Raw genomic sequence first — 112797 nt, 5'->3', positions numbered from 1 at the left:
TGCCGTGCTGAACGTGCGCCAGCGCGTGCTCGACGACGCGCCACTACCGCTGCTCTATGTGCCGGGCGAGAACGACTGGGCCGAATGCCAGAAGCCGGTGAACGGCGAGTTCGACGCGGTGGAACGGTTGAACCGGCTGCGCGAACTGTACTTCCCGGTGGACGCCACGCTGGGGCGCCGTACGCTGCCGGTTACGCGCCAGTCGGACCAGGCCACGTTCCGCAGCTACCGGGAAAACGCCCGCATGGTACTGGGCAACGTGCTGATCGTCGGCATGAACCTGCCGGGCGACAACAACCACTATCGTACCGAGGGCGGCCGCAACGGCGAGTTCGAGGACCGGCGCGAGGCCAATCGGCAGTGGCTCTCCCGCGCGTTCTCGGTGGCCGAGCAGCGTGACCTCGACGGCGTGGTGGTGGTCGGCCATGCCGATCCAATGTTCGGCAATGGCTGGGAGAAGCGTGGCAAGCCGACCCTGTTCGATGGCTTCCTGCGACGCGGCGCGCGTGATGGCTATCTGGAGTTCAAGCGCCAGTTGCGCGAACTGGCCGGCAAGTACAAGGGCCAGGTCCTACTCGTCCATGCGAGCGACAGCGGTTTCAGCGTGGACAAGCCGCTGCGGGACGCGGCGGGCAAGTCCATAGCCAATGTCACGCGCGTGGCCCTGCCGGTGGGATCGCCCTCCCGCTGGACCGAGTTGACGGTGTCGCCGGGCTCGCGGGCGGTGTTCCAGGTGAAGCTGCGCGACGGGGTGAAGGGCAACTAGCCGGAAACGGCGGGGAATTAAAGGAACTGCGAGCCCGAAAACCCAAAGAAAAAGCCGGCAATTGCCGGCTTTTTCTTTGTCCTGCGACGACCCCATCGCAGCACTGCGGCCCGCCTTGCGGACGGGCTCACGCATCGCTCAATTGTTTGGGAAGATCAGTGGAGCGTGCGAGGGCTGTCGTCGCCGTCCTCGTCCTCATCCACCACTTCGATGCCCGAGGCACCGTGGGCGTGGCCGTGCTCGACTTCATCGCTGGTCGCCTCGCGCACTTCCGACACTTTCAGCCAGAAACGCAGCGCCATGCCGGCGAGCGGATGGTTGCCGTCCAGCACCACCTTGTCTTCGGCCACGTCAGTGATCGTGTAGATGATGGAGTCTTCGTCGTCGCCGTCCTCGGGCACGCCCTCGAACTGCATGCCGACTTCCAGCGGCTCCGGAAAGCGATTGCGCGGCTCCACCTTCACGAGGTCGGCATCGTAGTCGCCGAAGGCCTCATCGGGTTCCAGCTGCAGCTGGGTCTCAAAGCCGGCGTCGTGGCCGTCCAGCGCTTCCTCGATCTTCGGGAACGTGCCATCATACCCGCCGTGCAAATAGACCATGGGCTCATCCGACTCTTCGATCAGATTGCCCTGCGTGTCCGACAGCTTGTACACCACGGACACCACCGTGTTCTTAGCGATTTTCAATTCTTGACTCCATGAGCGATTCCGCATTATACGCGCAGGCCTTGCCTGCGGGCCCCATCGATCCCGACGCGCCGCTCACGCTGCTTGGGGGCATGACACCCGCCGTGTTCATGCGCGAGATCTGGCACCGCAAACCTTTGCTGATTCGACAGGCAGTGCCCGGAATCGTGCCGCCTGTGTCGCGTGAAGCGCTTTTTGACCTGGCCGACCGCGAGGACGTGGAGTCGCGCCTGGTGTCGTACTTTCGCAACCGTTGGAAGCTCGAGCACGGCCCGTTTGCCGAGGACAACCTCCCTTCGCGCAAGGCCACCAAGTGGACGCTGCTGGTGCAGGGCGTCAACCTGCACGACCAGGCCGCGGCCGACCTGATGAGCCAGTTCCGCTTCGTGCCCGACGCGCGGCTCGACGATGTGATGATCAGCTACGCCACGGACGGCGGCGGCGTGGGTCCGCACTTCGATTCCTATGATGTCTTCCTGTTGCAAGTATCGGGCCGACGCCGCTGGCGCATTTCGTCACAAACCAAGCTCGACCTGATTCCCGACATGCCGCTGAAGATCCTGTCGGACTTCACGGCCGAGGAGGAATGGGTGCTGGAACCCGGCGACATGCTGTACCTGCCGCCGCAGTACGCGCACGACGGGGTGGCCGAGGGCGAGTGCATGACCGCTTCTATCGGCTTCCGCGCCCCTGCCTACCGGGAGCTGGCCGGCCATTTCCTCGCGTGGCTATCGGAAACGGTGGAAGGCAACGAGGGCCTCGACGGCCGCTACGCCGACGCCGACGAGACCGCGACGGCGCATCCCGCGCAGATGCCGGCCGGGCTGGGCCGCGCAGTGGCCGAGCGGCTCCAGGCGATGAAATGGAACGGCGCGATGGTGTCCGAATTCCTCGGCTCGCACCTCTCCGAACCGAAGCAATCGGTGATGTTCGCCGAGGTCGAGGAGATTCCGCTGCGCAAGTACACGAAGCTGGCCCAGGCGCATGGCGTAGTCCTTGCTCCTGGTTCCATTGCGCTCTATGACCGTACGCATTTCTTCCTCAACGGCGAGGCCTACGAACCGCCAGCATCGCTGGCGAAATGGCTGCGTCGGCTGGCGGACCACCGTCATCTGACCGCTGCGGAGGTCACTGCGTGCGCCGCGCTGCCCGACTTGATGGATACCTTCCACGACTGGACGCTGGAAGGCTGGTTGCAGATTGCGCCTGTACGCGTGTAATAATGCGTAACAAAGAGAACCAGCAAATTTCGACTGTACACAAGCAGGGGAAACGCGGATATAATCGCCCGCTGGCTAGTACTGTGTACCACTGCATTGTCGGCACCCGGGAGAGCCTCAAATTTGCAGTTCAAGAGCGATAATTACCGGTAATTATTCATCGCCTGTTTTCAGTAATTAAAAGTTAAAGGACGAAAAATGAAGAAGTCTCTCCTGATCGCATCCCTGCTGGCAGCTGTTGCCCTGGCCGCTTGCGGCAAGAAGGAAGAAGCTGCCGCTCCGGCCGCTGACACGGCTGCTCCGGCTGCCACGGCTCCCGCCGCTGACGCATCGGCTCCGGCCGCTGCTCCGGCTGCTGACGCATCGGCTCCGGCCGCTGCCCCGGCTGCTGACGCATCGGCTCCGGCCGCTGACGCTTCGGCCCCGGCTGCCAAGCAGTAATCGGATTACTCCGATAAAAAAGCCGACCTTCGGGTCGGCTTTTTTATTGCCCGCGATTTACTCGCGGCGCGCCCGGTAGTCCGGCGCATCATCTCGGCTTCAGCACCGTTCCGGCCTCAGATAATCTTGAATCACATGCCGCGGACCGGTTGCCATCCCAGCCCCTCCTCCTGATCTGCAATCAGGATCTCCTCCGGCGCCACCCCAAGCACGGCCGCAAGTGCCCCCGAGGCCAGCGCGCGCGTGTTGTTCTGTTGACTCAAATGAGCGGCCACCACGCGTGACAGCCCGCCATGCGCCACCCGCGACAGGATCGCCGCCGCCACTTCATTGGCCAGGTGCCCGAAATCCCCGCCGATACGCCGTTTCAACGAATACGGATAAGCCGAATTCCGCAGCATCTCGCGGTCATGGTTGCACTCCAGAACCAGCGCATCCACGCCAGCGAGCCGCGCTGTGACGTAGGGGGTCTCCATGCCGGCATCGGTTAGCACGCCAAGCCGCGCGTTGCCATCGGTCAGCACGAACTGAAGCGGCTCGCGGGCATCGTGCGGAACCGTGTACGGCAGAATCTGCAAGCCGCCCACCGAGAACGCGTGGTCGGCGCAGCACACGCGCACATCGGCCACATCGGCGCCGCGCATGTGCGCGGTGGCGAGCCAGGTGCCGTGACTGGTATGAACCGGAAGCTTGTGGCGCGCGGCGAACGCGTAGGCCGAACCCACGTGGTCGCCATGCTCATGCGTGACCAGTACCGCGTCGAGCTGGCCCGGCGTGACGCCGAGCCGCTCGAGCCGGCGCGCGGTCTCACGGATGCCGAACCCGCAGTCGAGCAGCACACGGGTCACCGTGGTGCCATCGACGGCCTCGATCAGCAGCGAGTTGCCTTCGCTGCCACTGCCCAAAAAAGCAAAGCGCATCATCGATGCGCTCGCTCGGGATGGTTCCCGACGGCAGGAGCCGTCGGGACCGTCTGACTGCGACAAAGACCCATCAGTGCAGTTGCTCGTCCAGCAGCGACAGGATCTTCTTGCCGATTTCGGTGTTCTCCGGCTGCCCGGCCTCGTTCAGCACGGTGACCGTGGTGCCCGTGCCGTTGCCCTTGAGCGCCACGCGGTACTTCTTGGCCGTCTTGCCGTCGTTCGCCTTCGTGAACAGCTTCGAGAAGAAGCCGCGATCGTCCACGCTGGTACGCGGATCCACATAGCGCACGTAGTACAGGCCCTGGGCACGGTCACGATCTTCCACCGTGAAGTTCACGCGATCCAGCGAAAGGCCGACCGAGCGCCAGGCGCGATCGAACGGCTCCGGCAATTGCAGCGCCGGCGTGCCATTGACTTGCGACATAAACGACTTGCTGCCGTCGGCCGACGGTGCGCCGGTGGCTGCAGCGGCGCCGATGCCAGTGGCGGCGGCGGTGCCCACCGCTGGCGTGGCGGCATTGGCGGCCGCGTCATTCGTGCCGATGCCGGCCGGCGTCGGGTTCTTGGCCATGCGGTCGGCCTGCTCCTTCTGCACGCCCAGGCGCTGGGCCAGGCGGGACAGGAATTCGGCTTCCAGCTCAGGATCGGCCGGGCGCGGCGTCCAGACCGTGCTGGTCTTGTCCACACCGGTCAGCTGTTCCTGCGCACCGCGATGGCTGATGAACACCTCGAGCTGGCCGTTCTGCGACCGCTCCACGCGCGTGCGGAACTTGTCGCGCTCGGACGTCGAGTACAGGCCGTCGAACACCTTGCCAATGGTGTTGCGGATGATGTCCTGCGGGATCTTGGCGCGGTTCTCAGCCCAGTCCGTTTCCATGATGCCGGTCTCGGGCGAGTCCTGCACCAACAGGAAGCCGCTCTCCTGCCAGAAGCCGCGCAGGGTCTGCCAGAGCTGGTCGGCACGCATGCCGTTGCTGATCACGAGCCAGCGCTGGTTGCCGTCGCGTTCCATGCGCACGCCCTGGGCGCCCGGCAGCACGTTGTCGGTCGGGCTGGCCTCGCGGGCACGCCCGGCGTTGGCCTGGGTGTAGTTCGAGAGCGTGGACGTGCCAGAGGCATCGGGCACCGTGTAGCGGCGCTCGCCGTCGAGCTTGGTCAGGTCCGGCGGAATGTCCAGCGATGCCGTCTTCTTGCCCTGGGACTTGTAGTCGATCTTGTCCGGCTGCATGGCCTCATTGATGCTGCTGCAGCCGGCGATCAGGGTCAGGGCCAGCACGGGCGCGACCATGGCGGCACGGCGGACTTGCGTCGCGCCGCGACGGTTAAGCTTCTGTTTCATTGACACGTAATCCTGGTTTCAAGAAGGCGGCGATACGCCAAGGTTCAGCCGGTAAGGTTAAGGTCAGGCGAGCAGGCCGGCGTTGGCCAGCGCGCGGCGCACGGTCTCGTGCTGCGCTTCGGCCAGCGGGGTCAGCGGCAGGCGGATGCCGCCGGCCATCTTGCCCATCTGTTGCAGCGCCCACTTGACGGGAATCGGGTTGGCCTCGACGAACATCGCGCGGTTCAGCTCGATCATTTCCATATGCAGCCGGCGTGCGGTCACCACATCGCCGTTACGCGCCGCCACGCACATCTCGTGCATCTTGCGCGGCGCCACGTTGGCCGTCACGGAGATATTGCCGTGGCCGCCCAGCAGGATCAGCGCCACCGCGGTGGGGTCGTCGCCGCTGTAGATCGCGAAGTGTTCCGGCGCATCCTTGATCAGCTGCGCGGCCCGGTCGATGTTGCCCGTGGCCTCCTTCACGCCGACGATGCCCGGCACCTGCGCCAGGCGCAGGATGGTGTCGTTGGTCATATCGGCCACGGTACGGCCCGGCACGTTATACAGCAGCACCGGCAGCTCCACCGCTTCCGCGATCGTGCGGAAATGGCGGTAGATGCCTTCCTGCGTCGGCTTGTTGTAGTACGGCACCACCTGGAGCGACGCATCGGCACCGACCTTCTTGGCGAAGGCGGTCAGCTCGATGGCTTCCTTGGTGGAATTGCCGCCCGTACCGGCGATGATCGGGACGCGCTTGTTGGACTGCTCCACGGCCACGCGGATCAGTTCGCAATGCTCTTCCACGTTGACGGTCGGAGACTCGCCCGTGGTGCCCACAATCACGATGCCATCGGTGCCTTCTGCCGCATGCCAGTCGATGAGGGTGCGCAGCGCGGGGTAATCCAGGCTGCCATCCTCATGCATCGGGGTGACGATGGCCACGATGCTGCCGGTAATCTGTGTCATAGCTTAAGGAAACTCGGGAAATCGAATATCCGGGATTGTACCGGAACCGTCAGCCGCTCCGGACTCCCCCGGGGTGAGGGGAAACATCAGGATTTTCAACGTGTGAAGCGCCCTGCGCGCTGACACGGGCCGGGCGCACCGCCCGACCGGCCAGCCTAGGGCCGCGCCGGCAGCCTGTAGCGCGGTGGCGCGGTGCCCGGCGCGCCGCCCGTGGACTCGCGCACGGCACAAATCCGCTGGACGAACGCCGTTTTCGGCACTTCTACCACCCCGTCCTCGTACCCCACCACGCGGAGGGTTCCGCGCGCCATGTCGAGCAATTCGCCCGATTTCAGCAGGAAGTCGGGCCGGGACGGCTTGCCGACGGTTTCGTTACCAATTGCAAATGTTTCATAGATCAGCACCCCGGCAGGCGCCAGCGCCGCCAGCAGGTGCGGCCAGAGGGGGCGGTGCAGGTAGTTGGTGACCACGATGGCGTCCAGCGGCGCCCCGTCCGCCCCGTCAGTCACGTCCCCCAGCGGCCAGCCGTCCTGCTCGAGATCGGCCACCCGGCCCACCACGCCGGCGGGCAGCCCCGCCACGGCCTCGGCGTCGCGATCCACGGCCAGCACGTCAAACCCCTGCCCCGCCAGCCAGGCCGCGTGGCGCCCGCTGCCACAGGCGAGATCGAGCACGCGGCCGCCCGGCCGGATCAGGTGGGCCCAGCGGGTCACCCACGACGAAGGCGCGCCCAGTGGCGCGTGCGCGAGCGTCATGGCGCTTATTGCAGCAGGAGGATGATCGGCCGGAGCATCAGCTCGACCACCGACAGCAGCAGACTCATCACCGGCTGCATCCAGACCCGCGTGATCACGCCCGCCGCCACCAGCGCCAGCACCACGAAGATGCCATACGGCTCGATGCGGCTGACGGCCGCCGCCACGCGCTGCGGCAGGAAGGCGGTCAGCACGCGTCCCCCGTCCAGCGGCGGGATCGGAAACAGGTTGAAGGCGGCCACGACCACGTTGACGATTACCCCGGCGCGCGCCATCTGGCCCCAGAACGGCTCCTGGACCTGCGCCCAGGCCAGCCCGATCACCACCAGCGCCCAGATGAACGCCTGCACGAGATTGCTGGCCGGGCCGGCCAGGGCCACCCACATGCCATGCCAGCGCGGGTTGCGCAGGTGGCCGAACACTACCGGAACCGGCTTGGCGAAGCCGAACACGAACTGCCCGGCGGTCAGGAAATACAGCAGCAGCGGCACCGCCACCGTGCCGATCGGGTCGATATGCCGGATCGGGTTCAGGCTGACGCGACCGAGCCGGTAGGCCGTGTCGTCGCCGAAAAAGCGCGCCACATAGCCGTGGGCGGCCTCATGCAGCGTGATGGCGAACAAGACTGGCAGGGCGTAGACCGCAACGGTCTGGATGAGCGAGGAATCCATGTGCCCTATTCTATCCGTGCAATGGCGCCCGCAGGCTGTCCGGTTTGTGTCAAAGCGTGGCCGATTTTCAAAGCGTGGCGGACAGCCCGAAGCGTTCCACATCGCCCCGGCCCAGCCGCACCAGTTCCGGCTCGCCGCCGGTGAGGTCGATCACGGTGGTCGGCTGCGCCGGCGCCGGGCCGCCGTCCACCACCAGGTCGAGCTGTTTCTCCAGCCGGGCGCGGATTTCGGCCGGATCGTTCATGGGTTCGTCATCGCCGGGCATCTGGAGCGTGGCCGAGATCATCGGCTGGCCCAGTTCGGCCAGCAGCGCCAGCGGCACAGCATGGTCGGGCACGCGCACGCCGATGGTCTTGCGGGCTGGGTGCGACAGCCGGCGCGGCACTTCCTTGGTCGCCTCGAGGATGAACACGTACGGCCCCGGCGTGGCGCCCTTGATCCAGCGGTACTGGCGGTTATCCACGCGCGCGAAGTTGCCCAACTCGGACAGGTCGCTGCACATCAGGGTCAGATGGTGCTTGTCGTCGATGCCGCGCAGCCGGCGCAGGCGCTCCACGGCCGTCTTGTCGTCGAGCGGGCAGGCCAGCGCGTAGCTGGAGTCCGTCGGCAGCGCAATCAGCCCGCCCTGGCGCAGGATCTGCGCGGCTTGCTTGATCAGGCGCAGCTGCGGGTTGACCGGGTGAATCTCGAAGTACTGGGACATTCAGGGATCGTCGGGGGCGGAAGGCGGGGCGGGCGGACGGCTACCAGTCGTGCCAGACCGGGGTAACGTCCGATGGCAGCGGCGGCAGCGTGCCGATATCGACCCGGCCCTCGCCGGGGCCATGGAAATCCGACCCGCGCGAGGCCATCAGGCCGTAGTGGCGCGCCACATCGGCATAGCGGCGGAACTGGTCGGGCGTGTGGCTGCCGGTCACGACCTCCACGGCGCGGCCCCCCAGTTGGGTGAATTCGTCGAACAGCGCGTCGTGCTGGGTGGCCGTGTAGTTGTAGCGGCCCGGGTGGGCCATCACAGCGACGCCGCCGGCGTCACGGATCCAGCCGATCGCCTCGGACAGCTTCGACCAGCGGTGCGGCACGAAGCCGGGGCGGCCATCGGACAGATATTCGCTGAATACGTCGCTGATGGTCGCGCAATAGCCTTCATCCACCAGCCAACGCGCAAAATGGGTGCGCGAGATCAGGTCAGGATTGCCGACATGGCGCAGCGCGCCGGCGTAGGCATCGTGGATGCCGACCTTGGCCAGCGCCTCGCCGATATCCTGGGCGCGCCGGGCGCGGCCGTCGCGGGTTCGGGCCAGGCCGTCGATCAGGCCCGGATGGAAGGGATCGATCTGCAGGCCCACGATGTGCACGGTCTGGCCGGCCCAGGTGACCGAAATCTCCACGCCAGGCACATAGCGCATGCCGAGTGCCTCGGCGGCGTCGCGCGCCTCGCGCTGGCCGCCCACCTCGTCGTGGTCCGTCAACGCCCAGAAAGCCACGCCACCGGCATGGGCGCGCGCGGCCACGTCACGTGGCGCGAGCATCCCGTCGGACACGGTGGAGTGGCAGTGCAGATCGGCGTTGATGGCGTGCGGGTTTTGCATGGTCTTCATTCTACTCCTGGCAGGGTCTTTTAGCCCTGCCGCCAACGGTGGCGTGCCCGGATTCCCAAGGCACGCAAGGTATGATGGGGCCTTGTTCCGCTCCCCCATGCGCCGCGCGCCACCTGGCGCCCGCCGCGCACCTGCCTCGATCATGTCTTCCACGCCCTCCCCGCTCGCTCCCCAAGAAACCACGCAGACCGATGTGCTGATCGTCGGCGCCGGGCCGGTCGGCCTGTTCGCCGCGTTCCAGGCGGGCGTGCTGGGGCTCAAATGCGAGCTGATCGACGTGCTCGACCGGGCCGGCGGCCAGTGCACCGAGCTCTACCCCGAGAAGCCGATCTACGACATTCCGGCCGTGCCGGGCTGCCTGGCGCAGGACCTCGTGGACCGGCTGATGGAGCAATGCGCGCCGTTCGCGTTCCCGATGCACTTCAGCCAGCGCGCCGACAGCGTCAGCGAGCACGCCAGCGCCGACGGCCATCCGCGCCTGCTGGTGACCACCGACGCCGGCAAGCGTTTCGACGTGGCGGCAGTGCTGGTCTGCGCCGGCGCCGGGGCCTTCGCGCCGCAGCGCGTGGCGCTGCCCGAGGCCGCCGCGCTCGAGGACCGGCACCTGCACTACGCCGTGCGCGACACCTCGCGCTTTGCCGGCCGCCGTGTGATCGTGGCCGGAGGCGGCGATTCGGCGCTCGACTGGGCGCTCGCGCTGCGCAAGGTGGCCGGGCGCGTGACGCTGCTGCACCGGCGCGAGGGCTTCCGCGCCGCCGACCACACCGTGGCGTCGATGCGCGCGGCAGTGGCGGCCGGCGAGATGGACTTCGTCGTCGGTATGCTCGGCGGCCTGCAGACCGATGACGCCGACCGGCTGACCGCCGCGACGATCAAGACCCGCGACGGCGAGCAGACGCTGCCCGCCGACGAACTCGTAGCGCTGTACGGACTGGTGTCCGAGCCGGGGCCGATTGCCCAGTGGGACATGGACATGCGCGCGGGCCGCATCATGGTGGACACCACCACCTATGAAAGCTCGCGCCGCGGCATCTTCGCGGCCGGCGACATCTGCTTCTATCCGAACAAGCAAAAGCTGATCCTCTCCGGCTTCCATGAGGCCGCGCTCGCGCTGCGCAAGGCGTACCACTACGCCTTGCCGGAGAAGTCGCTGGTGCACGTGCACACCAGCAACAACGCCGCGCTCAAGGAGAAGCTCACGCACGCGTGAGGCTTCATCCCGACTCGTCATCAAGCGAGAAATTCCTCGATCAGCTGCGCCACCACCTGCGGCTGGTCGTGGTGGAGCATGTGCCCGGCGTCATCCACCGTGACTTCGCGGAAGTCCGGGAAGGCGCGGAAGCGCTCTCGGAATTCGTCCAGCGGCTGCTTGTGGGCGATGTGCTGGAGCGTGGCGGAGTCCCGCGCCTCCACGTGTAGCACCGGGGCTTCCACCTTGGCCCAGATCGCCATGATTTCGTCGATCCGATACAGCATGGGATTGGTCATCTTGTGGGCCGCGTCGCCCAGGATCTCCCACCGGCCCTCGGCGTTGCGGCGCGACCAGTGCGCGGCCAGGAAGGCGGCGCGATCGTCGGGCAGGCGCGGATTGGTCTTCTGCAGGCGCGCCGCCACGGCGGCCTCGCTCTCGTAGGTGCGCAGCTCCGGCTGCGCGCGCAGTTCGTCCAGCCAGCGCACCAGCCGGCCCGGCGCCTGGTCCGGTCGGGTGCGGGTCAGGCCGAAGCCCTCCAGATCCACCACGCGCCGCACGCGCTGCGGACGCACTCCCGCATAGATACAGACCACGTTGGCGCCCATGCTGTGGCCCACCAGATCCACCTGCCCTTCGGGCTGGTAGTGATCGAGCAGCGCCTCGAGGTCGGCCACGTAGTCCGGGAACCAGTAGGACGTGGTGCCCGGGTAGCGCGTCGGCAGGTCGGTCTCGCCGAAGCCGCGCCAGTCCATGGCGATCACGTGCCAGTCGCGCGCCAGCGCATCGACGAGGAACTGGAACGAGGCGGCCACATCCATCCAGCCGTGCAGCATGAACAGCTTGGGCGCGCCGGGCGTGCCCCAGTGGCGAACGTGCGTGCGCAGGCCGCGCAGCGTGATAAATTCGGAACGCGAGGTTTCCGTGATGGTCATGGTGTCTCTACCCTTCTGTCTCTGTATTGCCAGGTCTTCTCGGGCGCGCGGCGGATGGGGGGCCGCGCGGCAGCCTGGATAAAAATAGAACGATCGTTCGCCTGGCCGATTATAGCGATCCGCCCGGCCTGACGCCGCAAAAACATCGGAGACAACCGGATGACCGCCTTGCCGGCTACGCGCCGCGATGACTATCGCGCGCTTCATGACACGTTCCGCTGGAACGTGCCCGAGCACTTCAACCTGGCCGATGTCTGCTGCGGCCGCTGGGCCCGAGACCCGGCCACCATGGACCGCGTGGCGGTCTACACCGAGCACGAGGATGGGCGACGCGACGCCTACACCTACGCCCATATCCAGGCCGAGGCCAACCGGCTCTCCCGCGCGCTGCGCGCGCTGGGCGTGGGCCGGGGCGACCGCGTGGCCATCGTCATGCCCCAGCGCATCGAGACCGTGATCGCCGGCATGGCGGTCTACCAGCTGGGTGCCGTGGCCATGCCGCTGTCGATGCTGTTCGGCCCGGAGGCCCTCTCGTACCGCATCGACCACAGCGAAACCCGCGTGGCGATTGCCGACGAGACCGCCATCGACAACCTGCTCGCCGCCCGCCCGGACTGCCCCACCCTGCGCACCGTGATTGGCGCCGGCGCCGCCACGGGCCGGGGCGACCTGGACTGGGACGCCCTGCTGGCCGCCCAACTGCCTACCTTCACGGCCGAGCAGACCAAGGCCGACGAAGCCGCCGTGCTGATCTACACCAGCGGCACCACCGGGCCGCCCAAAGGCGCGCTGCTGCCACACCGGGCGCTGATCGGCAACCTGACCGGCTTCGTCTGCTCGCAGAACTGGTATCCGCAGGACGACGACGTGTTCTGGAGCCCGGCCGACTGGGCCTGGACCGGCGGCCTGTGGGATGCGCTGATGCCGGCGCTGTACTTCGGCAAGCCCATCGTCGGCTATCAGGGCCGGTTCTCCGCCGAACGTGCCTTCGAATTGCTCGAACGCTATGGCGTGACCAACACCTTCCTGTTCCCCACTGCGCTCAAGCAGATGATGAAGGCGTGCCCGGACCCGTCCACGCGCTACCGGCTGAAGCTGCGCGCGGTCATGAGTGCCGGCGAGGCCGTGGGCGAGACCGTGTTCTCGTGGTGCCGCGACGCCCTCGGGGTCATCGTCAACGAGATGTTCGGCCAGACCGAGATCAACTACATCGTCGGCAACTGCACCGCGCAGTATGACGACGACCGCCTCGGCTGGCCGGCGCGGCCGGGCTCGATGGGCCGCCCCTACCCGGGCCACCGCGTGGCCGTGATCGACGACGAGGGCCGCCCCTGCGCGCCGGACGAGGACGGCGAGGTGGCGGTCTGCGCTACCGACATCCACGGGCATCCGGACCCGGTCTTCTTCCTCGGTTACTGGAAGAACGAGGCCGCCACGGCGGGCAAGTACACCGAGCTGGACGGCCTGCGCTGGTGCCGCACAGGCGACCTTGCCCGCATGGATGCGGACGGTTATCTCTGGTATCAGGGCCGGGCGGACGACGTGTTCAAGTCGTCGGGCTATCGGATCGGGCCGAGCGAGATCGAAAACTGCCTGCTCAAGCACCCGGCGGTGTCGAACTGTGCGGTGGTGCCGTCGCCGGACCCCGAGCGCGGGGCCATCGTCAAGGCGTTTATCGTACTGACCCCGGCCGTGGCGCGCTCGTTCGACAACGACGCCGCGCTGATCGCCGAATTGCAGCAGCATGTTCGGGGACAGCTAGCCCCCTATGAGTATCCCAAGGCGATTGAATTCATCGATCAACTGCCGATGACGACCACCGGCAAGATCCAGCGGCGGGTGTTGCGACTGCAGGAGCAGGAGAAAGCGAAAGCAGCCGGGGGGGCGCCGGCGCCCACCTCAGCCGGCTGAGGCTTCCAGCCAGGCCAGGTCGTCCTCGTCGAAGCCCGCCGCGCGGCGGGCTTCGAGGTTGAACGGGCCGCGCAGCCGGGGCGCGCGGTACTGCTCGGACAGCACCGCGTAGGTCGGCACGGGGTCCAGCCCGCGCTGCGCGCACAGCCACCGATACCAGTGGTTGCCGATGGCCACGTGCCCCACTTCATCGCGCAGAATGATGTCGATGATGGCGGCGGCGGCCTCGTCGCCGGCCTCGGCCAGCTTCGCCCGCACCGGCGGCGAGGCGTCCAGCCCGCGTGCCTCGAGCGTGCGCGGCACCAGCGCCATGCGCGCCAGCACGTCGTCGGCGGTCTTGTCGCACATCTCCCACAAGCTGTTATGCGCCGGGAAGTCGCCATATTCGGCGCCCAGCGTGCTCAGATGGTCGGCCAGCAGCGTGAAATGCAGGGCCTCCTCGCTCGCCACCTGGAGCCAGTCGCGATAGAAACGCGGCGGCATGCCGGCAAAACGCCACGCGGCATCCAGCGCGAGGTTGATCGCGTTGAATTCGATATGGCACAGGGCATGAATCATCGCCGCCCGCCCCGCCGGGGTGCGCAGGGAGCGGCGGCGCTCCACCTTCTGGGGCGGCACCAGTTCCGGGCGCGCGGGCCGGCCCGGCAAGGCCAGGCCGGCAGCGGGAGCGAGTGCCGTATCCGTATCGCCGATGCCCTGCCCGGCCGTTTCTGCGGCCACCACGGCCTCGAACAGCGCCCGCGCCGCATCGGCCTTCGCCCTGGCATCGGTCATGCATAGCACTTCCAGCGCGCGGTGGCGTAGCAGGCGGGCATGCGGCAAATCGAGGCCGGCGGCGGGTGCGGTGACTGGCATAGGCGTAAAATTCCGGGGAGTCGCCATTGTAGAGCGTCGCAGCGTGTCACCACGCCGGTTCGCCGGGGTGCGCGCGCCCTTCAGTGCTCTTTTAATCGCGGCGGCCATCCCCAATTACCTCAGATCGCATCATCAGCCCCACTGCCTCAGGCAGGACCCAGGAGACCCCATGGCGCTTTACCAGATCGGCGACCTCGCCCCGACCATCCACAGCGATGCCTACGTGGCCGTCGAAGCCACCATCATCGGCAACGTGACGCTCAAGGCGCGCGCAAGCGCCTGGCCCGGCGTGGTGATCCGTGGCGACAACGAACCGATCGTGGTGGGCGAAGACACCAACATCCAGGAAGGCTCCGTGCTCCATACCGATCCGGGCGCGCCGCTGACGCTGGGCGACAAGGTGTCCGTCGGCCATCAGGCCATGCTGCACGGCTGCACCGTGGGCGAAGGGTCGCTGATCGGCATCCAGGCCGTGGTACTGAACCGCGCCGTGATCGGCAAGGAATGCCTGGTTGGCGCCGGCGCCGTGGTGACCGAGGGCAAGGTGTTCCCGGACCGCTCGCTGATCCTGGGCGCGCCGGCCAAGGTCGTGCGCGAGCTGACCGATGCCGACGTGGCCAACCTCTACCGCAACGCCGAGACCTACGCGAAGCGCCAGGCGATGTACAAGACCGACCTGAAGCGCATCGACTGATGACATACCAGCGCGCGGCCCCGCCCGCGCGCCCGCAACCCGCGCCTTACCGCTAGATAGATGACGAACGTGACCGCAACCTCGAATCCCGACACCCTTCAGAAATTCCTGTTCGACGCCGCCCCGGTGCGCGGCGAACTGGTCCGCATGGAGGCCACCTGGCAAGAGGTGCTCAACCGCCATGCCTATCCGGCGCCGGTGCGGCGCCTGCTGGGCGAGATGATGGCGGCAGCGGCGCTGCTGTCAGCCAATCTCAAGTTCAACGGGGCACTCGTCATGCAGCTGCATGGCGACGGCCCGGTGCGGATGCTGGTGGTGGAATGCCTGTCGGACCTCTCGATGCGCGCCACGGCCAAGATCGCCGAAGACGTCGAGATCGCCGACGACGCCACGCTCAGGCAGATGGTGAACGTGCACGGCCAGGGCCGCTTTGCGATCACGCTCGACCCGCAGGACAAGCTGCCGGGCCAGCAGGCCTATCAGGGCATCGTCCCGCTGTCGGACGAGCACGGCCCGCTGTCGTCGATCGGCGCGGTGCTGGAGCATTACATGCAGGCGTCCGAGCAGCTCGACACGCGCCTGTGGCTCGCCTCGAACGACCAGGTGGCGGCCGGCATGCTACTGCAGAAGTTGCCGTCGTACGGCGGCACGATGGAAGTGGGCGAGACCGGCGCGGCACTTGACGAGGCTGGCCGCGCGCAGGACCTCGACACCTGGGACCGCGCCTGCCAGCTCGGCGCCACGCTCAAGGAGGAGGAGTTGCTGGTGGAGTCGCCGGACACGCTGCTGCGCCGCCTGTTCTGGGAAGACCTGCAGGCCACCGGGCTGCGCGTCTTCGAGCCGATGACGCCGCATTTTCAGTGCTCGTGCTCGCGCGCCAAGGTGGCGGGCATGCTCCAGTCGCTGGGCCAGGCCGAGGTGGAGAGCATCATCGCCGAGCGCGGCCACGTGGAGATCCACTGCGACTTCTGCGGCCAGCGCTATGAATTCGACCCCGTGGACAGCGCCCAACTGTTCACCGCGCCCGTGGCCACCGGTGCCGGCGACGGCGCGCACCAGCAACACTGAGCCGCCCCCGCCCGGAATCCATGATTTGAGGACAACCGCCATGCAAGCCGACCATCGCCCCCGATCCTCCTGTTCCCGCCTCGGGCCGGCGGGCGCTGTGGCGATGCTGGCCATGGCGCTGCTGGCAGGCTGCGCGTCTCCCGTGCCGCGCGATATCAACGGCTCGCCGGCCACGGCCCGGCTGATGCCCAACGGCGTGCCGCCAGCACCGATCACGCCCGAGGAAAGCCAGTCGCTGACGCAACTGAACCAGCAGATCCTGCGCGACCAGGAAGCGGCCATCGCCCGGCAGCAGCAGGCCGAGGCATGGGCGTACGCCTATCCGAACACGAACTGGAGTCTGTACTACGGTGGGTGGGGTGGCGGCCGCTGGGGCGGCGGCGTGGGCGTGAGCAGCCCGGGATACTGGGGTGGCGGCTGGGGTGGCTACCCGTATGGGTGGTAGGCCGATAAACGCGTCGAAGCCGACTCAGTGACCGCCCTTGCCGGCAACGGAATTCGGCGGCGGCGGTAGCGGCGGCGTGGCGCTGACCTTCGGGGCCGGGGCCACGAACTGCACGAACACCTCGCTCTCCTTCACCATGCCCAGCTCGTAGCGGGCACGTTCCTCGATCGCACCGGTGCCGTCCTGGAGGTCGCTGACTTCCCCTTCCAGCTTGGCATTGCGAAGCTTGAGCGCCTGATTGTGGGTGGTCTGTTCCTGCACCTGGCGGTTCAGGTCCCATACGCGCAGCCAGCCGCCCTTCCCCAGCCAGAGCGGATACTGGATGGCGAGCAGCAGCACGAACAGCAGCAGGGAAATCAGACGCATTGGGGCAAATTGGATATCGTCAGATTGACGACCGCCACAATGATCCCTTATGCGGCCGAAGAATGCAAAATTATCGGCCTGAAAAAACGCAACACTCTGCAACACGAACGTGTCGCGGCGGGGGAGATCTCCCCGCTCCCGGGGCGGGAGGGGGAGATTCGGGACTTAGCGCAGGTTGTAGAACGCGCTCTTGCCCGGGTACGTAGCGATGTCACCGAGGTCTTCCTCGATGCGCAGCAGTTGGTTGTACTTCGAGATACGGTCCGAACGCGACAGCGAGCCGGTCTTGATCTGGCCAGCGTTGGTGCCCACGGCGATGTCGGCAATCGTGCTGTCCTCGGTCTCGCCCGAGCGGTGCGAGATCACGGCCGTGTAACCGGCGCGCTTCGCCATCTCGATGGCGGCGAAGGTCTCGGTCAGCGTGCCGATCTGGTTGATCTTGATCAGGATCGAGTTGCCGATGCCCTTGTCGATGCCTTCCTTCAGGATCTTCGTGTTGGTCACGAACAGGTCGTCACCCACCAGCTGGATGCGCTCGCCCAGCTTCTCGGTCAGCGTCTTCCAGCCTTCCCAGTCGCCCTCGGCCATGCCGTCCTCGATCGAGACGATCGGGAACTTGTCGCACAGGTTGGCCAGGTAGTCGGCGAATTGCGTCGACGACAGCTTCAGGCCTTCGCCTTCCAGCTGGTAGACGTCCTCGGCCTCGTGGTAGAACTCGGTGGCGGCGCAGTCCAGCGCCAGCAGCACGTCTTCGCCGGCCTTGTAGCCAGCCTTCTCGATGGCCTGCACCACCGTGTTCAGGCATTCCTCGTTCGACGAGAAATTCGGCGCGAAGCCGCCTTCGTCGCCCACGGCCGTGGACATGCCCTTGTCGGCCAGGATCTTCTTGAGCGCGTGGAAGACTTCGGCGCCGCAGCGCAGGGCTTCACGGAAGCTGGTCTGCGAGACCGGCATGATCATGAATTCCTGGATATCCAGGCTGTTGTTGGCGTGCGCGCCACCGTTGACGATGTTCATCATCGGCACCGGCATCTGCATCGCGCCCGAACCGCCGAAGTAGCGGTACAGCGGCAGGCCGGCTTCCTCGGCAGCGGCCTTGGCCACGGCCATCGACACGGCCAGCATGGCGTTGGCGCCCAGGCGGCCCTTGTTCTCGGTGCCGTCCAGCTCGATCAGCGTGCGGTCCAGGAACGCCTGCTCGGAGGCGTCCAGGCCCATGATGGCTTCGGAGATCTCGGTGTTGATGTGCTCGACGGCCTTCAGCACGCCCTTGCCCAGGTAGCGCGACTTGTCGCCGTCACGCAGCTCGATGGCCTCCCGCGAACCCGTGGACGCGCCCGACGGCACGGCCGCACGGCCCATCACGCCGGATTCCAGCAGCACGTCGCACTCGACCGTGGGGTTGCCACGCGAGTCGAGAACTTCGCGACCGATGATATCTACGATTGCACTCATATTTCCTCTCTGGACTGTTGAATCTGGTGACTGCGCAAGAATGCCCGCCAACCGTGACAAATCATGCCGACGATGGTCAGGCGCCCTCGACAACGATCATGTTCATCTTCGCCGCGTGCGCGCGCGACTCCCGCGCGGCCAGGTACTCCTCGCTCGCGTAGAAGGTCTTGGCGGCCTCATAGCTCGGGAATTTCAGCAGCACGACGCGCGTGGGCGCCCATTCCCCCTCGAGCGGCTCGGTCTTGCCGCCGCGCACGAGCACCTCGGCGCCGTGCGCCTGCATGGCGCGCGTGGAAAGCACCTTGTACTGCTCGTATTGCTGGGGGTCTGTCACGTCGACGTACGCGATGATAAAGCCGGCGGCCATGGGCGATCTCCGAATCTTTTGTATTGTCTTTCGATACGGCGCGTCACGGTCGGTGCAGGATGGACCATGCGGGCCGGAAACGATTCCGCCCGCGACAGGCGCGGGCGGTCATTGCCAACACTGGCTCAGGCGCAGGCCGGCCAGCTGAAGTTGTCTTCGAGGAAGCCGGCGCGCTTGGTCAGCGCATCGAGATCCTTGAGGACCGACAGCAATTCCTTCATCCGCGACAGCGGCACGGCGTTAGGGCCGTCCGACATCGCCTTGCTCGGGTCCGGGTGCGTTTCCATGAACAGGCCGGCCACGCCGGTCGCCACGGCGGCACGCGACAGCACCGGCACGAACTCGCGCTGGCCGCCCGAACTCGTGCCCTGCCCGCCCGGCAACTGCACCGAGTGCGTGGCGTCGAACACCACCGGGGCGGCGGTCTCGCGCATGATCGCCAGCGAGCGCATGTCCGAGACCAGATTGTTGTAGCCGAAGGAGACACCACGCTCGCAGGCCATGAACACGTCGTCGGGCAGACCGGCCTCGCGAGCCGCTTCACGCGCCTTATCGATCACATTTTTCATGTCGTGCGGCGCCAGGAACTGGCCCTTCTTGATGTTCACCGGCTTGCCGCTCTGCGCGCAGGCACGGATGAAATCAGTCTGGCGGCACAGGAAGGCCGGCGTCTGGAGCACGTCCACCACGGCAGCGACGGGCTTGATCTCGTCGATCTCGTGGATGTCCGTGAGCACCGGCACGCCGATCTCGCGCTTCACGGTGGCCAGGATCTCCAGACCCTTTTCCATGCCGAGACCGCGGAACGACTTGCCCGACGACCGGTTGGCCTTGTCGAACGACGACTTGTAGATGAACGGAATGCCCAGCGCCGACGTGATTTCCTTGAGCTGGCCGGCCGTGTCCAGCGCCATCTGCTCGGACTCGATCACGCACGGCCCGGAAATCAGGAAGAACGGCTGGTCGAGGCCGACATCGAATCCACACAGTTTCATGGCTGCTCCTTCTCTAGGCGCGCTCAGGCGGACTTGCCCTTGCGCTGCTGGCTGGCCAGCGCGCCTTCCACGTAGGCCTTGAACAGCGGATGGCCGTCACGCGGCGTGGACGTGAATTCCGGGTGGAACTGCACGCCGACGAACCACGGGTGGAGGCTCTCGGGCAGCTCCATCATCTCCGGCAGGTTTTCCGTCGGGGTACGGGCCGAAATGACCATGCCCGCGCCCTCAAGCTGCGGCACGTAGTGATTGTTGACTTCGTAACGATGGCGATGGCGCTCGTTCACTTCTTCGCCATAGATCTGGGCGGCCTTGGTGCCGGGCTTCACCGGTACGCGCTGGGCGCCCAGGCGCATCGTGCCGCCGAGGTCGGAATCGGCCGAGCGCTGCTCGACCTTGCCTTCGCGGTCCAGCCATTCGGTGATCAGCGCGACCACCGGATGCTCGGTCTCGAGGTTGAACTCGGTCGAGTTGGCATCGGGCATGTTCGCCACGTGGCGGGCAAACTCGATCACGGCCAGCTGCATGCCCAGGCAGATGCCCAGGTACGGCACCTTGTTCTCGCGGGCGTACTGGATCGCGCGGATCTTGCCTTCCGTGCCGCGCTTGCCGAAGCCGCCCGGCACCAGGATGGCGTCCAGCGGCTGGAGCACTTCCAGATGGCCGGATTCCAGTTCCTCGGAATCGATGTACTCGATGTTCACACGCGTGGCGGTATGCATGCCGGCGTGGCGCAGTGCCTCGATCAGCGACTTGTACGACTCGGTCAGGTCGACGTACTTGCCGACCATGCCGATCGTGATTTCGTGCTCGGGGTTTTCTTGCGCGTTGACCAGCTTCTGCCACATCGACAGGTCGGCCGGCTTCGGATCCAGGCGCAGTTCCTCGCAGATCAGGCGGTCCAGGCCCTGCTCGTTGAGCATCTGCGGGATCTTGTAGATGCTGTCGGCATCCCAGACCGAGATCACGGCTTCCTGCGGAATGTTGGCGAACAGCGAGATCTTGGCGCGCTCGTCGTCCGGAATCGGGCGGTCGGCGCGGCACAGCAGCGCCGTCGGCGAAATGCCGATTTCGCGCAGCTTTTGCACCGAGTGCTGGGTCGGCTTGGTCTTCAGCTCGCCAGCGCTGGCGATGAACGGCACCAGCGTCAGGTGCACGAAGGCGCAGTGGTTGCGGCCCATGCGCAGGCTCATCTGGCGTGCGGCCTCGAGGAACGGCAGGGATTCGATATCCCCCACCGTGCCGCCGATTTCCACCAGCGCCACGTCAGCCTTGCCCTCGTGCGAGGCGGCCGCGCCGCGCTCCACGAATGCCTGGATTTCGTTGGTGATATGGGGGATGACCTGCACGGTCTTGCCGAGATACTCGCCCCGGCGTTCCTTGCGGATCACCGATTCGTAGATCTGACCAGTCGTGAAGTTGTTCGATTTCCGCATCTTGGCGGAAACGAAGCGCTCATAGTGGCCCAGGTCGAGGTCGGTTTCCGCGCCATCTTCGGTCACGAACACCTCGCCGTGCTGGAAGGGGCTCATCGTGCCGGGATCGACGTTGATGTAGGGATCGAGCTTGAGGAGGGTGACTTTGAGGCCGCGCGACTCGAGAATGGCCGCGAGCGAAGCAGCAGCGATGCCCTTGCCGAGAGAAGAGACGACGCCACCGGTGACGAAGACGAATTTGGTCATAAACCGAGCTTGCCGGGGAAATCGGGATTATACATGAGCGGCCGTCCCGCGCGGCCCCGGAAATTGTGACAGCCGGGGTGAAACCCCGCGGGGTGCTACCCGGTTGCGCCGCATTGCACCTCCTTGCGCCCAATGCGCCGCACGGGCGCCGCCCTGCCCGCCTGCTAACCGGCGTCTACCGCGATTCCTGCCGGATCTTGCCGATCAGGTCACGCACCAGCGCGGCGGTTTCGAGCGGCTTTTCCATCGGATAAAGATGGCCGCCCTCGATGAAGCGCAGGTGCTCGCCCACCAGCCGGCGCGTGGCGCCCAGGCCGCACTGACGCACCTCGCGCGAGCGCGTGCCGGCGACGAAGCCCACCGGCACCGGCGCGCCCTGCGACACCTTGCGCCCCAGGCTGGTCGGCAGGGTCCGGTAGATCTTGTATTCCACCTCGCGGTCGAAGCGCAGCCGCCGCTCGCCAGCGTGGCCGGTCGGCTCGGTGCCATGCTCGGCGTAGTCGCTCAGGACCTCGGGGTCCCATATCGCGAAATTCTTCTTGGAGAGGAAGTGATGACGCACTGCCTCGGCGTCTGGCCAATGGGTGCGGCGGTTCTTCGTCACGGCCGCCGGACCAGGCTTTTCGTCGAGGCCGAATATTTGCGAGAAACGCAGCAGCCCGGCGCGCCAGCCGGCAATCACCGGCGAGTCGAGCATGACCACCCCGCGCACCCGCGCGGGCCGGCGCAGCGCGGCCATCAGGGACAAGAAGCCGCCCAGCGAATGGCCGACCAGCCACACCGGGCGCTCGGTGCCATCACGCGTGGCGCGGTCCAGCTCGTCTAGCAATTCCTCCACGAGATGCGGCCACTCGCGCGTGACCGGGTACCTCGGGTCATGGCCGTAGCGCTCCACGGCGCGGATATCGAAATCGTCTTCCAGTGCACCGAACAGCTTCCGGTACGTGCGCACCGGGAAGCCGTTGGCGTGCGAAAACAGCAGGATGTCGCGCATGCGGCGTCTTGGGAGGGTGGAATGCCGGGGAAGCGGCGATCAGTGTTCGCGGCGAGCCCGGACCGGCTGGCCCCAGCGGTCGGCGTCATCGCGCGCGAGCGGGAATTCCGCCGGCTCCGCCGCATCCCACTCGGGGTTGCAGATCTCGCCGAACACCTGGCGCAGGCGGTGGCCCCACGTGTCGCGAATCATGCGGAAGTAGGCGTTGCGTTCGTCGATACTGACGAAGCGAGTCACGCGCAGCGCGTCGGCCTCATAGACCAGCAGGTCCAGCGGCAGGCCCACGGAGATATTCGATTTCAGCGTCGAGTCCATCGAGATCAGCGCGCACTTGGCGGCCTCGCCCAGCGGCAGCGACGGCGACACCACGCGGTCGATGATCGGCTTGCCGTACTTGGCCTCGCCAATCTGGAAATAGCAGTTTTCCGGTGTCGATTCGACGAAGTTGCCGGCCGCATAGATATTGAACAGGCGCGGCCGCTCGCCGCGAATCTGACCGCCGAAGACCAGACTCACGTTGAATTCGATGCCGGCATCGCGCAGCGCATGGGCATCGCGCTTGTGCACGGCGCGCACGGCGTCGCCGACGATGGTAGCGGCCTCGAACATGTCCCGCGCGGTCCACAGCGAGCGCTTCTCGTCGCGGCCCTCTGCCAGGCATTGGCGCACCGACTGACTGATCGCGAGGTTGCCGGCGGTCATCATCACCATCACGCGGTCGCCCGGCTCTTCGAACACGGTCATCTTGCGGGCCGTGGAAATGGCGTCCACGCCGGCGTTGGTGCGGGAATCTGACAGGAATACCAGGCCGGCATCCAGCCGCATGGCTACACAGTACGTCATGGGAATCTTGTTGGTTTTGGCCGCGCGCCGGCTCGGCGGCGCGCTCAGGGGCAAGCTTGCATTCTAGCGCCCTAGCGCGGCGCGAGCCGCCTCGGCGGCATCGGTCGCTTCGAACGGCCGTCTGATGGAAAGGATTGCTGCCCGGGGTGGGGTCAGTCAGCGACCGGTACCGCTGGCATCGGCGGAATCGGGGTGATGGCGATCTCGACTTCCATCGTCTCGCCCGTCCCGCCCTCCAGAATGCCCCGAATTGGTGCAGCCGAGGCGTAGTCACGCCCCACGGCAAGGCGTACGTGACGGCCATCGGTCAGGCAACGGTGCGTCACGTCGATGCTGCACCAGAGCGCGCTGGCGGCGTCCAGGCAGACATCGGCCCAGGCGTGGCTGGCCATCGACGTGGCGGCCGGGTCATAGAAGTAACCACTGACATAGCGCGCCGGAATGCCGAAGGCGCGGCACGCGGCCACCATCACCTGCGCCTGGTCCTGGCAGACGCCGCTGCCGAGCGCGAAGGCATCGGCGGCGCTGGTACCGACGTGGGTGGTGTTGGCGCTGTAGCGCACGCGGTCCGCGATGCCATCGGCCAGCGCCAGCAACGCCGGCACGTCGTGGCCGGCGGCCAGGAACGGCGCGGCGAACGCGCGCAGCGCGGCCGGGGCCTGCGTGAGCGGCGTGGCGGCGGCAAAGTACAGGGGCGACACGCGCGACTCGCCGGCGTCCGGCTGGTCGTGGAAGCCATGGTGGCCGGGCGCCCCCGCTTCTTTTAGCGGCGCAATCATCACTTCCACTTCGCCAGTCGCCGTGATCGAAATCGTCTGGGCGGGGCCGGACAGCGTGAAGTTATGGACGATGTTGCCAAAGCCGTCGCGGGCCTCGGACAGGTTGCCGGGTGCGGTCAGCGTCCAGCCCTGCACGGACTGAAGTGGCCCCGAACGCGGCGCGAGCCGCAGTTCGTGCACGCTGCGGCGCACTGGCTCGGTGTAACGGTAGACCGTCTTGTGGTGGATCTTGTATTTCACGATAAGGCACGCGCCGCGGCGACCGGTGCCCGGCCCGCCACCCGCCCGATCCGGCAACGGTGTGGCGTTCCCGGCACCTCGTCAGGCAGCCAGCGGGACGAGGAAGTCCCGGCTGATGCCGTTGCCGAGATCGCCAATGCGCTCCAGGAAGCTGGTCAGGTAGGCGTGCAGGCCAACGGCGAAGATGTCGTCGATGCGCGCGTATTTCAGGTCGGCGTGGAGTTTACCAGCCTGGCGCTCCGTCTCCGACGACTGCTGGTTGGCCACCAGCGCGAGAATGGCGACCACCTCGTCCATGCTCGACACCAGCGAGCGCGGCATGTCCGGCCGCAGGATCAACAGCTCCGCCACGCGTTGCGGCGTGATCACGGCGCGATAGATCTTGCGATACACCTCGAAGCCGGACACCGAGCGCAGCACGGCTGCCCAGTGATAGAAGTCGTTCTGCTCGCGGTTCAGGTCATCGTTCTGCAACTGGCTCTGGGACTGCCCGCTACCGTCCTGGGACTGGGATTGGGACTGACTCCGGAATCCCCCGCCCTGGCTCTGGCTCTGCGATTGGCCGCCCTGGAAAGCGAGATCGTCCTCGTCGCGCCGGCCGGAGGCCTGGAACTTGACATCGAGGATCCGCGCGGTGTTGTCCGCCCGCTCCAGGAAGGTGCCGAGCCGCATGAAGTGGAAGGCGTCGTCCTTGAGCATGGTGCCGAACTGCACGCCACGCGCCAGATGCGAGCGGAACTTGACCCATTCGAAGAAGCGGGACGGGTCGTCGCGCAGCTCACCCTCGGCAATGATGCGCTGCACATCCAGCCAGGTGGTGTTCAGCGTCTCCCAGACCTCGGTGGTCAGCGAGCCGCGCACCGCGCGGGCGTTCTCGCGCGCCGCGCGCAGGCAGCTCATGATCGACGACGGATTGGTCATGTCGCGAACCATGAAGTCGATCACGTCGTCGCGGTGCAGCAGCCCGTACTTGTGGTCGAAGGCGTGGGTCAGCTCGGAAATATCGAGCATCGCCCACCAGCCCTGCTCGGCCACTTCGGCGGACTGCGGCAGCAGCGAGGTCTGGTAATTGACATCGAGCATGCGCGCGGTGTTCTCGGCGCGCTCGGTATAGCGGGACATCCAGAACAGATGGTCGGCGGTGCGGCTCAACATGATGGGTTCTCCCGGCGATCGGCGTGTTCCATGGCTCAGCGCTCCAGCACCCAGGTGTCCTTGGTGCCGCCCCCCTGAGAGGAGTTGACCACCAATGACCCTTCGCGCAGCGCCACGCGGGTCAGCCCGCCCGGCACCATGCGCACCTCCTTGCCCGACAGCACGAACGGCCGCAGGTCGATATGGCGCGGCGCGATGCCCGACTCCACATAGGTCGGGCAGGTGGACAGCGCCAGCGTCGGCTGGGCGATGTACTGCTCGGGGCGCGATTTCACCACCTCGCGGAACTGGTCGATCTCGGCGCGCGTGGCCGCCGGTCCGACCAGCATGCCGTAGCCGCCCGCGCCGTGGGTTTCCTTGACCACGAGGTCGGCCATATGGTCGAGCACGAACTGGAGATCGTCCGGGCGCCGGCACATATAGGTCGGCACGTTGTTGAGGATGGCCTCCTCGCCCAGATAGAAGCGGATCATGTCCGGCACGTAGGGGTAAATCGACTTGTCGTCGGCCACGCCCGTGCCGATGGCGTTGCTGATCGTCACATTGCCGGCCCGGTAGACCGACAGCAGCCCGGCCGCACCGAGCGCCGAATCTGGACGAAATGCGAGGGGATCAAGGAAGTCGTCATCCACGCGCCGGTAGATCACGTCGATGCGCTGCGGCCCCTGCGTGGTCCGCATATAGAGGTGCTCGTCCTCGACGAACAGGTCGCTGCCCTCCACCAGTTCCACGCCCATCTGTTGAGCCAGGAATGCATGCTCGAAGTACGCCGAGTTGTACATGCCCGGCGTGAGCACGACCACGGTGGGATCGGCGATGTTCTGGGGCGAGACACTGCGCAGCATGTCCAGCAGCAGGTCGGGATAGTGCGCCACCGGCGCCACCCGGTTGCGCGCGAACAGCTCCGGGAACAACCGCATCATCATCTTGCGGTTTTCCAGCATGTACGAAACGCCGGACGGCACCCGGAGGTTGTCCTCGAGCACGTAGAACTCGCCCTCGCCGGCCCGCACCACGTCGATGCCGGCCACATGGGCATAAATGTCGCGCGGCACATCCACGCCGAGCATCTCCGGCCGGTATTGGGCGTTGTTGTAGATCTGGTCGGGCGGAATCACGCCGGCGCGGATGATGTCCTGGCCGTGGTAGATATCGTGGATGAACCGGTTCAGCGCCGCCACGCGCTGCCGCAGGCCGCGCTCGAGCGTGGCCCAATCGCTGGCCGGGAAGATGCGCGGAATCACATCGAACGGAATCGTGCGCTCGGTGCCGCTGTTCGACTCGTCCTTGTCGCCGTAGACGGCAAAGGTAATGCCCACGCGCCGGAAGATAAGGTCCGCCTCGGCGCGTTTGTTGTCCATCGTCGAACCGGACTGCCGCCCGATCCAGTCCGCAAAATTGCGGTAGTGGGCCCTGACCGCCCCTGACGGCAGCGTCTGTCCGGCCTCGATGGCCGCCACTGCTCCGTCCTCCCGCCCTTCCAGCATCTCGTCGAAAAACCGCGCCGCCATGATGGCCGCTCCTTCGTGAAATGGGCGCCCGCGCCGGCCTCGTACTGACCGTGCCGTGCCGTCTCCCCGGTCGCCCGTTTGTCGATGCCTTGTCGAGTTGGCTCTTTCAGCATATCCGCACCGGCAAAACCCGCAAGGGTCACGCGCGCCGGCACGCGAATCGGTTTAGCAAGATGCTTGCCAGCCAGGCGCCGCCGAAGGCACGGCGCCAAGGGCTGGCTGGCGGCTTCAGGTCAGTTCAGATCAGGCGGCGGGCTTGCCGGAGCAGGCGGCCGACTCGGGCGGGCACTTGTCCAGGATGTCCTGGACCAGCGCCTCGGGCGTGCGGCGGATGTCCAGCACCAGCGCGTCGCGTGGCTCCTCGAGGGTGTCGAACTGGCTTTGCAGCAGCGCCGGGTTGAAGAAATGGTCCGTGCGCGCCGACAGCCGGCTGCCGATGGTGCCGGCGTCGCCCTTCATGAAGACGAAGGTCACACCGCCGTCGGGCGGGGTCAGGCGGTCGCGGTAGGTCTGGCGCAGCGCCGAGCAGGTGAAAACGTGGGTGCGGCCCTCGGCCCGGGCGGTGTCGATGGCGGCGCGCATCGCGGCCAGCCAGGGCCAGCGGTCCTCATCGGTCAGCGGAATGCCGTTGTGCATCTTGGCCTTGTTGGCCTCGCTGTGGAAGGCGTCGGCATCGTGGAAGCCGCAATGCAGCTGGCTGGCCAGCAACTGGCCGACCGTGGTTTTCCCGCTGCCGGAAACGCCCATCAGGATATAGATCATGTCTGCTCCGTCGATCATGGTCGGATGGTCGGGCCATCCTTGTCGGTAGCCTTCGGGCGCGAAAGACGTGGCGCGAAGGTGCACCGCGGCATGGAGATACCTGGCCGCGGCGATTGCTGAAAATCGTAAAACGACTAAACGACGACTAAGTGCGTGCAGGGCAAGTTGGGCGCCCGCCTATTGTGCGACCACGCCGGCCGTTTGGACAGCGGGCGCGGCGTCGGCCTCGGACAAGTCCAGGGCGCTGCCGCCTTCTTCGGCGATCCGGGCATGGCGCCGGAACAGTCCGAACAGGCCGCGCCCCATGCTGAAGCGCGCAAAATCGTCGTCCGGCGCGGTCGCCGGGATGCGCGCGGCGAATTCGGCGTGCGCGGCGGCATCGCCGACCAGGGTCAATGTGCCGGCTACGGCATCCACACGAATCCAGTCGCCATCGCGCACCCGCGCCAACGGGCCGCCTACAAGCGCCTCCGGACCCACATGAATCACCGCCGGTACCTTGCCGGACGCGCCCGACATGCGGCCATCGGTCACCAGCGCCACCTTGTGGCCAGCATCCTGCAGTGCGCCGAGTGCCGGCGTGAGCCGGTGCAACTCGGGCATGCCGTTGGCGTTCGGCCCCTGGAAGCGGACCACCGCCACCACGTCGCGATTCAGTTCGTCGGCCTCGAAGGCGGCTTGCAGCGCCTCCTGGGAGTCGAACACGCGGGCCGGGGCCTCCACGATACGGTGCTCGTCGGCCACGGCCGACACCTTGATCACGCCCCGGCCGAGGTTGCCGGCCATCAGGCGCAGCCCGCCCTCCTTCGAGAACGGCGCCGACGCCGGTGCCAGCACGGCGGCATCGCCACTCGTGGTCGGACCGTCGCGCCAGCGCAGCGCGCCGTCGGTCATCACCGGCTCCTCGGTGTAGCGCGCCAGCCCTTGCCCCATCACGGTCTGGACGTCCTCGTGCAGCAACCCGGCTTCGAGCAGTTGGCCAATCACATAGGCCACGCCGCCGGCGGCGTGGAAGTGGTTCACATCGGCCGAGCCGTTCGGATAGACGCGCGCCAGCAGCGGCGTGACCGCCGACAGGCGGTCGAAGTCATTCCAGTCGATGACGATGCCGGCGGCACGCGCCATGGCGACAAGGTGGATCGTATGGTTCGTGGAACCGCCCGTGGCCAGCAGGCCGACCATGGCGTTGACGATGGCCCGCTCGTCCACGATCTGGGCGAGCGGCGTGTACGCGTTGCCGCGCGCGATCAGCGCCAGCGCGCGCTGTGCCGCGGCCGCCGTCAGCGCATCGCGCAGTCCGCTGTCCGGGTGCACGAAGGCCGAGCCCGGCATGTGCAAGCCCATGATTTCCATCAGGAACTGGTTGCTGTTGGCCGTGCCGTAGAAGGTGCAGGTGCCGGCGCCGTGGTAGGCGGCGCATTCGGCCTCCAGCAAGACATCGCGACCAACCTGACCCGTGGCGTAGAGCTGGCGCACGCGCGCCTTTTCCTTGTTCGAGAGACCGGTCGCCATCGGCCCAGCGGGCACGAAGACGATGGGCAGGTGGCCGAACTGGAGCGCCCCCATCAGCAGGCCCGGCACGATCTTGTCGCACACGCCGAGCATCAGCGCGGCATCGAAGGTGTTGTGCGAGAGCGCGACCGCCGTACCCATGGCAATGGCGTCGCGCGAGAACAGCGACAGCTCCATGCCAGCGTTGCCTTGCGTGATGCCATCGCACATCGCCGGCACGCCGCCCGCCACCTGGGCCACGCCACCCACCGCTCGCGCCGCCTCGCGAATCACGTTCGGATACCGCTCGTACGGCTGGTGGGCCGACAGCATGTCGTTGTACGCGGTGACGATGCCGAGGTTCGGGGCGTGCTCGACGCGAAGCTTGAGCTTGTCGTCGGCCGGCAGCGCGGCGTAACCGTGCGCCAGATTCGCGCACGACATGCCGCGCAGCGGGCCGAGTTCCCGCTGTGCCCGCTCGCAGCGCGCCAGATAGGCGGCGCGGCTCGCGCGGCTGCGCTCGACAACGCGTTGCGTAACGGCCGACACCTCGGCGTGAACGGATTGGGTCATGGCGACAATGTTCCTCGTGGGGAGCGCCGGGCAAAGAACCGCCCGTCGATATGTAGATTTTCTACATTATAGCCTTGGCCTCCCGCCTGCCGGAAGCCGCTTTCTCGCGAAAATATGATGCTGTCGACGCAAATACGGGAAAGCCCTAAGGGAGCAGGCCCACGATTCCCGATCGATCCCCATGTCATTCTGTGTAGAATCTCTACATCTTCAATCCCCAGAATGGCCACGCCGATGGCCAACCGAGACCCGCACCGCCATGCGCGACCGAATCCTTGCCGTCTACGACACGCTCCGTCCGTCCGAACGCCGTCTGGCTGACTACGTCACCCGCCACGGCGCCAGCGTGATTCGCCTGTCGATGCCCGAACTGGCCGAACGCGCCGGCGTCTCGCAGCCGACCATCGCCCGCTTCTGCGCCGCGCTGGGCTACGACGGCTTCAAGGAGTTCAAACTCCAGTTCGCCCAGAACCTGGGCGGCGGCACGCCGTTCGTCCACCAGGACGTGGAGGCCGACGACCGCCCGGCCGACATCGCCGGCAAGGTCTTCGACCGCACCATCGCCACACTGATGGCGGTCCGCAACGCGCTGTCGGCCGACCAGATCGAGCACGGCATCCGCCTGCTGGCCAGCGCGCGCCGCATCGAGTTTTATGGCTGCGGCAACTCCGGCATCGTCGCGCTCGATATCCAGCACAAATTCTTCCGCCTAGGCATTCCCACCACGGCCTACTCGGACCCGCATGTCTTCAGCATGTCCGCCGCGTTGCTGCGCCCTGGCGACGTGGCGGTGCTGGTCTCCAACAGCGGCCGCACCTGGGACATGCTGACCGCCGCCACGCTCGCCCGCGCCAGCGGCGCAAGCGTGCTGGCGCTGACCCACAGCGGCTCGCCGCTGGCCCGGCTGGCCGACGTCTGCGTGTTCTCCGACGTCGAGGAAGACAGCGAGGTCTACACGCCAATGACCTCCCGCATCAGCCACCTCGTACTCGGCGACGTGCTCGCTGCCGGCGTGGCGCTGGAGCGCGCTGACACCGTCGCGGCCGGCCTGCAACGTGCCAAGGCGCACCTGCGCGAGCGCCGCATCGGCGGCGCCGCGCCTGAGGCGCCGGCGTCCCGCGAAGCGGTGGCGGCTGCCACCGGCGGCACCGGCGGCACCGGCGGCACGGCCAAAACCCCGGCGACCAAGACGCCGAAGACCGCGCGCGCCGGTTCGCGCAGCTGACGCCTCCCGCCCTCCCGAGACAACCCGGGCTGGCGCCGACGCCTAACGCGGCGCCGCCGGTGCATCGCGCCAGTACCGCCGCTCCCGCTGCCGGAATGACGAAATCGCCAGTCGCGGCCCCGCCGTGACGATCGACACCGCGCCCGTTTCATCCGTCCGATACCGCGCGATGCCTTGGCGCCCATACCGCCGCCAGACATCGTCGCGCGGATGCCGGTAGCGGTTGCCATATCCGAGCTGAAACACCGCCGCCTCTGGCTGCACCGCACGCAGGAACGCCGCGCCCGACGACGTGCCGCTGCCATGGTGCGGCACCAGCAGGACATCGGCACGCAGATCCTCCGGCGGCACCGCGGCAATCAACCCCTGTTCCTCGCGCACGCCAATGTCGCCAGTCAGCAGCAAGCTGCGGTGCGCCGTGGCCACGCGCAACACGCAACTGCGTGCATTGCTCGCCAGCCGCGCGCTGCCGAGGTCCGACACTGACGGATGCAGGATGACGAAGCGCACGCCATTCCACGTCCATGCCGCGCCAGCCTCGCATGGCTGCCATGGCGCAGCATTGCTCGCCACGCCGCCTTTTGTCGGCGCCGATCCGATCAGGAGCCCGTGATCGAGCGGCGCCCCCGTCAGCCGCCGCCCCACCGGCACCGCGGCCAGCACCTCGCGCACGCCGCCGGCATGGTCCGCATCTTCGTGACTGACCATCAGCGCATCGAGCCGCCGCACGCCCATCGCCCGCAGCCACGGCACGATAACTTGCCCGCCGGCACTGGCCCCTGACGGGTATCCCGGCCCCGTGTCATAGAGCAGCGCATGCGCCTTGGTTTCGACCAGCACCGCCGTGCCCTGCCCGACATCGAGCGCCGTGACACGGACCTCCCCTTCCGGTACGGGCGTCCGGCCCGCCAGTAGCATCGGTATCATCAGCAACGCCCCACACCAGCGTGGCGGTGCGCGCACCGCCGGACACGTACGCCGTGCGGGCCGAGCAGGCCGCGCGCCGCGCAAAGGCGTTGCCGCCCGAACATCCGGCGCCCGCTCGCGAGGCATCAACACGAACACCACCCCGGCAGACGCCAACACCATCCAGACGGGTCCCGCCTGCGCCGCTTCCCAAACGGCCCACGCTGGCGCCGCAAGCCAGGCGAGCGCATCGGACAACCACGTCATCGTCGTATGCGCGACCGCCAGCAGCGGCCTGGCCACAATCACCGGCAGCACAGCACCCGCCAGCGCCAACGGCGTGACGAGCAAGCTCACCACCGGAATGGCGACAGCATTGGCAAGACAGGACACCACCGACACCTGCCCGAACAGCAGCAGCGTCAGCGGCACGAGCCCGACTGTCACCGCCCACTGCGTGCGTGCGGCGCCCGTCAGCGTTGCCCCCACAGCCGCCCTCGCCCTGTGCCACCGCCCCTCTGCCCTAGCCCGCTGCGGCGGTTCCCGCGCGGCAAGAAAGATCGCCGCCACCGCACCGAATGACAGCCAGAAACCGGGCGACATCACGGCCCATGGGTCAATCGCCACCGCCACGCCCGCCGCCCACGCGAGCACGACCGATGCCGGCGGCGCCCGGCCACTCCACAATGCCAGCGCCGCCACGGCGAGCATGCACACGGTTCGCATCGCCGGCACCTGCATCCCGGCGATCAGTCCATAACCCAAGGCGGTCAGTATCGCCACCACGAGCGCCGCCTGCTGCGCCGGCCAGATCAGCGGCAAGGGCCGGCGCAGCCGCCGCCCCGGCCCGAACGACCTCCGCCACAACCCCAGGGCCAAAGCGCCAGCTGCGCCCGAGATCATCGTGATGTGCAAACCGGAAATGCTGACCAGATGGGAGATGCCGGTCCGTCGAAACACCTCCCAGTCCTCGGTGGCGATACCGCGCTGGTCGCCGATCACCAGCGCCACGAGCACGGCCCCGAAGCGCGCATCCGGCGGCAGCGCCGCACGAAGCCGGTCCCGCAAGCCCGCCCGCCACGCCTGCACCTGAATCGCCCATGGCAACGGCCCCGCCTCCGCCTGCGGCTCGCCGTCCCGCACATAGCCCGTCGCACCGATGCCCTCGCCCAACAGCCAGTACGCGTAGTCGAAGCCATATGGATTGGCCAGCCCGCGTGGCCGCCGCAGCCTGACCGTCAGCCGATAGCGCTGCCCCGGCTGCAACGCCTCCGGCGGATCGCGCCAGGTGAGCAAAACCCGTGGCGGCAGGCGCGCCTCATGCGACCCGCTTACCGCGAACAGGAAGCGCGTGCCCTGGCTTGCCGCATCGGGCAGCCCGGCAACCATGCCCTGCAGCGCGATGTCACGCCCCGCCAGCGCGGGGTCCAGCCAGTCCACCATCCTGCTGTCGGCGCGCCATGCCGCCCACCCGAACCCCGCCGCGCACGCGAGCGCCACCACCGCCGCGCGCCACATCCACCGCCTGACAACAGGCGTATCCCCATGACGACAACGCACGACGTACGTCAGCGCCGCCACGCCGATGGCCCCCGTCAGCGCCTGCCACCACCACCGCCACGCCGACGGCAATACGGCCTGCTGCTGGAGCCACCAGCAACCAGCGACGAACGCCATCAGCACAGCTCGCATCACACCTCCGGGACAACGCTTTCCGATGGCGTATTTGTACTGTGCGCGATGGCGCCAAAACGTTAACGAATGATGTGTTTTTGTGGAAGTTTGTTAAAACGGCGGCCGGCGTCTTGCCACGCGTTCAGCGCGGCGCCATGATGTCTGCAAACGCCGCCAGACGCGGCAGCGCCGCCACCGAGTTGCGCCACATGGCCTGCGCCAGTTCAGCTTCCGGCACGCCACGCAGTTCGCCGAGTACTCGCGCCACGCCCACCACCTCGCCCGGTGTGTTGCGCGCTTTGTGCTGCTCGCCGAACTGGTCGTCGGAGAGCCAGGCCGGCGCGATGTCGGGCGCGTCGGTCTCGAGCACGATGGCCTCGAGCGGTAATTCCGCCGCAAGCCGGCGGATCTGTTTGGCGCGAGAGAAGGTCAGGTTGCCGCCGAAGCCGAGCTTCATGCCGTGCTCGACATAGCGGCGCGCCTGTTCGTGGCTGCCGTTGAAGGCGTGTGCAATGCCCTGCCGCACGCCCACGCGGCGCAGTTGCGCATAGACTTGGTCCTGCGACTTGCGCACGTGCAGCAGCACGGGAAGATCGAAGTCGCGCGCGATCTTCACCTGCTCGGTGTAGAGCCACGTCTGATGGGCGACGTCCAGACCCGGGACGAAGAAGTCGAGGCCGATTTCGCCGATGGCGACGAAGCGCGGATCGTCCATCGACGCGGCTACCTGGCGTCGCAATTCGTCCAGATCCTGCTGCCCGGCGCCAGGTGTGCAGAGGGGATGGATGCCGAGCGCGTAGACACAGGGGGCGCCGTCCGCCTCGGTGCCGGCATGGGCCAGCGCGCGCACGGCATCGAAGTTGGACACCGCCACGGCAGGCAGCACAATGCCCGAGACGCCAGCCTCGGCCGCCGCGCGCGTGACGCCCGCGCGGTCGCTATCGAACTCGCTGGCGTCGAGGTGGCAGTGGGTATCGATCCACATGGTGGGGGCGCGGGGCGGTGGGTCGGTTGGGGTGAGGACCGATGTCCGGTCAGCGTTCGCGGTGCAGGTGCCCGTCGCGCAGGCGCAACACGCGGTCGCAGCGGCCAGCGAGGTCCGTGTCGTGGGTGACGATGACGAAGCTCGTGCCGAGCGTACGCGACAGTTCGAGCATCAGGTCGTACACGCCGCCGGCCGTGTGGTCGTCGAGGTTGCCGGTGGGCTCGTCGGCCAGCACGCAGGCCGGCTGGCCGACCAGCGCGCGGGCGACGGCCACGCGCTGGCGCTCGCCGCCGGACAGCTCGCCGGGACGGTGCTTTGCCCGCCCGCCCAGGCCCACGCGCTCGAGCATGGCTTGCGCGGCGGCGCGCGCCTCGCGTTCCTTGAGGCCACGGATGCGCATCGGCATGGCGACGTTGTCCAGCGCGGTGAATTCGGGCAGCAGGTGGTGGAATTGGTAGACGAAGCCGAGCGCGCGGTTGCGAACGGTATTCCGCTCGCTCTCGCGCAGCGAGGTGAACGGCTTGCCGAGCAGTGCAACGCGGCCGGCGTCGGGGTTGTCCAGCCCGCCCAGCACGTGCAGCAGCGTGGACTTGCCGGAGCCGGACGCGCCGACGATGGCAACCTTCTCGCCAGCGTCAACGCGCACGTCTACGCCGCGCAGGACGTCCACGTCGAGGCCGCCCTGGCGGAAACGCTTGGACAGGCCCTCGGCCACAAGCACCGGCGTGCCGGACTGCACGGCGAGGCCGGGCACTGCCGGGAGGGTGGCGGCTTCCTGGAGCAGGGAGGTGTCACTCATAGCGCAGCGCCTCCGCCGGGTTCACGCGCGCGGCGCGCCAGCTGGGGTAGATCGTGGCCAGGGTGGCCAGCACGAAGGAGATGATGCCGATGGTGGCGATGTCGTTCACGCGAGGGTCCGAAGGCAGTTCGCTAATGAAATAGATGTCACGTGGCAGGAACTGCACATGCAGCACCCGTTCGATAAAGGGCACGATCACGTCGATATTGGTCGCGATCAGCGTGCCGCCGAGCACGCCGAGGACGGTGCCGATGAAGCCGATCGCCACGCCCTGGACGATGAAGATCTTCATGATCGAGCGCGGCTGGGCGCCCATTGTGCGCAGGATGGCGATGTCGGCCTGCTTGTCGGTCACGGTCATGACCAGCGTGGAGACGAGGTTGAACGCCGCCACGGCGATGATCAGCGTCAGGATGATGAACATCATGCGCTTCTCGGTCTGAACGGCGGCGAACCAGTTGCGGTTCTGCTTGGACCAGTCGCGCAGGTACAGCTCGCCGCTCATCGTGCCGGCCAGCTCCTGGGCCACCTGGGGGGCCCGCTGCATGTCGGACAGCTTGAGCCGCACACCGGTGGGGCCGGACTGGCGGAACAGTGTTTCGGCGTCCTCGATGTCGATCAGGGCCAGGGCGCTGTCGAACTCGTAGTGGCCGGACGAAAACACGCCAACTACGGTGAACTGCTTGAGCCGCGGCAGTACGCCGGCCGGCGTGATGGTGCCCTGCGGCGCCACCAGCGTCACCTTGTCGCCGACGCGCACGCCCATGGCGTTGGCCAGTTCATTGCCGAGCGCGATGCCAAAGCCGCCCGGCACCAGCGCGTTCATGCTGCCGGCGCGGAACTGGTTGCCCACGTCGGAGACCTTCGGCTCCTCGGCAGGATCCACACCACGCAGCAGCACGCCGCGCACCGCGTCTTCGCGGGTGAGCATGGCCTGGGCGGCCACGTAGGGCGCCGCCCCCACCACTTCCTTGTTCCGCATGGCCTCGGCGGCGGTCTTGTGCCAGTCGGGCAACGGTCCCGGGGCGATGACCTCGATATGGGCGAGGACCGACAGCATGCGGTCCCGCACTTCCTTCTGGAAGCCGTTCATGACCGACAGCACGACAATCAGCGCCGCCACACCGAGGGCGATGCCAAACATCGAGATCATGGAAATGAACGAAATGAACGTATTGCGGCTGGCGCGCTTGCTTGCGCGGGTGTATCGCCAGCCGATCTGCCACTCGTAGGGAAAGTTCAAGAGGAATCCTGTTGTTCGGAAGTCGCGCCGGCGGGCCATCCGCCCCCCTTGGGTGACGGAAAACTGGCGCCGGCCAGCCGGAAGTTTACAATCTCGGCAACCATGATGACGCACCTGACCCTGATTGTGCCCTTTTCCGTCCCGCCTGGCGCCGGCAACGACGCCGCGGACGACGTCGTCTCCAGCGCGCTGCTGCGGCAGTTGGAGTTGCCGGCGCTCGGAAAGTTGCTCACCCGCGCCGCCCCGGGCCCGCGCGAGACCCACGACGATCCGTTCCTGCGCACCCTGCCGCAGGAGCGCTGGCTGGCCGGCCGGGCCGGCCTGGACACCCGGCAGGTGCCGACTGCGCCTTTTATGCGCCTGGCCGACCTGCGGCAACGTGCCGCGGACCGCCTGCCGGACCCCGCCCAGGCGCCGCCTGCCGCCTCCCTGATCCGGGAAGAGAACGGCGATCAGGGCTGGGCCTGCCTCCAGCCGGTTCATATCCACGCGGCGCGGGATCACCTTGTGTTGATGCATCCGGACCAGCTTGAGATCCGCCCCGACGAGGCCGCTGCGCTGCGCGCCGCCATCGACGACCTGCTCCGTGAGTCCGGCATTGCGCTGGACGCGCCCCACCCCGCCCGCTGGTATGTGGCCGACGATGTATTCGGCGAGCTGGAAGCCACCACGCCGGTGCGCGCCACGGGCCGCAATATCGACATCTGGCTGCAAGCCGGCGCGCGGGCGCGCGACTGGCGACGCCTCCAGAACGAGATCCAGATGACCTGGCACGACCATCCGGTCAACCAGGCGCGCGAGGCCGAGGGCCGCCTGACCATTAATTCAGTGTGGCTCCACGGCGGGGGCAAGCTGAGCCTCGTCAACCGGCTGGCCGACGCCGTGCTGACGGACGACCCCTTCCTGGCTGGCCTGGCCCTCGCCAGCGATAGCCTGCTTGACCCGCAGCCAGCCAAATTCGAGGAAATTGCGAAGGCCGACGGCCATGTCATGGCGATGCTCGACACCGCCACCGAGGCCCATATCGCCCAGGACTGGGGCCTCTGGCTTGAGCGCATGCACGCACTCGACGCCGAGTGGTTCACCCCGGTACTGGCGGCCTTGGCCGATGGCCGCATCATGGGCGTCACCCTCGTGCTGGGCGGCGACAACCACTACGCCGAGTTCACCGTGCGGCGTGCCGACCTGCGCAAGTTCTGGCGTGGCATGGGCGCGCGCGGCGACTGGCGCGCCCTGCTTTCCGACCTGGCCATGGTGGCCTGATCCGCGCGTTTTCCGCTTTTCGCGCCCGCTTTTCTGGACAAACGACCATGACCCGGATCGCCATCCGCTCTTATTCCGAACCCCACGCCGATGTGCTGGCCAAGTCGGGCCTGCACCCCACGCTGGCCCGCATCCTGTCGGCGCGCGGCGTGCTGCATCCGTCCGACCTGGCCACCGAACTGCCGGAACTGACACCGCCCACGACGATGAAGGGCATCGGCCACGCGGCCGAGTATCTGGCCGATGCCATCGCCGCCAACCGCAAGCTGCTGATCGTGGCCGACTACGACTGCGACGGCGCCACGGCCTGCGCCGTGGGCGTGCGCGGGCTGCGGATGCTCGGCGCGCGCGTGGATTTCATCGTACCAAACCGCTTCGAGTACGGCTACGGGCTGACGCCCGAGATCGTGGCGCTGGCCGCCCAGCAGCAGCCGGACGTCATCGTCACCGTCGACAACGGCATTGCATCGGTCGACGGCGTGGCGGCGGCCAATGCGCTCGGCATCGACGTGGTGGTGACCGACCACCACCTCCCCGGCGCGGAGCTGCCGGAGGCGGCGGTCATCGTCAACCCAAACCAGCCCGGCTGCGAGTTCCCGAGCAAGAACCTGGCGGGCGTGGGCGTGATGTTCTACGTGCTGCTGGCCCTGCGTGCGGAGCTGCGCCGGCGCGGCGCGTTCACCCAGGCGACCCAGCCGCCGCTGCAAACCCTGCTTGACCTCGTCGCGCTCGGTACCGTCGCGGACGTTGTGAAGCTGGACACCAACAACCGCATCCTCGTGGCCCAGGGGCTGCGCCGGATGCGCGCCGGGCGCATGCATCCGGGCGTGGCGGCGCTGTTCCGCGCGGCTGGGCGTGAGGCCACGCGGGCGAACACGTTCGACCTTGGTTTCGGCCTGGGTCCCCGGCTCAATGCGGCGGGACGGCTCGCCGACATGTCGCTCGGCATCGAATGCCTGCTGACCGACGACCCGAACCGCGCGTGGGAAATCGCCCAAGAACTGGACGGCATGAACCGCGAGCGGCGCGATATTGAGGCCGGCATGCAGCAGGAGGCCCTGCAGATCCTGGAACAGCCGCTGGCGGGACTGGATCCGGCATCGCGCTACACGCTCAGCGTGTTCAACGACACCTGGCACCAGGGGGTCATCGGCATCGTGGCGTCGCGGCTCAAGGAGAAATTCCACCGCCCGACCATCACTTTCGCACCGGGCGACGAGGAACACATCAAGGGCTCGGGCCGCTCGATCCCCGGGTTCCACCTGCGCGATGCGCTCGATCTGGTGTCGAAGCGGCACCCCGGCCTGCTCGTGAAATTTGGCGGACATGCGATGGCGGCTGGCCTGACCGTACGCTCGGCCGACTTCGACACCTTCATGTCGGCGTTCGAAGCCGTTGGCCGCGAATGGCTGACGGACGACCAGCTGGCGCGCGTGATCGAGACCGATGGCGACATCGAGGAATCGTGCTTCAGCCCGGAATTCGTCGCATTGCTAGAAGGTCAGGTCTGGGGCCAGGGCTTCCCGCCCCCCACGTTCTGCGGGGAATTCGATGTCCTGCGCCAGACCGTGCTCAAGGGCAAGCATCTGAAGCTGCAACTGGGGCGCGGCAGCCAGCGCTTCGACGCGATCTGGTTCAACCACGCCGACGCCCTCGACGGCGCCAGCGCGACGGTGGCCTACCGGCTGGACAACAACACCTTCAACGGGGTCACGCGCGTGCAACTGGTGATCGAACACGCGCAGTAAATCGGCAGACGCTGGCGGGACTGCGGAAAACTGGTACACATTTCCGCTGTTCTACGATTTACGCGCGCAGTCGCGGGCCTGAACAATGGCCGCTTCCTCCTCATGGTTGAAGCAATATGGCCAAACTCCTGCGCAGCAACGGCGCGCCACTCGGCGCGCAAATCACCCTCTTTCCGGGGAATCGACTCCAGTTCAAGGTTTCCGGACTCGGTCCACATAGGAAACACCTCGTTCTCCGGAGTACTGACAGCGTCCTAAGCGTCGTGCCGCTAAGGGTCGATGACAGAAGAGCCGAGCAGGTGCTCCGACTGGAAGTGCAGGATCACAGCATCGTCAGCCGACGCGTCGTCCATCTGGACGCTTACGTAACAGACGCACAGGGGCGACTGCAACATAAGGACAGCAATACGGCACGGCTGACCGTGGAGCTTGAGCCGCGACTCAAGCTCCCGGAAGCGGATACCGAGGCAGGGATTCTCGCGCGGATGTTGATTGTCGAGAACGCCGCCCCGAGCCATCCCAAGTTTGTGAGCCTGGATGAGTCGCTGGAGAGCATGCAGTGGATGGTGCACGTACTTCGGAACCGTCTGAAGTTGGGGCCGCAACACTTCTCCGCTCGGGGCGCCTCCACTTTGACCACGCTGATCAAGGCTCAACGACAGGTCGAAGGCTTTGAGCAATTTCCACAACTGGCTCCAGCGCAGAACGTCACACTGAACGCCATACTCAATCTGGCGCACGATGGTGCAGACAATCGTTACAGATCTCATCAGATCTTTGTGGAACATGCTATCGCCGTCTCCAAGGGCACGAAGGCCGGCGCCGACCCTTGCCCCAAGAAGCTATACGCATGGAAAACTGAAGGCTCGGATAGCCCAGGGCACAACTTCGTCAAGTTTCGCGCCAAGGGCGGCCAGGACTTCTATACCCTGACCGACGCATTCCTGGCTCAATTGACGCCGAACACCAGCGGAGCACTGGAGGCAAGGCGATGAAGCAACGATTCATCTTGCCCGTGATACTGGCCTTTGCCTGCCTCAGCACCCAGGCAGCAGGCCCGCTGCCGCCTGGCATTGCCGAAGTGGCGAGCAGCCGAATTAAGGTATCAACGAATCCCTATTATCGACAGCCACTCCACGCCATGAAGCATGTTCTATTGAGCTCCGGAAAGAATGGTCGAACCAATCGCTTCTGCGCCGTTGGCTACAAATGGCCAGACGGCACGTCCCAGGCTTGGGTGCTATGGGACGAGGAGCAAACCCTCATGCTATGGCGGGGAAATCTGTATCGGGATATGCGTGACATCGGGTTGACGGCTGCGAATCGCACCTTGAAATTGGGCCGGGACACCGTCCCTACCCCCGACGATATCAACGGCAGCACCTACCTCGTCACCGAAGCCTGGTGGCGCGCCGTCGCCAATGACTGCCGCAAGCATGGCGAGAAATACGTGATCAAGCCATTCAAGGCGCCCAAACCGAAAGATCCAGGCGCCCAATAGCCTGCCGCAGGCAATCTCCCTACCCGCGCGCCGGCAGGTAGGTGGCTGGATTCACCGGCTTGCCGTTGCCGCGCACCTCGAAGTGCAGCTCGGCCGCGCCGGCCATGCTGCCGATTTCCTGCCCCGTGGTGATGCGGGCGCCTTCCTTGACCAGCGGTTTGTCGAGGTTGCCGTACACGGTCAGCCAGTCGTCGCTGTGCTTCACGATCACCAGCATGCCGTAGCCGCGCAGGGTGCCGACGTGGATGGCCCAGCCGCTGGCGGCAGCGCGGACCTTGCCGTTGGCCGGCACCTCGATCCGCAGGCCCTTCTCGGCCGGCAGGGCGAAGCGGCCCGTCACGCGGCCGTCGGCCGGCCATTGCAGCTTGATGGCGTTGGCCGGCGGGCGCGATGGCGCGGTATCGGCCTGTTTGGCCGAATTTTCAGATTTTTCCGATGATTTGGACGGTGCCGATGCCGACGCTGCCGCCGCCGCGGCTGGCGGCCGCACCCGGATCAGTTGCCCGACCTCGATCTGGTTGGTGTCCGTCAGGTCGTTCCAGCGGGCCAGTTCGGCCACGGAGCGCCGGTTGCGCCGGGCGATCGAGTACATGGTGTCGCCGCGTTCCACGCGGTAGAAGCCGTCCGGCGCCGGTTCTGTCGGGGTCGTGCCACAGGCGGCGAGCAGCGTGGCCGTGAGCGTGGCCATCGTTGCCGCGCCAAGGCGGCCCAGCGCGCGGCGGCGGGCCGCAGACACGTCTGGTCTGGCGAAGTTGCTTGCTGTCATGCGTCCGAATTCACTCCTGTTATTCACCGATATTGTCGCCGAAGTGTTGCCAAGTGGCGCCGCGATCCCCTGGTAGACCGTTCGCATCGCGAACGGTTCGCCACACGCGACGATCCCTCCCGGGATTTACGGCGCCAATCCGCTATAATTCAAGGTTTTGGAAGCGCAGGAACATCATGGAAGCAGAACGCCTCAACGCCATCTCCGGTGCCATCTCCGATCTCCGTTCCCGGACGGAAGATCTACGGGGGTATCTTTGACTACGATGTCAAAGTAGGACGCCTGGACGAAGTCAACGGCGAGCTGGAAGACCCCGAGGTCTGGAACAACCCCAAGCGGGCCCAGGACCTGGGTAAGGAAAAGAAAGCGCTCGAGGCCGTGGTACAGGTCCTCGGCAAGCTGACGGACGACCTGACTGGCGCCGACGAGCTGTTCGAGCTCGCGCGCGAGGAAGGCGACGATGAAACGCTCGAATCCATCGAAACCGACGTCAAGGGCTTCGAGGAGATCGTGGCCGGCATGGAATTCCGCCGCATGTTCTCGGGCGAGATGGACCAGGCCAACGCCTTCATCGACATCCAGGCCGGCGCCGGCGGCACGGAAGCGTGCGACTGGGCGTCGATGCTGCTGCGCCAGTACCTGAAGTACTGCGAGCGCAAGGGCTTCAAGGCCGAGGTGCTCGAAGAGTCCGAGGGCGACGTGGCCGGCATCAAGAGCGCCACCATCAAGATCGAGGGCGACTACGCGTTCGGCTACCTGCGTACCGAGACCGGCGTGCACCGCCTGGTGCGCAAGTCGCCGTTCGATTCGTCGGGCGGCCGCCATACGTCGTTCTCGTCGGTGTTCGTTTACCCCGAGGTGGACGATTCGTTCGAGGTGGAAGTCAATCCGGCCGACCTGCGCGTGGATACCTACCGCGCATCGGGCGCGGGCGGGCAGCACATCAACAAGACCGATTCGGCGGTGCGGATTACCCACATCCCCACCGGCATCGTCGTGCAGTGCCAGAACGACCGTTCGCAGCACCGTAACCGTGCCGAGGCCATGTCGATGCTGAAGTCGCGCCTGTACGAGCATGAGATGCGCAAGCGTCAGGCCGAGGCCGACAAGCTCGAAGCCGGCAAGACCGATGTGGGCTGGGGCCACCAGATCCGCTCGTATGTGCTGGACCAGAGCCGGATCAAGGACCTGCGCACCAATGTGGAAATGTCCAACACCCAGAAGGTGCTGGACGGCGACCTCGATCCGTTCATCGAGGCCAGCCTGAAACAGGGCCTGTAAGCAGACCAGCGCGCCGCCCCCGGGGTGGCGCGCCGGTTTCCGCCGGCCAACTTCGACGCATTCCGCTTCAACTTCGAACCACCAAGACCACCAGGACATCCGGGGCACCATGAGCGCAGGTATCCATCTCTATATCGTCACGGGCGCATCGCGCGGCCTGGGCGCGGCACTGACCCGCGCGTTGCTGAAACCGGGCAACCGGGTGATCTGCGTGGCGCGCAGCCGCAGCCCCGAACTGGAGGCGGATATCGCCGCCAGCGGCGTGCCGGTGGCCTGGCACCTGCAGGACCTGTCCCAGCCCAGCGCGGCCGCCGGCTGGCTGGGCAGCGTGCTTGATGCCGTGGACGATGCCCCGGCCAGCGTGACGCTGATCCTCAATGCCGGCGTGGTAGAGCCGATTGGCCCGATCACGGCGCTGCACGAGACCACGCTCATCCCCCATCTGCTGACCAACCTGGCCACGCCGATGACCATGACAGGCGCGTTCATCGAGCACACTGCCCGCTTTGACTGCGCGCGCAAGGTGCTGGCGATCTCGTCGGGCGCCGCGCGCAACCCGGTGCCGGGCTGGAGCGCCTATTGCGCCGGCAAGGCCGCGCTCGACATGTTCATCCGCTCGGTTAACGCCGAGTTCGCGAGCGTGCCGGAGCCGCGCGCGGTGCGCGCCGTGGCGCTGGCGCCGGGCGTGGTCGATACCGACATGCAGGAAACCATCCGCGGTGCGGACTTCGCGGCCGTGCAGCGCTTCCGCGATCTCAAGGCCAACGACCAGCTCGCCTCGCCCGAAGACACGGCGCGGCGCATCGTGGCTTACCTGGAGCGTCCCGACTTCGGCAAGACCGAACTCGACGACATCCGCAATTACTGAACCGAACTGAACCGAACCGCGCCGGCGCCAAGCCGGAGCGATCCACCGACACATCATGACCGAACCGACCCGCGCCCCAGCCGCCGATACGCCTGCCGCCGACGAGAACAAGATCATCGCGGAGCGGCGCGAGAAACTGCAGGCCCTGCGCCAGCAAGGCGTGGCCTTCCCCAACGACTTCCGCCCGACGCATCAGGCCGCCGCGCTCCACGCCGAGCACGGCGAGACCGACCAGGCCACGCTGGAAGCGCAGCCCGTGGAAGTGGCCATCGCCGGCCGGATGATGCTCAAGCGCGTGATGGGCAAGGCCAGCTTTGCGACCGTGCAGGACGGCAGCGGCCAGATCCAGTTCTACGTCACGCGTGACAAGGTGGGCGAAGACGTCTACGCCGCGTTCAAGCACTGGGACCTGGGCGACATCATCAGCGCGCGCGGCGAGCTGTTCCGCACCAACAAGGGTGAGCTGTCGGTGCAGGTGCGCGAACTACGCCTGCTGTCGAAGTCGCTGCGCCCGCTGCCGGACAAGTTCCACGGCCTGGCCGACCAGGAGACCAAGTACCGCCAGCGCTATGTGGACCTGATCGTCTCGCCCGAGACACGCGCCACGTTCCGGGCTCGTACAAACGCCATTTCGTCGCTGCGCCGCCATATGGCCGACGCCGGCTTCATGGAAGTGGAAACGCCGATGCTGCACCCGATTCCGGGCGGTGCGGCGGCCAAGCCTTTCATTACGCACCACAACGCGCTGGACATGCAGATGTTCCTGCGCATCGCGCCCGAGCTGTATCTGAAGCGCCTGGTCGTCGGCGGCTTCGAGCGCGTGTTCGAAATCAATCGTAATTTCCGTAACGAAGGGGTGAGCCCGCGCCACAACCCCGAGTTCACGATGATGGAGTTCTACGCGGCCTACACGGACTACCGCTGGCTGATGGACTTCACCGAGAACCTGATCCGCCAGGCGGCCATCGATGCGCGCGGCAGCGCCACGGTGACCTACCAGGGCCGCGAGTTGGATCTCGCCAAGCCGTTCCATCGCCTGACGATCTGCCAGGCGATCCAGAAGTTCGCGCCCGAGTACACCGACGCGCAACTGACCGATGCCGATTTCCTGCGCACCGAACTGAAGAAATTTGGCGTGAATACGAGCGCGCCGCAGTTCCTGAACGCCGGCCTCGGCACGCTGCAGCTGGTGCTGTTTGAGGAAACGGCCGAGAGCCAACTGTGGGAGCCGACCTTTATCGTCGATTACCCCGTCGAAGTGTCACCGCTGGCGCGCGCCTCGGACACGTTGCCGGGCATCACCGAGCGTTTCGAGCTGTTCATCACGGGCCGCGAGATCGCTAACGGCTTCTCGGAATTGAACGATGCCGAGGATCAGGCTGACCGCTTCCGCAAGCAGGTGGAGCAGAAGGACGCCGGCGACGAGGAAGCGATGTACTTCGACGCCGACTACATCCGCGCGCTCGAGTACGGCATGCCTCCGACGGGTGGCTGCGGCATCGGCATCGACCGTCTGGTGATGCTGCTGACCGACAGCCCGAACATCCGCGACGTCATCCTGTTCCCGCACCTGCGCCGCGAGGACTGAACCGCAGGTACGCACCCAGACAACCCACCGCATGCGTGGCAGGTGGCAGACCACTGACAAACCCCACACTTTTTCGAGTGTGGGGTTTTTCTTTGTGGCGACCGAAATGCGAACGTCTCTGTACCCGCGGTTTAAGGAATCAGCGATTGTTTCCCTGTGTTCGCTCCTGCTAGGTTGATGGCCGCCCCCAGTTGATAAGGGCGACCTAACCAGGAGCGAGGATGCTATTTATTACGAAGCAAGGGCATGTCGACGCGGAGCGAGTGAAGGTGAAGATTTTCCCGAAGATCGAGCGCGGACCGATGGATACCGTAAATGGGATCGTTGTACACCAGACAAGCGCCCCGGAGTCGTCCCATACATTTAACAGCTATGGCGATGTTGCGGCCAATGGCGCTCACTTCTTGATAGACAAGGACGGCATCATCTATCAAACCGCATCCTTGCGGAGAGTGACGAATCACGTCGGACGACTCCGGTCGCGCTGCATTTTGACCAAACAGTGCTCTCCCATCGAGCTAGACAAGATATCCAAGCTCGGAACTGGTGCGCTACATCGACACGAAGTAAAGAAAAAATGGCCCAACCGATTTCCATCCAATCATGACTCGATAGGCATAGAGCTGGTAGGCATGGCCATCGGACCCAAGAACAAGGAAGTTTACGAGGATGTAACTGCCGCTCAAAACTCTTCATTGGACTGGCTGATCTCAGAGCTCATGGACACCTTTGCGGTGGCGGCGCGGGAAGTCTATCGGCACCCCGATATTTCCTACAAGAACCTGACCGAAGCGAGGACCGCAAAATGGTGAGATCAAGAACTCTTCCCCTCTTGAGATCCGCTGCCTTTGTTTTGCTGTGCATGACGGCCGCGCTTTGCTCAGCCAGAGATGTCAGAAAAGTGGTGATTGAAGAAGTCGGCCAATCGCTACCAGATGGAGATCCGCGGACAGCCGAGCTATGCAAGAGATTCCGGCCAACGGTGACGCAGGTAAAGAACTTCTTTTCCAAGATATACCCTGTCCAGGCGCGCAAGGTGCTCCACGACTACTACTCCCCATGTTATGCCACGGGCACCGTCGTGTTCGGGGACAGCAGTACCGGGGCGTGGAGCCTATATTCCGGCGGGACGGCAACACTGGTATGGACGCACGGAGGCGATAAGGTCTACGTCTACTATGGAAAGAACAAATGGTACGACCCCTTCGCATGTACTTACGGGCTTGAGGATGAGGGAAAATGTTAGAGGGAGCGCCCGCTTCCATGAGCCAAATTTGTTACTGGAGCGCCTGTAGGACGCACTCCGATAGCGCGACAAACCCATGATTGACAAGGGTTTTCCGCGCTACGAATGCTTACAAAATCGAACGGCAATCGGGGCGCGATTCGGCCACACTTGGGGTATCGACCGGCAAGTCCGGTCACCCGGAGAACAACAAATGCAGCACCCCACTCCCGCTACCGCCCATCCGTCGAATTCGCCCACCCCGCCGCTGCCGCCCCAGCGCCGCCTGCACCCGCTGGTCGGCGCCGCGGCAGTCGCCGTAGTGGTGGCCAGCCTGACCGCGGTGGCGGCCGTGACCGGCGTGTTGCCGCTCACGAAGGCGAACCAGGGGCCAGCCGACTACCCGGCCCCGGTCGCCACCCAGTCCATTACCCCCCCGCCGGGTTCGACCACCCGCCCGCCGGCTTATGACGCCCAACAGGCTCAACAGGCCCAGCAATCCCAACAATCCCAGCAGGCGCGTAACGAGCCGCCCGCGCAGCAGGCTCAGGCCGAGGAGCGTCCCGCCACCCGGCCCAGCCATACGGCTGGCCGCGTCACGGCCGTGAGCGTCGTGGAATCGGAGAAGCCCACCAGCGGCGTGGGCGCGGTCGGCGGCGCCGTGGTGGGCGGCCTGCTCGGCAACCAGATCGGCAGCGGCAACGGCCGGATTCTCGGCACCGTAGCCGGTGCGGCGGCGGGCGGTTACGCCGGCAACGTGGTCGAGAAGCACGTGAACAAGGACAAGGCCTACCGCGTCAGCGTGCAGATGGACGATGGCACGCGCCGTACCTTCACCTACAAGAACCCGCCGGGGGTCGATGTGGGCCAGCGTGTCCACATGGAACGTGGCGTGCTGGTAACGGGGTAAGCGGGGGTAAGCGCTTCCCCTGGGAAAGCGAAACGGCCGCGCTGGTGGATGCCAGCGCGGCCGTTTTTCATCGATCTACGATAGGTGCAGCCTTACGCCGCTTCCTCGATCCACGCAGCCTGGATCGCCTCGAGAATCTTCTCACCCGAGCGCTCGGGCAGGTCGTCGAAGCCGTCCAGTTCAAGGACCCACTGGCGCAGTTGCGTGAAGCGGACCGTCACTGGGTCCACCTCGGGGTACTTGTCGTAGAGCGCCGCGGCGATGTCGAAGGTGTCAGTCCATTTCATCTCAGTGGCCTTCCTTGGCGTGGTTGATCGTGTATTTTGGAATTTCTACGGTCAGATCCGCGTCCGCCACCAGCGCCTGGCAAGACAGGCGCGAGTTCGGCTCCAGGCCCCAGGCCTTGTCGAGCAGGTCTTCTTCCTTTTCCTCGGCGTCTTCCAGCGAATTGAAGCCTTCGCGCACTACCACGTGGCACGTGGTGCAGGCGCAAGACTTCTCGCAGGCGTGCTCGATGTTGATGCCCTGGCTCAGCAGCGCGTCGCAAATGCTGGTGCCCTGGGGTGCCTCGAACACGGCCCCCTCGGGGCACAGTTCCACGTGAGGCAATACGATGATTTGTGCCATGTCTGTCCTGGTATGACTATTCTCAATTCGGTGCGGCTCAGCCGAGCTCCTGCACCTTGCGCCCCGCCAGCGCGCTCTTGATCGAGCGGTCCATGCGGCGTGCGGCAAATTCGTCCGTGCCATGCGACAACCGCTCCACGGCGGTCTTGATCGCGTGGTGGTCGTCGCCTGTTGCAATCTGTCGCACATTGGCCATCAGCACTTCCACGCTCGCGCGCTCCTCGGCGGTCAGCAGGTCGCCGTCCACCTCGAGCGCGCGCGTGGTGGCTTCCACCAGCCGTTCGGCTTCCACGCGTTCCTCGGCCAGCGCGCGGGTCTTCATGTCGTGCTCGGCCTCGCGGAAGCTGTCCTGCAGCATGCGCGCGATGTCGTCGTCAGCCAGGCCGTAGGACGGCTTGACCGAGACTGACGCCTCCACGCCCGAGTGCATCTCGCGCGCGGCCACCGACAGCAGGCCGTCGGCATCCACCTGATAGGTCACGCGGATCCGCGCGGCACCGGCCACCATCGGCGGAATGCCGCGCAGCTCGAAGCGCGCCAGCGAGCGGCAATCGCTCGCCAATTCGCGCTCGCCCTGAAGCACGTGGATCGCGATCGCGGTCTGGCCGTCCTTGAACGTCGTGAATTCCTGGGCGCGTGCCACGGGAATCGTGCTGTTGCGCGGGATGATCTTCTCGACCAGTCCGCCCATCGTTTCCACGCCCAGCGAGAGCGGAATCACGTCGAGCAGCAGCCAGTCCTCGCCGGGCGCGTGGTTGCCGGCCAGCAGGTTGGCCTGCATGGCGGCGCCGAGGGCCACAACCTTGTCCGGATCGAGGTTGGTCAGCGGCGTCTGGCCGAAGTAGTCGCCCACAGCCTTGCGGATCGACGGCATGCGCGTGGCACCGCCCACCAGCACGACGCCCTTCACGTCCTGCGTCTCGACGCCGGCATCGCGCAGCGCCTTGCGCGCCGGCGCCAGCGTTTTCTGCACCAGATGCTTCGTAATATCGTTGAAAACCGAGGCGGACAGCGGCAGGTGAACGATCTCGCCACTGGCCAGCACCGCGTCGATCACCGTGCTGTCGCTCTCGGACAAGGCTTCCTTGGCGGCACGGGCGCGCACCATCAGCAGCCGGGTGTCTTCGGCGGACAGCGGCTGCAGGCCGGCCTGTTCCACGATCCAGCACAGCAGGCGCTGATCGAAATCGTCACCACCAAGCGCGGAGTCACCGCCGGTGGACATCACTTCGAACACGCCCTTGGTCAGCTTGAGCACGGAGATGTCGAAGGTGCCGCCGCCGAGATCGTAAACCGCGTAAATCCCTTCGGCCGCGTTGTCGAGGCCGTAGGCAATGGCCGCCGCGGTCGGCTCGTTGAGCAGGCGCAGCACCTCCAGGCCGGCCAGTTGGGCCGCGTCCTTGGTGGCCTGGCGCTGGGCGTCATCGAAATAGGCCGGCACCGTGATCACGGCGCCGACGAGATCGTCGCCAAGCGAATCCTCGGCGCGCTGACGCAGCGTCGCCAGGATCTCGGCCGACACCTCCACCGGGCTCTTCACCCCGGCGGCAGTCTTGATCTGCACCATGCCCGGCGCATCGACGAAGTCGTACGGGCTGTGCTCGATATTGGCCACGTCGCGCAGGCCACGGCCCATGAAACGCTTGACGGAGACGATGGTGTTCTTGGGGTCGCGCACGGCTTCGTCCTGTGCGCGATAGCCGATGTGGGCCGTACGGTCCGGCAGGTAGCGCACGACCGAGGGCAGCAGCGGACGGCCGCGCTCGTCGGACAACACTTCGGGAATGCTGTTGCGCACGGCAGCCACCAGCGAGTTGGTGGTGCCAAGGTCGATACCGACTGCCAGGCGCCGCTGGTGCGGGGCCGGCGACATGCCGGGTTCGGAAATCTGGAGCAGTGCCATGATGATTCTTCGCGTGTTCTTGTGGGGCGATGTCCGGACTTCGCCGGGGAGGACCGTGCCGGGAGACTGGCGATTCGCCTAGTTTTCCAGCCGGTCGATCGCCTCGCTGGCGTCGTGTTCGATCTTCTCGATAAACATCAATTGCCGCGCCGCAGCGCCGGCTGCCTCATTGCTGCCGGCATCGAGCAGCGCGCCGAGCGCCTCCAGGCGCTCGCGCCGTTCCTGGCGCAGGTCGCGCAGCAGGCCGTCGAGCCGGTCCGTTGCGCGGTCTTCCACCGCTTCCTGCAGCGCCTCGCGCCATTCCATCTGCTGCATCAGGAAGGCCGGGGCCATGGCGGTATTGTTCTCCGCCTGGATGTCCACGCCGCGCAGCGTGAGCAGGTAGATGGCGCGTTTCAGCGGCTGGCGCAGCGTGCGATAGGCTTCGTTGGCGTGCGCGGCCCATTGCATCGCCACGCGCCGCTCGGCGTCGCCGGCGTTGGCAAAGCGGTCCGGATGGGCCTGAGACTGCACGGTGCGGTAGGCTTCATCGAGTGATGCCTGATCCACATCGAAGCGCACCGGCAAGCCGAACAGCGAGAAAAAATCGTCTTTCAAAACCTTCCCCAACAAAAAGGAGCGGCCACGCCGCCCCCCTTTCGCACTTCATTGCACTTCAGCGCGTCGCCGGATATCAGACCCGGAACGACTCGCCGCAGCCGCACTCGTCCTTGACGTTCGGGTTGTTGAAGCGGAAACCCTCGTTCAACCCTTCGCGTGCGAAGTCCAGTTCAGTGCCGTCGATGTACGGCAGACTTTTCGGGTCGACGATCACCTTGAGGCCCCGCGTCTCGAAGACCTGGTCCTCGGGTAGCACTTCGTCCACGTATTCAAGCTTGTACGCCAGGCCGGAGCAGCCGGTGGTCTTCACACCCACGCGCAGGCCCACGCCCTTGCCGCGGCGTTCCAGGTAGCGGGCGACGTGCTTCGCCGCCTTTTCGGTCATTGTGATCATCGTTGCCTTGCTGTCAGACACCGCGTCCGGCCAATGCGCCGGGCGCGGCAGTTTCCAACGAAAAAGCCAGTCCGCCGATCAGGCAGCCTGCTGCGCGGCGGGAACGCCGTGCTTCTTCTTGTAGTCGTCGACCGCCGCCTTGATGGCGTCCTCGGCCAGGATCGAGCAGTGGATCTTCACCGGCGGCAGCGCCAGTTCCTCGGCGATGTGCGTGTTCTTGATCTCAAGGGCCTGGTCGACGGTCTTGCCCTTGACCCATTCGGTCACCAGCGACGACGACGCGATGGCCGAGCCGCAACCGTAGGTCTTGAACTTGGCGTCTTCGATCACGCCCGCCTCATTCACCTTGATCTGCAGCTTCATCACGTCGCCGCAGGCCGGAGCGCCGACCATGCCGGTGCCCACCGCGTCGTCGTTCTTGTCGAACGAACCGACGTTGCGCGGATTTTCATAGTGGTCGAGAACCTTGTTGCTGTAAGACATTTTGGCTACCTCTGACGAATCTTGAATGGGGGTCGTTATTGTTTTGGGCGCTGCTCAGTGGGCGGCCCACTGGATCGAGTTCAGGTCGACACCGTCCTTGAACATTTCCCACAGCGGCGACAGGTCGCGCAGCTTGCCGATCTTGTTCTTCAGCAGTTCGATCGTGTAGTCGATCTCCTGCTCGGTGGTGAAGCGGCCCACCGTGAAACGGATGGAGCTGTGCGCCAGTTCGTCGTTGCGGCCCAGGGCGCGCAGTACGTACGACGGCTCCAGCGAGGCCGACGTGCAGGCCGAGCCCGACGACACGGCCACGTCCTTGATCGCCATGATCAGGGACTCGCCTTCCACGAAGTTGAAGCTCACGTTCAGGTTGTGCGGCACGCGGTGTTCCAGCGAGCCGTTCAGGTACACCTCTTCCATGCCCGACAGGCCGCGCCACAGGCGGTCACGCAGCATGCGGATCCGTTCGTTCTCGGTGGCCATTTCCTCGCGGGCCAGGCGGAACGCTTCGCCCATGCCGACGATCTGGTGCGTGGCCAGCGTGCCCGAACGCATGCCGCGCTCGTGACCACCGCCGTGCATTTGCGCCTCAATCCGCACACGCGGCTTGCGACGTACATACAGCGCGCCCACGCCCTTCGGGCCGTAGGTCTTGTGGGCCGAGAACGACATCAGGTCGCACTTCAGCGTGTTCAGGTCGATGGTGACCTTGCCGGTGGCCTGGGCCGCATCGCAATGGAAGATGATGCCCTTGGCGCGGCAAATTTCGCCGATCTGCGCCACGTCCTGGATCACGCCGATCTCGTTGTTCACCAGCATCACCGACACCAGGATCGTATCCGGGCGAATCGCCTGCTGGAACACGTCCATGTCGATCAGGCCGTCGTCCTTGACGTCGAGGTAGGTCACCTCGAAGCCCTGGCGTTCGAGCTCGCGGGTGGTGTCCAGCACCGCCTTGTGCTCGGTCTTCACCGTAATCAGATGCTTGCCCTTGCCCGAGTAGAAGTTCGCGGCACCCTTGATGGCCAGGTTGTTCGACTCGGTTGCGCCCGACGTCCACACGATCTCGCGGGGATCGGCGCCCACCAGCGCGGCCACCTGCTCACGCGCTTCTTCGACCGCGCGCTCGGCTTCCCAGCCATAGGCGTGGCTACGCGAGGCCGGATTGCCGAACTGCTCGCGCAGGTACGGAATCATCTTGTCGGCTACGCGCGGGTCCACCGGCGTCGTGGCCGAATAATCCATGTAGATGGGGAAATGTGGGGTGCTCATCGTTATGACTGCCTTATAGGGACCGCTAATCGCTTACTGTCTACCGATAGTTTAAACCAACTATCTGAAATCTGCTCAGGACTGCGCGAGGCTGAACACCGAGTTCACCACGCGGGGGCGCGCCGGCTTTTCCTGCTTCTCGGCCTTGCTGCGCGTCACCGGCACGGACTGTGCGGCGTCTTCGCGCATGTCGTGCAGCACCGCCGGCTGGCGGGCGCGCTGTTGGTCAACGAGGTTCTTCAGGGAGACGGAGTCGAGGTACTCGACCATCTTCTGGTTCAGCGTGGCCCACAGCTCGTGGGTCATGCATCGCCCGGATCCATCATCTCCGTTACAATTACCCTTCCCGCCGCACTGCGTGGCGTCCAGTGGCTCGTCCACGGCGATGATGATGTCCGCCACGGTGACGTCCTCGGCCTTGCGGGCGAGGCTGTAGCCACCCCCCGGACCGCGCACGCTTTCCACGATCTCGTGCCGGCGCAGCTTGCCAAACAGCTGCTCCAGGTAGGACAGAGAGATTTTCTGGCGCTGGCTGATGCCAGCGAGCGTGACGGGCCCCTGATCCTGGCGCATGGCCAAGTCGATCATGGCGGTTACCGCAAAACGGCCTTTGGTGGTCAGTCTCATGATGCTCGGGGAGAAGGAAATACTTGATCGTTTCGCTCAAGTATAAATTTATCCGACCAAATCAGTCAAGTACCCCTGCTGCAGTGCACGGTATCCGGCACGACGCTTTTCAGGCCACATCGCCCGGCGCAGGCGCCGCCACGGGCACCGCGCGCGGCGGAATCAGCAGCGACATCGGGTGCCGCACAATGCGCCTGCGCACCGCCGCACTGAGTTCGCGCCGATCCACGCGAGGCAGGTTGCGCGACCGCATCGCCATATAGAAGGCCAGCGCAAAGCTGACTGCCACGTTCAACACCCCCATCAGCGCGATACCGGCCACGGCCAGCCAGAGCGACGGCATGCGCAGTGCATCCATGCCGAGCACGCCGATGGCCGTGCCCACGGAACCGGTGGAAAGCGTCACATGGCGCACTTCCATATGCGGTCCAAAGAAGCTCAGGATCTCCGGCCCGAGCCCAAGCAGGAAGCCCAGCGACACATTGCCCGCGATGCCCGACAGATTGCGCTTCCAGAAATCCGCCAGCTTCATCGCCCCGCCCTGCCCCAGCACGTAGCGCAGCCGGCGGTGGTAGGCCATCACGTCGTGCACGCGGTGCAGCGCGAACCAGTTGTCCGCCCAGCCGGCGATCAGGCTCGACAGCCACAGCAGCACGCCGGTGAACGCGGCGTAGAGCGGCGTGGGGCCGAGAATCGAGAACGATTCGATCGTGGCAATGGCCTTGGCCGGCGTGATCAGGTTGGCGCCGAGCAGCCTTCCGGCCAGCCACTGCACCAGCAGTGCCACCGGGAACACCACGGCCAGGTTGCCGAAAATCGCCGCCGCGTTCGAGCGGATCATCGCGATGGTGTCGTCGACGAAGGCCTCGCGCCCCTCTGGCCGCCCTACGCCATCGAGCCGGTGCGCCAGCGCCGGGCCGGTCATCGCCGGCTGCTTGGTGGCCAGCGTGAAATGCGCGAAATGGATCGCCAGGAAGCTGCCGGCATAGTTCAGCGAGGCCAGCAGGCCCTCCAGGAACTTGTCCAGATGCAGGCCGTAGATCAGAAATTTCAGATAAACCGTGACCACCGTGACCAGCCCGCCGCCGGCCGCCGCGCGCAGCAGCTCGCCGTACTCCTTACGGTCCCGCGTGATGTAGTGCTCGCCGGTCTCGGCGGACCGCTCCACCACCTTGCGCGCCAGTTGCGCGAACGATGAGCCGGCCAGATGCGCGATGCTGCGCCGGGCCTGCGTGGAGCGGATCAGCTCGGCCATCAGGTGCGCGTGGCGGCTGTGGCGGCCTGGGTCCACCCAGGCGTTGAGCAGCAGGTCGATCCGCGCCAGGCGGACCTTCATGCGCTCGATCTGGAACACCACCTCGACGGAGACGCCGTTCTCCTCGAGATCGGCATAGACATGCTGCGCGGCGGCCAGACAGCCATCGAGCAGCGCGCGGAAATAGTTGAGCCGATGGCCGAAGACCTCGTTGTCATGGGCCAGCCCCTCTTCGCACAACGCCGCGATGGCCATGTCGAGCCGGAAAAATGGCGTGTCCTGCACGCGGCCGGGCAGACGCGAACGAATTGACTGGCTCAGGCCGGTGGCGCGCACCTGACTGGCGAGCACCTGGATGCTTGCGGCCAGCGTGTCCTCGAGCTGGATGCGATCGTCCCCGGCGCCCGATTGCAGCGCTGACGCGATGCGCTCGATCAGGTCGGCATCGAGTCCATCGACCCAATCCGCATCAGCCTCATCGGCAAAGACCAGCGCGAACAGGCCGGCCATGTCGTTGCGGTTGGGCGGCGGCGGCAGGAAGCGCGCCTGGAGCCGATCGACCATCTCGCCCCAGAAACCGGGGTGGGAGGCCACGCCGGTATCGCAGAACAGCGAGGTGGGATCGTTGTCACGGACGATCGAGCGGATGGTGCGCGCGAAGCGATCCGCCCAATCGGGGTGCCGCGCCAGCACCTGGAGCAGGTAACGCAGCCGCACGTGGGCGGGATAGCTGCGCGCCGGGGCGTTGGCCTGATCGGGGTGGGTATCCGGATCGGGATCGACGGCCAGGCTGCCGTCGCGCCGGAGCCAGTAGCCCAGCTCGACGAGCCAGGCGTTGCGGTCCGCGAGCAAGGCGTCGGGATTGGCCGAGGCCAGGATGGCGTCGAGCTGCAAGCTCGCATTGCGTGACTCGCGCCACTTGCGCCATTTGCGGAACAGGGAAAAAACCATGGATATCTCTGGAGGGCCGGCAACGTGCCGGCCTGGGGCTGCGGGGCTTGGCGGGGACCTCAGCGGGTGGGCGCCAACCGTTCGCGCAGCATGGCTACCACACCGTCGCAGGCGTCTTCGACGTAGTCGAGCACGGTTTCGAAGCCATCGCCCTCGCCGTAATAGGGATCGGGCACTTCCTCGGCAGGGTGCCGGGTGGCAAAGCTCATCAGCAGCCGGAGCTTGTCCGGGCTGACTTCGGGATGCAGTGTGCGTAGCGTGGACATATTGGCGTGGTCCATCGCCAGCACAAGGTCAAAGCGCTGGAAGTCCGCCACCCCCACCTTGCGCGCCCGCAGCGCGGACAGGTCATACCCGCGCTGCAGCGCGTAGCGCTGGCTGCGGGCATCGGGCGGGCGCCCGAGGTGATAGTCGTGGGTACCGGCGGAATCCAGTTCGACCTGCTCCGCAAGACCCGCGGCGATCAACTTGGCGCGCAGCACGCCTTCCGCCGTCGGCGAACGGCAGATATTGCCCATGCAGCACATCAGGATGGCGAATTTTTTCATCGGCATGATTTTACTTTGCCGATGATGTCGGCACTATGCCAACTGCACCGCCAGCTCCCGCCCTCTCTCCCAGCCGGCCGCTTCCGCCTCTTCCGGTGTCTTGAAGTGGTCCGTCGGTGGCGCGGTTTCCACCAGCGTGCCGGCCGCGCGGATATTGGTGCCGGGGCGGCAGACGCGCACCGTGTATTCCCACTCGATCGACGAACGGGGTTTCACCTGCACCTGGATCTCGTGCGTCTCGAAAACCCTCTTTTTCCATTCGCTGCTATAGGCCATGTCTTGTCTCCTGTGCTGCCGGCGACCCTTGGCCCGGGTCAGTTCACCTCGCCGGCATCGATTGTGCGCATGGCGGCAGCTTCGGCCAATGCCAGGGCCGCCTCCGGGGTGGCCGCCGCGCCGGTCTCCGATTCGAATGTCGGACCGCTGACCTCGCCGAACGCGTCGGCGATCGTCACAACGCCCGAAAACCCGCCTCCGGCATGCGGAATTGCCCGCGCCACCACCGCGTAACCACCGTATTCGAACTGTGTCACCATGGCGCGCTCCTCGTTGTTGACCGGCTCCGTCCGGCGTGGATGCCCCCGGACACCCTAGACACTATAGGATGTGATCGCCGCTCGCCCCGAACACCTGGGCGCGCAGCTTGGCCAGTTGGTCGCGAACCTGGGCCGCCTTTTCGAACTCGAGATTCTTGGCATGGTCGAGCATCTGCTTCTCCAGCCGCTTGATCTCCTTCGCGACCTGCTTCTCGCTCATGTCCTCGTATTTCGCGCGCTCGGCGGCTGCGCTCAGTTCCGCCCGGACCTCGTTCGGGTCATAGACCCCGTCGATAATGTCCTTGATCCGCTTGACCACGCCGCGCGGCGTGATGCCATGGGCCTCGTTATGCGCGATCTGCTTGATGCGGCGCCGCTCGGTCTCGTCGATCGCCCGCTTCATCGAATCCGTCATGCGGTCGGCATAGAGGATGGCGGTGCCGTTGACGTTCCGGGCGGCGCGGCCGATGGTCTGGATCAGCGAGCGCTCGGCGCGCAGGAAGCCCTCCTTGTCCGCATCGAGGATGGCCACCAGCGACACCTCGGGAATATCGAGGCCCTCGCGCAGCAGGTTGATCCCCACCAGCACGTCAAACGTGCCAAGACGCAGGTCGCGGATGATCTCCACGCGTTCCACGGTATCGATGTCCGAGTGCAGATAACGTACCTTGACGCCGTTCTCGGACAGGAATTCGGTCAGCTGCTCGGCCATCCGCTTGGTCAGCGTGGTCACCAGCACGCGATCGCCGGCCTGCACGCGGATGTTGATCTCGGATAGCAGGTCGTCCACCTGGGTCGTGGCCGGGCGCACCATGATGATCGGGTCGACCAGGCCGGTCGGCCGCACCACCTGCTCCACCACCTGCCCCGCATGGTCCTTCTCGAACTGCGCCGGCGTGGCCGAGACGAACATCACCTGGCGCATCTTGCGTTCGAATTCGTCGAATTTCAGCGGCCGGTTGTCCAGCGCGGACGGCATGCGGAAGCCGTACTCGACGAGCGTGGTCTTGCGCGCGCGGTCGCCGTTGTACATGCCGTTGAGCTGGCCGATCAGCACGTGAGACTCGTCGAGGAACATCAGCGCGTCCGGCGGCAGGTAATCGACCAGCGTCGGCGGCGGCTCGCCCGGCTTGGCGCCGGAAAGGTGCCGGGAATAGTTCTCGATGCCCTTGCAGAAGCCCAGTTCCGAGAGCATTTCCAGGTCGAAGCGCGTGCGCTGCTCCAGCCGTTGCGCCTCCACGAGACGATTCTCCTTGTAGAAGAAATCGAGCCGCTCGCGCAGTTCCACCTTGATGTCCTCGATCGCCCGCAGCACGGTATCGCGCGGCGTGACGTAGTGGCTCGACGGGTAGACCGTGAAACGCGGAATCTTCTGACGCACGCGCCCGGTCAGGGGGTCGAAGTACTGGAGCGAGTCGACCTCATCGTCGAACAGCTCCACGCGCACGGCCATCTCGGCGTGCTCGGCCGGGAAGATGTCGAGCGTGTCGCCGCGCACGCGGAACGTGCCGCGCTGGAAATCGGTCTCGTTGCGCGTGTACTGCATGGCGATCAGCCGCGCGATGATGTCGCGCTGGCTCAGCTTGTCGCCGGTGCGCAACGTCAGAATCATCTTATGGTATTCGCTCGGATTGCCGATCCCGTAGATCGCGGACACGGTCGCCACGATAATCGTGTCGCGCCGCTCGAGCAGGCTCTTGGTGGCCGACAGCCGCATCTGCTCGATATGCTCGTTGATCGACGAGTCCTTCTCGATGAACAGGTCGCGCTGCGGCACATAGGCCTCAGGCTGGTAGTAGTCGTAGTAGCTGACGAAGTACTCGACCGCGTTGCGCGGGAAAAACTCGCGGAATTCCGAGTACAACTGGGCCGCAAGTGTCTTGTTCGGCGCAAAGACGATGGCCGGCCGCCCCATGCGCGCGATGACGTTGGCCATGGTGAAGGTCTTGCCGGACCCGGTCACGCCCAGCAGGGTCTGGAACGACAGGCCATCCTCGACGCCCTCCACAAGCTGGCGGATGGCCTGGGGCTGGTCCCCCGCGGGCGGGAACGGCTGGTAGAGCTGGAACGGGGAGCCCGGAAAGGTGACGAATTTGTCTTCGTCCAGGACCGGGGCGACTTCGGCGAGATTCGTCATAGGGTAGGGAAAAACCTGAGGAAAAACTGGCGGATACGCTAGAATCTTGGGGTTGCGCGGACCCGCTTCAAGCATTGTGGCATCACGCTACTGTCAGTTCCTGTCAGTAGGGCCATCGACGCGATCCGCCAGCGCAGCCCGAAGCATTCTACGCCCTCCGTTTTGTTACACAGCTGACCACGAGAATCCAAATGAGTTTGTTTTCTGCCGTCGAGATGGCCCCGCGCGACCCGATCCTGGGCCTGAATGAAGCCTTCAATGCCGACACCCGCACCACCAAGGTGAACTTGGGCGTTGGCGTGTACTTCACCGACGAAGGGAAAATTCCCCTCCTGCGCGCCGTGCAGGAGGCCGAGAAGGCTCGCCTGGCCAGCGCCACGCCGCGTGGCTACCTGCCGATCGAAGGCATCGCCGCCTATGATCAGGCCGTGCAGACCCTGCTGTTCGGCAAGGAATCGGCCCTGATCACCGAAGGCCGCGTTGTGACGGCCCAGGCACTTGGTGGCACCGGCGCCCTGAAGATTGGCGCCGACTTCCTGAAGCGCCTGTACCCGGATGCCAAGGTCGCCATCAGCGACCCGAGCTGGGAAAACCACCGCGCGCTGTTTGAATCGGCCGGCTTCCCGGTCGTGAACTACGCCTATTACGATGCCGCCAGCCATGGCCTGAACTTCGCCGGCATGGTGGAATCGCTGAAGTCCTACGCGGCCAACACCATTGTCGTGCTGCACGCCTGCTGCCACAACCCGACCGGCGTGGACCTGTCGGAAGCCCAGTGGAAGCAGGTGGTGGAACTGGTCAAGGAACGCAACCTGATCCCGTTCCTGGACATGGCCTACCAGGGCTTTGCCGATGGCATCGACCCGGACGGCGCCGCCGTGCGCCTGTTCGCCAATTCCGGCCTGCCGTTCTTCGTCTCCAGCTCGTTCTCGAAGAGCTTCTCGCTGTACGGCGAGCGCGTGGGCGCGCTGTCGATCGTGACCACGAGCAAGGAAGAATCCCAGCGCGTGATGTCGCAGGTCAAGCGCGTGATCCGCACGAACTACTCCAACCCGCCCACGCACGGCGGCACGGTGGTGGCCACGGTGCTGAACAGCCCCGAGCTGCGCGCCATGTGGGAGCAGGAACTCGGCGAAATGCGGGATCGCATCAAGCTGATGCGCCATGCGCTGGTGGACAAGCTGGCCGCCAAGGGCGTGCCGGGTGACTTCTCGTTCGTGAAGGCCCAGCGCGGCATGTTCTCGTACTCGGGCCTGACCACTGACCAGGTGGACCGCCTGCGCAACGACCACGGTATCTACGCCGTGGGTACGGGCCGGATCTGCGTGGCGGCGCTGAACAGCCGCAACATCGACGCGGTGGTCAACGCCATCGCTGCAGTGTACTAAGCATCACAGCACGAAGGCTTCGGCGCATTGCACCAAAAAGCAACACGCCGTTTGCACCAGTTCTGACGCAGTGCCACATAAAAGGCGACGGGGAGGTCACTCCCGGTCGCCTTTTTGTGTCTGTAGGTGTCTGTCACCACGAATTCAAGCCAATGTCCTATTGTCTTCCCCGCTTGGCGGCGTAACTTGGAAGCGTATGCTGCAAAGCACGACCGTTCGATTGCGGGCATAATCCATCGGGCACAAACGCCCGACAGAAAGGCAACAGGTACCGGCATGCTTTACCAACTGCACGAATTCCAGCGCTCCATGCTGAACCCGCTGACCGCCTGGGCTCAGGCGACGGCCAAGACCTTCACCAACCCGCTCAGTCCTCTTTCCCTGGTGCCGGGCGCACCTCGCCTAGCGGCCGGCTACGAACTGCTCTACCGGCTCGGCAAGGAATACGAGAAACCGTCGTTTGACATCAAGTCGGTGCGCTCCAACGGCCGGGACATCCCCATCGTCGAGCAAACCGTCTTCGAAAAACCGTTCTGCAAGCTGGTGCGCTTCAAGCGCTACGCGGACGACCCCGAGACCATCAAGCTGCTCAAGGACGAACCCGTCGTCCTGGTCTGCGCCCCGCTCTCCGGCCACCACGCCACGCTGCTGCGCGACACCGTGCGCACCTTGCTGCAAGACCACAAGGTCTACGTGACCGACTGGGTCGATGCGCGCATGGTCCCGTCCGATGTCGGCCCGTTCCACCTGTCTGACTACATTTATTACATTCAGGAATTCATCCGCCATATCGGCGCGGATAACCTGCATGTGATCTCGGTCTGCCAGCCCACGGTGCCGGTGCTGGCCGCGATTTCGCTGATGGCGTCGAACAAGGAAACCACCCCTTGCACGATGACGATGATGGGCGGCCCGATCGACGCGCGCAAGAGTCCCACGGCGGTCAATTCGCTGGCGACCAACAAGTCGTACGAGTGGTTCGAGAACAACGTCATCTACACCGTGCCGGCGAACTATCCGGGCCACGGCCGCCGCGTCTACCCGGGCTTCCTGCAGCATGCCGGCTTCGTGGCGATGAACCCGGACCGCCACCTGTCCTCGCACTATGACTTTTACCTGAGCCTGGTCGAGGGCGATGCCGACGATGCCGAGGCGCACGTGCGCTTCTACGACGAGTACAACGCCGTGCTCGACATGGCCGCCGAGTACTACCTCGACACCATCAAGGAAGTGTTCCAGGAGTTCCGACTGGCCAACGGCACGTGGGAGATCGACGGCGCGCCGGTGCGTCCGCAGGACATCAAGACCACGGCCCTGCTGACCATCGAAGGCGAACTGGACGACATCTCGGGCGCCGGCCAGACCGCCGCCGCGCACGACCTGTGCACCGGCATTCCCAAGGCCAAGCGGCATCACATCACCGCGCCGAAGGCCGGCCACTACGGGATTTTCTCGGGCCGCCGCTGGCGCGAGAATATTTATCCGGAACTGCGCGATTTCATCCGTAAATCGCGCTGAAGCCAGCCGGACGCCGAATGCAAAAATGCCCGCGATGATCTCGCGGGCATTTTTGTTTTTCCGACCGGGATAACCGCTCAGCGCTTCTGCAGGAAGGCCAGCAGCATGTCCGTGTGCAACTCGGCAAAGCGCGCGTGCTCGTCTTCCGAAGCCACGTCGCGGCCAATTACCGCGCTGATGGTGTAGCGGTTGGACAGCACGTAGTACCCGAGCGCCGAAATGGTCAGGTAGAACTGGGGTACGTCCACGTTATCGCGGAACACGCCCTGCTGCTGGCCGCGCCGGATAATGTCTGCCAGCACGTTGACCACCGGATTGATCAGCTGGTGCAACTGGGCGGACTTCTTCAGGTGGCGCGCTTCGTGCAGGTTCTCGCTGTTGACCAGGCGGATGAACTCGGGGTGCTGGTAGTACCAGTCCCAAACGAAGCGGGCCAGCGTGCGGACAGCAGCGACCGGGTCTTCATCGGTCACGTGAAGCTGTTCCTCGGCGGCACGGAACTCGGCGTACTGCTTTTCGAGCACGGCCAGGAACAGACCTTCCTTGCTGCCGTAGTAGTAATAGAGCATCCGCTCGTTGGTCTCGGCCCGCCGGGCGATCTGGTCGACGCGTGCGCCGGCCAGTCCGCCCTTTGCGAATTCTTCAGTGGCGGCGGCCAGGATGCGCCGGCGCGTGCCTTCGGGATCCCGCTTGGTTTTTGGCTCGTTTGACATGGGTTCCGGAGTCGGTCGGTTGCGCGGGATTATATGGCACGGGCGAGCATATATTGCTCGTGCCTCGTCCAAAGATCCGCCACATATCGCCCAAACGGGTGAGGCGACGCCGTGGCGCGCCAATCATCGCCGGTTCTGCCGTTTCGGGAAATCGGGGATAATCCTTGCCGCGCACACGCCCGCAGAGGCGTGCAGAAGCGTTAGTCGTCCCTCACATCGTTCCTCGCAGTCGTGACCATCACCCTCAACGCCGCCGCCACGCTGGCGGACCGCCTAGAAGCCCTGCTGCCGCAAACCCAATGCACCAAATGCGGGTTCGATGGCTGCCGCCCGTACGCCGAGGCCATGGCCCGGGGCGAGGCCACACCCAACCGCTGCCCGCCGGGCGGCGCCGAGGGCATCGTGCGGCTGTCCGCCCTGCTCGGTGTGGCGCCGCGTGCGCTGGACCCGGAGCATGGCGTGGAGCAGTCGCGGGCCGTGGCGCGCATCGACGAATCGCGCTGCATCGGCTGCACGCTTTGTATACAGGCATGCCCGGTCGATGCCATCGCCGGCGCGGCCAAGCAGATGCACACCGTGCTGCCCGACTGGTGCACCGGCTGTGATCTCTGCGTGGCACCGTGCCCGGTGGACTGCATCGACATGATTCCGGTGACGGGCGACAAGACGGGCTGGGCTGCGTGGTCGCCCGCGCAGGCCGACGCCGCCCACACGCGCTACCTGGCGCGCCGCGCCCGGCTGGTGCGCGAGCGCGAGGAGAACGACGCGCGCCTGGCCGCCAAGGCCGCGGCCAAGCTGGAGGCGCTCCAGGCGGAACCCGTCATCTCCGATGCCGAGCGCGCCGCCCAGGACCGCAAGAAGGCGATCATCCAGGCCGCGATCGAGCGCGCGCGCCAGAAACAGGCGGCCGCCGCGCCGCGCAACACCGAGAATGTGTCGCCGGCCGTGCAGGCCCAGATCGATGCCGCCGAAGCCCGCCGCGCCAAGGCCGGCCTGACGCAGGCAACCCCCGACAACAACAAGAAGACTCCCGACGCATGAACGCCGCCAAGACCCGCGCGATCTTCGAAACGCTGCGAGACGTCAACCCGGCCCCGACCACGGAACTCGAATACAGCTCGCCCTTCGAGCTGCTGATTGCCGTGCTGCTCTCCGCGCAGGCCACCGATGTTGGCGTGAACAAGGCTACGCGCCTGCTGTTCCCGGTGGCCCACTCGCCCCAGCAGATGCTGGCGCTCGGCGAGGCGGGGCTGATCGATTACATCAAGACCATCGGCCTCTACAAGACCAAGGCCAAGCATGTGATGGAGACCTGCCGGATTCTGGTGGAGCGGCATGGCGGACGCGTGCCGCCGGACCGCGAGGCGCTGGAGGCCCTGCCAGGGGTGGGCCGCAAGACAGCCAACGTGGTGCTCAACACCGCGTTTGGCCAGCCGACCATCGCCGTGGATACGCACATCTTCCGCGTCTCCAACCGCACGGGGCTGGCGCCGGGCAAGAATGTGGATATCGTCGAGCAGAAGCTGCTCAAGGTGGTGCCGAAGGAGTTCCTGCACGACGCGCACCACTGGCTGATCCTGCATGGGCGCTACGTGTGCAAGGCACGCAAGCCCGAATGCTGGCATTGCGCCATCGAGCCGCTGTGCGAGTTCCGCGAGAAAACCCCGGCGCCGAAGGCGTAAGCCCCGGCGCCGGCGGGGATCAGACGATCCGGCAGGCTTCGTCGAACGACAGGCGCGGGCCGCGCGGATGCAGCTGGGCAGCGTCGCCGTAGCCCAGGTTCACGAGGAAGTTCACCGACCACTTGCCGTCAGGGAAGAACGCCGCGTTGACCTTGGCGGCATCGAAACCACCCATCGGGCCGCAGTCCAGGCCCAGCGCGCGGGCGGCCAGGATGAAGTAGCCGCCTTGCAGCGAGCTGTTCATCAGCGCATCGCGCGCGATCTTTTCGGTGTTGCCGGCGTACCACGCGCGGGCGTCGGCATGCGGGAACAGCTTCGGCAGTTGGTCGTGGAAGTGGTTGTCGAAGGCGATGATCGCGGTGACAGGCGCCGAGCGGGTCTTCTCGACGTTACCGGCAGACACGCATTCCAGCAGCCGGGCCTTCTCGGCGGCCGACTTCACGAACACGATGCGGGCCGGGCTGCTGTTGGCGGCGGTCGGGCCGAACTTCATCGCTTCATAGATCTGCTGCAGCAGGGCGTCGTCCACGTGCTTGTCCTGCCACACGTTGTGCGTGCGGGCTTCGGTGAACAATTGTGCGACTGCTGCCTGATCGATCGATTTCATTGCGCGTCTTCCCGGTTTCTGGATGAAAGAAAGCGCGATTGTACCGATCGATGCGCGGAAAGCCGAGCAACGGCTTTCACGATGTCCCTCAAATCCTTTCGTCGACGGCGGTGTCTGGCTGGGCGGTGCCGCTGGCGCGACGCGTGAGCCACAGCACCCCGGCCAGGATCAACCCACCGCCGATGGCCTGCGTGGCGCCAATGTGCTCGCCCAGCAACATTGCCGCCAGCAGCACCGTCACCACCGGCTCCAGCGTGGACAGCATCGACGCCTTGGAAGCGCCCAGCCGCTGCAAGCCCGCGAAGAAGGTCAGGATGGCCAGCACCGTGGAGACCAGCGCGATGGCGATCAAGGCGAGCCAGCCGCCGGCGTCGCCCGGGAACTGCGGCGGCACGCCGGCGCCAGTGCGCAGGATGCCGACCGTCACATAGACCACCGCTGCTGCGGTGCAGATGACCGTGGTGGTGGCGATGGCGTTGACGCCGGCCGTCACGCGCGCGCCCACCACGATATAGATCGAGTAGATCACCGCCGCCGCCACGCCCAGCGCGATGCCGAGCGGGCTGCCCTCCCCGCCGCCCACTGTCAGGCCGGCGCCGACCGAGCACAGCACCAGCGCGATCACCGCCGCGTTGGTCAGCTTTTCCTTGAGAAAGATCGCCGCGAGGATCGTCACGAACAGCGGGTAGAGATAGAGCAGCAGCGCCACGAGGCTGGCCTGCGCGTAGTTCAGCGCCGTGAAGAAGCAGTAGGACTGGCTGACGTAGCCGATGCCGCCCATCGCCGCCAGCGCCAGCACGCGCCGCCACGGCGGCAGACGGATGCCGCGCGTGCGCATGACCACGGCCATTGCCACGGCGGCGAGCACGAAGCGCACCGCCAGCAGGCCATAGACATCAGCGCCGGCGGCATAGGCGTAGCGCGCGAAGATCGCCATGGCCCCAAAGGCGCTGGCGGACAGCGCAATCATCAGCACGCCGGCGAGCGTGTGGCGGGCCTGGCCGAGGGTGGCGGAAGCGGTCATGGGCGGTGCGAAGAAGCGGGAAGGAGACACCAGGAAGCCCGCATTCTACTTGTGCGCGGCGGGCGGCCGGCAGCGTTCGGAGGGCTCGTTTACAATACCGCCCATCATGTTCAATCCCTCAAGAGAAGAAGTCCGCCGGTTCTTCTGCGACGCGTGGCAGAAACGGGTGGCGGGCAATGTCCTCACCCCGCTCGAAGTGATTGCCGTCGACTGGATCGACGAGCATCCCGAATACCACCCGCTGCTGACCGATACCGAAGGCGCGCTCACGCGCGACTACACGCCCGAAGGCGGCCAGACCAATCCGTTCCTGCATCTGGCGATGCACCTGTCGATTTCCGAACAGGTGTCGATCGATCAGCCGCCCGGCATTCGCGCGGCGTATGAGGCACTTTCGCGGCGACTCGATTCCCAGCACGAGGCCCAGCACCAGATCATGGAATGCCTCGGCGAAATGCTCTGGAATGCACAGCGCACCGGTATGCCGCCAGATGGGCAGGCCTACGTCGACAATATCCGCCGCCGCGCTGCCGGCTGACCGGCTTACCCCGCACTTTTCACACCAACAATTCGTCACAAGATGCCCGCGAGCCACGTGTTAGGCTGTCGGGCATTCCAAACTCTGACGTGTCCCCGGCCCCTGCGCCGACGCGACGCGCACGATCCATGTCTCTCTCCGTGCCTCGCCGCGCCGGCTTCGGCAGCGCGGCTCTCCTTTCGTTCGCCCTGTTGGGCCCGATTTCCGCGCACGCCGCCGTCTCGCTGCTGCAACCGCCGCGCGTGATCGACGGCACGCGCCCCTTCACGCTCACGCTGCTGGTCAGCGCCGACCAGTCGACGCGGCGCTACGCGGTGCCCGATACGCTCCAGGTGAGCGCCACCGGCGATCTCGCCGCGCCCGTGCGGATCGAGATGAAGCGCACCGGCGGCGGCCCGTCCGTGCTGAACCTGCGCCACGGCGACATCCGCACCATCACCTATACCGCCGACTGGCCGGCCGGCATGCGTGGCCAGGTGCGGCTCGACGTGGCCGGCATCGACGCCGCGCCGGTCGTCGTCTCGCTGAACCGCGCGCCGCTGCCGGGCGAAGTCCCCGCTGCACCCGCCGTAGCGGCCACGGCCCCGGGCACCGCCGCGACGGAGCACAAGGATCTGGCTTCCGCCCAAGGCACGCCGCAGCCGGATGGGGCAACCGTACCCGTCACGCCGATCGTCACCGCCGCCAACGGCGGCACGCCGGGGCCCTCGCCGGCCGACCTGCGCGACGCGCAGCGCCTCTCGTTCAACGAGCCGATGTACCTGATGTTCGGCGGCCACGACGGCGCCAACGCCAAGTTCCAGATCAGCTTCAAGTACCGCCTGTTCGAGGGCGAGAACCCGACCTCGAAGAGCGTGCTGGACAACCTGTACTTCGCCTACACGCAGTTCTCGCTATGGGACCTGCACGACGAATCGCGCCCGTTCCGCGACACCAACTACCGGCCCAGCCTCTATTACTACCTGTCCGATACGGGCGTGAAGAACAGCGTGATCAGCCGACTCTCGCTGGCCACCGGTTTCGAGCACGAGTCGAACGGGCGCGATGGCGACCAGTCGCGCAGCGTCAACACGCTGTTCCTGAAGCCGACCATGTATTTCGGCGACCAGACCGACTGGCACTGGCGCGTGGCGCCCAAGGTATACGCCTACGTCGGCAAGAGCGACAACGAGGACATCGCCCACTATCGCGGCTACATGGACCTGCTGGTGGCCTATGGCCGGCCCGATTCGTGGGAGTTCGCCGCCACGCTGCGCAAGGGCACGCGCAAAGGCTATGGCAGCGTCGACGCGCAGCTCACCTACCCGCTCGCGCGGCTGCTGCCGGGCACGGCGGGATACCTGATGGCCGGCTACTTCTACGGCTACGGCGAGAGCCTGCTCGACTACAACCAGAAGACGCCGTGGCAGTTCCGTATCGGCTACGCGCTGTCGCGCTGATCAACCGGCCAGCGGCTTGCCCTCGGCCTTGAGCCGCGCGTTAGCCACGGCGGCCGTGAACTGGCCGTGGCCGTGCCAGCCCGTGGCGCGGCCCAGCTTCTTGCCCCGCTGGAAGAACATGAACACCGGAATGCCGTGCAGGCCGAAACGCTTGCCCAGCTCGGGGTGTTCGTAGACGTTGGCGTGCAGCCAGCGCAGGTTCAGCGCCCGAATCGGGTCCGGGTTGGCGAGCATCGCCTTCTTGGCCATCTCGCAGTTGAAGCAGTCCACGCCCCAGAAGAACACGCAGACCAGGTCTTCGCCGGCGGCGGCGATGGCCGCGTCGATGGTGCTCCCGTCGACAGCCTGCATGGCGAAGGCGTCGAAGGCGCGGTGATCGAGATGATCGGGATGGGGGGATTGAGCGTCGTCTGACATCGCAGGGTTCCTGGAAACAACAACGCCCGGGCGTTCAGGCACCGGGCGTCGGGTCAGGCTTGGGGGTTTCCGGCTTGCGCGGGATTTAGCGCGGCGCCGAGACCGTCACCAGTGCCGGGCGCAGCACGCGCTCGGCAATCATGTAGCCGCGCTGGAGCACGTTCACCACGGTGTTGGGCTCCTGCTCGGACGGCACCATCGAAATCGCCTGATGACGATGCGGGTCGAACTTCTCGCCCACCGGGTTCAACTCGACGATCTTGCCGCGCTCGAAGGCGGCGGCCAGCTGGCGGGCGGTCAGCTCCACGCCTTCGCGCAGCTTCTTGAGGTCGCCGGTGTTGTCGGCCAGCGCAGCCTGCAGGCTGTCCATCACGGGCACGAGGTTGTCGGCGAAGTTCTCGATCGCGAACTTGTGTGCCTTGCTGACCTCGTCCTGCGACCGGCGGCGGATGTTCTCGCCCTCTGCCGTGGCGCGCAGGAACAGCTCGTAGTTTTCCTTGGCCTTGGCCTCCAGGTCGGCCACCTGTTGCGTGAGGCGGGCCACGTCATCGCCGGCCGGGGCGTCCGTGCCAGGCTGCTGGGCGCGCAGGGCATCGTCCGCCGCCTGCGGCGTGCTCGAAGCTGAAGATGGCGTCTGGGTCTGGTTCTGTTCTTCCATGTCGATCCGTATCAAATCTAAAACTCGGCCCGCCTGGCGCAGGCCGTCGGGTGGGTCGGGATGCCAAACCGGCAAGTCTAGCCGCAGTTGGCGCCACTCCCCGTTTTTTCAAGTGTGAAGGGGGCGAGACGCCGAAATACGCGGTTACAAAGCCGTGATTGATGCAATCTGGTGTTCATTGCTTTGCTGCAACGCAATGACTAAGATCTATCAATGAAAAATGACAAAAATAACGGGAGCACGCTGTGAATCATTTTGGTGCATCCTTCGGAAGGTTCGCCATGCACAAGCTGCCTGTTGTTACCGTGTGCCTACTCGCCGCGCTGTCGGTGATGACACTCTTCATCTGCGCCTCCGGCGCGTTCACGCCGCGTGAAACCGAGTATGGCAGCGGCAAGGCGGTGTTCAAGCACTACATCGTTCCGTACTTCCCGTACAACCGCTGAATCCCTAATTTCTGAAATCGTCGATCCGGCGCCGGTCGCGCTTGGTCGGGCGGCCCTGTAGCTGCGCCGTCGGCTCAGGCTGCATGCGCCGCCGTTCCGCCTCTTCCTGACGCCGGGCCTGGCTTGCCGGCGTTTCTGCATACAGCGTCTGCGCCACGGGCGCCGACCCGCGCGAGGCGGCCACGCCCTTCACCTCGATCTCCCAACGCTGCTGGTGCGCGTCGATCATCACGGCGTCGCCGGGCTTCACTTCGCGTGAATTCTTGACCGGCTGGCCGTTGACCTCCACCCGGCCCCGCTCCACGGCCTCGGCCGCCAGCGAGCGCGTCTTGAAGAACCGGGCGCACCACAGCCATTTGTCGATGCGTTGCCGGGCACCCGCCTCGAAGTCCACATCCATCGTCTAACTCCTTGATTCCTTACGCCGCGGCACCGCGGGTCTGCGCCCGCGAGCGCCGCGCTTCCAACTCGTGCGGATGCGGCTGGCGCAATGGCCAACCTTGCAGATGCTGCAGCGCGATCTCGGCCAGCCCGGCAATCCAGTAGTCCGCATCATTCAGGCAGGGAATGAAATGGAATTCCTGGCCGCCCGCCACGCGGAATTCGGACTGCCCTTCCATGGCGATTTCCTCGAGCGTCTCGATGCAATCGGCCGGGAAGCCGGGGCAGAACACGTCCACGCGATGCGTGCCGACCTTGCCGAGTTCGGTCAGCGTCGGCGCGGTATAGGGCTGGAGCCATTCCGCCTTGCCGAAACGCGACTGAAACGTCACTTGATACTGACCCGCTTGCAGGCCGAGCGCCTCCCCCAGCATCCGCCCGGTCTTCAGGCATTCGCAATGGTAGGGGTCCCCCAGATCCAACAATCGGCGCGGCAGGCCGTGGAAGGACAGGATCAGCTTGTCGCCCCGGGCAAAGTCCGGCATGCCGTGCTGCGCCCAATAACCGCTCACCTGCTGCTGCAGGGCCGAAATATAGGCCGGATGATCGTGAAAGTGCTTTATCAGTCTCAATTCCGGCTGATTTCGCCAGCCGGCGAGCACGCGAAAGACCTCGTCGAACGCGGTGGCCGTGGTCGTCCCGGAAAACTGCGGATAGAGTGGCAATAACAGCACTTGTTCCGTACCCTGCCGGCGCAGGGCCTCCATAACCGAAGCAATCGACGGATTGCCGTAGCGCATGGCGCAGGCCACGGTCACGTCGTGGCCGAGCCGGTGCATGTGCTGCTGGAGCGCGTGGGCCTGACGCTCGGTGTGCACCAGCAGCGGCGAGCCGGTCATGTGCGCCTCGCGCAGCCAGATCGATTCGTACTTCATGGCCGAAGCGCGCGAGCGGAACGGCAGGATCAGCCCGTGCAGGATCGGCAGCCAGGCCAGACGCGGGATCTCGACCACACGGGGGTCGGACAGGAACGCCTTCAAATACTGCCCCACCGCCTTGGGCGTGGGCGAATCCGGCGTGCCCAGGTTGATAAGCAGGATGGCCGTGCGGGGCGCCTGGCCATGCTGGTAAGCCGGTTCTGCCGAGAACGTCATAGGGTTTCCGGAAATGGCGGGCGCCACGCACGCGCTGTCACGTGGCGTGCCCGCAAGCTGCCATCAGTTCTGGGAGAGCGCGCTCGAGAGCAGCCGCGCGGTGATGTCGACGATCGGGATGACCCGTTCATAGGCCATCCGCGTCGGGCCGATCACGCCGAGCGTGCCGACGATCTGCCCATCGACACCATAGGGCGCGGTAATGACGGCCATGTCTTCGAGCGGCACGAGCTGGCTTTCGCCGCCGATGAAGATCTGCACGCCCTGCGCGTGGCTCGAGACATCGAGCAGCTGCAGCAGGTTGGTCTTGTGTTCGAAGACATCGAACAGCCGGCGCAGCTTGTCCATGCTGGACGACAGGTCTTCCACCTCGAGCAGCTTGCGCTCGCCGGAGATGAACACCTGGTCGTCATCCTCGGCCATGGCGCTGCTGCCCGCCTCCACGGCGGCCTGCATCAGCGCTGACATATCGCGGCGGATGTCCTGCAATTCCACGCGCAGATGGCTGCGCACTGCATCGAAACTCATGCCGGCGTAGTGGGAATTGAAGAAATTGGCCGCCTCGATCAGCTGGGCGGGGGTGTACGGCAGTTCGGTCTGGATGATGCGGTTCTGGACGTCGCCCTCGGGGCTGACGATGATCAGCAGGATGCGCTTCTCCGACAGGCGCATGAACTCCACCTGGCGGAACGACTGGCCCCGGCGCGGCGTCATGATCACGCCGGCAAAGCGGGAGAGGTTCGACAGCGTATGCGCGGCGGCCGTGATCATCCGCTGCGGCCCCAGCTGCTGTCCGCCCAGCTGGCCCTGGATCTGGCCGGTCAGCGCGGCCAGTTCGGCGGTCATCTCGATGGTGCCGCCCTCCAGCGGGCGCGCCGTGAGCATCGAATCGACGAACAGCCGGTATCCGCGCGGCGTGGGAATCCGGCCGGCCGACGTATGCGGGCTGGCGATGAACCCCATTTCCTCGAGGTCGGACATCACATTGCGGATGGTCGCCGGCGAGAGATCGAGACCCGAGTACTTGGACAGGGTGCGCGAGCCCACGGGCTGGCCTTCGGCGATGTAGCGCTCGATCAGGGTCTTGAGAAGCGTTTTCGAACGTTCGTCCATAGTGCCCCGATTTTAAACAACTTTCCCCGGTTCGGGCGGGCTTCGCACCGGTGCGTGCCCGCCTACTGACAATGGTCACGGCGGTATGGTCTAATCCCGGCATGTCTGCCCCCCAGAACCCAGCCATCGCCCCCGCCGCCGCGCCCCGCGCCGCGTTCCAGACCGTTGCCCTGGTCGGCCGGTACGCGACCGCCGGCATCGAGGGCCCGCTCGAGGAACTGGCCGCCGTCATCTCGCGCAACGGCCAGGACGTGGTGTTCGAGCGCGAAACCGCGCAGGCGACCGGCCTCTCCGGCTACCCCGTCTTCTCGGCCGACGAGATCGGGCGCGAGGCCGACGTGGCCGTGGTGCTCGGCGGCGACGGCACGCTGCTGGGCCTGGCCCGCCAGCTGGCCGGGCTCAATGTGCCGCTGATCGGCGTGAACCATGGCCGGCTGGGCTTCATGACCGACATCCCGCTCGAAGACGTGACGCGCGCCCTGCCCGAGATGCTGGCCGGCCGCTACGAGGCCGAGACCCGCATGCTGCTGGAATCCCGCGTGATCCGTGACGACGGCGTGATCTTCTCCGCGCTGGCGTTCAACGACGTGGTGGTCAACCGCTCGGGCATTTCCGGCATGGTCGAGCTGGCGGTCTCGGTGGACGGCTATTTCATGTACAACCAGCGTTCGGACGGCCTGATCGTCTCCACGCCCACCGGTTCCACCGCCTACGCGCTGGCCGCCGGCGGACCGATCCTGCATCCTACGCTGTCTGGGCTGGTACTGGTGCCAATTGCTCCGCACGCGCTGTCCAATCGCCCGATCGTGCTGCCGCACGACGCCGAAGTGACGATCGAGGTGGCCACCGCGCGCGACGCGAGCGCCAATTTCGACATGCAGTCTCTGACCTCGCTGCTGCAGGGCGACCGGATCGTCGTGCGCCGCTCCAGCAAGACCGTGACCCTGTTGCATCCTGTGGGCTACAACTACTACGCCACGCTGCGCAAGAAGCTGCACTGGCACGAATACCCGACCGAGGACAACCGGCTCTGAGCCGGCCCCCACTCCCCCCAAGGCCACGATGCTCCGCAGCCTGTCCATCCGCGATTTCGTCATCGTCGATACGCTCGACCTCGACTTCACCACCGGCTTCACCGTCTTCACCGGCGAGACCGGCGCCGGCAAGTCCATCCTGATCGATGCACTGGCCCTGGTGCTCGGCGAACGCGCCGACGCCGGCGTGGTGCGCGAAGGCAGCACCCGCGCAAGCATCAGCGCCACCTTCGGCACGCACGCGGCGCTGGACGCCTGGCTGGCCGAGCGCGAACTGTCCGGCGACGAAACCGGCCTGGACGGCGAAGGCACCGTGCTGCTGCGCCGCACCGTCGATGCGGGCGGGCGCAGCAAGGCGTTCATCAACGGCACGGCGGCCACGCTGACCCAGTTGCGCGAGGTGGGCGACCAGCTTGTCGACATCCACGGCCAGCACGCCCATCAGCTACTGCTCCGCCCGGACGCCCAGCGCCACCTGTTCGACGCCCACGCAGGCCTGACCGAACAGGCCGGCGCGGTGGCGGAGGCGTGGCGGGCCTGGCGCGCCTGCGTGCGCCAGCGCGAAGCCGTGGAGTCGCAATCGCGCGAAATGCAGCTCGAACGCGAGCGCCTGGAATGGCAGGTTGGCGAACTCGACAAGCTGGCGCCGCAGGCGGGCGAGTGGGAAGAGATCCAGGGCGAATACAACCGCCTCTCGCACGCGGCCGGCCTGATCGACGGCAGCCGCGCCGCGCTGGACGCGTTGTCCGAGGCCGATGGCGCCGTGCTGTCCGTGCTCAACAGCGTGGTGCACCGCATCCAGCAACTGGCCGATGTCGATCCCGCGCTACGCGACGTGCTCGCCGCGCTGGAACCGGCGCAGGTGCAGGTCGAGGAAGCCGCGCATTCGCTGACGCGCTACGTCGACCGGCTCGAACTCGATCCGGAACGCCTGCAGGCCGTGGAAGCGCGCATGCAGGCACTGCACACGGCGGCGCGCAAGTATCGCCTGCCGCCGGAGCAACTGCCGGACGAACTACTGGCCCGCCGCCAGCAACTCGACGACCTGCAGTCCGCGCAAGACCTCAACAAGGTGCTGGCCCGCGAGGCCGCCGCGCGCGCCGCCTACCTGACGCTGGCGCGGCACCTGTCCGCCGCACGCAAGACCGCCGCCAAGGCGCTGTCCGGCGCCGTCACGGACGCCATGCAGGGCTTGTCGATGGCCGGCGGCACCTTCGTGGTGGCGCTGAACCCGCTCGACGAGGCCGAAGGCCAGAGCCACGGGCTGGAGCAGGTGGAATTCCTCGTCGCCGGCCATGCCGGCGTGACGGCGCGCCCGCTGGCCAAGGTGGCGTCCGGCGGCGAACTGGCGCGGATCAGCCTCGCCATCTCCGTCATCACGAGCGAAGCCGCGCCCACGCCCACGCTGATCTTCGACGAGGTGGATACCGGCATCGGCGGCGCCGTGGCCGAGGTGGTGGGCCGGCGCCTGCAGGAACTGGGCCGCGCGCGGCAGGTGCTCTGCGTGACCCACCTGCCGCAGGTGGCGGCGCAGGCTGGCACGCACCTGCTGGTCAGCAAGGAGACGGCCGACGCCACGAAGGCCCGGGCCGCCGTCACGCGGTCCAGGATCCGCGTGCTCGACACCGAGGGCCGTGTCAACGAGACCGCGCGCATGCTGGGCGGGGCCACGGTCACCGCCACGACGACGCAACACGCGCAGGAGATGCTGGCGCAAGGGGCACGCGCTGCGGAACTGGCCGCGAGTCCTGCGGCCAACCAGGCCAGCACCACCCCGCGCGAAGGGGGCTCGCGCCGCCCGCGCCGGGCTGCTGGCTAAAGCCGCACCGTCGCCACGTCCGCATCCCGCTATATATATAGATACAGATTTCAGGAGCTTCGCCCCATGACCGCTGGTCAGTCCCCGCAACACCCCCGCCGCAAGGTCCTGGCGATGGCGCTGGCCGCCGCTGCTTCGCTGGCATCGCTGGGCGCCGTCTCGGGCTGCGCGTCGGAGTCGAAATCGTTCGCCCCGCCGCGCGGCAGCATCACCGACGACCGCGCCATCGGCGACATCCTCGTCAAGTTCACGCCACCCGAGGTGATGGTGTCCGAGGATGCCGGCAAGCTGCTGGCGACGATCGAGGGCCCGGTGCGGTACGTGGTGAAGCGGCCGATGTCCGGTGGCGTGTGGCTGGTCACCGCCATCACGGCCGCGCCCGACATCACGCTCGAGCAGGCCGTGACCACGCTCCAGGCCGCGCCGCGCGTGGAATCGGCCACGTCGGACCGCACGCTCAAGCCGCATCGCACCATGCCGACTTCCCGGGACATGCCCGCACAATAAGGCGCCCGTTTTCCTGTAGGTTGTAGCTCAGCAGTTCAGCAGTTCGCATCGCACTACCAACGCCCCCAGGAGTCGTAGATGCCACACCACACGCTGAAGCGCGGCCGTCGCGCCGCCCAAGGGCTGTCCGCCGCACTGCTGGCGGTAGCCGCCTGCTGGAGCCTGCCGGCGACCGCGCAGGGCGCCGCCGGAGCGCGGGCCGCGCCGGTCTACACGGGCAACTACATCGTGCGCTGGCGGGACGGCAGCCAGCCCGCCACCTCCACCCAGATGTCCACCCAGATGCGCAACGTGGAGGCCAACACGGGCCTGGCGCTCGGCGTGAAGCGGTCGATGGCGGGCACGCTGCAACTGATGAGCGTGACCGACACCAAGGGCGACAACCCCGAAACGGTGGCGAAGCGACTGCGCCAGGACCCGCGCATCGCCGATGCGGTGCCCGACCGCTGGCTGCGCCTGCACGACTCCATTCCCAACGACCCCGAATTCGCCAGCGCCCAGACCTATATGGCCCTGCCGAGCCAGGTCGTGGGCGCCGCCAACCTCACACGCGCCTGGGACCGCTCGCGCGGCAACGCCAGCATCGTGGTGGCCGTGGTCGACACCGGCTACCTGCCCCACCCGGACCTGATCGACCGGCTCGTGCCTGGCTACGACTTCATCAGCACCACCGCCGTCTCCAATGACGGCGATGGCCGCGACAGCGATCCGATCGATCCGGGCGATTTCGTGCCGGCCGGCCAGACGTGTCAGGACGGCAGCGGACAGGCCAACAGCACGTGGCACGGCACGCGCGTGGCCAGCGTGCTGGGCGCGCTGACCAACAACGGCGTGGGCATCGCCGGCGTGGACTGGGCCGCGCGGATCCAGCCGGTGCGCGTCTCGGGCCGCTGCGGCGCGCTGTTGTCCGATACGGTCGATGGCATGCGCTGGGCCGGCGGGCTCGCCGTGCCCGGCGTGCCGGCCAATCCGACGCCCGCCAAGGTCGTCAATATCAGCCTGGGCGGCGGCAGCTGCTCGTCCATCGAACAGCAGGCCGTCAACGACCTGAACGCCGCCGGCGTAGTGGTCGTGGCCGCAGCCGGCAATTCGGCCGGTGCCGTGGAAGCCCCCGCCGACTGCACCGGCGTCATCGCCGTCACCGCTCACGCGAACGATGGCGAGAACGCCAGCTTCGCCAACGTCGGCCCGCAGGTCGCCCTGAGCGCCCCGGGCGGCGGCTGCGGCAACTCGCGCGTGGTCATGGTCGGCAACACACCCACCTGCTCCACGCCCGGCGGCTCGTCGCTGATCCGCACGCTGAGCAATTCCGGCACGACCACCGCCGGCAACTTCGTCATCAGCAACTCGGCCGGCACCAGCTTCGCCGCGCCGATGGTCTCCGGCGTGGTATCGATGATGTTCGCGGTCAACGGCGCGCTGACGCCAGCCCAGGTCACCGCTGGCCTGAAAAGCTCCGCGCGCGCCCATCCCGCCAATACCTACTGCACGGCCAGTGCCAACGTCGGCAAATGCGGCGCAGGATTGCTGGACGCCGACGGCGCGCTGGTGGCCGCCGCGAACCCGGCCGCCACGGCAACCCCCGCCCCCGCGCCGGTGGCCTCGGATAGCGGAGGCGGGGGTGGTGGCGGTGGGGCCATCGCGCCCTGGAGCGCGGTGGTGTTGCTGGGAATTGGGGTGGTGGGATTTGGGATGCGGCGGCGGGTTCGCTAGCGCCCCGCGTCATTCCCGCGCCGCGTGCGCCACCATTCCTGCAGGACCCAGCACGCCAGCCCGGCGATTGCGCCGGCTGCGTGGGCCGCGCGGACGATGCTGAAGCCCCAGGAGGGGTCGAAGACGAGAGCGGCGAGCCAGGACTGCTCGGTCCAGACTTTGCCGATCACCACCAGGCAGGTGATGACGCCGATCACGCGCGAGACGCCTGGGGCTTGCAGCAGGCGCAGGCCGGTCCAGAGGGCCAGGCCGTGGAGCGCGCCGGAGAGCCCGCCGTACCAGCCGACCGAGGGGATTCTTAGCAAGGCCACCTGCACGGCCAGCCCGCTGATGACCAGCACGGCCAGCATCTCGCGGATGCGGGTGGCGCGGCCGGCCAGCAGCAGCAAGCCTGCGGCCGCGGCCAAGTCGACCAGATAGTGGCGCCAGTCCAGATGGACCCACATTGCCGTGGCCAGGCGCCACCACTGGCCGTCCAGCCGCACGGCATCGCGCAGGTACAGCCCGTGGGCGTGCAGCCAGGGGACGAAGGTGAACAGCGCGGCCACCCCGGCCACACCGGCGATGGTCGCCAGCATGGCCGGCCAGCCGTGGTCGGGCTGGGGCGGGGCCGAACTACTCACCGAAGACTGCGCTCCACAGGGCTCGCACCTGCGTGGCCTGCTCCGCCACGGACGCCGGCGGCACGCGCGCCTGGTCCTGGCCATCGAGCCGCAGCTTGTGCTGGCGTGCGCGGAATAGCCGGTAGGCATCGCCCACGGCCACAGCGACGGTCTTGTCGATCAAACCCAACTCGCCGGCCATGCGCAGCAGCGCGATATTGCCCTTGTTCCCGGTCAGCGACGGATGCGCGCCACTGTGCAGCAGCACGAGGTACTGCACCGTGAATTCGATGTCGACCATGCCGCCCCGGTCGTGCTTGAGGTCGAACAGCGGCATGGGGTTGGGATGGCCCTCGGCCACCTTGGCACGCATCTGCACGATTTCGTCGCGCAGCGCGGCGGCGTCGCGCGGCTGGCGCAGCACCTCTTCGCGCAGTGCTTCGAAGCGCGCGCCGATCTCGCTGTCGCCGGCGCACCAGCGCGCCCGCGTGAGCGCCTGATGCTCCCAGACCCAGGCCGTGTTGTCGCCCTCGCGCAGTTGGTAGCGCCGGAACGCGTCGAAGCTCGTCACGAGCAGCCCCGCCGCGCCGTTGGGCCGCAGCCGCATGTCCACGTCGAACAGCATCCCGGCCGCCGTGTGACTCGTGAGCCACGTGATCAGGCGGCGAGCGTAGGCTGCGTAGACGTCAGGCGCGCGCTCGTGGTCATCGTCATAAAGAAAGATGATGTCGAGGTCGGACGCATAGCCCAGCTCCTTCCCACCCAGCCGCCCGTAGGCGATGACCGCGAAGCGCGGTGTCTCGGTGTGGCGCGTGGCCAACTGGGCCCAGACCGCCCCGAGCGTGACTTCGAGCATCGCATCGGCCAGATCGGAGAGACGGTCGGCCACCTGCTCCACCGTTAGCAGGCCGTGCAGGTCCTGCAGCAGGATCCGGAAGGTCTCGGCATGGTGCTCGCGACGCAGGATGTCCATCTGCATCTCGACCTGCCCGTGCGCCACCTGCAGGCGCTCGGCCACGCGGGCACGGAAGGCGGGCCAGTCCGGCGCGCTCGCCAGGGCCTCGCTATCGAGCAGTTCGTCCAGAAGTTGCGGATGGCGCGTCAGGTAGGCCGCCGCCCAGCGCGAAGCATGCAGCGTCTGGGCGACGCGATCCATCGCCTGCGGGTACTCGGACAGCAGCGAAAGATACGAGGCTCGCCGACTGATCGCATCGAGAAAATCGAGGAAACGGGCGATGGTGCAGTCGGCATCGTCCTGCTTGTTGGCGAGGTCGAGCGCGCGGTTGACCAGTTGGTCGAAGCGCGCCCGGCTCGACTCGGACAACGCGCGGTAGCGCACCGAGGTGGCGATGGCGCGCAGGCGGTCGTAGAGGCCGGTGCAGTCGCTGAAGCCGGCCGCCTGGAGCCGCTGGCATGGCGAGGACTCGGGATCGGTCTCGTCCGGACCGTCCTGCGTGGGCCGCGAGCCCTGCCCTTCCCGCACGATCTCGGGCCAGAGCGCCTCGCACTGCGGCGCGTCCGGGTCGCTGAACGGATCGGCGAAAGTGGCTTCGAACTGCTGCGCCACGGGCGCCATCAGCCCATCCATCTGGGCGACCAGCGCAGGCCAGTCCTCGTAGCCCATCATCCGCGCCACGGCCAGCTGTTCATCCTCGCTGGTCGGCAGGTGGTGGGTCTGGGCGTCGTCGCGGTATTGCAGGCGGTGTTCCAGCTGGCGCAGGAAGCGGTAGGCATCGGCCAACTGCTCGGCCTGCCCCGCCGGGAGGAGGTTGCGGGCCACGGCGACGTCGAGGACTTCGAGCGTCGGCCGCACGCGCAGCGCGGGGTCCTGGCCGCCGCGGATCAACTGGAACACCTGCGCCATGAACTCGATCTCGCGGATGCCGCCGCGCCCGAGCTTGATATTGAACGAGCGCTGGTTCACGCCGTGGCCGGCCAGCCCGCCGCTGCGCTTGGCCGCTTCCGCACGGATCTGGGCGTGCAGCGCGCGGATGGCGGCGATCACGCCATAGTCGAGGTAGCGCCGGAACACGAACGGCGTGGTCAGCCGGCCCAGCAGCGCGGCGGTGCGCGTGGCGTGCGGCGTGTCCAGCGCGGACACCACGCGGCCCTTGATCCACGCGTAGCGCTCCCACTCGCGGCCCTGCACGACGAGGTATTCCTCGAGCATGCCCAGGCTGCACACCAGCGGGCCGGCATCGCCATTGGGCCGCAGCCGCATGTCCACGCGGAACACGTAGCCGTCGGCGGTCACCTCGGACAGCAGGTTGATCAGGCGCCGCCCCACTCGGATGAAATATTCGTGGTTCGAGAGGCTGCGCGCCCCGCCCTGGGTATCGCCATCCTCGTCATAAAGAAAGATCAGGTCGATATCTGACGAGACGTTGAGTTCGCGCCCGCCCAGCTTGCCCATGCCCACCACCACCAGTTCCTGCACCTCGCCGCTCTGGGCGCCGGTGGGCCGGCCGTAGGTGGCGGCCAGGTCGTCGCCGAGCACGCGCAGGCCGAACTGGATGCCGAGTTCGGCGAGGTCGGTCATCGCCCCCGTGATCTCGCCGAGCGGGGCCAGCCCGCGCAGGTCGCGCTCGATTACCACGCACATGACTTCGGCCCGCAGCCGGCGCAGCGCCTGGGCGGCGGCGGCTTCGGCATCGGCGGACGGGGCGTGGAGCGCCTGCAGCCGCGACTCCATCCACGCACGCGTCAGGGGCGCCCGGGCGGCATCGGCCACCACGGCGGCCAGTTCGGGGCGCGCCTGGAGCACGCGGCGGGCGTAATGGGAGGCCTGCCCCGAGTACAATACGTCGCCCTCGCCGGCGGCATTGGAATCCGTGGCGGGTAACTCCCTGGCCATCACCGTGGCATAGGCCCCTTCGACCATGTTGCCGATGGGTCCAGGCGGCGCATCCGGCGCCTCGGTGGGAAGGGGGTGAGCCGGGGCGGCGCCCGCGGCGGAACTCGTCGGATCAGGGACAGTCATTCCAGTAACTTTGCAATGCGGGCAGGCGCCGTGGCGATACGCGGTGGCGCAACAACGCACCCTTATCGACCACTTTGGAGAGCGGCTAGTATTGTCGGATAATCTGCGCATGTCCAGACGCCCCGCCGCCCCTGCCGCGCCCGCCGACGGTTCAACGTCCGCCAGCGCCGCTGCCGAGGCGTCCGCCGCCACCGCCGGGCAGTCTTCCCAGGCTTCTCAATCCTCCTCCGCACCCGCGCCCAGCGTGGCGTCCGGCGTGGGTGCGCGGCTGCGTGCGGCCGCCCGTAGCGGCTGGCGCGCGCTGTGTGCCGGCGTCGTGCATCCGGTCTGGCCCCGGCTCTGGCGAATGTTGGTGCGCATCGTGCTGGCGCTGGCCGCACTCGCCGTGGTGGCGGTGCTGCTGATCCGCTTCGTGCTGTGGCCGCAGGCCCATACTGCGCGCCAGTGGCTGGAGCAGCAAGGCTCGGCGGCATTGACCGCCCAATTGACCATCGGCGAACTGGATACATTCTGGGACGGTTGGCATCCGGCGTTCCGCGCGCGCAACGTGCGCGCCGTGGACAGCCAGCAGCGCGTGCTGCTCTCCGCCGGCACCCTCGACGGCAAGCTCTCCTGGCATTCCGTGCCGGCGCTGACCCTGCAGTTCGCCAGCCTGATGGCCGAGCGCACCGATGTGCTCGTGCGCCGCACGCCCGAGGGCCGCCTGCTGGTGGCCGGCGTGCCGATCGAGGCGCACCCGTCCACGACCAATGACGATCCGCTCCTGAACTGGCTGCTGGCCCAGGGCCATATCGAGCTGATGAGCGGCAACCTGCGCTGGCTCGACGAAAAGGCCCGCCTGCCGCAGCTGGACGTGGCCGACATCCATTTCACCGCGCACCGCAACGGCGCCCAGCACACGGTCCGGCTGGAGGCACGCAGCGCCTCGCTGGCGCCCCAGCCACTGGTCTTCCAGGCCGCGCTGCGTCACGACTACCTGCGCGCCACCGGCGACTGGCGCCACTGGACCGGCCAGGCCAACTGGGACTTCAGCCAGATGCAGCTGCCGGTGGTGCAGCGCTACCTCGCCATCTTCGACCACGTGGACAGCGGCGTCTTCAGCACGTCCGGGTCGGTCGATTTCCGCGAAGGCCACCTGATCGGCAGCCAGATGCGGATGCGCGCCACGGGCGTGGACCTGCAGCTGGCCGGCGCCGCCGAGCCGCTGAAGCTGGCCAACGCGCAGGCGCTGCTGCTGCACAAGGGCGACCGTGCCGGCAACCACCAGTTGACCATCGACACCCTGCTCTGGCAGCCCGAGCCGCTGGCCGGGCCGCCTTCGAGCGCCGATACGTCCTGGCGCGAAGGCATGCGCAAGGTCACCGTGAACTGGACCCGCGACAACCAGGGCGAACTGCGCAAGTTCGCGCTCAAGGCGCCCACGTTCGACCTGAACACGGTGCGCGCGCTCGCCACCTCCCTGCCGCTGGACACCGCGCTGCTACGCCAACTGCGCGCGCTCCAGCCGGCCGGCCATATCGACAACCTCGACGTGGCTTGGTCGCGCGACCGCGCCGGGATGCTGTCACGCGCCCCGGGGGCATCCCACTACGCCGTGCAGGGCACGCTGCGCAAGGTTTCGGTGAACAGCCAGCCGGCCGTGCCGGCCATGGCTGCCGATGGCCTGCCCCGCGCCGGCACGCCCGGCTTCGCCCAGATTTCGGGCAATTTCAGTTTCGATGACCGCCAGGGCACCGCGCGCGTGGACAGCACCGATGCCGCGCTGATGTTCCCGGGCGTGTTCGAGGAGCCGCGCATCCCGTTCGACGAACTGCGCGGCGAGATCCGCTGGACGCAGGAGTCCGGCAAGCTCGCGGTGCACACGGATGGCGTGCGCTTTGCCAACGCCGACACGGCCGGCACGGTGCGCGGCGGCTGGCACGCCGGCGGCGACGGCCATGGCGGCATCGCCGATATTTCGGGCGAACTGGACCGCGCCCTGGCCAACCGCATCGTCCGCTACCTGCCGCTGACGCTGCCCAGCACGCGCCATTACCTGGGCGGCGCGCTGGTCGGCGGTGAGGCCACCGGCGCCAAGTTCCTGATCAAGGGCGACCTGGCCCACTTCCCGTTCCATCCCCCGTTCCAGAAGGCGGGCGACTTCCGCGCCGAGATTCCGGTGCAGAACGTGAGCTACCAGGTGGCCCCACACGAGACCGGGCCGAACGTGAATGGTGGCGTGACCGGCAACAGTAATGGCAACGGCCACGGCAAGACCAACGGCAACGGAAATAGCAATGCCAACGCCGGCACGGCCTGGCCCGACTTCACCGACATCCAGGGCAATGTGATGTTCGAGCGCGGCAGCCTGACCTTCCTGGCCAAGCGCGCGGCAGTGCGCGGCGTGCCGGGCGTGGTGCTGCAGAACGTCAACGGCCGCATCGACGATCTGAGCGACCACGGCCACCTGATGATCGATGGCATGGCCAACGGGCCGGTGCAGAGCTTCCTGCGCTTCATCGCCAATACCCCGGTCAAGGGCTGGACCGGAAACGTGACGGAAAACTCACACGCACCCGGTCAGGGCGACCTGAAGCTGAAACTCGACCTGCCGCTGCATCACGCAGCCGGCACCAAGGTCGACGGCCAGTTCCGCTTCCCCGGCAACGATGTGACGCTGTTCCCGGAACTGCCCACGCTCTACGGCGCGACCGGCGTGGTGGCCTTCAACGAGCACGGCTTCCGGCTCGATAACGTGCGCGGCCGCTTCCTTGGCGGCGAGACGCGGATCGGGGGCGGCACCCAGTCCGACGGCACCACGCGCGTGACCGTGGGCGGCACCGCCACGGCGGCCGGCCTGCGCGACGCGCTGGCCGCGGCGGGCAGCAGCGCGGGCACGCATATGGAAGGCGCCACCGCCTACAACGCCGAGATCGGCATCCGCGACAAGCATCTCCAGATCCAGGTGGGCTCCAGCCTCGTCGGCATGGCGCTGAACCTGCCGGCGCCGCTGGTCAAGACGGCTGCGCAGGAAATGCCGCTGCGTTTCGACCTGCGTCCCGCCACGGCGGCGGCCCGCGCCGGGCAGGACGATCTGACCGTGCAACTGGGCAACGCGGTGGCGGCGCGCTATGTCCTGCGGCGCGGCGCCGAGGGCCTGGAGGTCATCTCGGGCGGCATCGGCGTGGGCCAGCCGGCGCCTCAGCCGGCGACCGGCGTCACGGCCGCACTGACCGCCGAGCGGTTCGACGTCGATGCCTGGCGCAACGCGCTGGGCGGCACGGCGCCATCGCCGGCCGCGCCGGGCCGCGACAACCCGAACAACGTCGATCGCAACTCGCCCTTCCTGCCCGAGCGCGTGACCGTGCGCGCCAAGGCGCTCGATGCCTTCGGACGCAGCCTCGACGACGTCTCGCTCGACGCCACCCGCGAAGGCAGCGGCTGGAACGCGCAGATGACCTCGCGCCAGATCGCCGGCACGGCGCAATGGCGGCGCGATGCCAACACGCCGTCCGGCGCGCTGTCCGTGCGGCTGTCGCGGCTGGACATCCCCGAAGCCGCCGATGACGGCCATGCCGTCGACACCATGGCGCGCAATATCGAGGAACTGCCCGCCCTGGACCTCGTGGCGGACAAGTTCATCCTGCGCGGCAAGGACTTCGGCAAGCTGGAAGTCAAGGCGCACACCAGCCACGCCGGCAACGAGCCAGTCTGGACGCTGGACAACCTCACCATCGAACAGCCGGGCGCCACGCTGACCGGCAATGGCACCTGGCGCGTACCGCGCCGCCTGCGCGATGCCGTGGCGAGCGGCAACGCCTCTCCCACCGAGGGCCGCCGCACGCTGCTGAACTTCAAGCTCGACATCCGCGACGCCGGCGACGTGCTGGACCGCATGGGCATGGCGCACACGCTGCGCGACGGCAAGGGCGCGTTCGAAGGCCGCATCGCGTGGCGCGGCTCGCCGCTGTCGATCGACTACCCGTCGCTGTCCGGCCGGCTCTCGCTGAAACTGGAAAATGGCCAGATCCTCAGCGTGGAGCCGGGCGCCGCGCGCCTGCTGGGCGTGCTGAGCCTGCAAAGCCTGCTGAAGTTCGCGACGCTCGATTTCCGCAGCCTGTCCAACCGGGGCGTGGTCTTCGACGACCTGACCGGCAGCGGCACGATCGAGAACGGCGTCGGCAAGATCGACGAATTCCAGCTCAAGAGCAGCCAGATGATGGCGTCGATGAGCGGCACGGCCAACCTGCTGCGCGAGACCCAGGACCTCCAGGTCTCGGTGGTGCCGCGCATCAACGCCACGACTACCTCGGTGGCGGCCGCGTTCATCAATCCGGTGCTCGGCATCGGCACGCTGGCCGCCCAGTTGCTGTTCGCGGACGAGTTCTCCAAGGTGTTCACGCTGCACTATCACGTGTCCGGATCCTGGGCCGATCCCAAGATCACGAAAGTGGAGGACAATAAGCCCCGACAGCCGTCGATCCAGGACCGCGCGACCGAGTTCCTTCGCTAGGAACCGGCTGGCCGCCCAGACACAGGACGCCCCACGATGACCGCTTCCGCCCCGCCTTCAGCCGCACCTTCCGCCACACCTTCGGCCCCGTTCCGCGTCGCCGCCGTGCAGACCGTGACGGGCACATCGCTCGATGCCAATCTCGTCCGCGCCGACGCGCTGATCGCCGAAGCCGTGCGCGGCGGTGCCGAACTGGTGCTGCTGCCCGAGTACTTCGGCATGATGGGCCGACAGGAGACCGACAAGGTCGCGATTCGCGAGCAGGACGGCGACGGGCCGGTGCAGCAATTCCTGGCCGATGCCGCGCGACGCCACCGGATCTGGCTGGTGGGCGGCACGCTGCCGCTGCACTGCGGCGACGCAGGCCGGGTCTACAACACCTCGCTCGCCTTCGACCCGCGCGGCGAGCGCGTGGCGCGCTACGACAAGATCCATCTGTTCGGCTTTACCAAGGGCACCGAAAGCTACGACGAGTCCCGCACCATCCTGGCCGGGACCGAGCCGGTGGCCTTCGAGGCGCCGTGCGGACGCGTGGCGATGTCGGTCTGCTACGACCTGCGCTTCCCCGAGCTGTACCGCCATCTGGCCGCCGGCGGCGGCACGAGCTTGATTCTGATGCCGGCCGCCTTCACCTACACCACGGGCCAGGCGCACTGGGAGATCCTGCTGCGCGCCCGGGCGATCGAAAACCAGTGCTATGTGCTGGCTGCCGCACAGGGCGGCAAGCACGAAAACGGCCGCCGCACGTGGGGCCACTCGATGCTGGTCGATCCGTGGGGCGAGGTGCTTGGCGTGCTACCCGAGGGCGAAGGCGTGGTGGCCGGCGTGATCGACCCGGCGCGGCTGGCGGAAGTCCGCCAGAACCTGCCGGCGCTGCGCCATCGGGTGCTGTAGCATCTACCCCAACGACTACGATCTGAAGCCGGCCCGTGCCGGCTTCAATGAATGCTGAAAGGACAATCATGAACGCCGGTGATCTCGGAATCCGCAACCTGGCCACGGCGCAGCAACTGCTGCTGGCGCCGTATGGGCTCGACGAGGCCAAGCTCCAGCGCGTGCTGGCCGACATCTTCACGCACAAGGTCGACTATGCCGACCTGTACTTCCAGTACACGCGCAATGAGGCGTGGAGCCTGGAGGAAGGCATCGTCAAGTCGGGCAGCTTCAGCATCGACCAGGGCGTAGGCGTGCGCGCCGTATCCGGCGACAAGACCGCGTTCGCCTATTCGGACGACATCAGCCTGCCGGCGCTGTCGCAGGCTGCGGCGGCCACGCGCACCATCGGCAAGAGCGGCAGCGGCCGCGTGAAGGTGGCCGGCGCGCTGGCCTCCCAGACCGGGCGCAACCTCTATACGCCGAACGATCCGCTCGATTCGATGACCGCCACCGAGAAGGTGGCGCTGCTGGAGCGCATCGAGAAGATGGCGCGCGCCAAGGACCCGCGCGTGGTGCAGGTCATGGCCGGGCTGGCCGGCGAATATGACGTGGTGCTGGTGGCACGCAGCGACGGCGTGATCGCCGCCGACGTGCGTCCGCTGGTGCGCGTGTCGGTCACGGTGATCGCCGAGCAGAACGGGCGGCGCGAGGTGGGTTCCTCGGGCGGCGGTGGCCGCTACGCCTACGGCTACTTCACCGACGAACTGCTGGCCAAGTATGTGGATGAAGCCGTGGCGTCGGCGCTGGTGAACCTGGAGGCGCGCCCCGCCCCGGCCGGCGCGATGACCGTGGTGCTCGGCCCGGGCTGGCCCGGCGTGCTGCTGCACGAGGCCGTCGGCCACGGGCTGGAGGGCGACTTCAACCGCAAGGGCTCGTCGGCCTTCGCTGGGCGCATGGGCGAGCGCGTGGCGGCCAAGGGCGTGACCGTCGTCGATGACGGCACGCTGGCCAACCGGCGCGGTTCGCTGAACCTCGACGACGAGGGCAACCCGACGCAATGCACGACGCTGATCGAGGACGGCATCCTGCGCGGCTACATCCAGGACACGCTCAATGCGCGCCTGATGAAGATGCCGGTCACCGGCAACGCCCGCCGCGAGAGCTACGCCGCCCTGCCGATGCCGCGCATGACCAACACCTACATGCTCAACGGCGACAAGGACCCGGCGGAGATCATCGCCAGCGTGAAGCGCGGCCTGTACGCGGTGAACTTCGGCGGCGGCCAGGTGGACATCACCAACGGCAAGTTCGTGTTCTCGGCCAGCGAGGCCTACCTGATCGAGGATGGCAAGATCACCACGCCGGTCAAGGGCGCCACGCTGGTCGGCAACGGCCCCGAATCGCTCAAGGACGTGACCATGATCGGCAACGACATGCGCCTGGACTCGGGCGTGGGCGTGTGCGGCAAGGAAGGCCAGAGCGTGCCGGTGGGCGTGGGCCAGCCGACGCTGCGGATCGAGAACATGACCGTGGGCGGCACCGCCTGAAGTCTGTGACGGACCCGGGATCGATGGCGGCGGCCTGCCGTTTTTGGCGAAATCTGTTGCGATTCCACGCGATTGACGCTTGCCATCGATCTTGAAAAGCGATATAAAGATGCTTCGTTGTCGGGCGCGTGGCGATTGCGAGCCATGATTTGACCGATGGCCGCGCAATTAAATGCCTTTTCATCGCGCACCACAGCATAAATTCGACGCATCACCCAGATTCCGACACAAGCTGACCCGAAACACCGCCATGTCCGCCAAGTTTTACTTTTACTTTTTTAGCGATCTCGCACCGCTGGCGGATGGAGAGGGACAGTTGTAAGTAGCCCGAAATTCAGAAAAAGCCGCCAGCGAACCTGGCGGCTTTTTTTATCCCCGCCACGTCCGCGTCGCAACCCACCACCAGACTAACGACCTCACAAAGACCCGGAGCCATCATGTTGAAGAACACCGACGACCTGCGTATTCGCGAACTCAAGGAACTGTTGCCGCCCGCGCACCTGATCCGCGAGTTCGCCTGCTCGGAGGCAGCGTCCGACGTGATCTACGGTGCCCGCCAGGCCATGCATCGCATCCTGCACGGCATGGACGACCGCCTGATCGTCATCATCGGACCCTGCTCGATCCACGACACCCGTGCCGCGCTGGAATACGCCAAGATGCTCAAGGTGCAGCGCGACCGCTTCGCCAACGAGCTGGAAGTGGTGATGCGGGTCTATTTCGAGAAGCCGCGCACCACGGTGGGCTGGAAGGGGCTGATCAACGACCCGCACATGGACGGCAGCTTCAAGATCAACGACGGCCTGCGTACCGCGCGCGAAGTGCTGCTGAACATCAGCGAGCTGGGCGTGCCGACGGGCACCGAGTACCTCGACATGATCAGCCCGCAGTACATTGCCGATCTGGTCAGCTGGGGCGCGATCGGCGCCCGGACCACGGAATCGCAGGTGCACCGCGAGCTGGCGTCGGGGCTGTCGTGCCCGGTGGGCTTCAAGAACGGCACCGATGGCAACGTCAAGATCGCCGTCGATGCGATCAAGGCCGCTTCGCAGCCGCACCATTTCCTGTCGGTGACCAAGGGCGGCCACTCGGCCATCGTGTCGACGTCCGGCAACGAGGACTGCCACATCATCCTGCGCGGCGGCAAGACGCCGAACTATGACGCCGCCAGCGTGCAGGAAGCGTGCGACGCCATCTCGAAGGCGGGTCTTGCCGCGCGGCTGATGGTCGATGCCTCGCACGCCAACAGCAGCAAGAAGCACGAGAACCAGATCCCGGTCTGCGAGGACATCGGCCGCCAGATCGGCGGGGGCGACCAGCGCATCGTCGGCGTGATGGTGGAGTCGCACCTCGTGGGCGGCCGCCAGGACCACGTGCAGGGCACCCCGGTGGAGAACCTGACCTACGGCCAGTCCGTGACCGATGCCTGCATCGGCTGGGACGACTCCGTGACCGTGCTCGAAACCCTGGCCAATGCGGTGAAGCAGCGCCGCCTGGTGACCGGCAGCGGCAACTGAAGCCTCTGCGGGCGCTCCAGCTTCAGCGCCGGCGCAACAAAAAAGCCGCTTCCTCGGAAGCGGCTTTTTTTACATCCCCGCGTGGGGACTTACTTCTTCAGTACCAGGTCGCCGGGCAGCGACTCGATATACGCGGCGATGTCCTTCAACTCCTTGCGCGTGAACGGGCGCGGCTTGCCGGCCTTGTCGGTCACGGCCGGGTTGGCGTTGACCTGGCCAGCCATGATCGCGTTGGTACGACCCACCTGCGGGTTGCCGCTGATCTGGTACGACACCAGCGCGTGGTAGAGGTAGTCCGCATGCTGGCCAGCCAGCTTGGGATAGTCGGGCGTAATCGGGGCGTTCAGGCCCGCACCGTGGCAGGCCACACAGGCGCCCTTCTCCACCAGCGCCTTGCCGGCGGCGATGTCGGCGGCGGCGGCCGGGAGGGTGGCAGCGCCCAGCACGAGCGCGCCCACCGCAAATCGGAGCTTGTTCAGCGTCATCAGCGTCTTCATGTCTCTGAGCCTCTTACTTCAGCGTGTTGTTCTTGGTATCGGCCTTCTGCTGCGAGTAGTAGGCCGCCACGTCTGCAATGTCCTTGTCCGAGAGGCTCGCGGCAATCGCCCGCATCGTCGGATGCTTGCGATCGCCCTTCTGATAGCTCTTGAGCGCGTTTTCAATGTACTTGGCGGTCTGGCCGCCCAGCATCGGTACTTCGTATGTCTCCGGGAACGATGCACGGTAGCCCGGAATGCCGTGGCAACCAATGCACATTGCAACCTTGTCCTTGGCAGTGTCCACATTGCCCTTTGCGTCCTGGGCCTGCGCAGCCGTTGCGGCCGCGCCCAACACCACCATCGTGAGGAGCTTTTTCATTGTCTTTAGATGATTGGGAAGTGTTAAACCGTGCGTGACCTGCCCTGCTGGCCGGAGACGGTTTAGGAACGGGGGTGGGGATGCAATCGCGGAAAAGCGTTGTGGATGTGCCGCGGGTGCTCTGACACCATTCTGCAACCATCTCGCGCTTGTTGCCGGCACCGGGGGATCTGCATGACAACGGGCAGACTGCCGGGCATGTGGGAACTTGACTTTGGGGGCGCGTCAAACCGGCGCATTGTACCGCAGGCGGCACGTGGCAGTCCAGACGACCAGCCCCGGGTGTCCCCCACTAAACGCGAATCGGTTTCTGCTTTTATACTGGCCCATTCCGCCTAAAACAGGTTGCCTCATGTCCACGCCCGCCAACGCCAATCCGTCCCCGTCCACGCGCTTCGAGGGTAGCGCCCAGTACGTTGCCACCGATGACCTGAAGCTGGCCGTCAACGCCGCCCGCACGCTGCAGCGGCCGTTGCTGATCAAGGGCGAGCCGGGCACCGGCAAAACCATGCTGGCCGAGGAAGTGGCCGCCGCGCTGGGCATGCCGTTGTTGCAATGGCACATCAAGTCGACCACCAAGGCCCAGCAGGGCCTGTACGAGTACGACGCGGTGTCGCGCCTGCGCGACTCCCAGCTCGGCGACGACAAGGTCCACGACATCCGCAACTACATCGTCAAGGGCGTGCTCTGGCAGGCTTTCGAGGCCGACGAGCCCGTGGTGCTGCTGATCGACGAGATCGACAAGGCCGACATCGAATTCCCGAACGACCTGCTGCGCGAACTGGACCGCATGGAGTTCTACGTCTACGAGACGCGCGAGCTGATCCGGGCCAGGCACCGGCCGATGGTCATCATCACCTCGAACAACGAGAAGGAGCTGCCGGACGCCTTCCTGCGCCGCTGCTTCTTCCACTACATCAAGTTCCCCGACGCGGACACCATGCAGCAGATCGTGGACGTCCACTACCCGGGCATCAAGCGCGAGATGGTGGCCGCCGCGCTGGACGCGTTCTACGAGATGCGCAACCTGCCGGGGCTGAAGAAGAAGCCGAGCACGTCCGAATTGATCGACTGGCTCAAGCTGCTGATGGCCGAGGACATTCCCGCCGAGGCGCTGCGCAGCCCCGACCGCAAGGCCGCGATTCCGCCGCTGCACGGCGCGCTGCTCAAGAACGAGCAGGACGTGCACCTGTTCGAGCGCCTGGTGTTCATGAACCGCGCGAACCGCTGATCGGCATGGCTTTCGTCCAACCCGTCACGCTGACCGGGCGCCACGCCACGCTCGAGCCGCTCTCGCCCGACCACGCTGCCGGCCTGCGCGAAGCCGCCGCCGATGGCGAACTGCATCAGCTCTGGTACACCAGCGTGCCGACGCCCGAAGGCATGGAGGCCGAGATCCGGCGCCGCCTGGACCTCCAGGCGCGCGACCTGATGCAGCCGTTCGCCGTGCGCGACGCCGCCGGCCGGCTGGCCGGCATGACCACCTATATGAATGTCGACGGTGCCAACCGCCGCGTGGAAATCGGCTCGACCTGGTACGCGCGCCGCGTGCAACGCACCGGGCTCAACACTGAATGCAAGCTGATGCTGCTGCGCCACGCGTTCGAGACGCTCGACTGCATCGCCGTGGAATTCCGCACGCACTGGATGAACCACCAGAGCCGCGCCGCCATCGCCCGGCTGGGCGCCAAGCAGGATGGCGTGCTGCGCAGTCACTCGCGCATGCCGGACGGCTCGCTGCGCGACACGGTGGTGTTCTCCATCATCGCCAGCGAATGGCCCACCGTGCGCGCGCATCTGCAGTTCCAGCTCGAGCGGCCGCGCTGATCGCAGCCAGAAATTAAGGGAAATGCGATGCTGATCGACTTCTTCTTCTCGCTGCGGCACGCCAAGCTGCCGGTCTCGGTCAAGGAATACCTGACCATGCTGGAGGCCCTGCGCGCGCAGGTCATCTCGCCGTCGATCGACGAGTTCTACTACCTGTCGCGCATGACGCTGGTCAAGGACGAGAAGCACTTCGACAAATTCGACCAGACCTTCGCCGCCTATTTCAAGGGCGTGGAGAGTCTGGTGGACTGGAAGAGCGACATTCCGCTCGACTGGCTCCAGAAGACGCTCGAGCGCGAACTGTCCGCCGAGGAAAAAGCCAAGATCGAGGCCATGGGCGGGCTGGACAAGCTCATGGAACGCCTGAAGCAGCTGCTGGAAGAGCAGAAGGAAAAGCACGAGGGCGGCAACAAGTGGATTGGCACGGGCGGCACCTCGCCGTTCGGCCATGGCGGCTATAACCCGGAGGGCATCCGCATCGGCGGGCCGTCCAAGGGCAACCGTACCGCGATCAAGGTCTGGGAGTCGCGCGCCTACAAGGACTACGACGACCAGGTCGAACTGGGCACGCGCAACATCAAGGTGGCGCTGCGCCGCCTCCGCCGCTTCGCGCGCGAGGGGGCCGACACCGAACTGGACCTCGACGACACCATCCACTCCACGGCCGCCAACGCCGGGCTGCTGGACATCAAGCTGCGGCCGGAGCGCCACAACAAGGTCAAGGTGCTGATGTTGATGGACGTCGGCGGCTCGATGGACGACCACATCAAGCGCGTGGAGGAGCTGTTCTCGGTCACCAAGACCGAGTTCAAGCACCTCGAGTACTACTACTTCCACAACTGCCTGTACGACTACGTGTGGAAGAACAACCGGCGCCGCCACGCCGAGAAGATCGCCACCTGGGACCTGATCCACAAGTACACGCCCGACTACAAGGTGATCTTCGTCGGCGATGCCACGATGAGCCCCTATGAGATTCTTCAGCCGGGCGGCTCGGTCGAGTACAACAACCCCGAGGCCGGGGCGGTGTGGCTGAACCGGATGATCGAGCAGTTCCCGCGCTTTGTCTGGCTCAATCCGGAGCCGGAGGGGCTGTGGCAGTACCGCCAGTCCATCACGGTGATCAACCAGATCATGAAGAACCGGATGTATCCGGTGACGCTGGCCGGGCTGGAACAGGCGATGAAGGTGCTGTCGAAGTAGTTCAGGCCCTCGTTTCCCCTCACGCCACCACGTCCACCCCTTCCATCACCCACGCCCGGAACGTCTGCAGCGCCGGCAGGTGCGCCTTCTGTTCCGGGTAGCACAGGTAGTAGCCTTTCCGCGCCAGCACGCGCGCGGGATGGGCGACCACCAGCGTGCCGGTGGCCAACTCCTCCTCGATCAGGCAGCGCGGAATCAGCGCGATGCCCAGCCCCGACATCGCCGCCTGCGTGAGCAGCGAGAACTGGTCGAAGCGCGCGCCGCTCCAGGCCTGGCGAGTGGAGACGCCCAGCTCGGACAGCCAGTCTGGCCACGCCTCGGGCACCGTGGTGTGGTGCAGCAGCGGGTAGCCCAGCAGCACCGCCGGCGTGCGCGCCACCCCGTCGGGCTCCTGGGCCAGCAGGCCGGGCCGGCAGACTGGCAGCACCTCGCGCCCGGTCATATAGTCGGCCAGGCTCCCCGGCCAGACCCCATCGCCAAAACGAATCGCCGCATCGAGATCGGGCTGGGAAAAATCGTAGCCCTGGGCATGGGGCACGAACTCCAGCGTGACTTCCGGATACCGGGCGAAGAACTGCGGCAGGCGCGGTATCAGCCACTTGGCGCCGAGCGTAGGCATGCTGGCGATGTGGAGGATGCCGCCGCGGCCCTGTCGCGCGATCAACTCCACACTGGCCGCCTCGATCTCGTTGAGGCTGGGGCGGATGCGCTCCAGATAGCGCTCGCCCGCGTCGGTCAGCATCAGGCGCTGGCGGACACGCTCGAACAATTCCACGCCCAGAAACGCCTCCAGGCTGCGCACCTGCTTGCTCACGGCCCCTTGTGTGACGTGTAGTTCACGTGCGGCGACGGTAAAGCTGTTGTGGCGCGCCGCCGCTTCGAAGGCCTGCAACTCCGTCATTGACGGACATAAGCGGCGCATGCTTCACCTCCCAAATCTAACTCCTTCAATACCAATTGGAATGATCCGGGGATTTTATTTCGTTTGCCAGTCCCTTGCACGCACGCGCAGAATCGGAAAAACCGTTCTTTTCGAATCTCTTCCCCCTCTTCCCCCTCTTTCCCTCCTCGGAATCGACCTGATGCAACGCCGTCCCCTGCTCCAAGCCATCGCCGCCGCCACTGCCTTCGCGGCCGCTGGCCTGACCCTGCCCGCCTTTGCCCAGGGCACGTATCCGACCAAGCCGATCACGCTGGTCGTGCCGTTCCCGGCCGGTGGCACCACGGACATCGTGGCCCGCATCGTGGCCGACAAGCTGGGCCAGCAACTGGGCCAGGCCGTAGTCGTGGATAACCGCGGCGGCGCCGGCGGCAGCATCGGCACGGGCTACCTCGCCAAGGCCGCGCCGGACGGCTACACGCTCGGCATCGCCACCGCCTCGACCCACGGCATCAACCCGGCCGTGTACCCGCGCCTGCAATACGACGCCACCAAGGACTTCACCCCCATCACGAACCTGGCTTCGGTGCCGAACGTGATGAGCATCCACCCGGGTGTGAAGGCCACCGACATGAAGTCGTTCATCGCGCTGGCCAAGGCCGAGCCGAACAAGATGGCCTATGGCTCGGCCGGCAACGGCAGCGTCTCGCACATGATGGGCGAACTGTTCAAGATGAGCAGCCACACCGAACTGCTGCACGTGCCGTACAAGGGCGTGGGCCCGGCGCTGAACGACGCGCTGGCCGGCCAGGTCCAGGTGCTGTTCGACAACCTGCCCTCCTCGCTGCCGTTCATCGAAGGCGGCAAGCTCCGCGCGCTGGCCGTAGCCGCGCCGAAGCGCGTGGCTGCCCTGCCGAACGTGCCGACCTTCGCCGAACTGGGTCTGGGCGAAGTGAACGACTCGGCATGGTTCGGCCTGATCGCCCCGGCCAAGCTGCCCGCCGACATCCAGGCCAAGCTGAACGCCGCCGCCGTGAAGGTGCTGGCGATGCCGGAAGTGAAGGCCAAGCTGGAAAAGCTCGGCGCCACCCCGGTGGGCGACACCCCGGCGCAGTTCGCCAAGCAGATTTCCACCGAAGTGGCCAAGAACAAGCGCGTGGCAGCCGCCGCCAAGATCTCCCTGGACTAATCCACGGAACAAACCCAGGCACAGCATGACTGAAGCAGACCGAAAGACCGCGGAAAGCCCGTACTTCCTGCACATGCCGGAAGGCGAGAGCAGCCCGCTCTTTCTCGATTCCCCGCACAGCTGCACCACGTATCCGGCGGACTTCCGCTACGCCGGCAACCTGCCCCTGCCGCTGCTGCGGCAGGCGGAAGACACCTTCGTGGATGCGCTCTATGCCGACGCCCCCGGGCGCGGCATCCCGCTGCTCTGCGCCGGCTTCCCGCGCAGCTACCTCGACGCCAACCGCGGCCTGGGGGAGATCGACGAAGTCCTGCTGGACGCGCCGTGGCCCGGCGCCAAGCAGGAAACTTCCAAGACCCGCCTCGGCAAGGGCCTGGTCTGGCGCGTGCTGGACACCGGCGAGCCGATCTACGACCGCAAGCTCGGCGTGGCCGAACTCCAGTCCCGCATCGACCGCTACTACGTGCCCTACTACGCCCAGTTGCAACGGCTGGCGGACGAAGGCGTGGCGCGCCACGGCAAGGTCTGGCACATCAACTGCCATTCCATGCCGAGCGAGGCCGCCCAGTACGCGACCGAGCACCCCGGCCTGCAACACCCGGATTTCGTGGTGGGCGACCGTGACGGCACCACCTGCGACACGCGTTTCACCGACCGTGTGGAAGGCGTGCTCAAGGAGATGGGCTACGACGTCTGGCGCAACCACCCCTACAAGGGCGTGGAGATCGTGCGGGTGCTGGGCCAGCCCCAGGCCAACCGCAACAGCCTGCAGCTTGAGATCAATCGCAAGCTGTACATGGATGAAGTCGGCCTCGCGCCCAACGCCGGCTTCGACAAGCTCAAGCGCGACCTCAACGCGCTGATGGACGACCTGCTGCGCTTCACGCGCACCGCCTGAGGTCTTCCCCAAGGTCATCCCTGACCGTTCCCGCCCGCGCTCGCGGGCGGGGATCATTCCATCGCGTGCACTGCATCGGGGTTCGCCTGACTTGCGCCGCGTGCGCCTTTTCTGATATTGGAACGACGCCGATCCCGCATGAACGCAGCGTGATCACGGCGGTTGCGCTGCCGTTACGCGCAATTCGAACGGAACGTAACAACATTTCGGAACTTTGGCGCGGGGCTTTCCTCTATCATGGCAATCCTTCGCCAACCCTCCTTGCTGAACAAGCAAAGACGATCCCGTGATCCGACGAATTTCCGAACTGTTTGGTGGCCGGCTGTGCATGCTGACCGCCGCAGTGGCAGGCGCGCTGGCCCTCGCCGGGTGCGCCACCGCACCGGGCGATGAGGCCACCGACACCGCCGCCGCCCCGGGCACCACGCCCGCCGCTACCGCTCCCGCTTCTGCCACACCGACTGTCAAGCCCCCGCCAGTCGTCAATACCAACCCACCGATCAAGACCGTGACGTTGCCCGACAAGGGCCGCGTGAGCCTGGCCGAGTATCGGACCCGGATGCGCGAACAGCTGATGAAGACCGAGAACGCGACGGCCAGCGTGGCCGATTGCGCCGCGCATGCCAGCTGGGTGGTGCCGCGCTCGGCCACCTACGACGCGCTCAAGATTCCCACCGGCGCGCTGAGCAATGGGCAGGCCACGGTGGAGCCGTGGAGCGGCCGGTTCTCGCAGGGCAAGCAGGCTGTGCCGGTGAATTCGGTGGTGACGTTCGCGGCCTCGGCCCACAAGCGTGTCGGCGAGGCGCAATGGCAACCCGTGCGGGTGCGTTGTGGGTATGACGAGGGGATGATGCTGGCCTACGAACTGCTCGACAGCAACGGCGACGTCATCGCCGAGCCAGCCGCCGCGCCGGCCGTGGCCACGCCGACGACGACGTCGAAGAAGAAGGGCAAGAGCAGCGCCAAGGCGTCGACATCGTCGTCGAAGTCGACAAAATCGACGACGAAGACGTCAACCAAGACGAAGAAGAAGCAGTAAGCGCTGGAGGTTCTCCCCTCGCCCGCTTGCGGGGAGGGGAGGAACACCTTGAGCCTTATTCCAGATACTCCAGCACCGCCTGGAGCATCGCCGTGCCCAGCAGGCCGCTTTTCGCACCATTCCATCCCACCGCGGGATCGGGCAGGTCGGCGTTGTCCTTGAACGGCATTTCCAGCGTCAGCGCCAGGCACCCGAAGGTGTGGCCGATGTATTTCGACGCCAGCTTCAGGGCGTCCGCGTTGTACTTGCTGGCCGCGTAGCCGTGCACGTCCTGGAAGTCCGGCGTGGCGCGCTTGAAGGCGTCGATAAAGCGCGTCTGCTGCTCGCGCTGCGCATCGGTGAAGCCCGGCAGCATCTCGCTCCCGGCCACGAAGTTATAGGGCAGCCCTTCGTCGCCGTGGATGTCGAAAAACAGGTCCACGCCCGTGGCCTCGATGGCGCGGCGCACGTGCCATACCTCGGGGCTGGTTTCCAGGCTCGGCTGCATCCACTCACGGTTCAGGTTCGCGCCCGCGGCATTGGTACGCAGGTTGCCGCGCGCAGAACCGTCCGGATTCATGTTCGGCACGATGTGGAACACCGCCCGGTCCAGCAGCTTGCGGGCCACCGGGTCGCCGGCCCACATGCCGGTGCCGGTCAGCCGCTGCAGCACGCCTTCGCAGAACCATTCGGCCATGCTCTCGCCCGGATGCTGGCGGGCGATCATCCACACTGTCTTCTTGCCTGGCCCCGGCTGGCCCACGGTCACGCAGGTCAGGTCGCGGCCATCGACGGTACTGCCCAGATGCGACAGCCGCGCCAGCGGCGAGCGCTGGCACGAGGCCAGCAGCGACAGGTGGCGCTCCTCGGGATACGGCTCGAAATAGGCCAACCACACGCTGTCGTGCTCGGGCGTGAATTCGACGGTCAGCGTGCCGCCCTCATAGCGCGTGGGCACGCGGAACCAGTGCGCGCGGTCGTAGGACGCCACCGCGCGGTAGTCGCGCCAGCCATCGGGATAGGTGCACTCGCCGGCGTTCACGAATTGGAGCCGGCACGCCTGCCCCGCCGCCCCTTGCAGCCGGAAATGGAACCACTGGCGGAAATCGGCGTGGGAGTCGGCGCGAATGCGCAGGCGGATATCGTCGGCACGGTCCAGCGCCTCGACTTCGATCGCGCCGGAATCGAACAGCGTGGAGATATGCAGGGCTGAGGTCATGGGAATCGGGTTCTCCAGTCAGCGATCAGTCTTTTATCAGTCTTCCAGGCGGCGGCGGAACACCCAGCGGGTGTCGTCCGACGCGGCCTTGTCGTAGGCGTAGCCGTCTTCGGCAAACCGCTTGAGCTTGCTGGCCTCGGTCACGCGGTGCGTCACCGCATAGCGCGCCATCGTGCCCCGGGCGCGCTTGGCGTGGAACGAGATGATCTTGTAGCGCCCGCCCTTCCAGTCCTCGAACACTGGCGTGATCACGCGCGCGGCAAGCACCTTGGGTCGCACAACCTTGAAATATTCCTCGGAGGCGAGGTTCACGAGCGTGGCCGCGCCCTCGTGCTTGAGGTCGGCCATGTCCTTGTTCAGGAGGGTCGTGACGTCGTCGCCCCAGAACGCATAGAGGTCCTTGCCGGCCACGTTGTCCAGGCGCGTGCCCATTTCCAGCCGGTACGGCTGCATCCAATCCATCGGGCGCAGCACGCCATACAGGCCGGACAAGATGCGAATGTGCTTCTGGGCGAACCCGAGGTCATCGGTGGACAGCGATTTCGCGTCCAGCCCATCGTAAACATCGCCATTGAAGGCCAGCACCGCCTGCTTGCTGTTGGCCGCCGTGAACTCGGGGCTCCAGTCCGCAAAGCGGGTGACGTTGAGCACGGCGAGCTTGTCGGAGATGTCCATCAGCGCGGCTACGTCCTGCGGCGCCAGCCGGCGCAGGCGCTCGATCAGCGTGGTGGAACGGTCGATAAAACGCGGCATCGTGTGGGTCTTGATGCGCGGGGGCGTCTCGTAATCCAACGACTTGGCAGGAGACAGAACGATGAGCATGGCAAAATCGCGGGCAGGAACAAAGACCAGATTGTAGCGAATGCCCACAGACACCACCGCCGGCGCCCCTTGCGTCGCTTTTGCCGCCCCGCCGCCCCGCGTGGTCCTCGACTCCAATATCTGGGTCGATTTGCTCGTATTCCAGGACCCCCACGTGGCGCCGATCCGCGCCGCGCTTGACGCCGGAACCATCGCCCCGGTGATCCGCGCCGACTGCCGGGAGGAGCTGCGCCGGGTACTGGCCTACCCGCAATTCGCGCGGTTTTCGGTCGATATCGATGCCGCGCTGGCCCAGGTGGACCGGCTCGCCACGCTCGAACCCGCCCCGGACCAGACCGACTTCGACGCCGTGCGGCTGCCCAAGTGCCGCGACACCGACGACCAGAAGTTCATCGAACTGGCGCATTTCTCGCGCGCCGCGCTGCTGGTCTCCAAGGACAAGGCCGTGCTGAAGCTCAGGAGCCGCCTGCGCCGCATGAGCGGCGTGGAGATCCTGCCGCCGCCGGCTTTCGCCGCCTGGCTGGCCGCCGCGACCGAGGCATCCACTGCCGGCGCCGATCCCCGCTAAAATGACCCGCTTGTCCTGAACCCGCCGCCCTAACCTGCCTCCTTCCCGCGCCATGTCCGCAGAATCCTCGCTCGCACCCCTGACCCCGCCGCTGTCGCGCCTGCCCAAGGTCGGCACGACCATCTTCACCGTGATGTCGGCGCTGGCCGCCGAGAAGAACGCCGTCAATCTCGGCCAGGGTTTCCCGGATTTCGACTGCGACGCGCGCATCGTCGATGCCGTGGCCCACGCCATGCGCACCGGCCACAACCAGTACCCGCCGATGGCCGGCGTGCCCGCGCTGCGCCAGGCCATCGCCGGCAAGATCGCCACGCTGTACGACCACACGTACGACTGGAATACGGAAATTACGATCACGGCCGGCGCCACGCAGGGCCTCCTGACGGCGATCCTGTGCGCAGTGCATCCGGGCGATGAAGTGATCGTGCTCGAGCCCTGCTACGACAGCTACCTGCCCGCCATCGAAATGGCCGGCGGCGTCGCAGTGCCCGTCACGCTTGAAGCGCCGGCGTTCCGCATCCCGTTCGACAAGCTCGCCGCCGCCATCACCCCCAAGACGCGGATGATCCTCATCAACACGCCGCACAACCCCACGGGGACCATCTGGCGTGCCGATGACATGCAGAAACTGGCCGATCTGCTAGCCGGCACGGACATCCTGCTGCTCTCGGACGAGGTGTACGAGCACATGGTCTACGACGGCCAGCGGCACGAGTCGGTCTCGCGCCATCCGGAGCTGGCGCGGCGCAGCTTCGTGGTGTCGAGCTTCGGCAAGACCTATCACGTCACGGGCTGGAAGATCGGCTACGTGGCCGCGCCGGCTGCGCTGTCGAACGAATTCCGCAAGGTCCACCAGTTCAACGTGTTCACGGTGAACACGCCGGTGCAGTTCGGGCTGGCCGACTACATGGCCGACCCGGCGCCCTACCTGGACCTCGCCGGCTTCTACCAGGCCAAGCGCGACTACTTCCGCACCGGGCTGGCCTCGACGCGCTTCAAGCTGTTGCCTTCGGACGGGACGTACTTCCAGTGCGTCGATTATTCGGCGATTTCCGATATGAGCGAAGCCGATTTCTCGATGTGGCTGACGCGCGAGATCGGCGTGGCCGCGATTCCAGTGTCGGCGTTCTATTCGCAACCGCGCGAATCGGGCGTGGTGCGGTTCTGCTTTGCGAAGAAGGAAGAGACGCTGAAGTTGGCGCTGGATCGGTTGGCGAAGATTTGAGGGATTCCGGCAGCCCGGGAACGTGGTCGGCTCCCGGGCTGCATGGGTTAGTTGCCGACGTGCCACCTTCCCTCCATTCTTCCTGTTGAACTGGCTCATAGGAATTCAGAGTCGGCTCGAATGCAAACGCCTCCTCGGTCCAACCATCCAGTTCCCCGCATATCACGCGGTAGGTGTACATCATTTCCGCTGCAACGCCGATTTGCACAAACCTGCATCGCGCACCGGGTGCGACTTCCCCAACCAAGGGGGCAACTGGAGGCACCATTCCTTCGGGATTCCCGTAGAGGGGGACGGGTTTCGTCGCCACATGCGTTCTGATCGGTACTTGGTAGCCGCTGCAATATCCCAGAGCCAAGACGATGCAGAACAATGCTGCGACGAACCATGGCCACGCCTTACCAGTTTGCCAACGCGCCACCTTCCCCCCCCTTTATTTCAGTGAGAACAGTTCGTACGGATCTAGCCGCGGCGCAAATGCACCACCGGCGTCAGTCCATCCGTCCAAATCCCCACACTTCACCCGGTAGGAGAACATCATTTCCTCCGCAATGGTCACCTGAATAAACCTGCAGCGTTCACCGGCCTGCACCTTACCTATGACGGATTCAACGGGCTCAACCATCCCAGCGGCATCTCCGTATAGCTCGATGGGTATTGTCGCAACGTGAGTGCCAAGAGGGATGCGATAGCCCGCCCAGTATCCATAGAGCATTCCGCCAACAATGCAGGCAAGCCCCACGGCGCACCAGTGACGGGCTTTACCAGTTTGCCGACGCGCCACCTTCCCACCCCTTTTTATAGTTTCGCGTCTCGACGAGACGATTCGACTTCTTCAATACGCCGAGTAATTCAGCGGGCATGACCGGTGTCAGCTCGCCAAACGCTCGCGGATCGCGCGCCATGATGCCGGCCAACTCAAGCACATCGGCAACGTTGGAGCTGCATGAATTATCGAATAATGAGTATTTCGCATTGACCGCCACACGTCTTTCCAGTTCGTCTCTAATGAGGGCCTTCTCTCGTAGAGATACCCACATCAGCAGCCCGACGGCATCGCGATATACGCCCTTTCCGATTGTGCCGTCTGGCTTGGTTCTCCATCGCCTCGTGTTACCAATCAGATATTTTCTGTACCCGCCCTTGAAGAATAATATTGGGGCACGGCTGTAGACGGTGCCGTCAATTTCGATGGCAGCGTGCCCCCACTGCGAGCCACGGCTAAGCAACCTCGAATCAAACACCACCACCTCAATAAACTCCCGCTGCACGGGAATCGGCTTCGCTTCATCAAACCTTGTCAACGTAGTCGCCCGGACACCGGCGCGCACCAGCGTCTTGCCCGTGGTCGGGGAAGTCAGCGTTTCGGTCATCGCTCACCCCTCGACGTAGATCGTCACGTTATCGGCCCGTTGCTGGGCTGCCAGCAGATGGGTGCGGCCTTGTGCGTCGGTTGTGCCGAATTCGGGCGCGGCGCCGGCCCGGACCGCCGCGTATTCCGTGTTGGGCAGCGGCTCGCCGGTGACGCTGTCGCGCAGGATGTAGCGGTCGTCGTAGCGGTCCTCTTCATCGGGCGCCGGGTCGGCCGAGGTTCCGCTCACCGGGTGCCGGACCGTCGCCTGGGCGCCTATCGAGGAAATCAGCCGGGCGCCGCACGCGGTCAGCATGCCGTCGAGCGCCATGGCGCGGCCCATGGCCTGGAAGGTGGGATCGCCCTCGATGATCGGGAAGGTGCCCTTGCATTGCGGACACCAGACCATGTGTCCGACGCCGGCCGCCGGTTCCCCGTAGAAGACGAACGTGGGCTCGCCCTCCAATACCTTGCCGCCGTGTGTCGTCGTATCGCCCCGGCGAACGATGCCTTTTTGACCCGCCATACGTGCCCCTTCGTTGTTAGATGAGCCGCCATCTAACCGACGAAAAAATCGGCCGTATATAGAAGAATCCTGATTAATTTGCACCAAATGGTGAGTGCTCGGAAAACCCCGAGCCGCGCATTTCCCATCGGCCCTGCCAATGCAAAGCGCCCCGCAAGCGGGGCGCCAGAAAATGCTGATCAAAGCCTATCCGGTGAATCGCGGCGATTTACCGGTTGCGGCTCAGCATCAGCTCGGTATTGGCCTTGCGGTCCGCGTTGACCTTCTGCACGCTCGCCCGCTCGGACATGGCCTTGAGGTAGGCCTTGACCGGCAGGTCCGCCAGCAAATCTTCGCCGTAGATGATTTTCGTGCAGGACGACACCAGCGGCAGGTGGCAGATGGCGGCGCAGTCGGCCAGCGTGAAGGTATCGCCAGCCACGAAGGGCGAGAATTTCGCCAGCTTGGCGAAACCGGGGATATAACGGTCCAGCAGGCGGCGCTGGCGCTCCTTGAGGTTATCGCTGACCTTGCCGCCGAAAAACGCCTCCGGATACAGCTCGCGCACCGTCAGCTCCAGATATACCTCCATGAAGGTGACGAGTTCGCGCACCTTGCCCGCCTGGTAGGCGTCATGCGGCAGCAGCGGCGCCTGGAGATAAGTCGCCTCGATGTATTCCGCGATGGTTTCCGATTCGCACAGCGGCCCGGAATCGGTGATGATGTAGGGCACCTTGCCGAGGGGCGTCGCCGCGAGGTCGGTTTCGCCGATCCAGGCCAGCACTTCCTCGAATGGCAGGTTTTTTTCCAGCAGCGCCAGCTTGACCTTGTTGTAGTAATTGCTGGCGGCAAAGCCGCAGAGCTTCAGCATGTCGTCTCTCTCCGTTATTGAAATGGATCGTCCGGGTCGCGTCCATGTAGACCCGAGGACGCTTGAGGCGCCCCCGCCTGGCCGATCTTCGCACGCCACGTAAGCCTACCCGCTGTCGCGGAAGATGCAGAAATCGTACGATCGTGCTAATTTAACCACAACTTTTTTGGACGAACGATGAGCCAACCCTCTATTCAAACGCTCGGCATCGTCGGCACGGGCGCCATGGGCCGCGGTATTGCCCAGATTGCCGCACAGGCGGGCCTGACGGTCAACCTGTTCGACGTCAACGCCCAAGCCGTGGCCGCTGCGCGCCAGTACCTGCAGGACACGTTCGCCAAGCTGGCCGACAAGGGCAAGATCAGCGCCGCCGACAGCGAGGCCGCGCTGGCCCGCGTGAAGCCGTGCAACGCGCTGGAAGACCTGGCCGGCTGCGACATGGTGCTGGAAGCCATCGTGGAGAAGCTCGAGGTCAAGCGCGACCTGATCGCCAAGCTGGAAGCCATCGTCCGGGAAGACGCGGTGATCGCGTCGAACACCTCGTCGCTGTCGATCACGGCCATCGCCGTGGGCGCCAGGCACCCGGGCCGCGTGGTGGGCTACCACTTCTTCAACCCGGTGCCGCTGATGAAGGTGGTCGAGGTCATCGACGGCCTGTCGGGCAACCCCGCCATCGGTGACCAGCTGATGGAGCTGTCGCGCCGCATGGGTCACACGCCGGTGCGCTGCAAGGACATGCCGGGATTCATCGTCAACCACGCCGGCCGTGGCATGAACATCGAAGGGCTGAAGATCGCCCAGGAAGGCGTGGCCGAGTTCGTCGATATCGACAACATCATGCGCGAGCAGGCCGGTTTCCGCATGGGCCCGTTCGAGCTGATGGACCTGACCGGGCTGGACGTGTCGCACCCGGTGATGGAGTCGATCTACAACCAGTTCTACCAGGAAGCGCGCTATCGCCCGTCCCCGATCACGGCGCTGCGCTACGTGGGCGGGCTGCTGGGCCGCAAGACCGGCGCCGGCTTCTACGCCTACCCGGACGGCCAGAAGCAGGTGCCCGCCGCGAAGCCGGTGCCCGATGCGCGCCCGGCCAGCGTGTGGGTGAGCCGCGCCAATGAGCGTGGCCACGCCATGACCGTGAAGCTGCTGACCGCGCTGGGCGTGACGCCGGAAGGCGGCAACGCCCCGTCCGCCGACGCACTGATCGTGGTCACCCCGCTGGGCCTGGACGCCACCACGACCGCCCTGCAGGAAGGGCTCGATGCCAGCCGCGTGGTCGCCATCGACACCCTGCTGCCGTTCGAAGCCACCAAGCGCCGCACGCTGATGACCACGCCGGCCACCAGCGCCGCCGCCCGCGACGCCGCGCACGGCCTGTTCGCCAGCGATGGCGTGCCCGTCACCGTGATCCGCGACTCGGCCGGCTTCGTCGCCCAGCGCATCATCGGCTGCATCGTCAATATCGCCAGCGACATCGCGCAGCAACGGATCGCCACGCCGACCGACATCGACCTCGCCGTGAACCTCGGCCTGGGCTACCCCAAGGGCCCGCTGGCCCTGGGCGATGCGATTGGCGCCGCGCAGATCCTGGAAGTGCTGCACAACCTGGACCGCCTGACCGGCGACATGCGCTACCGCCCGAGCCCGTGGCTGTGGCGCCGGGCCAGCCTGGGCCTGTCGCTGCTGACCGAAGAAGCCTGATCCTCCCGGGCGCCCCGCCGAGACACGGGGCGCCTTTTTTCTTGCCGCATTGCCCACCAAGAGGCCGCCATGACCGCCCAGCTGCTTTCCCAACGCGTGGACGCCACGCTCGTCCTGACCATCTCGAACCCCGAGGCGCGCAACGCGCTGCATCCGGACATCTACGCGGCAAGCCAGGAAGCGCTGGAAGTGGCGGCGCGCGACAACACCATCCGCGCGGTGGTGCTGACCGGCGCCGACGGCGTGTTCTGCGCCGGTGGCAACCTGAACCGGCTGCTCGGCAACCGCTCCCAGCCGGCCGAGGTGCAGGCGAAAAGCATCGAAATCCTCAATCACTGGATCGAAACGCTGCACGCGTTCCCCAAGCCGATCATCGCCGCCGTGGAAGGCCCCGCCGCCGGCGCGGGCTTCTCGCTGGTGCTGGCGTGCGATTTCGTGGTGGCGGCCAGCGACGCCAAGTTCGTCATGGCCTATGTGAAGGTGGGCCTGACGCCGGACGGCGGCGGCTCGTACGAACTGGCCCGCATGCTGCCGCGCCAGCTCGCCAGTGAAATGATGATGGATGGCAAGCCGGTCGATCCGGCGCGGCTGGCGCATTTCGGCATCGTGAACCGCGTGGTGCCGCCGGGGCAGGCCGTGACCGAGGCACTGCGCCTTGCCGAGAACCTGGCCAAGGAATCGCCGAACGCGATCCAGGGCATCAAGGCGCTGATCAACCACGCCGGCAGCGCCTCGCTGACCGAGCACCTGGCTGCCGAGCGCGACAGCTTCGTGACCGCGCTGCACCACCCGGACGCAGGCGAAGGCATCAGCGCCTTCCTGGAGAAGCGCAAGCCGAACTACCGCTGAAGGGGCCGAGAGACCGCCCGCCGAAGCACCGACGCCATCGCCACATAAAAAAGACAGACCGGAGACAGCATGAGCAGCAACGTTTCGCATTTTGAAGGGACCCGCCCCGTGGCCGACCAGCAGCGCTTCGACGTGGGCGCGCTCGAGACCTGGATGCGCCAGCATGTGGAGGGCTTTGCCGGCCCGCTGACCATCGAGCAATTCAAGGGCGGCCAGTCGAACCCCACGTTCAAGCTGATCACGCCCGGCCAGACCTATGTGATGCGCGCCAAGCCGGGGCCGAAGGCGAAGCTGCTGCCGTCGGCGCATGCCATCGAGCGCGAATACCGCGTGATGGCCGCCCTCGCCCAGACCGACGTGCCCGTAGCCCGCATGTTCGCGCTCTGCGAGGACGAGTCGGTGATCGGCCGCGCGTTCTACATCATGGAGTTCGTCAGCGGCCGCGTGCTGTGGGACCAGGCGCTGCCGGACATGACCCCGGCCCAGCGCGGCGCGATCTACGACGAGATGAACCGCGTCATCGCTGCGCTGCATTCGGTGGACTACAAGGCGATCGGGCTGGCCGACTACGGCAAGCCGGGCAACTACTTCCAGCGCCAGATCGAGCGCTGGAGCAAGCAGTACAAGCTGTCCGAGACCGAATCGATCCCGGCGATGGACCAGCTCATCGCATGGCTCCCGAATCACATTCCGGCCGATGCCGACGAACTGACCACCATCGTCCATGGCGACTACCGGCTCGACAACCTGATGTTCCACCCCACCGAGCCGCGCGTGCTGGCCGTGCTCGACTGGGAGCTGTCCACGCTGGGCCATCCGATGGCTGACTTCGGCTATCACTGCATGAGCTGGCATATCCAGCCGGGCCAGTTCCGGGGCATCGCCGGGCTCGACCATCAGGCGCTGGGCATTCCCGATGAAGCCGCCTATCGTCGCCTGTACGAGCAGCGCACCGGCCGCCAGATCACGGGCGACTGGAATTTCTACCTCGCCTTCAGCATGTTCCGCATCGCGGGCATCCTGCAGGGGATCATGAAGCGCGTGGTCGATGGCACGGCGTCGTCGGCGCAGGCCACCGACGCCGGCAAGCGCGCCCGCCCGATGGCCGAAATGGGCTGGGCCTACGCGCAGAAATCAGGCGCCTGATCCTGCATCTTCCTGCCCGACATCGCCCCGCACCGCCGGGGCGATGTGCCTTCTGGGGGGGCAATTGTCTGCATGTCATCAGACAACTGAGTACTATCCCTAGCCATAACCCTGATGACCAAAGGCTAAATCGCGTCTACACTGCTGCCATGTTGTACGACAACAGACGATAAGCAGATAAGCATTAGGAGACACAGCATGAGCAATCGCCGCCAATTCCTTGGCCAGGCATCGGGCCTGGCCGCACTGGGCGCCTTCGGCACCTCTGGCATCCTCGCCCCGGCGTCGGCCTGGGCTGCCGACAAGTGGCCGACCAAGCCGATCCGGCTGGTGGTGCCCTACCCCGCCGGCGGTTCGTCGGACATCATCGCCCGCCTGATCAGCAAGCCGCTCGGCGAAGCGCTGGGCCAGGCCGTGGTGGTGGACAACCGTCCGGGCGCCAACGGCAACATCGGCGCCGCCATGGTGGCGCAGGCCGGCACGGACAACCACACGCTGCTGCTGTGCGATGTGGGCGCGCTGGCCATCAGCCCGTCCGTCTACACCAAGCTGAGCTTCAGCCCTGAGAAAGATCTCAAGGGCGTGTCGATGCTGGCCTACTCGCCCCACCTGCTGGTGGTGCATCCGTCGGTGCCCGCCAACAACCTCAAGGAACTGGTGGCGCTGTCGCACAAGCAGACGCTGAACTTCGCCGTGACGGCCATCGGCAGCGCGCCGCATCTGGCGGGCGTGGCGGTGCAGCAGGCCACCGGCGCGGCATGGCAGTACGTGCCGTACAAGGGCGGCGCGCAGGCGATTGCCGACACCGTGGGCGGTACCGCGCAGGTGCTGATGAACGGGATGCTGGCGACCTATCCGCAGGTGCAGGCCGGCAAGCTCAAGCTGCTGGCCGTGTCCAAGCGCACGCGCATGGCGCTGGTCGGACAGGTGCCGACGATTGCCGAGCAAGGCGTGGCGAACTTCGAATCGGGTACGTGGCAGGGCGTGATGGCGCCGTCCGGCATGCCGGATGCGCTCGTGGCCCGCCTCTCGAGCGAGCTGATCCGCATCATCCGCACCCCGGAAATCCGCGCGCAACTGGCCGGCCAGGGCGCCGAAGTGGTGACCATGACGCCGCCGGAAACCAGCAAGTTCTTCTCGACCGAGGAAAAGCGCTGGGCCCAGGTGGTGAAGGCCGCAGGCGTGAAGCTGGACGGCTGACGCCACCGGCATTCCCCGCTGCAACGCGGCAAGCAAAAAGGGCGCGATATCTTCGCGCCCTTTTTGTCTTTCCTGCAGCATCAATCCGGCTGAATCACTCCCCCAGCGCCACCCCTTCACGGCGCGGGTCCGCGCCGCCGGCCCAGCCCGGCTTGCCGTTCGGCAGGGTCTTGCGCACGATGGCCTGCGTGCCGCTCGTCATCTCGATCTCGGCCACCTGATGGCCCATGCCGCGCAGCGATTCCACCAGTTGCGGCGTCACCAGACCCTTCTCCACTTCGGTCGGGCCATTGCGGCTGCCGAAGTTGCCCATGCCCACGGCGGTCTGCACGTCCATGTCCCAGTCCAGCAGGCCGACCAACGTCTTCGACACGTACTCGATGATCTGCGAGCCACCCGGCGAGCCCAGCGCCGCCACCAGCTTGCCGCTCTGGCGGTCGAACACCAGCGTCGGCGCCATCGACGAGCGCGGGCGCTTGCCCGGCTGCACGCGGTTGGCCACCGGCTTGCCGTTCTCGCTCGGCGTGAACGAGAAATCGGTCATCTCGTTGTTCAGCATGAAGCCGCGCACCATGATGTGCGAGCCGAAGTACGACTCGATGGTCGTCGTCATCGACAACGCCCCGCCCCGGTTGTCCACGGCCACGATCTGCGACGTGGAGATGCGCGGCGGCGAACGATCCGGCGCGAACGCCACCTTCACTCCCGGCGGCGTGCCCGGCTGGGCGCGGCCCATGCTCTTGTCGCCGATCAGCGCGGCGCGCTCGGTCAGGTAGGCCGGGCTGACCATCGCGGCCACATCCACGGGCACGAAGTCGGCATCGGCCACGTAGAGGCCACGGTCGGCGTAGGCCAGGCGGTCGGCCTCGGAGATGGCGTGCACGGCCAGCGGCGCGGCTTCCACACGCGCCGGGGTGTTCACCGGCTGCGGCTTCAGGCTGGCCAGCGCGTAGCGTGGGTCGCGCTTCTCAAGGGCCTCCAGCGTGCCCAGGATCTGGGCGATGGCGATGCCGCCCGACGACGGCGGCGGCATGCCGCACACCTTCCAGCGCTTGTAGTCCGTGCAGACCGGCACGCGCTCCTTGGCGCGATAGCCCTTCAGGTCGGCCGTGCTCAGGCTGCCCGGATTGGCATGGCTGTTGACCTTGGCAGCGATGTCCTGCGCAATCGGCCCGTTATAGAACACGTTCGGGCCGCCCTTGGCGATCTCGCGCAGCGTCTTGGCCAGTTGCGGATTCTTGACGAGGGTGCCGACCGGCTTGGCCTTGCCCTGCGTATCGAGGAAGTAGCCGGCCATCTCCGACGAGCCCATCATGAACTTGTCGGCCGCCACCTGGGTGTAGAGCCGCTGGGACATCGGGAAACCGTTCTCGGCCAGCGTGATGGCGCGCTGGAACAGTCGCGCCCAGGGTAGCCGGCCATGCTGGCGGTGCGCCATCTCCAGCGCGCGCAGCACGCCGGGCACGCCCACCGAGCGGCCGCCGATCTGGCCTTCGGAGAATTCCATCGGCTTGCCGTCCGCGCGCATGAACAGGTTCTCGGTGGCGCCGGCCGGGGCCGTCTCGCGCCCATCGAAGGCCTGCACGCGTTTGCCGTCCCAGTACATGATGAAGGCGCCACCGCCGATGCCGGTGGCCTGCGGCTCCACCAGCGTCAGCACGGCCTGCATGGCGACGGCGGCGTCGATGGCCGAGCCGCCCGCGCGCAGGATCTCGCGCCCGGCCTCGGTGGCCAGCGGATTGGCCGCGGCGGCCATGTGCTTCTGCCCGTAGCTGGTGGTCATGTCGGGCCGGTAGCCCGACGAGACCTCCGGCGCGGGCGGCATGGCAGCCGCCGGCGCCTGGGCCGGCGCGGCCGTGGCCGTGCCCGATGCCGATGGCGTGCCCGCATCCTTGGCGGTGGTGCCGCAGCCAGCCAGCACGGCGGCCAGCGCCACGGCCAGCGTGCCGCGCCACAGCAAGGAGGGGGTTGACGGGGAAACTGCCGGTGTCTTCGTCACTGCGCGAGCCATGCCATCTCTCCTGGGGGGAAGCTGAGGCGATTGTAGACGCAGATGACCGGTAATGCGCTTGTAAACGGCTGATTGGCCGATCGGGGATGACCGGCGCGGAGGCACGGGAACGAGGCGGCGGGCGCCGCCCCGTATACATAGTGTCAGTTCGCCATCACAGCGTGGTGAACGACCAGTTCAGGTTCACGCCCTGCCCGTTCAGCGTGCCGCCGACGGTGACGTTGTAGCGCGTGTGGGCGGCCAGCGGCGCGCGCGGCGTGCAGATGGCCAGCCCGCGCGCGTAGCTCGACATGCCCGACGTGCGCGCATCCACCTTCTCGCAGGGCACGTTGGTGCCGGCGGCGTCGGTGATGGTGAACGTATCGGCATTGAACACCAGCGACGTGTTGATGGCCTGCACCGTCACCGGGTAGCCCATGGTCTGGCCCGTGTACGAAGGCGCCGGGTTGGGGCTCTCATTGTTGACCCAGCTCGCCGGCACATCGGCCTGGCCGCTGTACGGGTACGCCACCACCTGGTTATCCGCGCCGCCCTTGCTGGCATCGGCGAGGTCGATGGTCTGGTAGTAGCTGGCCGAGGTGCCGCCGCTGCTGCCGGCGCCCACGCTTTCCGCAAACCCGCTGCCGGCCGAGCCGTAGCTGCCCAGCAGCGCGGCGCGGTGGAACGGCGCGTTGACGAGGTCCGCCACGAGCGCGTCCTTCGGCGCCATCGACAGGTTGGCGCCCGCCGCGCTGGTCCACTTGTTGCCAGCCGCCACGACTTCGGCCGTGGCATTGGTCGGATAGGCGGCCTGGATGCGGTCGTTCGGCGCGGCGCCCGTGTAGCCGGACTTGCCCGACTGCTCGTCGTGCGTGAGCAGGTTGTTGGCCAGCATGTAGGCGGTGTGGTTCTGGGCGACGGTATTGAGCGCGTCGCGCGCGGTCAGCGGCGGCAGGCCCACCTGCTCGCGCCGATAGTTGGCGTAGCAGAGGCCGGCGCTGCGCGCGTCGTCCAGCACGCGATAGCCCGAGACGCCGGTGCCGCGCGCCGGCAGCAGGCTCACGCTGCTCGTGACCGGCGCCGGCGCGCTGCCGGTCACCGTGTAGCAGGCGCGGTCGGCGCCGGCCGGGAGCGTCGCCGTCTGGCTGCCGTTGGCGGGGGCCTGCCCGGACGCCGCCTGGCTCGCATTGGCGGCGCCGGCTGCCGGGGCGGCGCTGGTGCCCGCGCTGGGGGCGCTATCGCCGCCACCGCCACCGCCACAGGCGCTGAGCGCGAAGGCAGCGCAGGCTGCCAGGATCGTCATCGGGATCGGTCGCGCGAAGGCGTTCGCGCGGGAGGGCATGAAATCGTTAGACAAGTGTTTCCCTGGCATCGGAATGCGGCTCTGTCGTCGTGGATGGAGGGGGCTGCCTGGGTGTGGACGCGCGCGCGGCGGCGCGGTGTCATGCGTGGCATGAGGCGTCCGTGGCAGGTGGAACGGGACGATGTTAGGGAGCGCCTCCCGCATCGTCCAGCCTGCTAACAATGGCTTACGTTGTGACCCGCGCGCGCGGCACGCGGGGGAAATGCGCGTTACGCGTTACGCGTCGGCGGGGGGACCGTCGCCCATGCCATTGCCGAGCGACGTCATCACCGCCATCAGCTGCTCGCGCAGCCAGCGGTTGGCGCCGTCGTTCTCGCCGCCGGCATGCCAATAAAGATGCAGTTCGAGCGCCGGCACCTTGAACGGCAACGCCAGCAGCCGGTTGGCGTACGGTTCGTTGGCGATGCGGGCGTAGCGCATCGGCAAGGTGGCGAGCAGGTCCGTGCAACTGACCACGCGGCACGCCGCCGCATAGTGCTGGCAGCGCAGCCGCACGCGGCGGGTCAGGCCCATTCGGTGCAGCGCCTGGTCCTCCAGGCCCGCCCCGCGCCGGCGTGACGACACGTGCACATGTTCGGCCGCCAGATAGCGCTCCAGCGTCAGCTCCTTCTTCACCAGCGGATGGTCGCGCCGCGCCAGCACCACCATCGGATCGGACATGAACGCGGCATGGTGAATCGCCGGGGACACCGGCAGCAGGATGTCGATGGCCGCATCGAGCGTGCCGGCGAGCAGTTCGGACTCCATCTCGCGACGGTCGAAGCGGATCGCCGCGATCTCCACGTGCGGTGCCATGGCCGTCACACGCGCCATCAGCGGCGGCAGCAGCGTGGACTCCAGCGCATCACGCATGCCGATAGTGAAGCGGCGCGTGGTGGCGGTGGGATCGAAGTGCGGCGTATCCTGCAGCGTGCGCGCGAACGACTGCAGCGCGCCGCGCACCTCGCCCGCCAGCGAGCGCGCCAGCGGCGTGGGCG

At 66.5% G+C, this 112797-nt stretch carries 106 protein-coding genes (2 of these 106 only partly in view); 45 read left to right on the top strand and 61 right to left on the bottom strand.

Annotation, left to right across the window (positions count from 1 at the left end; genetic code table 11):
* A protein-coding gene (locus BM115_RS08600) for a hypothetical protein (RefSeq protein ID WP_369823388.1) crosses the window boundary here: on the top strand, nucleotides 1-766 show its 3' portion. Its footprint begins 281 nt before the window's first position; only the last 766 of its 1047 coding nucleotides appear in the window; its start codon lies beyond the left edge, outside the window; its stop codon occupies nucleotides 764-766.
* A 155-nt stretch (nucleotides 767-921) separates the two neighbouring features.
* On the opposite strand, the gene BM115_RS08595 is transcribed toward BM115_RS08600, so the two are convergent.
* Nucleotides 922-1452, bottom strand: a complete 531-nt coding sequence (locus BM115_RS08595; protein ID WP_092292663.1) for an FKBP-type peptidyl-prolyl cis-trans isomerase — start codon at nucleotides 1450-1452, stop codon at nucleotides 922-924.
* A gap of 11 nt (nucleotides 1453-1463) precedes the next feature.
* On the opposite strand from BM115_RS08595, the gene BM115_RS08590 reads away from it, so the two are divergent.
* On the top strand, nucleotides 1464-2672 hold the full coding sequence (locus BM115_RS08590) for a ribosomal protein uL16 3-hydroxylase (protein WP_177219877.1): 1209 nt from the start codon (nucleotides 1464-1466) through the stop codon (nucleotides 2670-2672).
* 198 nt (nucleotides 2673-2870) lie between these two features.
* Nucleotides 2871-3113, top strand: a complete 243-nt coding sequence (locus tag BM115_RS27450) for a hypothetical protein (RefSeq protein WP_092292661.1) — start codon at nucleotides 2871-2873, stop codon at nucleotides 3111-3113.
* A 131-nt stretch (nucleotides 3114-3244) separates the two neighbouring features.
* Here the strand turns inward: BM115_RS27450 and BM115_RS08580 are convergent, their stop codons facing one another.
* The 7 genes from BM115_RS08580 to BM115_RS08550 all read right to left on the bottom strand — a co-directional run bounded on the left by BM115_RS08580 (nucleotide 3245) and on the right by BM115_RS08550 (nucleotide 9338).
* Nucleotides 3245-4036 (bottom strand): MBL fold metallo-hydrolase, encoded by a 792-nt coding sequence (locus BM115_RS08580; RefSeq protein ID WP_092292659.1) that lies wholly within the window; start codon nucleotides 4034-4036, stop codon nucleotides 3245-3247.
* Nucleotides 4037-4106: 70 nt separating this feature from the next.
* Nucleotides 4107-5375 (bottom strand): outer membrane protein assembly factor BamC, encoded by a 1269-nt coding sequence (gene bamC, locus BM115_RS08575; RefSeq protein WP_092292657.1) that lies wholly within the window; start codon nucleotides 5373-5375, stop codon nucleotides 4107-4109.
* A gap of 63 nt (nucleotides 5376-5438) precedes the next feature.
* A complete protein-coding gene (gene dapA / locus BM115_RS08570) occupies nucleotides 5439-6323 on the bottom strand; it encodes a 4-hydroxy-tetrahydrodipicolinate synthase (RefSeq protein ID WP_092292655.1) in 885 nt (294 codons plus the stop codon).
* Nucleotides 6324-6478: 155 nt separating this feature from the next.
* Nucleotides 6479-7078, bottom strand: a complete 600-nt coding sequence (locus tag BM115_RS08565; RefSeq protein WP_092292653.1) for a class I SAM-dependent methyltransferase — start codon at nucleotides 7076-7078, stop codon at nucleotides 6479-6481.
* 5 nt (nucleotides 7079-7083) lie between these two features.
* Nucleotides 7084-7749 carry a site-2 protease family protein gene (locus tag BM115_RS08560; RefSeq protein ID WP_092292651.1) on the bottom strand — a complete coding sequence of 222 codons (666 nt, stop codon included), beginning with the start codon at nucleotides 7747-7749 and terminating at the stop codon, nucleotides 7084-7086.
* A 67-nt stretch (nucleotides 7750-7816) separates the two neighbouring features.
* Nucleotides 7817-8452 (bottom strand): L-threonylcarbamoyladenylate synthase, encoded by a 636-nt coding sequence (locus BM115_RS08555; RefSeq protein WP_092292649.1) that lies wholly within the window; start codon nucleotides 8450-8452, stop codon nucleotides 7817-7819.
* Nucleotides 8453-8492: 40 nt separating this feature from the next.
* Complete coding sequence (locus tag BM115_RS08550; protein ID WP_092293295.1) at nucleotides 8493-9338, bottom strand: 3',5'-nucleoside bisphosphate phosphatase; 846 nt, start codon at nucleotides 9336-9338, stop codon at nucleotides 8493-8495.
* A 151-nt stretch (nucleotides 9339-9489) separates the two neighbouring features.
* Between BM115_RS08550 and BM115_RS08545 the strand changes: the two genes are divergently transcribed.
* Complete coding sequence (locus BM115_RS08545; protein WP_092292647.1) at nucleotides 9490-10557, top strand: NAD(P)/FAD-dependent oxidoreductase; 1068 nt, start codon at nucleotides 9490-9492, stop codon at nucleotides 10555-10557.
* 20 nt (nucleotides 10558-10577) lie between these two features.
* Here BM115_RS08545 and BM115_RS08540 read toward each other — a convergent pair whose 3' ends face one another.
* Nucleotides 10578-11471: an alpha/beta fold hydrolase gene (locus BM115_RS08540; RefSeq protein WP_092292645.1), complete on the bottom strand. Its 894-nt coding sequence runs from the start codon at nucleotides 11469-11471 to the stop codon at nucleotides 10578-10580.
* A 159-nt stretch (nucleotides 11472-11630) separates the two neighbouring features.
* Here BM115_RS08540 and BM115_RS08535 point away from each other — a divergent pair, with 159 nt between their 5' ends.
* Complete coding sequence (locus tag BM115_RS08535; RefSeq protein WP_092292643.1) at nucleotides 11631-13382, top strand: acyl-CoA synthetase; 1752 nt, start codon at nucleotides 11631-11633, stop codon at nucleotides 13380-13382.
* On the opposite strand, the gene BM115_RS08530 is transcribed toward BM115_RS08535, so the two are convergent.
* A complete protein-coding gene (locus BM115_RS08530) occupies nucleotides 13371-14237 on the bottom strand; it encodes a ferritin-like domain-containing protein (protein WP_092292641.1) in 867 nt (288 codons plus the stop codon). The two genes, BM115_RS08535 and BM115_RS08530, sit on opposite strands and share 12 nt — an antisense overlap.
* Nucleotides 14238-14406: 169 nt before the next feature.
* Between BM115_RS08530 and BM115_RS08525 the strand changes: the two genes are divergently transcribed.
* The 3 genes from BM115_RS08525 to BM115_RS08515 all read left to right on the top strand — a co-directional run bounded on the left by BM115_RS08525 (nucleotide 14407) and on the right by BM115_RS08515 (nucleotide 16444).
* Complete coding sequence (locus BM115_RS08525) at nucleotides 14407-14931, top strand: gamma carbonic anhydrase family protein (RefSeq protein ID WP_092292639.1); 525 nt, start codon at nucleotides 14407-14409, stop codon at nucleotides 14929-14931.
* 60 nt (nucleotides 14932-14991) lie between these two features.
* Entirely contained in the window at nucleotides 14992-15999 is a 1008-nt protein-coding gene (locus tag BM115_RS08520; protein WP_177219876.1) for an Hsp33 family molecular chaperone HslO, read from the top strand.
* Nucleotides 16000-16102: 103 nt separating this feature from the next.
* Nucleotides 16103-16444, top strand: coding sequence for a hypothetical protein (locus tag BM115_RS08515; protein ID WP_369823395.1), 342 nt, complete (start codon nucleotides 16103-16105; stop codon nucleotides 16442-16444).
* A gap of 24 nt (nucleotides 16445-16468) precedes the next feature.
* Here the strand turns inward: BM115_RS08515 and ftsB are convergent, their stop codons facing one another.
* The 12 genes from ftsB to edd form a co-directional block, all read right to left on the bottom strand.
* Nucleotides 16469-16810 carry a cell division protein FtsB gene (gene ftsB, locus BM115_RS08510; protein WP_092292635.1) on the bottom strand — a complete coding sequence of 114 codons (342 nt, stop codon included), beginning with the start codon at nucleotides 16808-16810 and terminating at the stop codon, nucleotides 16469-16471.
* 165 nt (nucleotides 16811-16975) lie between these two features.
* Nucleotides 16976-18265: a phosphopyruvate hydratase gene (gene eno / locus BM115_RS08505; protein ID WP_092292633.1), complete on the bottom strand. Its 1290-nt coding sequence runs from the start codon at nucleotides 18263-18265 to the stop codon at nucleotides 16976-16978.
* A gap of 76 nt (nucleotides 18266-18341) precedes the next feature.
* Nucleotides 18342-18632: a DUF1330 domain-containing protein gene (locus tag BM115_RS08500; protein ID WP_092292631.1), complete on the bottom strand. Its 291-nt coding sequence runs from the start codon at nucleotides 18630-18632 to the stop codon at nucleotides 18342-18344.
* Between the two features lie 125 nt (nucleotides 18633-18757).
* Entirely contained in the window at nucleotides 18758-19627 is an 870-nt protein-coding gene (kdsA, locus tag BM115_RS08495; protein WP_092292629.1) for a 3-deoxy-8-phosphooctulonate synthase, read from the bottom strand.
* A gap of 23 nt (nucleotides 19628-19650) precedes the next feature.
* Nucleotides 19651-21309 carry a CTP synthase gene (locus tag BM115_RS08490; RefSeq protein WP_092292627.1) on the bottom strand — a complete coding sequence of 553 codons (1659 nt, stop codon included), beginning with the start codon at nucleotides 21307-21309 and terminating at the stop codon, nucleotides 19651-19653.
* Nucleotides 21310-21484: 175 nt separating this feature from the next.
* Nucleotides 21485-22303, bottom strand: a complete 819-nt coding sequence (locus BM115_RS08485) for an alpha/beta fold hydrolase (RefSeq protein ID WP_092292625.1) — start codon at nucleotides 22301-22303, stop codon at nucleotides 21485-21487.
* Nucleotides 22304-22342: 39 nt separating this feature from the next.
* Complete coding sequence (locus tag BM115_RS08480) at nucleotides 22343-23146, bottom strand: proteasome-type protease (RefSeq protein WP_177219875.1); 804 nt, start codon at nucleotides 23144-23146, stop codon at nucleotides 22343-22345.
* A gap of 152 nt (nucleotides 23147-23298) precedes the next feature.
* A complete protein-coding gene (locus tag BM115_RS08475) occupies nucleotides 23299-24165 on the bottom strand; it encodes a transglutaminase family protein (RefSeq protein WP_092292621.1) in 867 nt (288 codons plus the stop codon).
* Nucleotides 24166-24246: 81 nt separating this feature from the next.
* Nucleotides 24247-25320 (bottom strand): alpha-E domain-containing protein, encoded by a 1074-nt coding sequence (locus tag BM115_RS08470; RefSeq protein ID WP_092292619.1) that lies wholly within the window; start codon nucleotides 25318-25320, stop codon nucleotides 24247-24249.
* Between the two features lie 35 nt (nucleotides 25321-25355).
* The gene (locus tag BM115_RS08465; RefSeq protein WP_092292617.1) at nucleotides 25356-26831 is read right to left on the bottom strand and encodes a circularly permuted type 2 ATP-grasp protein; all 1476 of its coding nucleotides are present in this window, start codon (nucleotides 26829-26831) and stop codon (nucleotides 25356-25358) included.
* Between the two features lie 243 nt (nucleotides 26832-27074).
* Nucleotides 27075-27593 carry a gluconokinase gene (locus BM115_RS08460; RefSeq protein ID WP_092292614.1) on the bottom strand — a complete coding sequence of 173 codons (519 nt, stop codon included), beginning with the start codon at nucleotides 27591-27593 and terminating at the stop codon, nucleotides 27075-27077.
* Between the two features lie 177 nt (nucleotides 27594-27770).
* Nucleotides 27771-29657 carry a phosphogluconate dehydratase gene (gene edd, locus BM115_RS08455; RefSeq protein ID WP_092292612.1) on the bottom strand — a complete coding sequence of 629 codons (1887 nt, stop codon included), beginning with the start codon at nucleotides 29655-29657 and terminating at the stop codon, nucleotides 27771-27773.
* Nucleotides 29658-29916: 259 nt separating this feature from the next.
* Here edd and BM115_RS08450 point away from each other — a divergent pair, with 259 nt between their 5' ends.
* Nucleotides 29917-30882 carry a MurR/RpiR family transcriptional regulator gene (locus BM115_RS08450; RefSeq protein WP_255370743.1) on the top strand — a complete coding sequence of 322 codons (966 nt, stop codon included), beginning with the start codon at nucleotides 29917-29919 and terminating at the stop codon, nucleotides 30880-30882.
* A 42-nt stretch (nucleotides 30883-30924) separates the two neighbouring features.
* On the opposite strand, the gene BM115_RS08445 is transcribed toward BM115_RS08450, so the two are convergent.
* From BM115_RS08445 to BM115_RS08430, 4 genes are all read right to left on the bottom strand, one after another.
* Nucleotides 30925-33480: a DNA internalization-related competence protein ComEC/Rec2 gene (locus BM115_RS08445; protein ID WP_092292610.1), complete on the bottom strand. Its 2556-nt coding sequence runs from the start codon at nucleotides 33478-33480 to the stop codon at nucleotides 30925-30927.
* Between the two features lie 124 nt (nucleotides 33481-33604).
* Nucleotides 33605-34447, bottom strand: coding sequence for a TatD family hydrolase (locus tag BM115_RS08440; protein WP_092292608.1), 843 nt, complete (start codon nucleotides 34445-34447; stop codon nucleotides 33605-33607).
* Between the two features lie 49 nt (nucleotides 34448-34496).
* Complete coding sequence (lolD, locus tag BM115_RS08435; protein ID WP_092292606.1) at nucleotides 34497-35246, bottom strand: lipoprotein-releasing ABC transporter ATP-binding protein LolD; 750 nt, start codon at nucleotides 35244-35246, stop codon at nucleotides 34497-34499.
* Nucleotides 35239-36489 carry a lipoprotein-releasing ABC transporter permease subunit gene (locus tag BM115_RS08430; protein ID WP_092292604.1) on the bottom strand — a complete coding sequence of 417 codons (1251 nt, stop codon included), beginning with the start codon at nucleotides 36487-36489 and terminating at the stop codon, nucleotides 35239-35241. The genes lolD and BM115_RS08430 overlap by 8 nt, the downstream gene beginning before the upstream one ends.
* A 102-nt stretch (nucleotides 36490-36591) precedes the next feature.
* Here BM115_RS08430 and BM115_RS08425 point away from each other — a divergent pair, with 102 nt between their 5' ends.
* The 4 genes from BM115_RS08425 to BM115_RS08410 all read left to right on the top strand — a co-directional run bounded on the left by BM115_RS08425 (nucleotide 36592) and on the right by BM115_RS08410 (nucleotide 41001).
* Nucleotides 36592-37752, top strand: coding sequence for a hypothetical protein (locus BM115_RS08425; protein WP_092292602.1), 1161 nt, complete (start codon nucleotides 36592-36594; stop codon nucleotides 37750-37752).
* Nucleotides 37753-37799: 47 nt separating this feature from the next.
* Nucleotides 37800-39500: a single-stranded-DNA-specific exonuclease RecJ gene (gene recJ / locus BM115_RS08420; protein ID WP_092292600.1), complete on the top strand. Its 1701-nt coding sequence runs from the start codon at nucleotides 37800-37802 to the stop codon at nucleotides 39498-39500.
* 116 nt (nucleotides 39501-39616) lie between these two features.
* Nucleotides 39617-40495 carry a hypothetical protein gene (locus BM115_RS08415; protein WP_092292598.1) on the top strand — a complete coding sequence of 293 codons (879 nt, stop codon included), beginning with the start codon at nucleotides 39617-39619 and terminating at the stop codon, nucleotides 40493-40495.
* A complete protein-coding gene (locus BM115_RS08410; protein ID WP_255370742.1) occupies nucleotides 40492-41001 on the top strand; it encodes a hypothetical protein in 510 nt (169 codons plus the stop codon). The genes BM115_RS08415 and BM115_RS08410 overlap by 4 nt, the downstream gene beginning before the upstream one ends.
* Before the next feature lie 19 nt (nucleotides 41002-41020).
* Here the strand turns inward: BM115_RS08410 and BM115_RS08405 are convergent, their stop codons facing one another.
* Nucleotides 41021-41767: a M23 family metallopeptidase gene (locus tag BM115_RS08405; protein ID WP_092292596.1), complete on the bottom strand. Its 747-nt coding sequence runs from the start codon at nucleotides 41765-41767 to the stop codon at nucleotides 41021-41023.
* 176 nt (nucleotides 41768-41943) lie between these two features.
* Between BM115_RS08405 and prfB the strand changes: the two genes are divergently transcribed.
* The 5 genes from prfB (at nucleotide 41944) to BM115_RS08380 (ending at nucleotide 47639) form a co-directional block, all read left to right on the top strand.
* Nucleotides 41944-43048, top strand: a protein-coding gene (gene prfB / locus BM115_RS27065; RefSeq protein ID WP_143093866.1) for a peptide chain release factor 2 whose coding sequence is annotated in 2 segments (ribosomal slippage) — nucleotides 41944-42024 and nucleotides 42026-43048 — 1104 coding nt in all. Because the reading frame shifts where the segments join, the coding sequence is not laid out codon by codon here.
* Nucleotides 43049-43157: 109 nt separating this feature from the next.
* On the top strand, nucleotides 43158-43916 hold the full coding sequence (locus BM115_RS08395; protein ID WP_092292592.1) for an SDR family oxidoreductase: 759 nt from the start codon (nucleotides 43158-43160) through the stop codon (nucleotides 43914-43916).
* Between the two features lie 55 nt (nucleotides 43917-43971).
* Entirely contained in the window at nucleotides 43972-45504 is a 1533-nt protein-coding gene (gene lysS / locus BM115_RS08390) for a lysine--tRNA ligase (RefSeq protein WP_092292589.1), read from the top strand.
* 221 nt (nucleotides 45505-45725) lie between these two features.
* Nucleotides 45726-46316 carry a peptidoglycan recognition protein family protein gene (locus tag BM115_RS08385; RefSeq protein ID WP_092292587.1) on the top strand — a complete coding sequence of 197 codons (591 nt, stop codon included), beginning with the start codon at nucleotides 45726-45728 and terminating at the stop codon, nucleotides 46314-46316.
* A 627-nt stretch (nucleotides 46317-46943) separates the two neighbouring features.
* Nucleotides 46944-47639 carry a glycine zipper 2TM domain-containing protein gene (locus tag BM115_RS08380; RefSeq protein WP_092292585.1) on the top strand — a complete coding sequence of 232 codons (696 nt, stop codon included), beginning with the start codon at nucleotides 46944-46946 and terminating at the stop codon, nucleotides 47637-47639.
* Between the two features lie 92 nt (nucleotides 47640-47731).
* Here BM115_RS08380 and iscX read toward each other — a convergent pair whose 3' ends face one another.
* From iscX to uvrB, 13 genes are all read right to left on the bottom strand, one after another.
* Nucleotides 47732-47926: a Fe-S cluster assembly protein IscX gene (gene iscX, locus BM115_RS08375; protein WP_092292583.1), complete on the bottom strand. Its 195-nt coding sequence runs from the start codon at nucleotides 47924-47926 to the stop codon at nucleotides 47732-47734.
* Nucleotide 47927: 1 nt separating this feature from the next.
* Complete coding sequence (gene fdx, locus BM115_RS08370; protein WP_092292581.1) at nucleotides 47928-48266, bottom strand: ISC system 2Fe-2S type ferredoxin; 339 nt, start codon at nucleotides 48264-48266, stop codon at nucleotides 47928-47930.
* Nucleotides 48267-48303: 37 nt separating this feature from the next.
* On the bottom strand, nucleotides 48304-50169 hold the full coding sequence (gene hscA / locus BM115_RS08365; RefSeq protein WP_092292579.1) for a Fe-S protein assembly chaperone HscA: 1866 nt from the start codon (nucleotides 50167-50169) through the stop codon (nucleotides 48304-48306).
* A 78-nt stretch (nucleotides 50170-50247) separates the two neighbouring features.
* On the bottom strand, nucleotides 50248-50766 hold the full coding sequence (gene hscB / locus BM115_RS08360) for a Fe-S protein assembly co-chaperone HscB (protein ID WP_092292577.1): 519 nt from the start codon (nucleotides 50764-50766) through the stop codon (nucleotides 50248-50250).
* 76 nt (nucleotides 50767-50842) lie between these two features.
* Nucleotides 50843-51163: an iron-sulfur cluster assembly protein IscA gene (iscA, locus tag BM115_RS08355; protein ID WP_092292575.1), complete on the bottom strand. Its 321-nt coding sequence runs from the start codon at nucleotides 51161-51163 to the stop codon at nucleotides 50843-50845.
* A 78-nt stretch (nucleotides 51164-51241) separates the two neighbouring features.
* The gene (iscU, locus tag BM115_RS08350) at nucleotides 51242-51646 is read right to left on the bottom strand and encodes a Fe-S cluster assembly scaffold IscU (RefSeq protein WP_092292573.1); all 405 of its coding nucleotides are present in this window, start codon (nucleotides 51644-51646) and stop codon (nucleotides 51242-51244) included.
* A 54-nt stretch (nucleotides 51647-51700) separates the two neighbouring features.
* On the bottom strand, nucleotides 51701-52924 hold the full coding sequence (locus BM115_RS08345) for an IscS subfamily cysteine desulfurase (RefSeq protein ID WP_304441456.1): 1224 nt from the start codon (nucleotides 52922-52924) through the stop codon (nucleotides 51701-51703).
* Between the two features lie 69 nt (nucleotides 52925-52993).
* Complete coding sequence (gene iscR / locus BM115_RS08340) at nucleotides 52994-53545, bottom strand: Fe-S cluster assembly transcriptional regulator IscR (protein ID WP_092292569.1); 552 nt, start codon at nucleotides 53543-53545, stop codon at nucleotides 52994-52996.
* 109 nt (nucleotides 53546-53654) lie between these two features.
* Nucleotides 53655-55751 carry a site-specific recombinase gene (locus tag BM115_RS08335; protein ID WP_255370741.1) on the bottom strand — a complete coding sequence of 699 codons (2097 nt, stop codon included), beginning with the start codon at nucleotides 55749-55751 and terminating at the stop codon, nucleotides 53655-53657.
* 59 nt (nucleotides 55752-55810) lie between these two features.
* A complete protein-coding gene (locus BM115_RS08330; protein ID WP_092293287.1) occupies nucleotides 55811-56299 on the bottom strand; it encodes a low molecular weight protein-tyrosine-phosphatase in 489 nt (162 codons plus the stop codon).
* Nucleotides 56300-56332: 33 nt separating this feature from the next.
* Nucleotides 56333-56575, bottom strand: coding sequence for a hypothetical protein (locus BM115_RS08325; RefSeq protein WP_092292567.1), 243 nt, complete (start codon nucleotides 56573-56575; stop codon nucleotides 56333-56335).
* Nucleotides 56576-56613: 38 nt separating this feature from the next.
* On the bottom strand, nucleotides 56614-56835 hold the full coding sequence (locus tag BM115_RS08320) for a hypothetical protein (protein WP_092292565.1): 222 nt from the start codon (nucleotides 56833-56835) through the stop codon (nucleotides 56614-56616).
* Between the two features lie 61 nt (nucleotides 56836-56896).
* The gene (gene uvrB, locus BM115_RS08315) at nucleotides 56897-58972 is read right to left on the bottom strand and encodes an excinuclease ABC subunit UvrB (RefSeq protein ID WP_092292563.1); all 2076 of its coding nucleotides are present in this window, start codon (nucleotides 58970-58972) and stop codon (nucleotides 56897-56899) included.
* A gap of 191 nt (nucleotides 58973-59163) precedes the next feature.
* Here uvrB and BM115_RS08310 point away from each other — a divergent pair, with 191 nt between their 5' ends.
* Complete coding sequence (locus BM115_RS08310; RefSeq protein WP_092292561.1) at nucleotides 59164-60360, top strand: amino acid aminotransferase; 1197 nt, start codon at nucleotides 59164-59166, stop codon at nucleotides 60358-60360.
* A 276-nt stretch (nucleotides 60361-60636) separates the two neighbouring features.
* On the top strand, nucleotides 60637-61878 hold the full coding sequence (locus BM115_RS08305; RefSeq protein WP_092292559.1) for a polyhydroxyalkanoate depolymerase: 1242 nt from the start codon (nucleotides 60637-60639) through the stop codon (nucleotides 61876-61878).
* Nucleotides 61879-61955: 77 nt separating this feature from the next.
* Here BM115_RS08305 and BM115_RS08300 read toward each other — a convergent pair whose 3' ends face one another.
* Nucleotides 61956-62591, bottom strand: coding sequence for a TetR/AcrR family transcriptional regulator (locus tag BM115_RS08300; protein ID WP_092292557.1), 636 nt, complete (start codon nucleotides 62589-62591; stop codon nucleotides 61956-61958).
* A 231-nt stretch (nucleotides 62592-62822) separates the two neighbouring features.
* On the opposite strand from BM115_RS08300, the gene rsxB reads away from it, so the two are divergent.
* Nucleotides 62823-63632 (top strand): electron transport complex subunit RsxB, encoded by an 810-nt coding sequence (gene rsxB / locus BM115_RS08295; protein ID WP_092292555.1) that lies wholly within the window; start codon nucleotides 62823-62825, stop codon nucleotides 63630-63632.
* Nucleotides 63629-64273, top strand: coding sequence for an endonuclease III (gene nth, locus BM115_RS08290; RefSeq protein ID WP_092292553.1), 645 nt, complete (start codon nucleotides 63629-63631; stop codon nucleotides 64271-64273). Before rsxB ends, nth begins: the two co-directional genes overlap by 4 nt.
* A gap of 19 nt (nucleotides 64274-64292) precedes the next feature.
* Here nth and BM115_RS08285 read toward each other — a convergent pair whose 3' ends face one another.
* Both BM115_RS08285 and BM115_RS08280 read right to left on the bottom strand, forming a co-directional pair.
* A complete protein-coding gene (locus tag BM115_RS08285; RefSeq protein ID WP_092292551.1) occupies nucleotides 64293-64880 on the bottom strand; it encodes a malonic semialdehyde reductase in 588 nt (195 codons plus the stop codon).
* An 88-nt stretch (nucleotides 64881-64968) separates the two neighbouring features.
* Nucleotides 64969-65904 carry a DMT family transporter gene (locus BM115_RS08280; protein ID WP_092292549.1) on the bottom strand — a complete coding sequence of 312 codons (936 nt, stop codon included), beginning with the start codon at nucleotides 65902-65904 and terminating at the stop codon, nucleotides 64969-64971.
* Nucleotides 65905-66010: 106 nt separating this feature from the next.
* Between BM115_RS08280 and BM115_RS08275 the strand changes: the two genes are divergently transcribed.
* Nucleotides 66011-66442 (top strand): DUF1841 family protein, encoded by a 432-nt coding sequence (locus BM115_RS08275; protein WP_092292547.1) that lies wholly within the window; start codon nucleotides 66011-66013, stop codon nucleotides 66440-66442.
* A 128-nt stretch (nucleotides 66443-66570) separates the two neighbouring features.
* Nucleotides 66571-67881, top strand: coding sequence for a phospholipase A (locus tag BM115_RS08270; protein ID WP_092292545.1), 1311 nt, complete (start codon nucleotides 66571-66573; stop codon nucleotides 67879-67881).
* Here the strand turns inward: BM115_RS08270 and BM115_RS08265 are convergent, their stop codons facing one another.
* Both BM115_RS08265 and grpE read right to left on the bottom strand, forming a co-directional pair.
* The gene (locus BM115_RS08265; protein ID WP_092292543.1) at nucleotides 67882-68298 is read right to left on the bottom strand and encodes a thioredoxin family protein; all 417 of its coding nucleotides are present in this window, start codon (nucleotides 68296-68298) and stop codon (nucleotides 67882-67884) included. It lies immediately after the preceding gene.
* Between the two features lie 85 nt (nucleotides 68299-68383).
* On the bottom strand, nucleotides 68384-68956 hold the full coding sequence (gene grpE, locus BM115_RS08260; protein ID WP_092292541.1) for a nucleotide exchange factor GrpE: 573 nt from the start codon (nucleotides 68954-68956) through the stop codon (nucleotides 68384-68386).
* 281 nt (nucleotides 68957-69237) lie between these two features.
* Here grpE and BM115_RS27265 point away from each other — a divergent pair, with 281 nt between their 5' ends.
* On the top strand, nucleotides 69238-69402 hold the full coding sequence (locus tag BM115_RS27265) for a hypothetical protein (protein ID WP_177219874.1): 165 nt from the start codon (nucleotides 69238-69240) through the stop codon (nucleotides 69400-69402).
* A 4-nt stretch (nucleotides 69403-69406) separates the two neighbouring features.
* Here BM115_RS27265 and BM115_RS08255 read toward each other — a convergent pair whose 3' ends face one another.
* The 3 genes from BM115_RS08255 to hrcA all read right to left on the bottom strand — a co-directional run bounded on the left by BM115_RS08255 (nucleotide 69407) and on the right by hrcA (nucleotide 72050).
* Nucleotides 69407-69802, bottom strand: a complete 396-nt coding sequence (locus BM115_RS08255; protein WP_092292539.1) for an RNA-binding S4 domain-containing protein — start codon at nucleotides 69800-69802, stop codon at nucleotides 69407-69409.
* 19 nt (nucleotides 69803-69821) lie between these two features.
* Nucleotides 69822-70937, bottom strand: coding sequence for a ferrochelatase (gene hemH, locus BM115_RS08250; protein ID WP_092292537.1), 1116 nt, complete (start codon nucleotides 70935-70937; stop codon nucleotides 69822-69824).
* A gap of 63 nt (nucleotides 70938-71000) precedes the next feature.
* Nucleotides 71001-72050, bottom strand: coding sequence for a heat-inducible transcriptional repressor HrcA (gene hrcA / locus BM115_RS08245; protein WP_092292535.1), 1050 nt, complete (start codon nucleotides 72048-72050; stop codon nucleotides 71001-71003).
* 101 nt (nucleotides 72051-72151) lie between these two features.
* On the opposite strand from hrcA, the gene BM115_RS08240 reads away from it, so the two are divergent.
* From BM115_RS08240 to mprA, 4 genes are all read left to right on the top strand, one after another.
* The gene (locus BM115_RS08240; protein ID WP_092292533.1) at nucleotides 72152-73084 is read left to right on the top strand and encodes an NAD kinase; all 933 of its coding nucleotides are present in this window, start codon (nucleotides 72152-72154) and stop codon (nucleotides 73082-73084) included.
* Nucleotides 73085-73112: 28 nt separating this feature from the next.
* A complete protein-coding gene (recN, locus tag BM115_RS08235; RefSeq protein ID WP_092292531.1) occupies nucleotides 73113-74903 on the top strand; it encodes a DNA repair protein RecN in 1791 nt (596 codons plus the stop codon).
* A gap of 66 nt (nucleotides 74904-74969) precedes the next feature.
* On the top strand, nucleotides 74970-75410 hold the full coding sequence (locus BM115_RS08230; protein WP_092292529.1) for a hypothetical protein: 441 nt from the start codon (nucleotides 74970-74972) through the stop codon (nucleotides 75408-75410).
* Nucleotides 75411-75488: 78 nt separating this feature from the next.
* A complete protein-coding gene (mprA, locus tag BM115_RS08225; RefSeq protein ID WP_092292527.1) occupies nucleotides 75489-77123 on the top strand; it encodes an MprA protease, GlyGly-CTERM protein-sorting domain-containing form in 1635 nt (544 codons plus the stop codon).
* Here the strand turns inward: mprA and rrtA are convergent.
* Nucleotides 77120-77701 (bottom strand): rhombosortase, encoded by a 582-nt coding sequence (gene rrtA, locus BM115_RS08220; RefSeq protein ID WP_092292525.1) that lies wholly within the window; start codon nucleotides 77699-77701, stop codon nucleotides 77120-77122. The genes mprA and rrtA overlap by 4 nt on opposite strands.
* 37 nt (nucleotides 77702-77738) lie before the next feature.
* Nucleotides 77739-80705: a bifunctional [glutamate--ammonia ligase]-adenylyl-L-tyrosine phosphorylase/[glutamate--ammonia-ligase] adenylyltransferase gene (gene glnE / locus BM115_RS08215; protein ID WP_177219873.1), complete on the bottom strand. Its 2967-nt coding sequence runs from the start codon at nucleotides 80703-80705 to the stop codon at nucleotides 77739-77741.
* Between the two features lie 109 nt (nucleotides 80706-80814).
* Here glnE and BM115_RS08210 point away from each other — a divergent pair, with 109 nt between their 5' ends.
* The 4 genes from BM115_RS08210 (at nucleotide 80815) to aroG (ending at nucleotide 89137) form a co-directional block, all read left to right on the top strand.
* Entirely contained in the window at nucleotides 80815-85197 is a 4383-nt protein-coding gene (locus tag BM115_RS08210; RefSeq protein ID WP_092292521.1) for a YhdP family protein, read from the top strand.
* 36 nt (nucleotides 85198-85233) lie between these two features.
* Complete coding sequence (locus tag BM115_RS08205; RefSeq protein WP_092292519.1) at nucleotides 85234-86091, top strand: carbon-nitrogen hydrolase family protein; 858 nt, start codon at nucleotides 85234-85236, stop codon at nucleotides 86089-86091.
* 68 nt (nucleotides 86092-86159) lie between these two features.
* On the top strand, nucleotides 86160-87620 hold the full coding sequence (gene tldD, locus BM115_RS08200; RefSeq protein ID WP_092292517.1) for a metalloprotease TldD: 1461 nt from the start codon (nucleotides 86160-86162) through the stop codon (nucleotides 87618-87620).
* A 437-nt stretch (nucleotides 87621-88057) separates the two neighbouring features.
* A complete protein-coding gene (gene aroG / locus BM115_RS08195) occupies nucleotides 88058-89137 on the top strand; it encodes a 3-deoxy-7-phosphoheptulonate synthase AroG (protein WP_177219872.1) in 1080 nt (359 codons plus the stop codon).
* Between the two features lie 89 nt (nucleotides 89138-89226).
* Here aroG and BM115_RS08190 read toward each other — a convergent pair whose 3' ends face one another.
* Nucleotides 89227-89625: a c-type cytochrome gene (locus BM115_RS08190; RefSeq protein WP_369823396.1), complete on the bottom strand. Its 399-nt coding sequence runs from the start codon at nucleotides 89623-89625 to the stop codon at nucleotides 89227-89229.
* A 22-nt stretch (nucleotides 89626-89647) separates the two neighbouring features.
* Nucleotides 89648-89995 (bottom strand): c-type cytochrome, encoded by a 348-nt coding sequence (locus tag BM115_RS08185; protein WP_092292511.1) that lies wholly within the window; start codon nucleotides 89993-89995, stop codon nucleotides 89648-89650.
* A 352-nt stretch (nucleotides 89996-90347) separates the two neighbouring features.
* On the opposite strand from BM115_RS08185, the gene BM115_RS08180 reads away from it, so the two are divergent.
* From BM115_RS08180 to BM115_RS08170, 3 genes are read left to right on the top strand one after another with little or no spacing between them, the layout of a single operon-like run.
* Nucleotides 90348-91226 (top strand): AAA family ATPase, encoded by an 879-nt coding sequence (locus BM115_RS08180; protein ID WP_092292509.1) that lies wholly within the window; start codon nucleotides 90348-90350, stop codon nucleotides 91224-91226.
* A gap of 5 nt (nucleotides 91227-91231) precedes the next feature.
* Entirely contained in the window at nucleotides 91232-91822 is a 591-nt protein-coding gene (locus BM115_RS08175) for a GNAT family N-acetyltransferase (protein WP_092292507.1), read from the top strand.
* Nucleotides 91823-91849: 27 nt separating this feature from the next.
* Entirely contained in the window at nucleotides 91850-93025 is a 1176-nt protein-coding gene (locus tag BM115_RS08170) for a vWA domain-containing protein (RefSeq protein WP_092292505.1), read from the top strand.
* A gap of 19 nt (nucleotides 93026-93044) precedes the next feature.
* Here BM115_RS08170 and BM115_RS08165 read toward each other — a convergent pair whose 3' ends face one another.
* Nucleotides 93045-93947, bottom strand: coding sequence for a LysR family transcriptional regulator (locus tag BM115_RS08165; RefSeq protein WP_092292503.1), 903 nt, complete (start codon nucleotides 93945-93947; stop codon nucleotides 93045-93047).
* A gap of 160 nt (nucleotides 93948-94107) precedes the next feature.
* On the opposite strand from BM115_RS08165, the gene BM115_RS08160 reads away from it, so the two are divergent.
* From BM115_RS08160 to BM115_RS08150, 3 genes are all read left to right on the top strand, one after another.
* A complete protein-coding gene (locus tag BM115_RS08160) occupies nucleotides 94108-95094 on the top strand; it encodes a Bug family tripartite tricarboxylate transporter substrate binding protein (RefSeq protein ID WP_092292501.1) in 987 nt (328 codons plus the stop codon).
* Between the two features lie 25 nt (nucleotides 95095-95119).
* Nucleotides 95120-95992 carry an N-formylglutamate amidohydrolase gene (locus BM115_RS08155; RefSeq protein ID WP_092292499.1) on the top strand — a complete coding sequence of 291 codons (873 nt, stop codon included), beginning with the start codon at nucleotides 95120-95122 and terminating at the stop codon, nucleotides 95990-95992.
* A gap of 286 nt (nucleotides 95993-96278) precedes the next feature.
* Nucleotides 96279-97031 (top strand): BspC domain-containing protein, encoded by a 753-nt coding sequence (locus BM115_RS08150; protein WP_369823390.1) that lies wholly within the window; start codon nucleotides 96279-96281, stop codon nucleotides 97029-97031.
* Between the two features lie 55 nt (nucleotides 97032-97086).
* Here BM115_RS08150 and BM115_RS08145 read toward each other — a convergent pair whose 3' ends face one another.
* The gene (locus BM115_RS08145) at nucleotides 97087-98229 is read right to left on the bottom strand and encodes a M14 family metallopeptidase (RefSeq protein ID WP_092292495.1); all 1143 of its coding nucleotides are present in this window, start codon (nucleotides 98227-98229) and stop codon (nucleotides 97087-97089) included.
* Nucleotides 98230-98265: 36 nt separating this feature from the next.
* Entirely contained in the window at nucleotides 98266-99051 is a 786-nt protein-coding gene (gene yaaA, locus BM115_RS08140) for a peroxide stress protein YaaA (RefSeq protein WP_092292493.1), read from the bottom strand.
* 40 nt (nucleotides 99052-99091) lie between these two features.
* Between yaaA and BM115_RS08135 the strand changes: the two genes are divergently transcribed.
* Both BM115_RS08135 and BM115_RS08130 read left to right on the top strand, forming a co-directional pair.
* A complete protein-coding gene (locus BM115_RS08135; protein ID WP_092292491.1) occupies nucleotides 99092-99619 on the top strand; it encodes a putative toxin-antitoxin system toxin component, PIN family in 528 nt (175 codons plus the stop codon).
* 52 nt (nucleotides 99620-99671) lie between these two features.
* A complete protein-coding gene (locus BM115_RS08130; protein WP_092292489.1) occupies nucleotides 99672-100844 on the top strand; it encodes a pyridoxal phosphate-dependent aminotransferase in 1173 nt (390 codons plus the stop codon).
* Between the two features lie 761 nt (nucleotides 100845-101605).
* On the opposite strand, the gene BM115_RS08120 is transcribed toward BM115_RS08130, so the two are convergent.
* The 3 genes from BM115_RS08120 to BM115_RS08110 all read right to left on the bottom strand — a co-directional run bounded on the left by BM115_RS08120 (nucleotide 101606) and on the right by BM115_RS08110 (nucleotide 103571).
* Complete coding sequence (locus BM115_RS08120; RefSeq protein ID WP_092292485.1) at nucleotides 101606-102217, bottom strand: hypothetical protein; 612 nt, start codon at nucleotides 102215-102217, stop codon at nucleotides 101606-101608.
* 3 nt (nucleotides 102218-102220) lie between these two features.
* Nucleotides 102221-102721, bottom strand: a complete 501-nt coding sequence (locus BM115_RS08115; protein WP_092292483.1) for a PAAR domain-containing protein — start codon at nucleotides 102719-102721, stop codon at nucleotides 102221-102223.
* A gap of 208 nt (nucleotides 102722-102929) precedes the next feature.
* Nucleotides 102930-103571 carry a glutathione S-transferase gene (locus tag BM115_RS08110; RefSeq protein ID WP_092292481.1) on the bottom strand — a complete coding sequence of 214 codons (642 nt, stop codon included), beginning with the start codon at nucleotides 103569-103571 and terminating at the stop codon, nucleotides 102930-102932.
* A gap of 177 nt (nucleotides 103572-103748) precedes the next feature.
* Between BM115_RS08110 and BM115_RS08105 the strand changes: the two genes are divergently transcribed.
* The 4 genes from BM115_RS08105 to BM115_RS08090 all read left to right on the top strand — a co-directional run bounded on the left by BM115_RS08105 (nucleotide 103749) and on the right by BM115_RS08090 (nucleotide 108467).
* Nucleotides 103749-105272 (top strand): 3-hydroxyacyl-CoA dehydrogenase, encoded by a 1524-nt coding sequence (locus BM115_RS08105; RefSeq protein WP_092292479.1) that lies wholly within the window; start codon nucleotides 103749-103751, stop codon nucleotides 105270-105272.
* Between the two features lie 69 nt (nucleotides 105273-105341).
* The gene (locus tag BM115_RS08100; RefSeq protein WP_092292477.1) at nucleotides 105342-106121 is read left to right on the top strand and encodes an oxepin-CoA hydrolase, alternative type; all 780 of its coding nucleotides are present in this window, start codon (nucleotides 105342-105344) and stop codon (nucleotides 106119-106121) included.
* Between the two features lie 69 nt (nucleotides 106122-106190).
* Nucleotides 106191-107267, top strand: coding sequence for a phosphotransferase (locus tag BM115_RS08095; RefSeq protein ID WP_092292475.1), 1077 nt, complete (start codon nucleotides 106191-106193; stop codon nucleotides 107265-107267).
* 198 nt (nucleotides 107268-107465) lie between these two features.
* The gene (locus BM115_RS08090) at nucleotides 107466-108467 is read left to right on the top strand and encodes a Bug family tripartite tricarboxylate transporter substrate binding protein (RefSeq protein ID WP_092292473.1); all 1002 of its coding nucleotides are present in this window, start codon (nucleotides 107466-107468) and stop codon (nucleotides 108465-108467) included.
* 94 nt (nucleotides 108468-108561) lie between these two features.
* Here the strand turns inward: BM115_RS08090 and ggt are convergent, their stop codons facing one another.
* From ggt to BM115_RS08075, 3 genes are all read right to left on the bottom strand, one after another.
* A complete protein-coding gene (gene ggt, locus BM115_RS08085; protein WP_092292471.1) occupies nucleotides 108562-110478 on the bottom strand; it encodes a gamma-glutamyltransferase in 1917 nt (638 codons plus the stop codon).
* A gap of 154 nt (nucleotides 110479-110632) precedes the next feature.
* Nucleotides 110633-111799 carry a CAP domain-containing protein gene (locus tag BM115_RS08080; protein WP_092292469.1) on the bottom strand — a complete coding sequence of 389 codons (1167 nt, stop codon included), beginning with the start codon at nucleotides 111797-111799 and terminating at the stop codon, nucleotides 110633-110635.
* Between the two features lie 237 nt (nucleotides 111800-112036).
* Nucleotides 112037-112797, bottom strand: partial view of a LysR family transcriptional regulator gene (locus BM115_RS08075; protein WP_092292467.1) — the 3' portion only. 181 nt of this gene lie beyond the right edge of the window; 761 of the gene's 942 nt are visible here — the last part of the coding sequence; its start codon lies beyond the right edge, outside the window; it ends in the stop codon at nucleotides 112037-112039.

The organism is Cupriavidus sp. OV096, from assembly GCF_900115455.1.
Lineage (GTDB): Bacteria > Pseudomonadota > Gammaproteobacteria > Burkholderiales > Burkholderiaceae > Cupriavidus.
This window is presented reverse-complemented; position numbering and strand designations above follow the sequence as displayed.

What these genes read in the sequence shown, in the direction of transcription:
- BM115_RS08380 (WP_092292585.1), top strand. Translation starts at nt 46,944, where the DNA reads ATGCAGCACCCCACTCCCGCTACCGCCCATCCGTCGAATTCGCCCACC.
- kdsA (WP_092292629.1), bottom strand. Translation starts at nt 19,627, where the DNA reads ATGAAACTGTGTGGATTCGATGTCGGCCTCGACCAGCCGTTCTTCCTG.
- BM115_RS08480 (WP_177219875.1), bottom strand. Translation starts at nt 23,146, where the DNA reads ATGACGTACTGTGTAGCCATGCGGCTGGATGCCGGCCTGGTATTCCTG.
- BM115_RS08515 (WP_369823395.1), top strand. Translation starts at nt 16,103, where the DNA reads ATGCTGGCCATGGCGCTGCTGGCAGGCTGCGCGTCTCCCGTGCCGCGC.
- mprA (WP_092292527.1), top strand. Translation starts at nt 75,489, where the DNA reads ATGCCACACCACACGCTGAAGCGCGGCCGTCGCGCCGCCCAAGGGCTG.
- BM115_RS08120 (WP_092292485.1), bottom strand. Translation starts at nt 102,217, where the DNA reads ATGACCGAAACGCTGACTTCCCCGACCACGGGCAAGACGCTGGTGCGC.
- BM115_RS08560 (WP_092292651.1), bottom strand. Translation starts at nt 7,749, where the DNA reads ATGGATTCCTCGCTCATCCAGACCGTTGCGGTCTACGCCCTGCCAGTC.
- BM115_RS08105 (WP_092292479.1), top strand. Translation starts at nt 103,749, where the DNA reads ATGAGCCAACCCTCTATTCAAACGCTCGGCATCGTCGGCACGGGCGCC.
- BM115_RS08255 (WP_092292539.1), bottom strand. Translation starts at nt 69,802, where the DNA reads ATGGATGTGGACTTCGAGGCGGGTGCCCGGCAACGCATCGACAAATGG.
- BM115_RS08445 (WP_092292610.1), bottom strand. Translation starts at nt 33,480, where the DNA reads ATGCGAGCTGTGCTGATGGCGTTCGTCGCTGGTTGCTGGTGGCTCCAG.
- nth (WP_092292553.1), top strand. Translation starts at nt 63,629, where the DNA reads ATGAACGCCGCCAAGACCCGCGCGATCTTCGAAACGCTGCGAGACGTC.
- BM115_RS27450 (WP_092292661.1), top strand. Translation starts at nt 2,871, where the DNA reads ATGAAGAAGTCTCTCCTGATCGCATCCCTGCTGGCAGCTGTTGCCCTG.
- BM115_RS08080 (WP_092292469.1), bottom strand. Translation starts at nt 111,799, where the DNA reads ATGCCCTCCCGCGCGAACGCCTTCGCGCGACCGATCCCGATGACGATC.
- tldD (WP_092292517.1), top strand. Translation starts at nt 86,160, where the DNA reads ATGAACGCCGGTGATCTCGGAATCCGCAACCTGGCCACGGCGCAGCAA.
- BM115_RS08330 (WP_092293287.1), bottom strand. Translation starts at nt 56,299, where the DNA reads ATGAAAAAATTCGCCATCCTGATGTGCTGCATGGGCAATATCTGCCGT.
- BM115_RS08185 (WP_092292511.1), bottom strand. Translation starts at nt 89,995, where the DNA reads ATGAAAAAGCTCCTCACGATGGTGGTGTTGGGCGCGGCCGCAACGGCT.
- BM115_RS08210 (WP_092292521.1), top strand. Translation starts at nt 80,815, where the DNA reads ATGTCCAGACGCCCCGCCGCCCCTGCCGCGCCCGCCGACGGTTCAACG.
- BM115_RS08155 (WP_092292499.1), top strand. Translation starts at nt 95,120, where the DNA reads ATGACTGAAGCAGACCGAAAGACCGCGGAAAGCCCGTACTTCCTGCAC.
- iscU (WP_092292573.1), bottom strand. Translation starts at nt 51,646, where the DNA reads ATGTCTTACAGCAACAAGGTTCTCGACCACTATGAAAATCCGCGCAAC.
- BM115_RS08240 (WP_092292533.1), top strand. Translation starts at nt 72,152, where the DNA reads ATGTCTGCCCCCCAGAACCCAGCCATCGCCCCCGCCGCCGCGCCCCGC.
- BM115_RS08565 (WP_092292653.1), bottom strand. Translation starts at nt 7,078, where the DNA reads ATGACGCTCGCGCACGCGCCACTGGGCGCGCCTTCGTCGTGGGTGACC.
- ggt (WP_092292471.1), bottom strand. Translation starts at nt 110,478, where the DNA reads ATGGCTCGCGCAGTGACGAAGACACCGGCAGTTTCCCCGTCAACCCCC.
- BM115_RS27265 (WP_177219874.1), top strand. Translation starts at nt 69,238, where the DNA reads ATGCACAAGCTGCCTGTTGTTACCGTGTGCCTACTCGCCGCGCTGTCG.
- BM115_RS08550 (WP_092293295.1), bottom strand. Translation starts at nt 9,338, where the DNA reads ATGCAAAACCCGCACGCCATCAACGCCGATCTGCACTGCCACTCCACC.
- yaaA (WP_092292493.1), bottom strand. Translation starts at nt 99,051, where the DNA reads ATGCTCATCGTTCTGTCTCCTGCCAAGTCGTTGGATTACGAGACGCCC.
- lolD (WP_092292606.1), bottom strand. Translation starts at nt 35,246, where the DNA reads ATGAGTGACACCTCCCTGCTCCAGGAAGCCGCCACCCTCCCGGCAGTG.
- uvrB (WP_092292563.1), bottom strand. Translation starts at nt 58,972, where the DNA reads ATGACGAATCTCGCCGAAGTCGCCCCGGTCCTGGACGAAGACAAATTC.
- recN (WP_092292531.1), top strand. Translation starts at nt 73,113, where the DNA reads ATGCTCCGCAGCCTGTCCATCCGCGATTTCGTCATCGTCGATACGCTC.
- BM115_RS08170 (WP_092292505.1), top strand. Translation starts at nt 91,850, where the DNA reads ATGCTGATCGACTTCTTCTTCTCGCTGCGGCACGCCAAGCTGCCGGTC.
- BM115_RS08590 (WP_177219877.1), top strand. Translation starts at nt 1,464, where the DNA reads ATGAGCGATTCCGCATTATACGCGCAGGCCTTGCCTGCGGGCCCCATC.
- BM115_RS08485 (WP_092292625.1), bottom strand. Translation starts at nt 22,303, where the DNA reads ATGCGCGACATCCTGCTGTTTTCGCACGCCAACGGCTTCCCGGTGCGC.
- BM115_RS08280 (WP_092292549.1), bottom strand. Translation starts at nt 65,904, where the DNA reads ATGACCGCTTCCGCCACCCTCGGCCAGGCCCGCCACACGCTCGCCGGC.
- BM115_RS08145 (WP_092292495.1), bottom strand. Translation starts at nt 98,229, where the DNA reads ATGACCTCAGCCCTGCATATCTCCACGCTGTTCGATTCCGGCGCGATC.
- BM115_RS08530 (WP_092292641.1), bottom strand. Translation starts at nt 14,237, where the DNA reads ATGCCAGTCACCGCACCCGCCGCCGGCCTCGATTTGCCGCATGCCCGC.
- iscX (WP_092292583.1), bottom strand. Translation starts at nt 47,926, where the DNA reads ATGAAATGGACTGACACCTTCGACATCGCCGCGGCGCTCTACGACAAG.
- BM115_RS08160 (WP_092292501.1), top strand. Translation starts at nt 94,108, where the DNA reads ATGCAACGCCGTCCCCTGCTCCAAGCCATCGCCGCCGCCACTGCCTTC.
- BM115_RS08325 (WP_092292567.1), bottom strand. Translation starts at nt 56,575, where the DNA reads ATGGCCTATAGCAGCGAATGGAAAAAGAGGGTTTTCGAGACGCACGAG.
- iscR (WP_092292569.1), bottom strand. Translation starts at nt 53,545, where the DNA reads ATGAGACTGACCACCAAAGGCCGTTTTGCGGTAACCGCCATGATCGAC.
- glnE (WP_177219873.1), bottom strand. Translation starts at nt 80,705, where the DNA reads ATGACTGTCCCTGATCCGACGAGTTCCGCCGCGGGCGCCGCCCCGGCT.
- BM115_RS08090 (WP_092292473.1), top strand. Translation starts at nt 107,466, where the DNA reads ATGAGCAATCGCCGCCAATTCCTTGGCCAGGCATCGGGCCTGGCCGCA.
- BM115_RS08165 (WP_092292503.1), bottom strand. Translation starts at nt 93,947, where the DNA reads ATGCGCCGCTTATGTCCGTCAATGACGGAGTTGCAGGCCTTCGAAGCG.
- hrcA (WP_092292535.1), bottom strand. Translation starts at nt 72,050, where the DNA reads ATGGACGAACGTTCGAAAACGCTTCTCAAGACCCTGATCGAGCGCTAC.
- fdx (WP_092292581.1), bottom strand. Translation starts at nt 48,266, where the DNA reads ATGGCACAAATCATCGTATTGCCTCACGTGGAACTGTGCCCCGAGGGG.
- BM115_RS08395 (WP_092292592.1), top strand. Translation starts at nt 43,158, where the DNA reads ATGAGCGCAGGTATCCATCTCTATATCGTCACGGGCGCATCGCGCGGC.
- grpE (WP_092292541.1), bottom strand. Translation starts at nt 68,956, where the DNA reads ATGGAAGAACAGAACCAGACCCAGACGCCATCTTCAGCTTCGAGCACG.
- dapA (WP_092292655.1), bottom strand. Translation starts at nt 6,323, where the DNA reads ATGACACAGATTACCGGCAGCATCGTGGCCATCGTCACCCCGATGCAT.
- edd (WP_092292612.1), bottom strand. Translation starts at nt 29,657, where the DNA reads ATGACCCAATCCGTTCACGCCGAGGTGTCGGCCGTTACGCAACGCGTT.
- ftsB (WP_092292635.1), bottom strand. Translation starts at nt 16,810, where the DNA reads ATGCGTCTGATTTCCCTGCTGCTGTTCGTGCTGCTGCTCGCCATCCAG.
- BM115_RS08440 (WP_092292608.1), bottom strand. Translation starts at nt 34,447, where the DNA reads ATGTGGATCGATACCCACTGCCACCTCGACGCCAGCGAGTTCGATAGC.
- eno (WP_092292633.1), bottom strand. Translation starts at nt 18,265, where the DNA reads ATGAGTGCAATCGTAGATATCATCGGTCGCGAAGTTCTCGACTCGCGT.
- BM115_RS08415 (WP_092292598.1), top strand. Translation starts at nt 39,617, where the DNA reads ATGGCCAAACTCCTGCGCAGCAACGGCGCGCCACTCGGCGCGCAAATC.
- BM115_RS08470 (WP_092292619.1), bottom strand. Translation starts at nt 25,320, where the DNA reads ATGTTGAGCCGCACCGCCGACCATCTGTTCTGGATGTCCCGCTATACC.
- BM115_RS08490 (WP_092292627.1), bottom strand. Translation starts at nt 21,309, where the DNA reads ATGACCAAATTCGTCTTCGTCACCGGTGGCGTCGTCTCTTCTCTCGGC.
- lysS (WP_092292589.1), top strand. Translation starts at nt 43,972, where the DNA reads ATGACCGAACCGACCCGCGCCCCAGCCGCCGATACGCCTGCCGCCGAC.
- bamC (WP_092292657.1), bottom strand. Translation starts at nt 5,375, where the DNA reads ATGAAACAGAAGCTTAACCGTCGCGGCGCGACGCAAGTCCGCCGTGCC.
- BM115_RS08270 (WP_092292545.1), top strand. Translation starts at nt 66,571, where the DNA reads ATGTCTCTCTCCGTGCCTCGCCGCGCCGGCTTCGGCAGCGCGGCTCTC.
- BM115_RS08265 (WP_092292543.1), bottom strand. Translation starts at nt 68,298, where the DNA reads ATGTCAGACGACGCTCAATCCCCCCATCCCGATCATCTCGATCACCGC.
- BM115_RS08135 (WP_092292491.1), top strand. Translation starts at nt 99,092, where the DNA reads ATGCCCACAGACACCACCGCCGGCGCCCCTTGCGTCGCTTTTGCCGCC.
- BM115_RS08410 (WP_255370742.1), top strand. Translation starts at nt 40,492, where the DNA reads ATGAAGCAACGATTCATCTTGCCCGTGATACTGGCCTTTGCCTGCCTC.
- BM115_RS08230 (WP_092292529.1), top strand. Translation starts at nt 74,970, where the DNA reads ATGACCGCTGGTCAGTCCCCGCAACACCCCCGCCGCAAGGTCCTGGCG.
- BM115_RS08300 (WP_092292557.1), bottom strand. Translation starts at nt 62,591, where the DNA reads ATGTCAAACGAGCCAAAAACCAAGCGGGATCCCGAAGGCACGCGCCGG.
- BM115_RS08285 (WP_092292551.1), bottom strand. Translation starts at nt 64,880, where the DNA reads ATGAAATCGATCGATCAGGCAGCAGTCGCACAATTGTTCACCGAAGCC.
- BM115_RS08305 (WP_092292559.1), top strand. Translation starts at nt 60,637, where the DNA reads ATGCTTTACCAACTGCACGAATTCCAGCGCTCCATGCTGAACCCGCTG.
- BM115_RS08465 (WP_092292617.1), bottom strand. Translation starts at nt 26,831, where the DNA reads ATGGCGGCGCGGTTTTTCGACGAGATGCTGGAAGGGCGGGAGGACGGA.
- BM115_RS08555 (WP_092292649.1), bottom strand. Translation starts at nt 8,452, where the DNA reads ATGTCCCAGTACTTCGAGATTCACCCGGTCAACCCGCAGCTGCGCCTG.
- BM115_RS08405 (WP_092292596.1), bottom strand. Translation starts at nt 41,767, where the DNA reads ATGACAGCAAGCAACTTCGCCAGACCAGACGTGTCTGCGGCCCGCCGC.
- BM115_RS08525 (WP_092292639.1), top strand. Translation starts at nt 14,407, where the DNA reads ATGGCGCTTTACCAGATCGGCGACCTCGCCCCGACCATCCACAGCGAT.
- BM115_RS08450 (WP_255370743.1), top strand. Translation starts at nt 29,917, where the DNA reads ATGCGCGACCGAATCCTTGCCGTCTACGACACGCTCCGTCCGTCCGAA.
- BM115_RS08175 (WP_092292507.1), top strand. Translation starts at nt 91,232, where the DNA reads ATGGCTTTCGTCCAACCCGTCACGCTGACCGGGCGCCACGCCACGCTC.
- BM115_RS08180 (WP_092292509.1), top strand. Translation starts at nt 90,348, where the DNA reads ATGTCCACGCCCGCCAACGCCAATCCGTCCCCGTCCACGCGCTTCGAG.
- hemH (WP_092292537.1), bottom strand. Translation starts at nt 70,937, where the DNA reads ATGACGTTCTCGGCAGAACCGGCTTACCAGCATGGCCAGGCGCCCCGC.
- aroG (WP_177219872.1), top strand. Translation starts at nt 88,058, where the DNA reads ATGTTGAAGAACACCGACGACCTGCGTATTCGCGAACTCAAGGAACTG.
- BM115_RS08095 (WP_092292475.1), top strand. Translation starts at nt 106,191, where the DNA reads ATGAGCAGCAACGTTTCGCATTTTGAAGGGACCCGCCCCGTGGCCGAC.
- BM115_RS08580 (WP_092292659.1), bottom strand. Translation starts at nt 4,036, where the DNA reads ATGATGCGCTTTGCTTTTTTGGGCAGTGGCAGCGAAGGCAACTCGCTG.
- BM115_RS08425 (WP_092292602.1), top strand. Translation starts at nt 36,592, where the DNA reads ATGATGACGCACCTGACCCTGATTGTGCCCTTTTCCGTCCCGCCTGGC.
- BM115_RS08310 (WP_092292561.1), top strand. Translation starts at nt 59,164, where the DNA reads ATGAGTTTGTTTTCTGCCGTCGAGATGGCCCCGCGCGACCCGATCCTG.
- BM115_RS08500 (WP_092292631.1), bottom strand. Translation starts at nt 18,632, where the DNA reads ATGGCCGCCGGCTTTATCATCGCGTACGTCGACGTGACAGACCCCCAG.
- hscA (WP_092292579.1), bottom strand. Translation starts at nt 50,169, where the DNA reads ATGGCACTGCTCCAGATTTCCGAACCCGGCATGTCGCCGGCCCCGCAC.
- BM115_RS08385 (WP_092292587.1), top strand. Translation starts at nt 45,726, where the DNA reads ATGCTATTTATTACGAAGCAAGGGCATGTCGACGCGGAGCGAGTGAAG.
- BM115_RS08130 (WP_092292489.1), top strand. Translation starts at nt 99,672, where the DNA reads ATGTCCGCAGAATCCTCGCTCGCACCCCTGACCCCGCCGCTGTCGCGC.
- BM115_RS08545 (WP_092292647.1), top strand. Translation starts at nt 9,490, where the DNA reads ATGTCTTCCACGCCCTCCCCGCTCGCTCCCCAAGAAACCACGCAGACC.
- BM115_RS08275 (WP_092292547.1), top strand. Translation starts at nt 66,011, where the DNA reads ATGTTCAATCCCTCAAGAGAAGAAGTCCGCCGGTTCTTCTGCGACGCG.
- BM115_RS08110 (WP_092292481.1), bottom strand. Translation starts at nt 103,571, where the DNA reads ATGCTGAAGCTCTGCGGCTTTGCCGCCAGCAATTACTACAACAAGGTC.
- iscA (WP_092292575.1), bottom strand. Translation starts at nt 51,163, where the DNA reads ATGATCACAATGACCGAAAAGGCGGCGAAGCACGTCGCCCGCTACCTG.
- BM115_RS08115 (WP_092292483.1), bottom strand. Translation starts at nt 102,721, where the DNA reads ATGGCGGGTCAAAAAGGCATCGTTCGCCGGGGCGATACGACGACACAC.
- recJ (WP_092292600.1), top strand. Translation starts at nt 37,800, where the DNA reads ATGACCCGGATCGCCATCCGCTCTTATTCCGAACCCCACGCCGATGTG.
- BM115_RS08460 (WP_092292614.1), bottom strand. Translation starts at nt 27,593, where the DNA reads ATGATCTATATCCTGATGGGCGTTTCCGGCAGCGGGAAAACCACGGTC.
- BM115_RS08335 (WP_255370741.1), bottom strand. Translation starts at nt 55,751, where the DNA reads ATGGTTTTTTCCCTGTTCCGCAAATGGCGCAAGTGGCGCGAGTCACGC.
- BM115_RS08100 (WP_092292477.1), top strand. Translation starts at nt 105,342, where the DNA reads ATGACCGCCCAGCTGCTTTCCCAACGCGTGGACGCCACGCTCGTCCTG.
- BM115_RS08205 (WP_092292519.1), top strand. Translation starts at nt 85,234, where the DNA reads ATGACCGCTTCCGCCCCGCCTTCAGCCGCACCTTCCGCCACACCTTCG.
- BM115_RS08540 (WP_092292645.1), bottom strand. Translation starts at nt 11,471, where the DNA reads ATGACCATCACGGAAACCTCGCGTTCCGAATTTATCACGCTGCGCGGC.
- BM115_RS08535 (WP_092292643.1), top strand. Translation starts at nt 11,631, where the DNA reads ATGACCGCCTTGCCGGCTACGCGCCGCGATGACTATCGCGCGCTTCAT.
- rrtA (WP_092292525.1), bottom strand. Translation starts at nt 77,701, where the DNA reads ATGCTGGCGACCATCGCCGGTGTGGCCGGGGTGGCCGCGCTGTTCACC.
- BM115_RS08320 (WP_092292565.1), bottom strand. Translation starts at nt 56,835, where the DNA reads ATGGTGACACAGTTCGAATACGGTGGTTACGCGGTGGTGGCGCGGGCA.
- BM115_RS08520 (WP_177219876.1), top strand. Translation starts at nt 14,992, where the DNA reads ATGACGAACGTGACCGCAACCTCGAATCCCGACACCCTTCAGAAATTC.